Source organism: Elusimicrobiota bacterium (assembly GCA_016722575.1).
Classification (GTDB): domain Bacteria; phylum Elusimicrobiota; class Elusimicrobia; order FEN-1173; family FEN-1173; genus JADKIY01.
On record JADKIY010000001.1, the window covers coordinates 114,245 to 229,587 of the forward strand.

Below are 115,343 nucleotides of genomic sequence, written 5' to 3' on the forward strand. Positions count from 1 at the left end.
AGGGCGTTCAGCATTTCAACCGAGGTCGTGGCCGCCGAGGGAACCAGCGCGCCGTAGTTCGAACGCACGAAGGCGCCGAAATCGGCCTGCTTCTCCGCTTTGACGCCCAGGAGGCGCGCGAAGGCCGAGAGGTATTCGCCCTGGCCGTTCACCATGTCGCGGGAGAGGTCCTTCATGTTGATTTCCGCGTAGACTTCGACTTCCTTCACGAACTTGACCGCGCCGTCTTCGGTGCAGCCCGAGGTCCCGGAGGTCATGCCGAAGGTCTGGTTGGCCGAGGAGCCGTTGGTTGTGGCGGCCAAAATCTGCATGACCGGCGTGTTGTCGCTGTTGCCGAAGAGAACGTAACCCAACCCGCAACCGCCCATGGGATGATTGCCGCCCTTGGCGAGCGCGAGAGAGGGGATCATTGCCGCAACGAATCCGAGTGCCAACAACTTTTTCATGTTTCCTCCTGGAAGAAATAACGAGTGAAAGCGACTTTCATGTATATACCACACAAACCCGGGGAAATCAACGGAAGCCGCCGACCGCGATCGGCCCTTGCGGCGAGGCCTTCCACGGCGTATCTTTACCCCATGGCCAAGGTCCTGGTGGCGGACGATTCGGCGGTTTTGCTCAAGATCGCCCGTCTCGTTTTTGAAAAGGCGGGTCACGCGGTCGAGACCGCGGCCGACGGCCGGATCGCCCTCGAGCGCGCCCGGGCGGTCCGCCCCGACCTGATCGTTTTGGACGCCGAAATGCCGGTGATGACCGGCCTGGAAACCTGCCGGACCCTCAAAGCCGAACCGGCGACGTCCGCCATCCCGATCCACATCTACACCGGGCACGACATCGACGGCCCCACGGCCGCCGCCTTCCGGGCGGCCGGCGCGGCGGGCGTTCACGCCAAACCCTACACCGCCTCCGCCCTCCTCGCCCTCCTCCCCCGCTGACCCTTTCTTTTCGCCCGGAAGCTCTTGAAAGGATCGTCGATCGGGGGTATACAGAAGAGGTTCAGGGCACCGCTCCCCGGGGAGGAATTCGATTTTGGCAACGGAGCATTCATTTCAAGACGAGTGGATCGTTAAAATCGCGGAACCCCTCGGCCTGCCGCCGGACGTGGTGCCGGGGCTGCGCCAGGACCGCGAGCCGTCTTTGGCTTCGGCGCTTCTGCGCCGCGGCATTGTCGATTGGCCCCGCCTCGCCGACGCGGTCGCCCGCGCCTATTCCGTCCCCCCCCTGGATCTAAACGCGACCCACGTTGAAAAAAGCGCCCTGACCCTCCTCACCCAGCCGGTCTGCGAAAAGCTCCGCCTTCTTCCCCTCCGCCTGACCAACACCACCATCACCGTGGCCATGGCCAACCCCCTGGACGCCGACGCCCTTCGGGAGACGCGCCTTTTGGCCGCCCGGGAGGTGGAAGCCGTTTACGCCCTGCCGGAGAAGATCGACGCCCTGGTGGCCGAATGCTATTCGGACGACATGATGGTCGTGGATTTGATCGAAAAACTGGACGTCGACGAGCGGCTGGAAGTGCTCGATTCCTCCGGGGCGCCCAACACGACGCTGAACGCCACGGGACCCGTGGAGCGGTTCGTGAACGATTTGATCGCCAAAGCCGTGCGCATGGAAGCGACGGAAATCCGCATCGATCCCGGGGAGGCGACCAGCGACGTTCGGTTTCTGCTGGACGGCCGCCTCCGCGCCATCTTGACCTTGCCCAAGGCTCTGGCCACGGGACCCCTGGCGGCGCGGGTGAAGGCCCTGGCCGGCCTGGACCCGGCGGAACGCGTGCGCGGCCAACAGGGCCGGGCCACCCTGCGCCTGGCCGGACGCGAACTGGGCCTTCGCGTGTTTTCCCGCGGAACGTCCGCGGGCGAACGGCTGGCCCTTCGGGTGATGGACGAGCGCGTCGCTTCGCTGTCGTTGAACGCGATGGGCCTTCGCCCCGCCCTCGCGGCCAAAATCGACGCTTTGCTGGCCGAACCCCGGGGGCTCCTTTTGGTCGCGGGCCCCACGGGTTCCGGCAAAACCGCCCTGCTCTACACCCTGCTGAAAGAGGCCCGGGGGGAGGGCCGGGTCCTGGCCACCGTCGAGAACCCCATCGAATTCAAGCTGGCCGGCGTCCCACAAATCCAGGTCAACGAATCCCAGGGCCTTCACTGGGCCACGGCTCTGCGCTCGGCGCTCCGGGGGAATCCCGGGGCGGTCCTGGTGGGCCACCTGGCCGACGCGGAAACGGCGGGCGTGGCCCTTCAAGCGTCGACGGCCAAACTCCTGCTGGCCGGGGTGCACACCGACCGCGCGCTGGAGGCGCTGGCGCGGCTGGTCGACATGGGCTTGTCCCCGGAAAAAATCGCCGGCGCCGCGGTGGCCGCCGTGTCCCAGCGGCTTTTGCGGCGTCTGTGCGAACACTGCCGGAAACCCCTGCCCCCCGAGCGCATCGGCCCCGCCTTGACGGCGGCCATTCAAGGGGCGGGCGGGCCCCTGAACGTGTACGAAGCGGTGGGGTGCCACGATTGCAACTTCACCGGCTTCCGGGGACGTTTCGCCCTGATGGAACTGGTCACCGTGGCCGGTCCGGTGCGGGAGGCCCTCGCCCGGGCCGCGTCCGACCCCGACCTCGCGGGGGCCGCGGCGGAATCGAAAAATTGGGAAACCTTGGCCGCCGACGCCCTCTGGCACGTCGGCGCCGGGGACACGACCCCGGGGGAAGCCGCGCCGTTTTTGGCCGACGTTTTGGCCGCCCCCTCCGCGCCCCCGGCGGAGAAAACGCCGGCCCCCGCGCTCGCCGAAAAGAAAAACCGGCGGGTCCTGGTGACCGACGACGACGCGGTGATCCGGACGGTCCTCCGGCGGGTGTTGGAAAAAGAGGGGTTCGTGGTGGACGAAGCGGTTGACGGCATTCAGGCCCTGGCGCGGGTGGCCGAAGGGGCCCCCGACTTGGTGTTGTTGGATTTGGACATGCCGGAGATGGACGGCTTCGGCGTCCTGAAACTGCTCCGGCGGCGCATGGGCATGGTGAACCTGCCCGTGATCATGCTGACCGCCAGCGACGATGAAAAAAACCAGTCTCTGGCCATGACCCTCGGGGCCGACGACTACGTTCTCAAGCCGATCAAGCCGCCGGCCATCGCCGAGCGCGTCAACGCCCTTTTTCGACGCCTGAAAAACTGACGCGGCTCCCGGGCCTTCCTCAGCGCCCCGCGCCCAGGCGCCAGGCCACCATCCCCCACTCCTCCTCCATCGAATCCGTCAACAACTCAGCTTCCGCCCCGTCCTTCCGGTCCGCGGCGTCCTCGGCCCAGCGGCTCAGACGCTGAAGGCGCAGAGCCCCGAAGGTCCCGCAGGTGCCTTTGATTTTGTGGGCGGCGGACTTGACCTCTTTCCAGTCGGCGCCCACCGCCGCCTGGCGCAGGGCGGCGATTTGCTCGTGGGTCTGGCGGAGGAAATCCTCCCGCAGGGCCGGAAAGCCCGTCTCCCCCAGATCCCGGAGGCCCTGGAGCGTTTCCGGGTCCACCGACACGTCCCACCGGGCCAGCGTCGCGGCAAGGGCTTCGGTGGTCAAGGGTTTGGTTAAATAATCGTCCATGCCCGCGGCGCGGCACCGCTCGCGGTCCTCCTCGGTGGCGTTCGCCGTCACGGCGACCACCGGCGTCCGCCGTTTCTTGTCCTCCCACCGCCGGATTTCGCCGGTGGCCAGATAGCCGTCCATCGCGGGCATCTGGCAATCCATCAAGACCAAATCGTAGGGTTTCTTTTTAAACAGCTCGACGGCCGCCCGCCCGTCGGCGGCCGCGTCCGCCCGATAGCCGAGTTTTTCCAGTTGCAGTTGAAGGACTTTCAAATTCACCGGGTTGTCCTCGGCGACGAGGATTCGGAAGTGGGCCCGCGGGGGGCGCGCCGTCTTGGACGGGGCCACGCCCCGGGCGGGGGCTTCCTCGGCGGGCGCCGCGGCGGGCGCCACGCAGGGGATTTCGACTCGGAAGGCCTCCGCCCCGCCGCCGGGGGGGGCCGTCAACGTGCCGCCCATCTGGCGGATCAGGTTTTGGGCCAACGCCAGGCCCAGTTTGTCCGGTCCCGGCGAGGGGGATTCCGGCGGGGCCGCGGGAGCCTCCCCCGCGCCGGCGTCCGGCGCCGGAAAATCGAATCGAAGGAGGGCGAGCTCCCCCGGCCGGTCGACGCGCGCCACCCGAAGCGACCGCCCGTCCGGCGGGGCGGTCCGGAGGAGGCGCAACGCCAGAAGGCGCAGGACTTGGCGGAGGCGCTCGGCGTCCCCCCGGCAGGGAATCGCTTCCGCGGGCGCCTCCACCGTCAACGGCGAGGCTTTCTCCCCCGCCGACGCCTTCACGGTCGCGACCAAATCCGTCAACAGGTCCTTGAGCCAAAAATCCTTGTCCCGCAGGGAAATGTCCCCGGCCTGCCACCGGGCGTGGTCCAGCAAAATCTCCACGGTGTCGTTGAGGGCCTGGGCGGAGTGGCGAAGGATGCCGAGCCACTCGCGTTGTTGGGGGGCCAGCGGGGAATCGGCGAGCAGGGCGGCCGCGGCCAATAGGCCATTGAGGGGCGTTCGAAAATCGTGACTGAGATTTTCCAGAAATCCGTCGGCAAAGGATCCGCTCCGGCCGGGGCGGGGAACCGCGGGGGCGGCGGTCGGCGCCGGGGGCGTTTCGGGCGCGGAAACGATCGCGGAAGCCGGGGACGCCGGGACGGCCGACGGCTTGGGCGTCGGGAGTTCCGCCCAAAGACGAACGCCCTCGGAAGACCCCCGGCTTTCCACGCGAACCCGCAACAACACTTCGGCGCCGGTCAGATTCAGGAACGGCCGGGGCGTTCCGGACTCGAAGGTGGCCCGAAGGGCCTCAAACGTCGGGATTTCCGGGCACCAACGACCCAGGATTAATTTCAGCGGCTGGTCCGGCAATTCACCGGGCCCGTAGCCCAAACGTTCGGCCAGACGGGAGCCGACGCGTTCGATGCGGCCGTCGACGCTTAAAAGCAATACGTCGAGGTCGTCGTTTCCATCCGCTGTTTTCGCCACCGAATTTTTCCTGCCTTTTAAAGGCCGAGAATCGCCAGTTTTTCTTTGAGCGTCCGCGCGGAGATCGGCTTCATCAAATACTCGTCCGCCCCCGCGTCCAAGGCCGCCGACACGTCGTCCATGTTGTTCATCCCCGTCACCATCATGACCCGCAGGGTGGACAGAGCGTCCTCCGTTCGAATGGCTTTGAGGATGCTCAATCCGTCCATGCCCGGCATGCTCCAGTCCAGCAGAACCACGTCCGGCGGAGGATCGCCGCGCAGCAACTCCAGCGCCTTCTCGCCGTTGTCCACTTCCCGCACCTGGTGACCCAGTCGGGTCAACATCAATCCGATCAGTTTCCGCACGTCCGTTTCGTCGTCCACCACCAAAGCTCGCACCGGTTGACCTCCTCGCTATTGGGTTGTTCCATCGCCCCGGCGCCCCCGGGGAATCAGAGCCCCAGGGCCGCCAATTTGTCCCGCAACGTTTCTTTCGTTAGGGGCTTTAAGACATACTCCTGAGCCCCCGCGTCCAACGCCTCCGCCACCCGCCCCACTTCCATTTCGGTGGTGATGACCACCAGACGGACGCCGCCGTACGCCGGCTCCGACCGGACGGCTTTGATGAACGACACCCCGTCCATTTCCGGCATGTTCCAATCCACCAGGGCGACGTCGGGACGATAGCCCCCGCCAAGGGCCTCCAGGGCGTTCTTGCCGTTCTCCGCTTCCCGCGTCTCGAAACCCAGTTCGGTCAACATTCGCTTCAAAATGGTCCGCACCGCCCGGGAATCGTCGATGACGAGCGCTCTCACGACGGCGCCCCCGAACAACGTTTCCACGCGTCCAAGCGGTCCCGAACCGGGGAAGCGGCGCGGGGTTCCGTGCCCGAGGCGGCGATCGCGCGCAAAGACGCTCGAATGTCGTCGACCGCTTCCCGCAGCATCGCGGAAAGCGCCGGATCGAGGACGGCCCGGCGGTCCCGCAAAATCCCCAGACAATTTTCCGCCGCCCGCGCGACCGTCCGCAAATTGGAAAAACCGAAGAACCCGCAGGAACCGGCGAGGGTGTGCATCCACCGAAAAACGTCCGCCAAGGCTTCCTCGGTCGCGAGCGGACGGTCCAGCCACCGGCAGAATTGGCCCATGTTGGATTCGCTCTCCGTCAAAAAAGCCTCCAGCAATTCCGCGTCGCCGTCCGTCACGCCGGCCCCCCCGCCCGGCGCCGAACTTCCGCCGCCAAAGCGTCCAAGGAAAGCACGGCGTCCGCCAATCCCGATTGGGCCACCGCGCCGGGCATGCCCCACACCACCGACGAGGGCTCGTCTTGAACCAAAATCACCGCCCCGCGCTCGCGCAGGGCCCGCACCCCTTCCAGCCCGTCGTGCCCCATGCCCGTCAGCACGACGACAATGGCGCGCTCCCCCGCGGCGTCGGCCACGGACTTGAACAACACATCCACCGAGGGTCGGCAGGAATTCACCGGGGGGGCGTCCGACAGGTCCACCCGCAACCCTTCCGTCGTTCTTTGAACCACCAAATGCCGGTCGCCGGGCGCCAGCCAGGCCTGCCCCGGGCGGAGGGGCGCGCGCGACTCGCCTTCCCGAACCGCCACCGGGGTTTCCCGGGTCAACCGTTCCGCCAACAGCGCGGTGAACAGGGGCGGCATGTGCTGGGCGATCACCGCGGGAAGCAAGAAATCGGATCCGAGGCCCGACAGCAACCGCACCAACGCGTTGGGGCCTCCCGTGGAAGCGCCGATCGCCAGGAGCAGCGGAGAGGCCCGTGCCACGCCCCGGGGCCGCGCCGGTCGGGGCGCGCGGGAAACGATGGCCTCCCTCAAACGCCGATTTTCCTCCTCGTGCAGCGCCTTGAGCCGTGGCAACAACACCGTCCGAATATGCCGCCGGGCGTCGTCCAGGCCGTTTCCTTCCGGCGGTTTCGGCACGTAGTCCGTGGCCCCCAAGCACAACGCCTCCAGGGTCGATCGGCTGCCCCGTTCCGTCAAATGGGAATACATGACGATGGGCAACCGCGGGAACAACCGGCGCAAATTCTTCAGCAACTCCAACCCGTTCATCCGGGGCATCTCGATGTCCAAAATCACGACGTCGGGCTTTTGCGACACCACCAACGACAACCCGGTTTCGCCATCGGGGGCCACAACGACGGAGACCTCCGGGTCGGATTCCAGTGTTTCCACCAGGAGCCGTCTCAACACCGCGGAATCGTCCACCGCCACCACGCGAAAACGGCTCACGGCCGGCGGCTTCCCATCAGGGGCGCCCGCGTTCCCGAAAGTGAACTTCCAAACGCCCATCGCCGAAGGGCAGTCGCGCCGCGGCTTTGGGAGCCCCGACGGGACCTTCCCCCCGCCCCGCGGAGGCCGGTTTCGTCAAATGGAACTCCGCCGTCGCCCCGTACACGAACGGAAGGAAATTCCCGCAAACAATGTTGGAGAGCTCGCCCAGGGCGTCGGCCGCGTCGGGGCCTTCCCCCCGACCGATCATGCCTTCGGCGACCGCGGCCGCCGCCCCTCCAAAAAACGTTAAGCGCATCTCTCCCCGGGCGGCGCCCTCGAATTCGACGCGGTAGGCCGCCTCCCAGGGGGCGGCAGACTGGACGGCCGTTTCCCGGGGGGCCGGTATCACGCCCGAGAGGGCCTCCAGGCTTTCCGCCGCCACCCGCTGGAGGGCGGCGTCCCATTCACCCACGGCGGGGCTCGGTGACGGATTCAATTTGCGCCCGAAGGTCTTCCGCCGACCAGGGCTTGTGAACGAACCCCGCGCCTTTTTCCATCAAGTGCGCGATGCGCCCGGCGCTCGACTCGCTGGAAACGAACACGACCGGAAGATCCGCGTGACGGGCCGACGAACGAACGGCATCGTAGAATTCCTCTCCGCTCATGACCGGCATGTGGAGGTCCAGCAACGCGACGTCCACCCGTTCCCGCTCCAAGAGCTCCAACGCCTCCCACCCGTTGGCCGCTTCGTGAATGCCCGCCACGGCCAAACCGGAACGGTCCAAGGCCTGGCGAATCATTTTCCGCATGACCCCGCTGTCGTCGACAATCAACACGTTGAGACTCATCCCATTCCTCCGGGTTCGGACGTGGGTCCCGGCGTTTGGTAACACCAGGACTTATTTTTTTCAATGAGGCGATAGTGGGGATCGGTCAGAAGCGCCGTTTCCGTCCCCCCCAAAAACAAAAACCCGCCGGGACGCAACACCCGTCGCACCCGCGCCAGCAAGGCCTTCTTGGTTTCCTGATCGAAGTAAATCATGACGTTGCGCAAAAACACGACGTCCATGGGCATCACGGCGGGCCAATCCTTGACGAGGTTTAGGGGGCGAAACTCCACCGCCTCCCGCATGGAATCGTTGATCCGCCAATCCCCTTGGCCCACCGGGGAGAAATACCGGCGACGGCGCTCCGGCGTGAGCCCCCGGTGGATTTCCAATTCGTGATACACCCCGGCCCGGGCCCGGCCCAGGGCCGCTTCGGACAAATCCGTGGCCAGCACCCGCTTTTTGGTTCCGGCGGGGAGGCTTTCGCCCAAAATCATCGCCAAGGTGTAGGGTTCCTGCCCGCTGGAACACCCGGCCGACCACACCGCCACCGACGGCTGGGCCGGCCGCTTCAACAATTCGGGCAGGACCCAATCCCGGAAAAGTTCGAAAGACGCCTCGTCCCGGAAAAACCGCGTTTCGTGCACCAACAACGATTCCACCACCCGGCGTCGAAGAACCCCGTCGCTCTCCCGACGGGCCCGGCCGATCAAATCGGCCACCGTCGTCGGGCCTTCGCGGCGGGCCAAATCGGTCAAGCGGATTTCCGCGAGGTAGGCCCGCCCGGCGTCGAGAACCAGCCCGGCCTCCTCCTTCGCGATCCGCTGAACCCATTGAAATTCCTCCGGCGTCACCCCAATGTCCTTTCGCCGGGGTCAGGCCTCGGGGCCCCGGGCGCGACGCCAGCGACCCACGATGCGCTCCAAGGCGGCGGCCATTTTGGTTCTCAAATCCGTCGTGGATTCCCGGAGGGTTTCCGCTTGGGTCACCGTTCCCCGGGCCATCTCCGCCACCGCGGTGATGCTTTGAACGATTTGCACGCTCCCCCGGGCCGCCTCGGCCGCGGAATGGCCGATCTCGCTGGTGGTGGCCGACTGCTCCTCCACGGCCCCGGCGATGGTTCCCTGGAAACTGCTGATGCGCTTGATGATGTTCGATATCTCGACGATGGCCCGCACGGCGCTTTGGGTTTCCGTTTGGATGGCGGAGATGCGGTCGCGGATGTCGTCGGTGGCCTTGGCGGTTTCCTTGGCCAATTCCTTGACCTCGTTGGCCACGACGGCGAAGCCCTTGCCGGCGTCGCCGGCCCGCGCGGCCTCGATGGTGGCGTTCAACGCCAGCAAATTGGTCTGCTCCGCGATGCTGTTGATCACCTGGACCACCTTGCCGATCTCGCCGCTGGATTCCCCGAGACGGGCCACGGTGGCGTTGGTGGCCTCGGCGATTTTGACCCCCATGGAGGCGACCTGGGCCGCCTCGTGGGCGCTTTTGGCCACTTCCCGGATGCTGGCCGCGAGCTCCTCCACCCCGGTGGCCACCGTCTGATTGCTTTTGGACACCTGTTCCGCCGAGGACGACACGCTGGCCGCCTGGGACATGGTTTCCCGGGCGTTGTCCACCGAGACCGACAGCCGGTGGATCACGTCGGACATGGCCATTTCCTGCAGGGACCCCGCCGCCGAGGCCAGGGTTCGCCGGAAGGATTTAAGCGTCAACAACACGACGATGATGAGCGCCAGGGGCGCCGAGAAACACAACGCGGCCGAAAAAGACCGCCCGAACTGCGCGATGGCCGCCCGCCGCCGCTCCGTGGTGCGGATGGCCTCTTCCAGCTTGTCGCCCATGTTGGAGAGGACGATGGAGGTCTCGTCGTAGACGGCGTCGAATTCGGTGAGCTTCCGCTTGGCCTCCTCGGGCCGGCTTTTCACCAACGCCAGCAGGCTTTGGGCTTTTTGCCCGTAGCGACGCACCTGGGGTTCGCTTTCCTGGGCCACTTCGCGCACCACCGCGTTGTAGCCGTGAGATTTGTTCTGCTCCAACCGCTCGTAAAGGTGGTTGAGACATTCGTTCATGTCCTTGGCCACGGCGGCGCGTTCTTCGTCGGTGTCCGCCTGGAACGCGGCGTAGACGTCGGCGCGGACGGTCTCGTGCATGGTGTTGGCTTCCATGTGGTCCCGGAGGGAGGCGGTGGTGGTCACCATGTCGCGCAAATCCCTCTCCAACCCCGAAAAGCCCGTATAAACCACGGCGCCGACCAAGAGGGTGAACAAGACGCCCCCCAGGCTGATGCCGTAAAGCCTCTGCGCCAACGTGAGTTTCATAAAGGCCTCCTCAGGCCAGGTCCAAGACTTTGTCGATGTCGAGAACGAGCAACAACGCGTCCGGCAGGGCGTGGGCTTCCCGAACCACGGCCCGCGCCGCGGACGCTAAATTGGCCGGCGGGGGTTCCGCCCGGCTTTCGTCCACCGCTTCAACGTCCCCCACCTTCTCGACGGCCAAACCGACCGTCTCGGTGCCGTGGCGGATCACCACGTGGGGCCCGCTGGAATCGCCGGCGCCCGGCGCCGCGCCCACCACCCGTGCCAAATCCACGGAGGTCAGGATGTGCCCCCGCAGATTAAAGATCCCTTTCACAAAACGCGGGGCCAGGGGCACCGCCGTGATCACCGGCGCCCGCAGGATTTCCTGCACCGATTCGACGGGCAGGGCGTAGCGCGTCGAAGAAATGAAAAAGGTGCACAGGCGTTTCACGACGGTTCTCCCGGCGGGTTCGCCAACAGGGCGTCCAAATCGAGAAGCTCGGTCACGCGCCCCCGGACGATCGCGGTGGACCGGACGCCGGGGCGCCCCCCGGGTCGCGTGTCGGCCGGGATCTCATCGACGATGTCCAAAATACGGTGGACCGCCACGCCTACCGGTTGTCCCCCCCACTCGCAGACCACCACGTGGGTCCGATGGGCCGACCCCGGCGGGGACCGTCGCGCCGCCTTTCGGCGTTCCGGCAACAGTTGCGCCAAGCGGACCACCCGGAGGGGGCCGTTCCGGTAGGGAAGGATTTCCTGGACCCCCACCCGCTCCAAAGCGTCCAGCGAAACCTCTTCAAGGCGGATCACCCGGGACAGGGGAAGAGCCAACCGGCCGTCGTCCGGGCCCGCCAACAAGAGATGCGGTTCGCCGGCGGGTTTCGGCGCGGGGGCCGTGTCGCCGAAGGCCGGCGCGTCGACTTCGCTGGCGGCCACCCCGCCGTGATCGGCCAAACCGGGGATGTCGAGGATCAACACCACCGCGCCGTCGCCCAGGACCGTGGCGCCTTCAAACAAATTGAGCGACTTTAAATGGCGTCCCAGGGGTTTCACCACGATCTCTTCGGTATCGACGATTTGCTCCACCGCAAGCCCGAAGCGCCGGGGACCGATTTGGAGCACCAGGAGGGCCAGCGCCGGGTCGGCGTTTTCGGGACCGTGCAGCACCTTGTTTAAGAACACCACGGGCAACAAGCGTCCCCGTCGACGGAAAACCGCCGCGCCCTGCACCCATTCGACGTCGTCCCCCGAAACGCCCGGCCGAAGGCGGACCAACTCCAAAAGCCCCGACTGGGGCACCGCGTATCGATGCCCCCGGGACGCCACCACGAGCGCCGGCAAAATGGCCAGGGTCAACGGAATCTTTAAGTGGAAGGAGCACCCGCGGCCCGGGGTGGACCGCACTTCGACGCTGCCGCCGATCCTCTCCACGTTGGTTTTCACCACGTCCAAACCGACGCCCCGCCCGGACAAATTGGTCACCGCCGGGGCCGTGGACAATCCCGGAAGAAAGACCAGCCGGGCGACTTCCGCGTCCGAAAGGCGCTCCGCCGCGGCCGGGGAAATCAGGTTTTTCTCCAGCGCCTTGCGTCGAATGGCGTCCGTTGAGAGTCCGGCGCCGTCGTCGGATATTTCCATGTGGACCACCCCGCCCTCGTGAAAGGCCCGCAGGCGGATTTCCCCCGCCGCGGGTTTTCCCGCGGCGCGGCGACCCTCGGGTTTTTCCAAACCGTGGTCAACGGCGTTGCGCACCAGGTGCGTCAGAGGGTCCTTGATCGATTCCAACACGGATTTGTCCAGTTCCGTCTCGCCCCCCTCCAAAAACAAATGGGCCTCTTTTCCCAGGGCGGAAGCCAAATCCCGCACCAGGCGCGGCAGTTTCCCCCACAGGCCGCTGATGGGCTGAAGCCGCATTTTCATAAGCTGGTTTTGCAGATCGGCCGTGATGAAATTGAGGCGCTGGACGGCGGGGGCCACGGCGGGGTCCCGGGAAAAGGCGGCCCGTTGAAGAAGATGGTTCCGGGCGAGCACCAATTCCCCGATCTGTCCCATGAGCCGGTCCAAAACATGCACTTCCACCCGCAAGGTGGTGTCCGCGAGAGCGGGCACGGCGTCGACCGGGGTTTCCTCTTTCAACGGAGCCCCGGCCCCCGCAAATTCGGCCCGCTCTCTCAGGGTTTTCAAGAGGGGTTCCACGTCCAGGACACCCTCTTTCCCGGTTTCTTCCAAGCTTTTCAAAACGGTTCGAACGCCGTCGGAGAGGGACAACAACGCTTCGGCGCATCCCCGATGGAAGGCCAGACGACCGTCCCGCAGACGGCTGAGAAGGTCCTCGCCGAAGTGAGTCAGGGTTTCTATTTTGGCGAGGTTGAAAAAGCGGCCGGTGCCTTTGATGGTGTGGAAGGCCCGGAAAATGTCGGCCAGGGGGGCCGGGGCCGCGGGATTTTTCTCGAGGGTCAGAAGTTGATCGACGATCTTGTCGAGGTTTTCATGGCTTTCGAGGAGGAATTCCTTGATGAATTCCGCGTTGTTGTCCGTCGTTTCGCTCACCGTGAGTCACCCCGGATGTGCCGCCAATCCTTCATTCAAGTCTAGGGGGGGGGATGTGCTTTGTCAAGGCGAGATATTCACGGGGTCGTTCAGTCGGACCCCCTGTTTCCGGAGTGGTGGGTGGCTTTGGGCGTTTCAAGCCCTTCCCCATCCCGCGTTCGATTTCAATCGCGATGGCTTCGGGACTCGTCAAAATCGATGCCAAGCCCTCCCGTCCTCCCCCGACCTGGCACGATGCGCAAACTTCAATTAGGCTTATACTGAGCTAAGGGGGGCGCTGTATGAAAAAATCCCCGCGATCATCCTTCGTGGGATTCACGCTCATTGAGTTGATGCTGGTCGTGGCCATCATCGGTTTGCTGGCCGCCATTGCCATTCCCAAATTTGCCGATTTGGTCACCAAATCCAAGGAAGCCTCCATGCGCGGGAAATTGAATTCGCTCCGGAGCGCTCTGTCGATTTATTATTGCGACATGGAGGGAGTTCATGGGGGCCAATACATCTGGTATTTGACGATCGGGGGCAAATACCTTGACGAAATCCCCATCGGTTCCATTCCGACCGTCCCCTCCCACCCGCCCACGCGAGCGAGCCAAATTCCGTTGAATGCCGATTGGGTATTGGGAAACACGTGGGCCTGGAGTTTTTCATCCGGGCATGTGACCGTCAACTGCACCCACACCGACACGCGCGGTTCGGTGTGGAGCTTGTATTAATCCTCGCCGACGCGATCCCCCTTTCGTTTCCTTTTTGTCCCCTCGGTCGGGTTTTTCGAATGTTTTTGCGCTGGGAGAGGCTTGGGAAAACGGCTCAAAAATCCCCGGTCGGGGGTCTCGAGGACCAAGAACCGATCGACGATCTTGTCGAGGTTTTCATGGATTTGGATTAGGCGTCCCGCCCACAACGGAGAAAAACCTTCGCCTAAAAAAAGCCCCCCGGTGGCCGGGCCCAAAGCGTTTTTGGTTTCCCGGAAGGTGGGGGCGCCTCAAACGAAGCGCCTCCCCCGGAGGACCCCCGTCCGCCAAATCGGAAGGCTCTTTGGGAGCTTGCCGATTCCCACCGCGAGGAGCCTGTTTAAAAACCCCGCGGCGTCGTCGACGTTCGCGGGGCTTTTGCCGCCTTGCCGCTTCCGCGGGGGGTTAGTGGAAGAGGCGGCCGACCAGGTTGCCGTAGGCAACAATGATGCCCGAGGTGACGATCGCCACCATCGCCATCAACTTGATCAAGATGTTCAAAGACGGGCCGGAGGTGTCTTTGAACGGATCGCCCACCGTGTCCCCCACGACGGCCGCCTTGTGCGCGAAGGACCCTTTGCCGCCGTGATTGCCCCGTTCGATGAATTTCTTCGCGTTGTCCCAGGCGCCGCCGGCGTTGTTGAGCATGATCGCCACGATGAACCCGCCGGCCATGCTCCCCGCCAATAACCCCATGATTCCCGCCACCCCCAAAATCAGTCCGGTGGTCACGGGGACCACCATGGCCAGAAGGGCCGGGACGATCATTTCCCGTTGCGCCCCCGCCGTCGAGATGGAAACGCACCGGGCGTAATCGGGTTTTTGTTTGCCCTCGATGATGCCCGGCATTTCGGCGAACTGGCGGCGGACTTCCTCGACCATCCGCCCCGCGGCGCGCCCCACCGCCTTGAGCGTCATGGAACAGAACAAGAAGGTCACCATCACGCCCAGGAAAACGCCGCACAACAGAACCGGATTCATCAAGCTCAGGTCGTAGGCCTGAACGAAGTCCGCCATGGTGGCGCGGGCGATGGAGATGGACCGCCACCCGTCCGGGACCGCGATCGTCGAGTCGGTCACGAAAGCGATTTTGGTCGAAGGCAATGAAAAAACCCCGCCCGTTTTTTGCGCGAAGCGATGGATCCAGATTCGAAGCTCCTCGATGAACGCCGCCAAAAGGGCCAGCGCCGTGAGCGCGGCGGAGGCGATGGCGAACCCTTTTCCCGTGGCCGCCGTGGTGTTGCCCAGGGAATCCAGCGCGTCGGTCCGCTCCCGCACCTCCTTGCCCAGTTCGGACATTTCCGCGTTGCCGCCGGCGTTGTCGGCGATGGGACCGTAGGCGTCGGTCGCCAAGGTCACCCCCAGGGTCGCCAACATCCCCACCGCGGCGAAGGAAATGCCGTAGAGCCCGCGGGCGGCGTTCCCGAACCCCCCCGCGAACCCGTAGGCCGCCAAAATCGCGACCACGGTGATCAACACCGGCGCGGCGGTCGAATTCATCCCCACGGCGATGCCGTCGATGATGGTGGTCGCCGGTCCCATGCGCGCCTGATTGGCCACCCCGGCGGTCGGGCTGTAGGAATCCGAGGTGTAATACTCCGTCGTGTGGCCGATCAGAATCCCCGCGGCCAAACCGGACAACATCGAGACGAAAAATCCCCAGGGGATTTTCATCCAATGGATCACCAGCGCCGAGATCAAAACGATCAGAAGGGAGGACGACCACACCCCGACGCCCAGGGAGCGCAGCAATTGTTTTTGGGAGGCCCCCTCGTCGGTCCGCACCAAAAAGATGCCCAGGACCGACAAAATGTTCCCGATCCCCGCGATCACCAGGGGCGCCATCACGAAAGCGAACAGCTGCTGTTCGGACCCGACGGACAACGCCGCGCCGAGGGCGGTGGTGGCCAAAATCGCCCCGCAATAGGACTCGTACAAATCCGCGCCCATCCCCGCCACGTCCCCCACGTTGTCCCCCACGTTGTCGGCGATGACCGCGGGATTGCGCGGATCGTCCTCGGGGATGCCCGCTTCGACTTTCCCCACCAGGTCCGCGCCGACGTCCGCCGCTTTGGTGAAAATGCCTCCCCCCACCCGGGCGAAGAGGGCCTGGGTGCTGGCCCCCATGCCGAAGGTAATCATGGTGGTGGTCATTTCAACCATTTTGGCTTGGAGGATTTCCGGTTGGCGCATCAGCTCCGGCGACCAAGCGATCGCCAGGCCCGCGTGGTCCAACAATTTCTGCCCGAAGCCGAACCAATTGTTTTCATAGATCAAATCCAACAGCACGTACCAAAGCGAGATGTCGAAAAGGCCGAACCCCACCACCACCAACCCCATCACGGCTCCCGAACGGAAGGCGATTTGAAGCCCCCGGTTGAGCGACTGTTTGGCGCCCCAAGCCGTCCGCGCCGAAGCCATCGTGGCTGTTTTCATCCCCAGAAATCCGCACAGTCCGGAGAAAAAGCCGCCCGTGGCGAAAGCGATGGGGACGAACGGGTTCTGAATGCCGAAAAAAGCCAGCGTCGCGAACAGAAGGAACAACGCCAGGAATACGATCCCCACCACCCGGTATTGCTTGAACAAATAAGCCCGGGCGCCTTCCCGGACAAAACCGGCGATTTCCCGCATGCGGGGGGTTCCCTCGTCGGCCTGGATCATTTTCCAGTAAAAATAGAAGGCGAAGATCAGGCAAAGCACCGATGAAAGGGGGGCCATCCAGAAATACGACGGAATGTGGTTGTGCACGGGATTCTCCTCGGGGGGGATCGTTAAAAGAGGCTTAAACGGCGGAACGCCACCACTGGTAATGGGCGTCCTTTAATTGGGTTTCGGAAGGGAACGGAAAATAGAGACACTCCCCTTGGGAAGCCAAATACAATCCGTCCATGATGGCCGAATAAAAAAACTCGTCGTGGACCCGTTCGACGGTTTTGCTGGTTTTCCCTTTGGCCAGGACTTCCTCGGCGCAGTTCTGAAGATGCGCCAAATTGTCGTAGGGAAGATCGGGGGAGGCGGCGATGACGCCGGCGTCCGACCCGATTTTCATGCGGGCAAAAAGAACCTTGGGCAGATGAATGGGGTTGCTCACGTCCGTCATCATCCGTCCAAAATCCAAAGGGTCCAAATCGGAAACGACCTGCGGCCGGACCGGGGCCAGCTCCTGATACAAGAAGAGACGCCCGCGCCGGAGGTGCGCGCCCTCAAAAGAGACCCGTTGAGGTTCGATTCCCAGGGCCCGGCCGTCTTTGGTGATCAGGTGCAATTTCTTGAAACTCTCCAGGGGCAGGCGCTCCAGGACGCGGTAAATCGACAGATAAACCGACGGCTTGGGCCGACCGTCGGGCTGGGGGGCGCAGGCTTGGCGGGCCCGGTCCACGTTGAAGGCATCGCTCTTCAAATTCGCGTCCACTTCCAAAAACGCCACTTTTCCCCGGGACGATTTTTTACTGCCGACCGCCATGTAAACGCCGAACTCCTCGGGGGACAGCGTCGAAGCCACCAACGCTTCGATGGGGTAAGCCATGCAATAGAGGTGAAAGCCCATGGGAACTCCTTTGGTAGAGGTCGTGTCGCTGTCCATCCTATGATTTTTTAAAACGCTCCACAGCCACCCCAGGAGGCCGGGGGTCCTTCAAAGGGAGAGCGAACGGGAGTCGAGGAAGCTTTCATCGCCGCCCTCCCGGGCCAATCGTCGGCGCCGATGGGCCTTCCCCGCTTGGCAGGCCGGTCGACGCCTTCTCCTGACGGAACCCCCTTGGGATGGTCCCATTGACAATTTCCCGCCCCGAATCCATCCTTTTGGGAAGAAAAAGCACCGAGGAGCGCAGCGGGATGGAACCGGGGGAGGAGTGAATGTCGACAGCACGCAAGACCGAGGGCGGGGGCGGATCCGGAGAAAGAGGATTTCTCTTTGTGGGCGCGATCCCGTTCGGGTCGAAGGAAGACACGATCCGAACCCTGTTCGAACCCTACGGGCCGGTTTATTCGGTGACGGTCAAAGCCGATTGGGAACACCCCACCTTTGAGCCCCACGCCGAGGTGGAGCTCCAAAACGTCCGGGAAGCCATCGCGGGAATGGATGGGAAGAAGATCGGGAACACCTATCTTCGCGTTCACGAAGGGGTCCGCCATGGCCGCTGACATCGACCAACAAATAGTGAACGACATCCGGTTCTTTGATTTCGTGGCTCAGAACGTTTGGCCCCGGGTCCGCTGGTTGTTCGGGTTTTTAATCACGCCCCGGTGCCGGCGATGCACGATCTCCTCCAAAGTTCCCGACGTGGTCCTCCGGGACGGCGTGTGCAATCTTTGTCAAGCGCACGAAGCGCGCCAAAATCGGGAGGAACAGGCCTGGCATGACAAATACATCGCCCACCAGGCCCGGGAGCTCGACCAATTGCTCAAAAATCACCAGGACAAGGGGAAGGGCCGCTGGGACGCCTTGGTCCTGTTCAGCGGGGGCAAAGACAGCGTTTACATGTTGAGCCGCCTCCGAAAAGATTACCCCCGGTTGCGCCTTCTGCTCATGACGTGGAACAACGGCTTTTACAGCAAGGTGGCGTTGGACCGGTCCCGGGAAATCGCCGCCAAACTCGACCTGGACCATATCGTTTTCAAGCCGTCCTCCACCGTCTACAAAACGCTTTACCGCTACACTCTTCAGAACGTCGAAATGAAAGGGAGCTACCAAACGGTGGACCGCCTCGACGGGACCCTCAACCAGTTCCTGGGCTTCTATTTCGCCTACCAGATGAACATCCCGCTCGTGCTGGCGGGCGTTGATTTCGCCCAGGAGCTCATCATGCAGTTTCACTCCTATTACAAGATGCCCTTCGAAGACATGTGTTCCCGCACGCTCCTGGACCGCATGGAACGCCGGTCGGGGTTTAAAATCAGCTCAATTTTCTCCGAGGAGGACCGCAAGCTTTTCTGGGACGGCACCGGCAAAGACAAAGAGCGCGTCCCCGAATACATTCTTCCCCTTCTGGCCTGGCGGCCGGACAAGGGCGCCGTTCAAATCGAGCTGGAACGGCAGGGGCTTCTCCCCAAACGAGACTCCTCCCCCATCTTGACCAACAACCAGGTGCTGGGCGTCATGACCGCCATCGACATCAAAACCATTGGCTACTGCAGTTTTGAACCCGAATTCGCCGAGATGATTCGGTTTAAAGAAAACGATCCGGTGTATTGGCGCAACGTTTTTGAATTGGTGGAGTTGGCCGCGAAACGAAAGATTCTCCTGAATAAAATCATTTCAAAGGTGCTCGGAAAACTGGGTCTGACCGCGGAGCAAGTGGGGCTGTCGAACCGGGCCGGCCAATAATGACCGGGAACGAGATCCCCGCTTTCCTGGAAGCTTGCCGCCAGGCCCTCGGCGCGGACCGCGTACGCCCGGCAGAAGAAGAAAAGGGCGCGGTCGCCTTGCCGCGGGCGGTCGCGGGGGTGGTGGAACCCGGAACGCGGGAAGAGGTCCAGGCGGTGGTCCTTTTGGCCAACCGGCATCGGATCCATTTGTATCCGATCAGCACGGGGAACAATTGGGGATTTGGCTCCGCCCGGCCGGTCAAAGGGGGGGCGTGCCTACTGGACTTGAGCCGAATGAGGCGAATCCGCGAAATCAACTTGACCTTCGGGTTCGCCGTGGTGGAACCCGGCGTGACCCAGGGGGACTTGGCCGAAGCGCTCCGGGCCCGGAACGCCCCGTGGACGCTGGACGTGACGGGGGCGGGGCCCGACACCAGCTTGGTCGGCAACGCCCTTGAGCGCGGCATCGCCTACCATTCCCAGCGAACGCAAACCACCCGCGCCCTGGAATTGGTGACGGGGGACGGAACGCTCCTCGCCACCGGATTTCAAGACCCGCGGGTGGCCTTGTTGAACAACCTGTACGCCCACGGCGTGGGGCCCGATCCGACGGGGCTTTTCTTTCAGAGCCGGTTCGGGGTCGTGACGGCGATGACGATCGACCTCCTGCCTTCCGCCGGAGTCCACGCCTCCGTCGGCCTCAACGTGGCCGCCGCCGACCTTCCCCGCCTGATCGACGCGCTTCGGGAGCTTCGACGAAACGGGGTCCTGGAAGGCGTGCCCCACATCGCGAACCGGGCCCGATTTTATTCCACCCTGGTTCCGCTCCTGATAAAACGGTCCCGAAAACCGTTGACCCGCGCCCAAGCCGACGACATGTTGCGGAAAGTTTTCCCGGAGGAATGGACCCTGCTGGCGTCGCTCCGCGGACCGGGCGCCCTGGTCCGCGCGAAAGGGCGGCTCGTCCGACGCGCGCTCTCTCCGTTGGGCCGGGTGTGGATCCTGACGCCGTTCATGCGTTTCCTTCAGCGCGCGGTGGGATGGGCCCTGCCGGCGATGGGAGCGGTGATGGCCGCCACGAGGTCGATTCAGGGCCTCCCCCTCGGAGTCCCGAGCGCCGATCCTTTGCAATTTCTGGATTTCGACTTATCTCCCGGTTCCCCCCCCACCGATCCGGACAGTCACCCGCGGGGGTTCGTCTACCTCGTTCCGCTCATGCCCGCCGACGGAGCGTCCGTCGGCCGGTTTTTCGAAACCCTGCCCGCCCTGGCCGAGGCCGCCGGGCAGGACCCGGCGGTCACCCTCAACGCGCTGGACGGGCGGGTCCTGGAGGCGGTGGTCAGTTTGACTTTCGACAAAATGGATCCCGGGGGGGTTCAACGAACGGTGAAGGTCGGGGAGGAATGGCTCGAACGATTGCGGGGAATCGGCGCCCATCCCTACCGGGTCCACATCGACCACATGGCCCAGACGGGCCCGGCGGAGGGTCCCTGGGCCTCGCTCCACCAACGGTTGGCCTCGGTCCTCGACCCGAACCGCGTGCTTTCCCGGGGGCGCTACGAGCCCGGGGCCCCGGCCTGAACCGGGTCCCCCGACTTCCGTTAAGCTCATGCTGAGAGACGCCGTGGTTCGCCGCGCCGCCGGGTGGATCACCGGGCATCCCCGCGCCTCCATCGGCCTCACCCTGTTGGTCGGAGCTTTCTTCCTATTCCATCTCCCCCGGGTTCAAACCCGGGCCGACATGGACGATTTTTTTGCCCCAACGGAACCCAACGTCGCCCGGCACAAAGCCGTCAAGAAATTTTACCCGCGCAACGATTTCTTTTCCATCGCCTTCCAGAACCCGGCGCTTTTTACGCCGAAGGGCCTGAAGGCCCTGGCCGATCTCACGGAGGCCGTCGAATCCCTGCCGGAAGTCAAGGAAGTGGTGAGCCTCGCCAACGTCGGCGACATGCGGGGGACGAAAGAATCCTTCGGGGTCGAACCTTTCCTTTCCTCGATCCCCGAGGACCCGGCCGACCTCGAACGGCTCCGGCGCCGCGCGGTGGACAAGCCTCTTTACCGGAACCTCTTGATTTCCCCGGACGGCACCGCCACCGCCCTCGCCGTCTTTCTCCCGGACGAAACGGACGGGGCGCTCCGGCGCCGGGCGATCGCCGGGGTTGAGAAAATCCTCGCGCCCTACGCCGCCCGCGGGTACCGATTCCACCTCGCCGGGTGGCCCGTGACGAGCCTGCGGCTGGTCGAGTACATGAACCAGGATGTCGCGCGTTTTCTTCCCATCACCCTGCTCCTGGTTCTCGGAACCATCTGGTTCGTTTTCCGAAATCCCCGGATCCTGGGGCTCGCCGGCCTGGGGGTTTCCATGACGGTGGCCGCCACGCTGGGGTTGGCGGCGCATCTCGGCATTGCCTTAAACATCGCCTCCGTGGCGGTGATCCCGCTCGTCATGGCGTTGGCGCTGTCGGATTTGGTGCACCTTTTTTCCCATCTGGACCGAAGCGTTCTCGACCGATTTCCGGATCGAACGCAGGCCTTGAATCATGTTTTGGAGCAGATCCTATTCCCCTGCCTTTTGACCAGCCTCAACACCGCCATCGGATTCCTGACTTTCACCACGAACCGGGTCCCGGCCATCCGGAGCTTCGGCGGCCTGGCGGCCGCGGGGATGGGGTTTGAGTTCCTGTTTACCTTCGGCTTGGTCGCCCCCCTTCTTGTGTATTTCAATCCCGCGCGCCTCTATCGCGACTCCAACCAGCACCGGGCCCAGGAAATTCCCCGCCTGGTGGGGGGAATCCACCGCTTGGTGGCCCGGCGGCCCGCGGGGGTTGTCGCGGCCTGCCTCGGGGCCCTCCTCTGGGGCGGCTGGCAGATGAGGAAAGTCCAGGTGGAAACGGATCTGACCCTCTGGTTCAGCCCCCGGACCTCCGTCCGGCAGGACGGCGAATTCATTCGCCGCCACATCGGCGGTTTTCAAACCATGATGGTGGAATTGGAGTCCGACCGGAACGCCTTCAGGACCCGGCCCGAATCGCGGTGGTCGAACGGTTGGAGAGCCAAATTGGGGCGCTTCCCGGCGTGGACCACGTCGCTTCCCTGGCGGATTACTTCAAAGAGATGAACGGGGCGTTCCACGCCGAGAACCCCGCCCAGTACCGCCTGCCGGAATCCCGTCGCTTGTTGGAGCAGTACCTATTGCTTTACAGCGCCCGGGATTTGGACGAGATCGTCACCCCCGGTTTTGATCGCACCCGAATCCTGATCCGCCTCCAGGATTCCAGCTCGCGAAAAAATCGGGAAACGCTGGCCGCGATCCGGCGTCTGACGGCGGCCAACCCGATCCCGGGCGTCCGCGTCGACCTCTGCGGAGGGGCCGTCGATCACGTGAGCATGTCGGAGATTTTGGTGAACGATCAAATCCGGAACATCGCCCAGGCGGTGGGAGGCATCTGGCTTGTGATGTGGGCGGTCCTGCGGTCGGCGGGGATGGCCACCCTCTTTTTGGTCCCCAACCTCTTCCCCATCGTCCTCAACTTCGGGATCATGGGCACTTTCGGAATCGCCATCGATACGGGGACCGCCCTCATCGCGGCCACGGCCTTCGGCATCATCGTGGACGACACGGTGCACTTCTTCACCCGGTTCGCCCAACGGCGCCGCGAGGGCTGGGCCTATTCCGTGGCGCTGGAAGACGTCACCCACGAGAAGGGGGAAGCGGCGATTTCCTCCTTTGCGATCCTCGCCTTGGGGTTCGGCGTCCTGACGCTGAGCCACTTTTCCCCCATCGTCTATTTCGGCCTTTTGAATGTGATGGTTTTGACCACGGGCATGGTGGGGGACTTGTTTTTTTTGAAAGCGCTCATGGTCCTGGGAGGAAAGCGGGCTTCCATAAAAACGGCAACCTGACGCTTGGGGAGACCCGAACCTCCGGCGCGTTTTATCTAACGATTGTTGCGAACTCGACGGTCTGGACCCGAACGCCTTCCAGGATCAACCGGCCGCGGCCGCTTCCATCCAACTATTTAACCTTTAGAAAACACTCCACAGGACCCCTTGGGAATCCGTGTGGATGCAATTAATGTAAACCCTCCCTGTCGGCACTAAAAAAATATAGGGGGTCCCGGGTGGAATCAACGGTTCAAACCAATCCCAAAGCGGCCCCCCCGTTTCATGGGGGCCGGGAAGGGATAGGATATTCCGAATACGATTTCCTTCAACATGGTCGGCCACGGTTGGAATCGAACAGGAAGGAATTTCGTCCAGGTATTTAGGCACTAACCAATGTGCGTTCGTTGGAAATTCACCTTCATTTTCGGCGTAGTAAATGCTTATCGCGCTACGAAGAGACCCCAACTTTCCTTTCACCGCCGCCTCTTTGGATCGGATAACGAGCCCCCCGAACTTCGGAATGGCAATAGACGCCAAAAGCCCTATGATCGCCACCACGAGCATGAGCTCGATCAAAGTGAACCCCCAAGGTCGACCGCGCCCAGGCCGCATTTCTCCTCCTATTCAAAATAAGCCTATCCCTTTAAAGTCTACATCCTCCTCCCGATTTTTTTCAATGGATTCTCTTTTGAAACGACGACATGGGGGCACAACACACCAGGGGACATGATTGGCTCGTTGACTTAATGTTGTCTGCCTCGGAAAAAAACGAACTTGACCAACATTGTCTATTTCGGCCTTTTGAAGGTGATGGTTTTGACCAGGGGCAAGGTGGGGGGCTTGGTTTTTTGAACGCGGTCAGGGTCCTGCGAAGCCGATCAAGCCCTTCCCCGACATAGCCGTCGGACCTCGGCCGGGGCCGGAGGCCAGGTGGCTTCCGGAGAACGAAACGCTGGCCGGGGGTCCACCTCCCACCGCGCCCTCTGCCCAAATAACAGAAGGGCCCGACTCCGTTTCGGAGTCAGGCCCTTCCTTATTGGTTGGAATGGTTCAAAATGTGGAGCAAGAACAGTCGGCCGCAAACCATCGACCTGAACATCCCCAATATATCACATGGCTACTGGGAAAACTACGAGCTGACCGGCGAATACAACCTGCGGCCTACCTTGTAGGGATCGGTGTATCGACCTGTTGCGAATGGAGGGGGGGGCCGATGGGCCCCCCAACCTGCCGCGTGTGTAGGGGGGGGTGCGGAGATCGACCAACCATTGCGGCCGGTGGTGCCGCCGCCGAGGGCGTTACTTTTTCGACCGCTATACCGGGCCCTTTTCCGTTACTGAATTATTCAATCCATTTCCCCTTTGAAAAGATAGTGGCAAGGGGTTGATCTTTGCCGCGGAACCTTCCGCCATCGGCGGCGGTGTTGGGTGGAAAACCCCCGCGCGAGAGCGCGGCGGCCGGGAAAGAAAAAACCCCGCCAACGGCGGAGAAAACCCCGGCGGTTGGTTGGGGAAAAGAAAGAGCACACTACGGTTGATTCGTTTGTTGGAAAAAACCCGGACGCGCCCCGCTGCGGTTGGACGGAAAAACAGGGTCGCGGCCCGCGCGTCGGCCCGAGAAACCCGCGCCGCCGCCCGGCCCGCTCGGTTTGTGGGTGGACTGGGACGCTGCCCGCTACGCTTGAAAACCAGAGAACCCCTGGTCGCCCCGCGCCCGCACGAGGAACGTGCGCGGTCGCCGGGCTTGGCAAGTTGGGCCGTTGGACGCTACCCGCTGCGCTGGAACCCCCATCCGCCCTGTGAGCCGCCGTCGTGGCTACGCCCCGTCGTCGGCCTTGCCTGGCCTGGGGTCAAGGCCGTTGGCCTCGCCCCTCCCCTCGGTCGCGCGCAATAGGTAGGGAGCGGCCAGGCAAGCCCCGCTTCGCGGGGCACAGGGCTAAGAAGTCGCCCCTAGGGACGATTATTTAACGTATGTGGGCCAGCGTTTCCACCAACGCCCAACCCGTTACACCGTCGGATTGTCGGGCTGCGCCCGTGGCCCATATACTCCCCATGGGAGTATATATGGTCCACCAACAACACCCGCCCCCACGGCACCTCCATTGTCCATTGATCGAGTTCCGCTTTTAGAGGTCACACAAGTCCCGTGATTGACGATGGCCTCTGCAAGCGCCGCCCCATTGCGCCGCCGTGCAGGCACACACCGCCCGCACGTCACCGCTGGCGGCGCTGCCCGGCAACACCCGCCCCCCTCCCCCCAAGCCCGGCCCATACACCAAAACCGGGCCGGCCTTGGGCGGGATTATGGGGGCTGCCGGGCTTGGTGCCCCCCACACCCCCCGAGGGGCCAATCACCTGCCCCCCAAAAAACAAAGGCGGGCGCTGAATAACGCACCCGCCCACAACTCACAAAAATAAAATCTATCCGATCTGCGTTTCAGCAACCCATTCCTTCCGGCATTTCATCCACATGATTCAACATGATATCCGTCAGGTGATAAGTCATCGGGCCTGCTTTTCCTTCAACTCGTGGAGGGCTTCCCTCAAGATGCCGATGGAGGAGATCAGGATCATGGCGGCGATGACGCCCCCGATAACGATGTCCGGCCAGGGGGAACCGAGCCAGAGAACCAGGGCGGCGGCGAGCATGACGCCCAGGTTGGCAAGCACGTCGTTGCGGGAGCAGAGCCAAGTAGAGCGCATGTTTATATCGTCGTCTTTGTGTTTGTAAAGCAGGAGGAGACAGAGAGCGTTGGCAGCCAAGGCGGCGACGCCCACGGCACCCATGCCCCCGGCGAACGGGACGACACCTGAGAAGGCATGGTGAACCGTTTGTCCCAGGACGCCCAGTCCCAGGAGCAGCATGACGAGTCCCTTTCCCAGGGCCGCCCCAGCCTTCCATCGGGAACTTCGGTCCATGACGTACAGGCTGACGGCATAAACCAGCGCGTCTTCAAGCATGTCCATGGAGTCACCCAGGAGCGCCACGGAACGGAAAAACAGGCCGCCCACGGCCTCCACGATGAACATGGCGAGGTTGACGGCCAGGACGATCTTAAGGACGCGGATGTGATCTTCCCGCAGGGGCGATGAAAGGCAGTCGTGGTCGTGGCATGAACTCATGAGGAGTCTCCGCAGCACTTTTTATATTTCTTCCCGCTGCCGCAGGGGTAGAGGTCGTTGCGGCCGATCTTGGGCTCCGGCCGGACGAGCGGGGGCGTGGGCTCCTTGCCCTGGAGGCGGCGGAGGTCCTTCCTGTGAGCACGAATCCAGGCTTGGCGGGCGGCGGCGTCGGAGGTATCCACACCCTCCCGCTTCATCCGCTCGAACTGCTCTCGTGTTTCCCTGCGAAGCGTGGAGTCGGCCAGGATTTTAAGGGCGTGCGTGACGCCGCCCCAGACCCGTTTCAAGCGGTCCATCTTTAGATGGCCTCGTCTCCACGTTTGCCCGTGCGGATGGCGAGGGCGTCCACGGCCTCGATCACGAAGACCTTGCCGTCTCCCTTGTTCCCGGTATGGGCGCGGGATTGGATGGTCTTGAGCACGGTCTCCACCATTCGGTCCGGGACGACGAGCTCCAGCTTGGTCCATTCGTCCGACTCCAATACATCGCCGTTGGGACTTTTGGGGCTGCGCCCGTAGCCTTTGACTTGGGAGACGATACAGCCGGGGAGGTTGGCGATGGCGTGAAGAGCTCGGAGCACTTCTTCCGCCTTGTGGGGTTTGATAACAGCCTTAATCTCTTTCATAGTTCCACCTCTTTTTCGCTCCAGATTTTTTTCTCAAGCAGGGACACCAGCACCGGGAGGACCACCAGCGTCAGGAGCGTCGAAGACACGACGCCGCCAATAACGACGGAGGCCAGCGGGCGCTGGACCTCGGAGCCGACGCCGGAAGAGAGCATCATGGGCAGGAACCCGAAGATTTCAACCAGGGCCGTCATGAGGACGGGACGAATTCTCAAGTCCGTGCCCTGGTGAATGAGGTCTTGACCCTTGACGCCCTCACGGTGGAGGTCGTTGAAGCAGTTGATGAGGACCACCCCGTTCAATACGGCAATGCCGGAAAGCGCCACGAACCCCACCCCGGCGGAGATACTGAAGGGCAGGCCGTTCAGCATGAGGCCCAGGACGCCCCCCACCAGCGCCAAAGGTACGCAGGAGAAGATAAGGAAGGTCTCGTAGACGTTGCGGAAGGCGATGTAGATCATGCCGAGCACCAGAACCAGGACGAGGGGCGTCAAGACCGCCAAGCGGGCCTTGGCCTGCTGGAGGTTCTTGAAGTTGCCCCCCCACTCGATGAAATAGCCCGAGGGCATCCTGACGGCATCATCCACTTTCCTCCGGGCCTCGGCCACGAAACTCTCCGTGTCCCGGCCGCGCGGGTTGACGAGGATGGCGACCCGGCGCTTGCCCATCTCCCGGGAATAGGCGCCGAAGGTGTCCGTGAAGCGGAGGCTCGCCGCCTCGGCCAGGGGGACGGTGGAGTTGGCGGAGATGCCGACGGGGAGGGTCTTTAGGGCGTCCAAGTCGGAGCGGTCCTTTTCGTTCAGCCGTACGACAATGGGGAAGCGTTTCATCCCCTCGTAGATGACGCCGACTTCCTGGCCGCCGACGGCGGTGCCGACCGTCTCCAGCACCTCGCGGTTGGAGACGCCAAGGGAATGGAGCAGCTCGAGGTTGGGTTCGACATGCAAGAGCGGCGACTTGCCCTGGATCTCCAGCTCCACGTCGCCGGCACCGGGTACCTTATCTATGACGGACTTGATCTTACCGGAGAGGTCCGACAGGAGGTCCATGTCGTCGCCGAAGATTTTGACGGAGATGTCGGCGCGGGTTCCCTCCAAAAGCTCGTTGAAGCGCATCTGGATGGGCTGGGTGAGGAGCATACGCTGGCCCGGCACTTTTCGCCGGAGCCGTTCGACGAGCGCGTCCGAGAGGTCTGCCTTCGAGGGCTTCCGACCGTTGATGGGTTCCCAGCCGTCCTTGTCCTTGAGGAGGATGAAGGTGTCCGAGAGGTTAACGCCCATGGGGTCGGTGGCGACCTCAGCGGTGCCGATGCGGCTGAAAACGTGGCTGACCTGGGGGAACTCCCGGATGACGGCTTCGGTCTTCTCCTGGAGGGCCACGGTTTGGTCGATGCTGATGGTGCCGGGGCGAACGAATTGGATAGCGAGGGACCCTTCGTCCAACTGCGGGAGGAACTCGCCGCCCAGACGCGTGAAAAGAAATCCGCCCAGGAGGATGGAAAAGGCCCCCAAGGCCAGAACCCAGGCACGGTGCTTAAGGAATAATTTGAGCGTCGGCTCATAGGCGCGCCTGATCTTGAGCATGAGCCAGGGTTCCTTCTCCCCCACGTCGCCCTTGAGGAAGAGGCTCGCGAGGGCCGGGGCGATGGTGAAGGAGAGGACGAAGGCGGCCAAGAGAGCGATGCAGAAGGTCCCCACCATCGGGACGAACATCTTGCCCTCCACGCCGGTGAAGGCGAAGATGGGCAGGAAGACCACCACGATGATGATCTGGCCGAACCCCGCGGACTGCCGGATTTCGAGAGTGGCCTCCTCGATGGTGCGGGCCAGCTCGTCCTTCTTGAGCGCCCGCCCCAATTCCAGGCTCCGGTGGTGGACCCGGCGCACGCAGTTGTCGATGACGATGACGACACCGTCCACGATAATGCCAAAGTCCAGGGCACCCAGGCTCATGAGATTGCCGGACATTCCCATGCGCTTCATCACGATGAAGGTGATGAGAAGCGTAAGCGGGATGGTGACGGCGGTGATGAGCGCGGCCCGAAGATTGCCCAGGAGGAGGACCAGGATGACGATGACCAGCAGGGCGCCGGTGACGAGATTGTGCTCGACGGTGCCGAGCGTGGCGTCCACCAGGACAGAGCGGTCGTAGAGGACGTTAAGGACGACCCCTTCGGGGAGGCCCTTCTTGATCTCCGCCGCTTTCTCCGCCACGCGGTGGGCGACGACGCGACTGTTCTCGCCCAGGCGCATGAGCGCGGTGCCGACGATATCCTCCCGGCCGTTCACGAGAGCGGCGCCGGTACGGAGCTCCGTGGCCAGTTGGACCTGGGCCACATCGCCGATGCGGATCGTCTTGAGGGACTCCAGAGACTTGATGGGTGCATGGCGAATGTCTTCCGCGTCCTTAAGGAGGCCGGTGGCTTGGACAAGGAACTGCTCACCCGTCTGCTGGATGTAACCGCCGCCCACGTTGCGGTTGGTGTTCTCCAGGGCCCCGATGAGGTCGTTGAAGTGGAGGCCGTATCGAGCCATTTGGCGGATGTTGGGTTGGATGTGAAACTGTTTCTCGAAGCCGCCGATGCTGTTGACTTCGGCAACACCGGGCACCGTGAGGAGGCGGGGTTTCACATACCAATCTTGGATGCTCTTGAGCTCCATGAGCTGAGCGACACGGGCGGCGCCAACGGCGGGCGTGGAGGCCTGAAGGGTGTAGAAGTAGACCTCGCCCAAACCCGTGGTGACCGGGCCGAGGCCCGGCTGGATTCCTGCCGGGAGATCGGAAACGACGCCTTGGAGTCGCTCCGACACCATTTGCCGAGCGCGATAGATGTCCACCCCGTCCTCGAAAACCAGGGTGACTTGAGAAAGGCCGAACCGGGAAATGGAGCGGGTCTGGACGAGGTCCGCCAGGCCGCCCATGCCGTTCTCAATGGGGACGGTGATGTAGCGCTCGATTTCCTCGGGAGTGAGGCCCTCGACGGCGGTATTGACTTGCACTTGGTTGTTGGTGATATCGGGCACGGCGTCGATGGGCAGAGCTTGGAAGCTGGTCCACCCCAGGCCCGCGAGGATGAGGGCCAAAGCGAAGACAAGGCCCCGGTTATTGACGGAAAATCTGACGAGTTTTTCGATCATGAGGGTCTCCTAAAAATCTAGTGGCCGTGCCCGGCTTCGCCGGTGGAAAAAGCGTCCAGCTCGGCAACGCGGAGGAGCGGGACGCCCTCAACGACGATTTGGTCGCTGGGGCGAAGGTCTTTCTTCCGATGCGGGATGAACCGGACAAGAATGCCCTGGCGCCGCGCCGCGCCCTCAATCAACTTGTACCAACCATCCCGCAGACGATAGACACCGGTCTCATCCTTAAAAGTGACAATGGCCGATTTGGGGAGAATAAACTCTCCGGGCACGGCTTGGGTCTTGATCCCCAAGGTCTTGACGGCTTCATCGGAGAGTTGAAGGCCTTTCTCGGCGTCGGTGGCCGTCACGGCGTTGCCGGGACCGACACCGGAAGAGGCTTCTTCTTCCCCCTCTTCGTGACCTTCTTTCCCTTGGTCGTCGTGTTCTTCGCCCTCCTCATGTCGGCCCTCACCCCCGTTCTCATGGTCCTTGTGGCTTTCTTCCGCAGGGGATTCCTGAAGAACGGGGGAGAGTTTCTCGGCCCGAATTCCGAGAGGCAAAGCGAGGCAAAGGATCAAAAGAAAGAGTTTCATAGTCCCTCCTGAAGGGCACTGCCTTCCAAAACGTAGATGGACCAGAGAGCTTCCAGGGCGCGGAGCTCCTGAGCGTTGAGGCTTTCGGCGAAGTCGGTCATTTGGCGGTGGGCCTCGATGACGAGGGCGCTTTGGACAAGGCCCCGCTCGAAAAGGCTTTCCATGCCTTGGTGCTTCTTTTCCATCTGCTCAAGAGAGGGCATGCCGCGCAGGGAAGCGACAGCGTCTTGATAGACCTCAAACCAGGTTTGCCATTGCGTGGAGAGTTCGCGATCGCGTTGGGCCAGGTTGACTTCGGCGCGACGGGCCTCGGTGCGCGCCAAGGCGCGGGCACCCTGGTTCTGTTGATAAAGAGGAAGGTCCAGGGAGAGCGCGCCGCCCAAGGACCGATTCTTCCGGCCGCGTCCGGATTCCATCCCCACCTTGGGACCGAGCTTGAGATCGGGCCGGGCGTCGCTGTCGGCCAGGGCCAGTTCAGCTTGGGCGAGGGCGAGGTCGGCCTGGGCCTCCTTGCGGAGCGCCCCGGCAATAGGCGGTGCGGCAGTAAGACCGGGCCATGCGGTCTTGGGCTCGGGGAGAGCCTTGAGGATCGTTGGGAAGTCAGCGCCGGTGGCGAGATCGAAATACCGCTTCAAGGCCCGCTGCTCCTGCAGGAGCCGGGATTTGCGCAAGGTATAGTCGCTCTGCGCAAGGAGGAAGACGTTGAGCGAAACTTGCTGTTCGGGCGAAAGCTGGCGGCGGTTTTTGTATTGGCCGATGATGGTGCCGAAGGTGTTCTGGGCCTCCTCCACGGCGTGGAGCTCGTCCTGGAGATGCCTGAGACGATAGAGGTTGAGGACGGCGGAAAGGGTCACCTCCTCCCGCGTCTTCTGCACCCGCGCGAGCACCGCTTCTTTTTGCGCCCTGGCGCGATCCAGACGATGTCGGCGTTTTCCGCCCATTTCGAAGGTATGGAGGTAAGAGGCCTCGGCGGAAAGGGCGGCCTCATCCTCTTCGCTGTTGGACACGGCCTCCGCGTCGAGCGCGGGGTTGGGACGCTGACGGGCGAAGGCATCGAGCGCATCGAGGTTGGCGGCCTCGGCCTCGGCGCGGAGAACGTCCGGGTGGTTTTTCTGGACGCACGCCAGGACGTCCTGGGGTGAGGCGAAGGACGGACACGAGGGCTCGTCCGCGCGGACAACCTGGAATATGAACAAGGGCAGAAGCCCGACGAATAAATTTTTCATAGGTTCCTTTATGGATTCGGAATGCCGTCTGGCGCTCGAGGATGGCCGGACAGGGGATATTAATGGTGGAGATGAAGCGGGTTAAGAGGAGACTTTAGGGGGGTGAAAAATGGACTTGTCGGACAGGAAGTCCAGCAAGTCCGCGTCCACGCGGACGATCTGCGGAGTGGACGGGATGACTTGGTGAGGCCTGGAATCCGGGTTGTTGACGAGATGGACGCACGTGCAAGTATGGCAGACGGGAACAGCGCCGTGGCAGTCCGCCGCCGCGCTGTTCAAGGCCATATCATTGCCAAAACCTAAAAGCATGAACAGAAAAATCCACTTTCTCATCTTTCGTGAGCATAACACACGCGAGACGCCCCTGCAAGTGGGGTAGGACCACGCTCAATCTCAAAGGGTGGCCGCGACTCAAACGGCAGAGATTAGGCTTCTATCAGATTTCGATATTCTTCTTGCGATCTATTCGACCATTGATCGAAGTATTCAGACACAGGATGGGGGGGCCTAGACAAGCAGGGCAAAGCAATCGCAATCCCTTTAGAAACAAAAAACGGGTGACACGCAACGCACCCGCCCGCAACTCAAACGATTGAGATCTATTTTTCAGCGTTTCAGAAATCCACTCCGAAATTCCGGCATTTCTTCAAGTTCCGATGAATCGATCGTTAGCGGCGCTAAATTTAGTCGTTCCCCCATCCACGGGGACCCCAAGGGCCCGACGACCACTGAATCAATATCGATCAGATTCATTTCAAACGTGTCTTTCCTAGATACCTTCGAGATTTTAAGTTCTGTGCCCACGGCCACCCGCCCTAGGGCAATCACATCAGGTGTTTTGAAAGGGAACGTCATCCCCTCGTTCAACGCCGGAACTTCGTTAACCCCCGCTTCCCCAAGGAATTTCACGCCCGAGCCCCGATATTGAAAAACCACTAATTCCTTCTCCGCACGCACCACTGCTCCTATAAAGGGGGCCACACTGGCCCTCCCCGAAAGATCAACGCGTCTCGGTATGATCGAGCATGCCGCAAGAAAAACCAGTGCCACCAATGAAATTTTGCGCTTCATTTTGACCCCATTTGATCTTTCATGCGTTTTGCCCAATCCGCCACGGCTTCACGATAATACACAAAGGAATGATGATTCCCTTTTCTCGTCATATTTAAGGAGCTATCGATTTTTGTCCATTCTGTATGCAGTTGACGGTCAGCAAGCGTTGGGATAAGCCAACCAGTCAGGCGTCGGTTTGCCAGAGGGATTTTATCGGCTTTGTTCCAAATATTTTCTGCGCTCGCCAATCCCTTGGACTTAGCATCGATGTGCCACTCCGCCCCCACCCCGATGTAGTGGATTTTGGATCTATTCTCTACCGACAACAAGTTAAGTGCGGCATTAAAAATTGCGGTCCCCTGGCTGTGGGCAACAACGTACACCTCGCCTTTCATTGCTATCCCGGCTCGGATCGCCTTGGCCGTTTCGATCGCGGGGCGGTCTATTGTTCCCAAATACTCATGGCCCAAAATTTGAAGAAAATCCCCCACTCCCGTCGTCCCATTTTCAACCCGGGTGGCCTTATCAACTCCAAACACTCCTTTAACAAAATTATTGATATCGAATGACGCCCGGCGTGAATTCCAAATCCCATTGATTGTAACAACCGCTGGGCCGGTTTCAGAGAATTCGATGGTTGTCCGTTTTCGAAACATATCTCCAGACAAAACACTAAACAACGCCCCGGTCCCTAATTTTTGGCCCAACCACGTATTGTCCAGCCCTCGAGCAATTTTCGGGAGCAAACCATCCATTATTCGACCGATAATTTGCAACGGCCACGTTACCGCACTGATTAACCCTCGAACCAATCCACCGACAATACTTTTGACGTCCCCCCCATCCACCTCTCCCCCGAGCAACACTTGCTCGAAGTTCTTCTCCATCGCTTGATGCCATGCTTGGATGGTTTGATCGGGCAGGGCCTTTGTCCGCGCCAGGTCTTCCAATGCCTTCCCTGATTGAACCATGGCGTTTGCTTTCCCCGCATTGTCTGTTTGAGGGGATACGGCGACACGATAATTTTCCGCTAGATTCGCCAAAGTGTTCGCCACCGCTTCATTTTGGGCAACGTTTTGTTCGATGCTCGGAAGTCTCGTATTCAGATCGGCTGTCTTCCCAACGACAGCATCGTATTCTTCTTTCCGAACGGCATTGTTGAGTTGCGTTAAATCTTTGCTCAGCCCCTCCGTTTGTTTCACCGGCGATTTCATCACCCCTGTTCCCAGACTGTTGGCCAAGAAATTGGTCGCCTGCGTTCCCTTCTCTGTCGCTTTTTGGGACCGATCGGTTAGGCCGGCGAGGTCCGCGCTTAATTTATCTATTTCGGCTTTGAGACCTGTTGTTTCCTTAGGGCTATTGTTTTCTGTCACCACAAGGGATTTATTGCCTTTCTCGATCGTGAAGGACTGCATTTTCATCAATCCGGCCTGTAAAGAAAATGTCGCCTGACGCATTGTTACCGGATTGTCCATCCCCAAGTTTTTCGACATCGACGGGTTTAAATCCACATTGGTGTTGGAAAAGTTAAATCGGCCCCCCACCACTTCGTTTGTTGTGGGGGATTTTATAGGGCCTTGAAACGTCATTCCCCCCGGTTGAACCGTGCCAAAACCATCGATGGGCGTCGGAGCCGTCACTGCGATCACGGTGTTGGCCTTCATTCGGCCGAAATCCAGGCCCGTGGGGGTTATTGAACCATTGATGTTCGTCATCTTCACGGGTAAAAGCGCCCCCGATTTGTCCTTCATGCCCCCGAAGGTGGGTTCCATGCTGGTGCCCTGTATCACATTGATTTGGCCTTTATTGTCCGCCTGGAACGTCGATCCCGATTCCCACAACTTCCCTTGGGCGAAGGTTTGGCCTCCCTTGGACATGTAGGTGTTCGTCCCCGTGGGGGTCAAGTTCGGGTTTTGGCTCACCACCACTTTTTGTTGGTTCGCCACCGCTTGTTGTTGTCGGGGAGCCACAAACACCCGTTGAACCAGGTTCCCGATGGCTCCACCGATCTTTTGTATTCCACTGCCGATGGCTTTAAAAAGCGACTGAATAAGGTTCGTTTTTACGGGCGCCGCCACCCCCATCGGGGTTCTGATATCCAATTTCATGTTTTGAGGCTTTTGTGAAGAAAAGTTGAACGCGATTTTGGGTTGAATCGTAGGAACAACGGGATTGTTGATTTTGGGAGTTGCCATCACCGACGCGTAGTTCACCGTCTGGCGGAACTGCAGTGCCGCGTTCATGTTGCTAACTTGGCGATCCAGCTGAAAGCTTGAGGAGAAATTATTTTTCGACTTGAATTCGTTTCGATAACTCTGGGGCTTGTAAGACTTGAATTCGTCGTCATAAGCGAGCAGCGACAAAGGCGAAACCGCCAACGCCAAGGTTAGCGCGGTAGCAATGCATTTTTGACTTTGGAAGCCGAGCAGGGTGTCAAAACGAGGTTCTCGGCGCATCGGGGCCCCCTTAGAGGCAAAACAACCAGAACATTCTACTGGGGTTCCTCTTTTTGGTCAATGCGGATAATTTCAGTTTATTTTTATCGACCCCACACTTGCCGGGAGATGACCCTCCCCTGTTTATCAGGTCATTTGCAGGTTTGGTTTTTGACCTAAATTATTCTGGTTTAAGTTGGACCATTTCTCCGGTGAACGGCAGATGGAACCAGAGATCTCTAGATTTCATAATGCGCCCATAGGCACACAGTTGACCTGAGTAAGCCTGAACGGCAGATTTAGCTTCCGTCCCTATCGCTTTATGGTCAATTATTATCAACCCTGCCTTTGTTTCCAGAACCAAATCAGCGATCCCCGCTAGAACCGAAGGTCCTTCCAAAGCTTGCATCGGGAACTCAGTGAGCCAGATAGCCCCCGGGTAATGGGATTCGATCCAGGCTTGAAGACGCTCTCCGGCGGCCACAAGCTGCTTGGATGTGATGGATTCTGGCAATCCAAAACCATCCAGAAGTCGACTGGCCACACGCTCCTTCATCTGGGTGTTCAGCCCTTGGGTTGAGGGTAGTGAGGAAAAATAAGCATGACAGGCCTCGCCTAAATTCGCGGTATCTGCGCTTTTTGGAGGGACGGTGAATGGCGATATCCCAGGGAGTTTTTCAACGAAGAACTTCAAATCCATGGGTGGAGCGTCGCTAGGACTCAAAGCACGAGGCGCTACCGAAGCCATTTCCTTATTTGGAAGGGGGAGCCATTGCTCTTCGATATGGGTGGTGGTGAGATTTATCGTCTTGGGCGAATCATAGCGTTGGACTGAAACGAAACCGATTTGGCCCGGCAGTCGATAATTTCCTGGATTATTAATATCCCCAACCAACGCACCAAAACTGGTAAGACAATCCAGCCACTTTTGTTTGTATTCACCCTTCTTGGGATCAAGGCGTGGGGCCAAAATTACCCGATTTTTGGCTCTCGTAAAACCAACGTAGAGGAGCCGCAAAGCCTCAGCTTCCTCCGCAGTTTTGATAGGTTTTCCGATGGGATTAAGATTGAGTTCATTTTCGATATCAAGGGGATCGTTGACATCGTTGGAAAACTCACTGCGCCCAAAGGGCCACGGCCAGAAACGCAGGTGGCGGTCCTTGAGCGGTTGTCCCGTCTCCGGTTCGCCTCCTGTCACAGAGGCGTCCCAATAACGGGGAGAGAAAATTTTGTCGAGGTCCGCGAGAATGACGATCGGCCACTCGAGACCTTTGGATGAGTGGTAGGTGAAAAGGTTAACAGCATTTAGCCCCTTTTGAGGTCGTCGGACATCATCTTCGTCCTCTTCCATTTTTTCGAGCCAGCTCAGGAAACCGCCAAGGGTTACGGCGCGACCATCTTTGGAGAATTGTTCTTCGAAGCGGCCAGCCAAAGCCAGGAGGCTATCGAGGTGAGTGGATCGAATCCCCGCGTCGCCCCAGGTGGCGATGAGTGTGGGCAATTCCAGTGCGTTGAAAACGGCTGCGACGGCCAGTGAGGGGGAAAGCCCCTTGGCGTCGACACGACCAAGAGTGGACAATACCGGTTGATCTGAAAAAGGAACGCTCCTTTTCTGATCATCGCTCATTCGTTTTTCAAGCCAGTCAGTATGCCCAAGCAGGTAAAGCACCTGAGCTGCGGCTGCGGCGTCGTTGCGATCACGCACGACGCGTAAGGCGGCCATAGCTAGTGCGCATTCGCGTGTTGACAATAACCCGGACATTTCCACCAAGGCAGGGATTCCAAGATTTCTAAGTTCGGCGGCAACTTTTTTCGCATAGTCATTACGGCGAGCAAGAACGGCGATGTCCCCAGGGGGGGTCCCCGATCGGATAAGTTCCGCAATTCCCAAGGCAAGAGCCTGATATTCCCCTGCCAAATTCGTGGCTGCGAGCTGCCAAATCCCAAGTGAATTTTCATTGGCAGGATGCTTGGCCGTGACGCGGGCTTCTTCACCGAAAGTGGGAACAAAAAGTTGGTTGAAAAAGTCCACGAGGGTCGCGTTGCTGCGGTTGTTCTGAGAAAGGGTCTTTTTATTCAGTCCCTTTGTCTTTTCCATGACGGTATTCATGAGTGCAGGATCGGTCCCATTAAACCCATAGATGGCCTGTTTAGGGTCTCCCACCCAGAGGGAAGAGTCCGTTAGGTGGGAAAGTTCCTGAAAAACAGCCAATTGGACCGGGTTCGTGTCTTGAAATTCATCGACAATGACCAATTGAATCTCCTGACTCAACACCTTTGCGATCTCGGGGTCTTGTGTCAAGCGGAGAAATCGTTCTTCAAGGTCCGTGTAGTCCACGAGACCGCGCTCGTCCTTGTATCGGCTGTACCGCCCTTGAAGGGCGATACATACCGATATTAAAGATTCGGTGAAACCAATAATGTCGGTGGCGAGGCCGGGGTGTTTCCGAACATCCCTCCCCGCCTCGCGCAGAGGTTCGAGCGCGGCATGTGTTCCAGGTTTTTTATTGCCTTTGAGTTTGGCAAGACGGGCGATATCATTCCAGGTTCTTGGGCTGGACCGCGTGAAATCACTGATATCCGAGTAGCAAGCCTCGTCTTTGGCGGCAGGAATCGAGTCGAGCGTTTTTAAAATCCTTTCAGCAACGATTCGTGCAGCAGCGTGACAATCATCAATATTCTTTCCCGGCTTCAAACCGGGATGGAATATTTCCAGTAACTCTTCGGCGCCATGGCGCATTTGATTGGAGAAGCTTTCATCGGGAATCGCATTCCGGCGCTTTTGTTGGATCAATTGCAGGGGAAGATCATTCGATTGCTTGTCCTTGAACCCGAGCCTGGAGGCATAGGAGGAATAATCGTTCCATACCTTTTCTTCCCCGAGGCCTACGAGAGCCTTGAGGACCCTATCCTCACCGCCTTCGACCATAACCCGAAGGTCAGGTGATAGGCCTGCATGAAAAGCGAAGCGCGTCAGAAGTTGGAGCCCAACGGAATGGAATGTTCCAAGCAGGGCGCCCTCAAGGGCTTCGGCTTCCTTCCCCATTCCGCTTTGAATCAGCTTACTCTGAACCCGACGTTTCAGCTCTGCTGCCGCCACTTTTGTAAACGTGCAAGCCAATACACGCCTTGGGTCTAAACCATTTTTAATGCGGAAGGCCAATTCCTCGCAAATATTGTGGGTTTTCCCTGTTCCGGCGCCCGCGGAGAAAACATCAAGCTTCATTCGATTGCCTTCTTTCCGCAAAGAACGGAATGGTCGCAATGGATACAGAGTTCATAGGCGTTTTCACGCTTGTTGGGGCGTAGAGCGAGTTCGGTGCCCCGAGGCCAGTCTGAGGGAGCTTGGCGTGGGCGGGCAGGAACCTCACCTGTCTTTAGCCATGTGGTCGTCACCGAAAGTGCTGTTGCAATACGGGACCATGTATCGGCTATCGATGGACCAGGAATCTGGTCATTGGACCCAATGATGGGAGAACTGGCGGGAGTAAATATTCGGGCTGAATCGATGATGAAATATGCGGCAGCCGTGTTTGTGAGACCGCCACCATTACCATCCCCCGCGACGGCAGCTGCGTACACGGCGAGTTGGACAGCGGTCCCATTTTCAATCCATTCCCGGTATTTTTTCCCAGCGTATTTCAAATCAACGATTCCCTTAACTCCCTGCCCGGTTTCCAGGATGCAGTCGGGCCGGCCATTAAAATCACGACCATCGAGTTTTCCACCGGGTTCGACCTCGAAACCGACCACACGGTAGCCCCCCCTGCTCAACAGATCGTGAAACTCGCGCGCTGCGTGGCCAAACTGGGCTTCTAGACGTTGTCGGGCACGTGCTGCGCTTGGAAGGGCTAAAGGCGCGGCTTCTGTCGGTAAAAGACCTCTGAATGCGGTGATAGCCATCTCTTCCGCCTCTCCTGCGTTGGCGGGGATCGTTGGCCCCCCGAATGTTATTTCAAGAACCTTGTGGGCGATAGTTCCAAAGAGACGGAATTCGGAAAGGATACCCGCCACTCGGCTTGGATTCAGGCGTGCTGCGTAATCGAAGGTCCATTTCAGGGGACAGCCGAGCCGGGTTTCAATTTCGGAATAAGAACTGGTTTCGATGTCATGGAGAGACATTGGGTTGACGTGCCAGATCGGGTCGGGCTGAACCAAGAGATTAAGTTTATGGACCGCTAAAGGGGTAGGCCAATCTCTGGGAGGCCCGGCAAGCCCCAATTCTAGGGGCTGCCATGCATCGTGCGGCAATCCGGCGGAGGCCTCGACCCAAAGCGGATGGGTGTCCATGTCAGAGTGCGATTCCAGTTCGATAGCAAGGAGTCCCCCTTTAAGATGACAAAGGGCGGCACGCTCGGCGAGCCTCTCCGCAGTGAGGGCTAACTCTGCGGATTCAATGGCGATGCCACAGGAACGCAGGGCTTCGCGCTCGGAGACGCTCCAAGAAGAGGGGGCATGTTGGCCGCCGGTGGTTCCAAGCCATATTAGCCACTCGCAATGGTCTGGCAAATTTGCGAGATTGCGGAGAAGCGTAGGCCCACCCGCCTCCGGCACCTTTTCAACCAAGGTGGCCCCTCCCTCTTGGGCGGCAGTCAGGAGGCGTTCAAGATGCGCTTCAGTCAATAGTGCGGGAGTTGCCCCGGCAAGGGCAGAGAGGACCCTCGATTGGTTGGCGAGTTGTTCAAAGGCCGAGACAAGGGGGTCATGAAAATCGGATTTGGAAAGAAACGCAGCCATTCCCATCGCCCAGCGAGAAACCAGTCCGCACCGCTCGATAATGGCCTTTTGAGGTAATGGCTTTTCACGGGTGGCGCCTGCCACGGGCAGCCATTGAGCAATCTTGTCAAGTGCTTTTGTCTTTCCATCCGTTTTCAGGCCGTTGACAACTTTGTTCCAAAGCTCGCCCCCGATGCCCGGTTGCTCAGCAACGGCTTTGGCCAATCCATCGGCTGCCGAACCAAAGGGGGATTTAGGAAGGGTGAGCATGTCGAGGAGGATTGCGGGATCAACGGGATCCCAAATGAGACCGATGGAAAGGGGAAGGACCTGTAGAATTGGATGGGAGGATGATTTGATCGAACTTCCCACAGCAGGGACACCACGCTGGCGCAATCGGTCGTCTAGTAAGGAGGCAAGAACCGGGTCCTCGCATAAAATCGCTGTCGTCGCCGTGCGGGAGCCGTTAGCAGCCAATAGAGTAGCGACCGCATCTGCGGCTGCGGTATCGCTGGCGGCACGCCACCACATAAGGGATTCATCTGGTTTTGTGTTGATATCTTTCCCTCCAAGCCTTTCTTGGATTGAATGGAGGGCTGTATTTTTTCCGGCCGTCGGCGTCAGAGAGAATTGGCTTTGTGCAATTGTCAGGCGACCGAGGAGAGGGTGCCAGGCTTTTGGCCAGGCCGAGGGATGGTCCCGAATGATAATTTGATGGGAGGGGAGAACCTGCCCATCGTTCAATGCACATAAAATTAAATTGATTCGCTCCGATGTCCCAGGGGCAAGAGGTCCGTCGATTGCTTCCGTTTCAGCCAAATCGCTGGCGAGGGCCGGAAGCCGTTTATCGGATTTCCCGTTCCATCCCCACATTAAGAGGTCATCTCGTCGTTGAAGCAGGTTTGCCGCCGTTCCCCATGTGTCGAGGGCAAAACTTGCGGCGGATACTTTGAGTTGGGCCTTCCCTAGGCGGGCAGCATACTGCAAAACCCGAGTGGCGTTCGATGCCGGTTTTCTTTTATGGCCAAGCTGTTGTTCGAGCCAGTCAAGAATATTCTCTGGGGATCCAGTGCTTTGGCCGAATGCTGACAGAGGATTTATCGGGAGAGGACCTCTCCATGCGATGGAAGTTTGAAGATTGTGCCGGAGAGTTGGGGAATATGACATTTATTTTTGCGTTAATTTTCCAATGACTCTAACGCCGTGACCGACGGCGACCATACCAACGAAAACGGTGCCCGGATTTAACTCCGGTGTTTTTATGTTGCCCTTTACATGCCATACAGATTTGCCCATGTCCACCTTCCCCCCCCTTCAGAGAGGGGTCGAAGAAACCTTCCAGGACTTTTACCGTTCCGCATTTTCGGCAGTGCCGCGCACTTCCGTTCCCTAGGCCTTCCGCATGATCAATAATTTGAGCGACTACAGGATGGGCCTCGTCTATTGCCGCGCTCTCGATGAGTGCATAGAAGCGCTCCGAAAGGGTTTGCACCGGGTCTTCTCCAACATTGAACCGATTGATCCGTAGAAATTTATATCCATAGGACTCAATAACCATTTGCCGTTCAAGATCTTCCGGCCTGTAAAGCTGGTCATAATTACCCTCATGGATTCGTTTATGCTCAATGAAATGCTCAGCAAAGCCATCATATTCGATGACGACGTTTACAGATCGCTTCCCACCGCGATACCTGAGCAGAAAGTCGCATCGGTAGGCTGGATGGTGGTAAGAGGGGTCAAGCTGACGAAGGTATTCTCCGATGGGGAATTGCGCGATGATTTCCAATTGTTCGGTGTTCTTTTGAAAGAAGGCGGTTTTCCGAATCCAGTCTAAAACCTTCTTCTCCATAGGAGAAGCGGGATCAGTATCCTCCGGCTCCGGGATGTTCTGACGATCAAGAGCATTCTTGTAATGCATGAGTGCTCGCCCGATAGATCCCCGAAAATCTTCAATCGGTTTGGAAAGGACAAACAACATCCCCTCTTTCGCGCGAGAGAATCCGACGTTAAGCCTTTGCATTTTGAGCTTTTCCTCTACCGTGTCCGCCGCTGACACAATGGTGACAGGAAAAATATAGTTCAGAAGGTCCTGCCCCTTAGTGGCCACCATGCTGTAAATAATCAGGTCCCTCTCCTCGCCTTGGCAGGTATCGAAAGTCATAACCTTCAAATTAAGGGCTTTTTCAAATCTCTCGGCGTAAGAATCGGAAAATAAAAGCTTAGTCAAATGCCTCTGCTGTTCCCGGAATGGCGTGATAATCCCAACGGAGAGGCCATCATCCTCATCCACCATTCGGCGCAATTCCGTGAGGATGAAATCCCCCTCAACACTGTTCACATTCCGCGTGCGTTCCTCTAGCCCGTCATGCGCCAATATTGAGAATCGGAGAACTTCCTCAATGGGCTTTCCTCGCACTTTTATCGCCTGGAGTTGGCCATCATAGAAATACTCTGAAGAAAAGCTGATCAACTCCTGGTATCCGCGGAAATGCTTCCGAAGCATGTCGTGATAGGAAGCGATCAAATCAAAAAACTCTAATACGGATTTCTTTACATCGAACTGCTTCAGCCGTTGAATTTTGTCAGACGCCTCAGATATGTTCTCCCTGAAGATGGATTCCAAGTGTGTCAGGTGGCCGGCATTTAGGATGTTGCTGGCCTGCGCCGATTTCACGTTGCTGAATTGCTTTTGATCCCCAAAGACAATCACCTTTTTAGCGCGGAGAAGGGCGGGAAAAGCTTGGGCTACGGAGACCTGGCTGGCCTCGTCAATAATGACCAAATCGAATAAATCCTGATGAAGTGGGACATACTCGGCAAATTCCCGGATTCCTGCGATGATACATGGGAAGGCTTTTTTGAAGCTTTCGAAGCTTTCTTGGGGGAATTTCTGTTTTGCCTTGATTACGGAACCCAGAGTTTTTGCCGTTGTCCGATTATTATCCACGAAATCGATAAACCTCTTGTCGATCTCATGACTCATTCTTGTAGTGTAAAGCTGTTCAAGTTTTGTTTTTAAGCCAACATAATCGAAACCTGGTGCCTGCGTAAGCACCAACTGAACTCGGGTCCATCGATGACCATACCGAATGAGCAGCCATAAATGGGAAATCGCTTCGGCTCCGTTTAGGAAGGCGGCCTCTGGACAAGAGAAATTCATGCGCGACACGGGGCCAGTGTTTCCCAAGAGCTTCCAAAGTCCAATGAGAAAATCTTTCATGGCCTCCATCGCAGACGGAACTGAGATAACGCCATTCAGCCGTTGATAGAGATCGGCTCCTTTTTCTTCGGGAAGTTCCATATTTTTTAGAACCTGCCTGATCCGGCCCAATGAAGCCACCACGGCTTTTAGATCAGTTAACCGAAGATGGAGATCCACCGGATTGGCGCAAGGCAACTCGGCAGCTAATTTTGCAGTTAAAGCGCGAGCCTTAGAGCGATTAAAGAGAAACCCGACAAGAGGCCAGCGGAGATTTTCACAGTTGGTTATATAGGTCGTGAGGGTAGGCTGAAGGGAAAGAGGAAGGGCGGTAAATAGTGACAACGGGATTTGATCGGACCTAAGCTGTTCCAGCGTTCTAACTGCTTCCAGCATTCTGGATTCTAAGACAAGGTCTTTGACATCACCACTTTGAACCTGGGATACAAGAATGCGGGCAGCTTCCTCTCCCTCCGGGGACTTGAGCCTTTCCGCCAGCTTAATCAGCGCATCTAATTGCACGGGGTCTACTTTTTGAATAACAGCCGTACAGCCCGGAGATTTAGCTTCAAGTTTTTCTTCCCATCGGAAAAGCTCTTCCATCTCCGACAACTTAATCTTCCCATAGGCGTCCAAGGTCGTATCAATGAACCGCTTTAGGTCCCCTTGGGTTTTGACGGTCTCCTGCTCCAAAGTTTCGGCATGTGACCTATGCGCACGATATTGTTGGCGAATACGTTCTTGGGAGGATTGAGAGATCAGGCGAGTATAGGTTCCTCCTGTCCGACCCAACCGCAGAATGGGGTTTGGAAAATCTTCTCCTTGTCGGACCTTATTCAATGTTTCTTCTAGTTTTGATTGGACCACATCCAAGGCTTCCTGTTTATCCGACAGGATCAAAACGTTGGAGTCGGCCATAATACTGTTAAAAGCAATGGCCGTAATGGTATGGCTCTTTCCGGTTCCCGGAGGGCCTTGGATGGCGAGGTAATTACAATCAGGCTCCTTCAGTGCCTGAAGAATTTTCCTTTGTTCCTCGTTTACGGGGATAGGAGAGTTGGCCACCAAACGATCGGATGCGGATAGAGTATCCCAATCGTCAGCCACTTTTTCCCTAAAACTCTTTGGATTCCCTAAAAGGAAACCCCGGATAATTCCCAGGAAAAGCGTGTCCACCCCGGCCTGATCATCCGTAACCGCATGCAGCAGGGTTTCATAATCATTAATTAGCGCTTCGTCGGATTTATCAAAAACCGAAAAGTATGCCGCGTTGGAAACTTTAAGTTGAGCAGAGGAGTTCACTTGAATCCTGCCGCTCCGCAGGTCCAGACCACCAGTGAGGTCTAATGCAGGGACCAGAGTCCTTAGGATTTTCTCCATTTTTTCAAGGAAGGTTTCGTTTTCTTCAAGATAGAGAATCCGATCTGCAACGGGAGAGATATTCAGTCTTTGATTTTCAGCACGAAGCTCTTGAATGATGAAATCAATGGCGGATTTGTTAACGAATAGGTGGGGATCGAATTCGATTTTATACTCAGTGTTTGATTCTTCATACTTGACCTGAGCAGGGATGTAAAAAAGTGGGAAGGTGGCTGTCCCGAAATGAATGTCACACAGGTAGAGATAGAACTGAAGGTTGTCCGTTGTTCGGGCATAATTCATAACATCCCGAAGTTCCTGAAAAGCGTCCGACGTCGCAAAATCATCGAAGAAACCCAGAATTCTTTCCGTAACATCCTCAACCGAGAAAAATTGGTCAAGAACGGCCTTTAGGGGCTCTTGGTCGTTGTTTATTATGAAGGAATTGACTGCAATCGGGATTTGCGGGAGAGCCGCTTCGGTCAGTGTGTCCGTTAGGTCCACTTCCACGTCGTATACAGATTCGATAGCAGAATAAGCTTGCGCTCGAAAGGGGCCATCCAGAAAAGAGAGTAAAGGGGCAACCATCCGTTCACCCACAGACTGAACGAAGGCGGTTTGAACCTCCTCAACAAACTTCTCAGGATCCTGTGCTGCCCGAGATGCATTGCGGGCGGTCCAATCCAAGGTGTCCTGACGTACTTTGGAAAACTCATCGGGATGGATTTGTCGAACATGCTGCCGGATAAGATCCTGGAGAGTCGAACTCACGGGCGCGGAATAGCGGCGTGGACCGATGTGCAAGGTAAATGCCTGCCCCGCAGGCTTGGCAGCCAGTTCCCACACATCGGCATAGAGCTTGGCGTACTTGCGGAGAGGAATCCCCGTTCGAAACCCCGTATCAGACTTTAGTTGGACCCGCCGACGAGGCGCTTGCTGACGCTTGAAATCTGTTTTGAGGAATTCAAGAAAGTATCGGCAGACCTCAGCTGAAAAATCTTTGATGTGACTGTGTTCCACCATTACGCTATTCCCCTCTCTTCAGTCGAAAATCATCAGCCTACCCGGCCCCACGCATCCACTAATTCTTCAATTATTGCAGTAGACTTCATCAATCATATAATTTGGGTACGGGACATAACCCACTCATGACCCCGTTGGTTACTACCCCCCTCTCGCTCCGCGTTCCGCCAGGAAGTCCACGATGATTTGGAGACGATGGATCTCAATCTCCATTCGCATGGTTTTGTCCGTCAGCTTCATGCTTTCTAACATGGCGTCCCGGCATTTGATGAGGAGCATGAGCTTTTCCTTCCGCAATTCACTGTTTTCACGGAGGAGCTGTTCCCTTTCCCGACTCTCGACCGTGGTAAGCATCTAAGCCACCAGGGCTTGGGGTTCATCCCGCCTGTTGGGTTGACAGGCGGTTCGGCGGGGAGCAACCGGCACGGGATGCTCCACCACGGCCAGGGGGGCGCGGCAGTTCATGCACCCCAGGACATGACAGAGGCGGTAATACTCCAGGATCTCACCGGGCGCGGAGACACCGCAATGGCAGTGGAGCGGGAGATCCTTGGCGACATCCTCGTAGTCGAATCGGGCCAACGGTTTGATGGGGTTGTTCATATGTCCCTCCTTTGTTCTTACCCCCTTATTTTAACGTCACTCATTGTATTTGTCTAATGGATACTTTTTATATTTCATATTTATTTTGTTAATATATTGTTATGGAAATTCAACAGATTCGGTCCTTCCTGGCTGTGGCGCGACTGGGGGGTTATGTAAAGGCGGCTGAGGCGGTTCACCGCTCCCAACCGGCAATCAGCTCCGCGGTGAAGGCCTTGGAACGGGAACTGGGAACCAAGTTATTTGATCGGCGCGGACGCGGAGCCGTCCTGTCCCCTGCCGGAGAGGCGCTAACCGCTGAGGCGGGACCAGCGATGGAGCGGTGGGAGGGCCTCAAGGACCGTATGAAGGAGCGGCTTGAGGGCGAGGCCCAGGGGACGTTGCGGATCGGCGGAGGGGAATCGTCCATCCTTTATGTGCTGCCGGGCGTGTTGGAGCGGTTTCGGAAGAAGCACCCCAAGGTCAGGATCATCCTCCACAACCAGCGAGCGGCGGAGACCCTTCGGATGCTAAAGAACGGGGAGTTGGACCTGGGCGTCCGTTCCTTAACAATGGTCCCCACCTGGGCAGTCTATCGCCCCAGCCGAACCTACGCCCGGTTTGCGGTGTGCGCCAAGGGGCACCCCTTCGCAAAGGGCGGCGCCGTGACGTTGCATGAGTTAGCAGCCCATCCCCTCCTCTTTCCGGGCTCTCAATCCATCACGCGGGTGTTGGTCGAGGCGGCTTTGGCGAAGGCTGGGCTAACTTATCAGGTTGGATTGGAAGCGGGCGGGTGGGAAGCCATCAAGACCTACGCGGCGGCAGGCTTTGGCGTGGCGGTCCTTCCTGAGCTCTGTTTGACCAAAGACAACCGTCGGGACCTTGCCACCCGAGACGCCAGTAAACTCTTTGGCCGGGATAACTACGGTATCGTCGCCCGGCGCGACGGTCACCAGACTATGGCAGCGCGGGAATTGATCCAAATGATCGACCCCCATTTCCCAACCTCTTCTCATTAAGAACATTCGGTCACGCTAAAACCGGCCGCGACTGCGCCCCCCCCCTCAAACACTTAGACCCTTGTCTATTATTTCCTGATTTAAATATCGTCCATCCCTATATACTCCATCTATCTCTAATTTTGATTCGTGACTATAAAACACATCCCCTAAAAATCGGCCGTTAATATCAACCTTTGTTGTCCGAACCACAACAAAGGGAACCTGCGCCAATTGATTACGAACAAATGTCGCCGCCTCTTGGCCTTCCGTCGTATTTATTTCTGGTGTATTTATCCCTGACAACCGGATGCGTTGCTTTTTCTTAATGTCGAATCCGCAATCAATATCGAGAACCAGTGTGTCGCCGTCAACCACATCTAGCACAGTCCCTTTAAAAACATAACCAGCCGTCGTCGGGCGCTTTAATTTCTTTGATGCCCCATCGGCGGGGACATCCTTTCCCGCGGACTCAACCGCTTCTAATAATTGATCCCGAGTCCAACGGTTTTTTTCGGCAAGGTCATTAAATTTTCGCCGCTCAGTCGAATCTTTGATTGCCAGGAGGACGCGGTAGTGACTCCAACTTAAAAAATCACTCCGGGGAACAGCTTTGTACACGCCATGAAATTGGATGCATCGGTAAAGGGTCGTCACATCGGTTTGCATGTCCTTCGCTAACCGGGTCAGGACGGCTTTTTCATACCCCATATTGGCCGTCAGGTTTTCCATCGCAATCCGCCCCCCTATTTCCCAGTAGGTGGCTAACAGCTGGTAATTGACCGCTGAGCGCGCCCGGGTCTTCCCCGCTTCCCAAAGCTTACGCAAATCCGAGAAGAGCTTCGTGTAACCTGCTTCGTTTAAAACTGCAACATTTCGGTTTCCCTTAGTTGGTTTCATTCAATCTCCTGCCAGCCAAAAACTCATTTTCAAGTAAATGAATGGGCAAATTCAATCTTCTCGATAACCGACTTTAATGATGGGCGTCCTCCCCACTGGTTTGCAAGTCTCCTGCACGATCTTTGTCAGACTTGCTTGCTGTTTGAGAATTTACAACTGAATCGTACGTCACCAAATCATTACCGATTTCCGCGCGGTTTGTTTTTGACAAGGCCAAATAGGCCTCGATGATAAGGATTGTTCTGTTTTCAAAAAAGTCCTTTTTTGGGCATGACTTATAGATTTCTTTCATTAGCATGTTTGCCGTATGATCATTTAACGCAAACTGCTTGTATGGTCAGGGAAAATTTCCCTAAAAACGATCAAAAGTCGGCTGGATTCGTCTTTCGTCATTGCCCCTTGTAAAGCACTGCTCTTGCACACGCGGAGGGACTTTAAAATATTGAAATAATTCTTCAAAACAACGAACTAATAAAACTTCTTCTTCCTTCAGCTCTGGGTGCATGCGATTTGCGAAGAAATCGTTCACGCCAAAACGACCCATGAGTGATTTTGTTAAACTCTTCGCATCCCAAGGCAAGTTCACTTCCAAGTCAATAAAGCGTCTCAAATATTCCCGCGCATTTAATCCTTCCCCGTAAATCGCCTTTAAACTTGATCCGAGCTGGTCCTTGTCTATCGCGTGCAATCCTTCGACATTAAAATAATGTTTCACCTTTCTGCCGTCCATGAATTTTAGGTTGGCTTTCGCGATTACCGTCTCTGATATGATTCGGAGATTTTCCCGAAATTTTTCTCCCGCTTCTTTTTCCATAGAAATCGATTTAAAAAATTCCTCTGCAGCTTTCTCCGCACTAGTCGAAACTGTATCTTCTTTTAAATCTAAATACACCATGTTTCGGCACCGCATGTTTAAGGGCCCTTTTTTAACTAGATTTACGGCTTTTTGAAGTTTGTCCCCTTTCAATTTAAGTTTTTTGGACAGCTCCTCCAGCTCAGAAATGAACGCAATTAGGGGTTCTTTTGAATAATCCGTTTTCCACGCGTTGAGGTATACCGAGGGGTGACCTTCTTTTGAGAGGTGTTTCTGCCACATTTCTATAAAAGTCGTTTTCCCCGTCCCCCACGGGGCATTTACAGCCATAACGAATGGGGTGTTAATTTTAGATGTAAGTGTTGTAAGCCCCTCAATAACTGGCTTACGGTTCATTACATCGTTTTTAAAGGGGTCTTCCTCTGAAATTTCCAGGGGCTTTGCTCGGAATTCCATTTTTTCTCCCGTTATGGGTTAACTGGGCAGCTTTCTTTAAATTTTTACATGCGCCTAAGAACAACTTTCAAAATTTGGTCCATTTCCTCTTTTTTGCCTTCAGACACACCATCCCCCCATGCATCTAAATGCAGTGCCACCAGGTCCCGTATCAACCGATCTGCGGCGCCTTCGATCCCAACCGCCAAGATCAGGATTTTCCGCCAGTCGGCATAACCGAGCCGCTCCTTTAATCCCTCAATCTGGCCTTGAAGCCGCAGGACATCTAGCTCCACTCGGCGTTTGGGAGGGACAGGCGGTTTTTCTTTTTAGGGCCTTTTCATAACTTGTAATCCACCCCCGCAAAGAATCGCCATTGTCGTTGGTTTGCATATTCATCAACCGGGCGGTGATACTGACTTCCTACAATCAGGCCGAATCGGGAGAAATCCGGTCTTGTCCATTCGTTGGCGGGGCTCCATCGCAAACCAACCATGGCTTCTTGAACTTTGTTCTCAATGGGAATCCCCGCCACGATTGCCAGGGATCGGTTCCATTCATTTTGGAACTTAGAAACGTACAGATGGGCGAAGATGTAGGGCTTTACTGTCGCTTTTTTGAATGTCTCGCTTTTGTTCGTCGCCCCGGCCCCTACCCCCGCGCCGAACCAGGACAGGCGCATGTTTGAAAAGTGAAAATCGCTGCTTTGTTCATTCCCCGTTTGATGGACGTTCAACCGGTACACGGCCTCTTTTTCTAAGGGGAACTTAATGAACGTCTTCCGAATTGTCGTACCCGGGATCGGTTCGGCCTTGCTCATATCCACCGCCGCGCAGACACCTTCCAAAGGCCGCTGGCCGTACCGTTGGGGTTCCTTTCCTGTGTAAAGCTTAATAACCTCCATGGCGTTCAACCCGGAGTCTTTTTCCTTTTCGTAGGCCAGCCCCTCCAATCGAACTTGAAACTGGCTCGGTTCTTTAAAACACACATCCCGGGAATCCCCCGCCATGATGACGGGCGGGTTCATAACAACTGCTTTTTGGTTCAAGACCGGTGCACCCTCTTCGATAAAAACAGCCACATACAAAAACGCTTCGTTGGAAAGGCGCTCCACCGATCGCCCCCGGTGCCAAAGCGACATTACCGGATTGGGTGTTTTTACCAAAGGCAAGTATAAGATCAGGGAAATACAGGTTTCGCCGGTCGGCGAAGTAACTTTTTAGAAGCTCCTCCCCGGTAGATCCTTTGCCGTTGGAAGAAATGAACTGAGAGAGACGTTGAGAAAAGTCGGATTTCGTGGAGGGATTGCCGCCGCCGGATTGGAGAGGATGCTCATAGCCCCCCGCGTGGAGAAGGGGAGCCAACAGAATCAGGCTTAAAAACCATGGTTGGATGATCTTCAAAAGAAGTACCCCCCTTCAGAAGATTTACACCTCGACCATCCGACACACCGCCCACCAACCCGCCACGTTCCACGTGTCGGGCTTGTTGGGGCAAAACCAAGAAAAAGATTGAAGAATTTGAACCTGCGCGCGACCGAGGGGAGGGGCGAGGCCAACGGCCTTGACCCCAGGCCAGGCAAGGCCGACGACGGGGCGTAGCCACGACGGCGGCTCACAGGGCGGATGGGGGTTCCAGCGCAGCGGGGAGCGTCCAACGGCACAACTCGCCAAGCCCGGCGACCGCGCGTGCTGCTCGTGCGGGCGCGGGGCGACCGGGGTTTCTCCAGGTTTTCAAGCGCAGCGGGCAGCGTCCCAGTCCACCCACAAACCGAGCGGGCCGGGCGGCGGCGCACGTTTCTTCGTGCCGACGCGCGGGCCGCGACCCTGTTTTCCAGCGTCCAACCGAAGCTGACCACGTCCGGGGGTTTTCCAACAAACGAATCAACCGCAGTGTGTTCTTTCTTTTCCTCAACCAACCGCCGGGGTTTTCTCCGCCGCTGGCGGGGTTTTTCTTTCCCGGCCGCCGCGCTCTCGCGCGGGGGTTTTCCACCCAACACCGCCGCCGATGGCGGAAGGTTCCGCGGCAAGGATCAACCCATTGCCACTATCTTTTCAAAGGGGAAATGGATTGAAGGATTCAATAGTGGAAGAGGTCCCGGTATAGCGGTCGAAAAAGTCACGGCCACGGCGGCGGCACCACCGGCCGCAGAGGTTGGTCGAGCACCGCACCCCCCCCTACACACGCGGCAGGTTGGGGGGCACACCGTGCCCCCCCCTCCATTCGCAACAGGTCGATACACCGATCCCCTACAGGGTGGGCCGCAGCTTGTAGTCGCCGGTCAGGCGGTAATTCGCCCAGTAACTGTGGCCCGTGTTTGCGAAATACACATCTAAGGTTGGCGGCCAGTCCATATGCTCCACATTTTTCATTCGTTCCAACCCAAAAGAAGGGCCTGTCTCCAAACCGGAGGCGGGCTCTTTTGTTTTTGGGGCGGTGGGGGCGGCGGCAGGGAGGGACGCTCCAGCGGCGGAAGAAATCGTCTCATTTGGCCCGGTTTTACCGTCGACAATGGCCCCGCATCGGAAGCGGACTGTGATCATCTCTTTCGAATAAAACACCTTCTCGATCCCCTGCCGAACGGCCAAGGCTTTTTCAATCCCAACACCGCGCGCAACCCCAGGTTGGTGCCCTTCCCCCTGCTTCCCCCATCCCGGCGGGCCGGGGGACGGTCCTGCTCACTTCAAAAACATCCGCTAACTTAATCAAAGACGACATGGCGGGATCCCTTGTCGTTCCTTGTTCAACTTTTGTCACGACGATCATCGACACACCCGCTTTTTCAGCGAGCTTCTGCTGTGTCAATCCACTGGCCTTTCGAAGTCGTCGCAAACTTTCCGCAATGCTCATGGCTTGAACTACCTATTGTGATGTAGTATAATTTATGTATCTACTAAAGCAAGCATTCGCATCTTACCCATTGGAGGCCCCCCATGCAAGCCAAGAGACCAACATCGACGCGTTGCGCGATCTACTGCCGCGTCTCCACCGACCAACAGGCCGAGGTCGAATTTAACTCTTGCGAAGCCCAGGAAGACCGTATCCGCTCTTTTATTGCCAGCCAAGAAAACCATATTGTGGCTCAGGTTTTTTCGGACCCGGGCTACACCGGAGCCAACACAGATCGACCGGGCCTTCAAAAACTTTTGATTGATGTCCAGGCCGGTCGAATCGACATGGTGATCACTTATAAGATCGACCGACTCACCAGATCGCCCCGCGATTTTTACCAGTTAATTGAGGTTTTTGAAAAATATGGCGTGGGGTTTATCTCCGTCACGGAGCGTTTCGACACATCGACCCCCGCGGGGCGATTGCTCCGCAACATCATGCTCACCTTTGCCCAATTCGAGCGGGAGCTTGCCTCCGAACGTATCCGGGATAAATGCGCACAACGGGCGCAGCGGGGTCTCTCCAATGGAGGCCTGCCGCCCGTGGGTTACTTTAAAGAGGGCGGCAAACTTAAAATTGACCCTAAACGGGCCGCCACTGTCCGCTTTATTTTCGAAAAGTACGCGGAGGCCCGTTGCGCCCACCAAGTCACACTTGCCCTTCGAGATCGGTGGCATGATCGAAAGTTGCCTGATTCTTTCGTTCTCCGCGTTCTTAAAAATCCCGCGGTGACCGGAAAAGTCGCTTACAAGGGCAAGCTATATCCCGGTCAACACGAGCCGATCATTTCAGCGGAGCTGTTTGACCACGTTCAAAAACTCATGGCAGAATCGGCGCAAAAATCGCGCCGGCCTTCGTCTCCTTACCACGACCTTCCCTACGCCGGGCTCATACAATGTGGAGTGCGGCTCCCGCATGAGCCCCACCCACACCGACAAATCCGGAGCCACCGGGCGACGGCGCTATTTCTATTACCGGTGCACCAGCACCAACCACCGGAGTTGGAATTCCTGCGCCACCCGCCAAATCAGCGCCGATCGATTGGACGACATGATTTTCCGAAATTTATTGCGGATTTCGATGGACCCGCTCTACATCAAAAGCCACCTCTTTGCTCTGAAAAACGTATTGCACAATCCCGAGCAAAAGGGGATCGAACCGCACCCCCTTTCGGAAGGCTTAACCCCCGAAATCGCCCAAAAACAAAAGAGCCCGCCTCCGGTTTGGAGACAGGCCCTTCTTTTGGGTTGGAACGAATGAAAAATGTGGAGCTGAAGGGGATCGAACCCTCGACCTCGTCGTTGCGAACGACGCGCTCTCCCAGCTGAGCTACAGCCCCGTCACTTCGTGATGAGTAGCCGGCGCAGTCCCCAAGCTTTCCGTGGGGGGCAGTCCCGTCCTACAAAGAGGTTCACCCTAAATGGTCGGGGCAGCCCCTGCGTCTTCGGCAGGGGCAGCCCTGGTGTGGATGACCCTCATTTTCAAATTGCTGATCCAGCCCCGGCGTCTCTGGCCGGGGCGGTTTGCGCGCTAGCGCGCTCCAACCATTTCCTCGACTCCCACGCCTCGGTCACAGCCCTGGTGTGGATGACCCTCAATTTCAAATTATTGGTCCATCCCCGCCACTTTGGCCGGGAAAGCCCGGACACAAATGAAACTCAAAGGAAAATCCGGAAATCGCATTATACCAAATCCCCCCTCCCCCACATCCGGAATCCGCGCCCCGCTGTTTCCGCCCGTCGAGCAGAGAGCTACAATGCCCCCATGTCCGCCACGCCCGCCAAAAGCCTTCCCGCTTCCCAGGAATTTGAATCCCTAACCCAAACCGCCGCCGAAACCCGCCGTCGGGCGGAAGGCCCCAACGAGCTGCCGTCTTCCCACCGTCGGGGGTGGGTCGCCCTGGCCTTGGACGTTTTTCGGGAACCCATGTTCCTCCTGTTGGTGGCCTGCGGCGCCCTCTATTTCGCCCTGGGCGACGGCCAAGAGGCGGCCATGCTCCTGGGGTTCGTGTTTTTCATCATGGGCATCACGCTTTTCCAGGAAGGGAAAACGGAACGGGCTCTTGAGGCCCTGCGGGATTTGTCGAGTCCCCGGGCGCTGGTGATTCGGGACGGGGCCCAGCGGCGCGTGGCCGGGCGGGACGTCGTTCGCGGCGATCTGCTGGTGTTGGCCGAGGGGGATCGGGTGCCGGCCGACGGGATTCTGCTTTCCTCCTCCCACCTGGCCGTGGACGAATCCCTGCTCACGGGGGAATCGGTTTCGGTTCGAAAAGACGTCCGCGCGGCGGTCCCCGGCGAAACGCCGACCACCGCCGGGGACGGCTCCCCCTACGTTTTCGCGGGGACCTTGGTGGTTCAGGGGCAGGGCCTGGTGCGCGTCACCGGCGTCGGCGCCGCCACGGAGATCGGCAAAATCGGCCGGGCCCTTGAATCCGCCGAATCGGGCCCCAGCCCCCTGCAAACCGAAATGGCCTCCCTGGTGAAAGTCGTCGCCGTCGTCGGCGCGGTATTGTGTGCGGCGGTGGTGCTGGTGACCGGCTTTTGGCGCGGCGCCTGGCTGACCGGGGTGTTGGCCGGGCTCAGCCTGGCCATGGCCCTCATGCCCAACGAGTTCCCCGTGGTCCTCACGATTTTCCTTTCCCTGGGCGCCTGGCGACTTTCCAAGCGGGGCGTCCTGGCCCGCCGCATGCCCGCGGTCGAAGCCCTGGGCGCCGTGACGGTCCTTTGCGTCGACAAAACCGGCACCTTGACCGAAAACCGGATGGACATCCAGCGCCTCCTGCCCGGGGATCTCCGTTTCGACATTCCCCCCGCCGGGAGCGCGCTGGCGGAATCGTTCCATGAAATCCTCGAGTTCGGGATATTGGCCAGCGCGCGAAACCCCTTCGACCCCATGGAAAAAGCCTTTCACGCCCTGGGCGGCCGATTCCTCGCGCGCACGGAGCACCTTCACGGGGACTGGACGCTGGTCAAGGAATACCCGCTTTCCCGGGAACTGTTGGCCATGTCCCAGGTGTGGACCTCGCCGGACCGGAAGAGCTTCGTCATCGCCGCCAAAGGCGCTCCCGAAGCCGTCGCGGACCTGTGTCATTTCCCGCCGGAACGTCTCGAGGCTCTTCGTCGACGGGTGGACGAACACGCCCGGGAAGGATACCGCCTCCTGGGGGTGGCCAAATCCTCCTTCACGGCCGATGTCCTGCCGGACCTCCAGCACGATTTCGATTTTGAATTCCTGGGGCTGATCGCCTTGGCCGACCCGGTTCGGAAAGACGTGCCCGCCGCCATCGAGGAATGCCGTCGGGCGGGCGTCCGGGTGGCCATGATCACGGGCGATTACCCGGGCACCGCCCAAAGCGTCGCCCGGGCCATCGGCTTGTCCAACGCCGACCAGGTCTTGACGGGGCCCGAGATCGACGCCCTGTCCGAGGAGGCGCTGGCCGAGCGCCTGCGTCGGGTGAACGTCTTTGCCCGGGCGGTGCCGGAGCACAAACTGCGGCTCATCCGGGCCCTGCGCGCCAACGGCGAGATCGTGGCCATGACCGGCGACGGGGTGAACGACGCGCCGGCGCTCAAGGCCGCCCACATCGGCGTGGCCATGGGCGAGCGGGGAACCGACGTGGCCCGGGAGGCCGCGGGCCTGGTTCTGCTCCACGACGATTTCGCCTCTCTGGTGAGCGCCATCGCCGGCGGCCGGCGGGTGTTCGACAATTTAAAAAAAGGCATGGCCTATATTCTGGCCATTCACGTGCCGATCGCGGGGCTCTCCCTGGCGTCGGTGTTTTTGGGTTGGCCCCTGGTCCTGTTGCCGATCCACATCGCCTTCCTGCATTTGGTCATCGACCCGGCCTGCTCGGTCGCCTTTGAGGCCGAACCGCCGGAGCCCGACGCCATGAGACGCCCCCCCCGAAAAACGACCGACCGCTTGTTCGGGTGGGACACCCTGGGGCCGAGCCTCGCCCAGGGCGTGAGCGTTTTCGCGGCGGTGTTCGCGGTGTTCGCCGTGGCGCTTCGTCGGGGACACGGGGAGTTGGACGCCCGGGCCCTGGCCTTCACCACGCTCATGGCGGCCAACGCGGGGCTCATCCTGGCCAACCGCTCCTGGACCCAATCGACCTGGGCGCGCTGGCGGGCCCCCAACCGCGCCCTGTGGGCCGTGGTCGGTGGGTCAGGGCTCTTTTTAGCCGTCGTGCTTTCCACCCCGCTCCTGAGGCGTCTCTTCCATTTTTCCACTCTCCACGCCATCGACATCGCCGTCAGCGTGGCTGTCGGGACCCTGAGCGTTTTCCTGGTGGATTGGACCGCCAAACGGTGGGCGCGGAGTCGGCCTTGACCCCCCGGCGCCCTCCATCGACCGAGGGACTTCCCCCGTCCTCGGTTCTGAGCGCCCTGCCGAGCGGGACACGATCGGAACTTGCGCGCACTCTCGTCCGCCGACGGGTGAAGGCCGGAGCTTCGCTTTTTCAGGAGGGGGATTCCGGGGAGGCCGCTTTCTTGGTTTTGACAGGCCTTTTTAAGACGTTGAAATATTCCCAGGGCGAACGGGTGTCCGCCATGGATTTGATCGTCCCCGGGCGGCTCTGCGGCGTCATCGCCCTGCTGGACCACCGACCCTACCCTGTGAGCGTGTATGCCCTGCAGGACGCCGAGGTGCTCGTTCTCCCCGCGGCGGTTGTCGACCGATTGATGTCCCAGCACCTGGAATTTTCGAGAGCGGTCCACGGAGAGGTGGGCGACCATTTGCGGCACGCCCAGGACATGCGCGCCCGGGCCTTGGAACCCGTGGACAAACGCCTCGCCCACCTTCTGCTGATGCTTCTCCCAGCCCCCGGCGCCGAGGTGCGGGTGCGGCGGGAAGACTTGGCCGAGCTCGTTGGCTGCATTCCCGAAACCGCCATTCGCACCTTGTCCGAATTCAAGAAACGCGGGTGGGTCCGAACGGGCTGGAAACGGATCGCCCTCCTAAACCCCGACGCCCTGCGCCGCCTGTCCCGATCCCCCGTCCCCCTCCCCTGACCTAAAACAAACGTTGCGTCGACCCCGACGGGTTACCCCCGGAGCGGCGCAAGAATTTGTCGCCGAGGGCCGCGCCTCCTTTTTGTGTTCGAAGAGGAACCCTCCAAGGGCCCGGCCCGATGCCTGTTTAAGCGCATGTTTTGACCCCCGATCATCTTCTATCCTGATCGCTCAATTCAACCTCGGAGGCTATCCATGGACGCACCCCGAAGCACCCTCGGCATTTCCCCCTGGTGGAGGCACGGCGCCGTGCTCACCGTCATCTTTGGTTTGACCGGCCTGATCTTCATGGGCCGCACGACGTACCGGGGGGCCCCGCCCCAATTCAACGCGGTCGTCGACGGTTCGGGGCAATCCCTTTTCACGTCGGAGGACGTGAAGGCGGGACAGGACGTCTTCCAAAAATACGGCCTTATGGATTACGGCACGCTTTTCGGCCACGGCGGCTACCGGGGGCCCGACTTTACCGCGGAAACCCTCCACGGCCTGGCGGAGGACCTGAGGGAGATCTACGCCGCCGAGGGCGGCGGATCGACCTACACCGGCCTGCCCGAACCCGATCGGGCGTCCATCGCGTCGCGCGTGGTGGCCGAATTGAAAAACAACCGGTACGACCCCGCGACCAACAACGTGACGGTGACTCCCGCCTTTGCGACCGCTTTTGCGCGACGGGTGGACCACCTACGGGCCACTCTGAAGGACGCCGACAAAACCCGCCCGCTTCCGACCAATTACATTTCCAGCGACGAGGACCTTCGGACCCTGGCCGCTTTTTTCACCTGGTCGGCCTGGGCCGCGGTGACCCCCCGTCCGGGCAAAAATCACACCTACACCAACAACTGGCCTCCCGATGAGACGGCGGGCAATCGACCCTCCTTGGCGGTCGTGATTTGGAGCGCCTTGAGCCTCATTTCCTTCCTGGGCGCTTTGGGCCTCGTTCTTATGTTCTTCGGTCGTTTCAACTTCCTGGGTTGGGGCGGGGGCAAAATGGACGTTTCCCAGGTGCCGCCCGTGGATGCCATCCCGATCACGGCGGGCCAGAAAGCCACCTACAAGTATTTCTTGGTGGTGGCGCTCTTGTTCCTCTTTCAAACATTAATGGGCGTCGTGACCGCCCACTACTTCGTGGAAGGGGCCGGCTTTTATGGCATCGACACCCGGTCCTTCTTGCCGCTGACCATCACCCGCAGCTGGCATCTTCAACTCTCGATCTTTTGGATCGCAACGGCCTGGCTCGCCACCGGAATGTTTGTCGCGCCGCTTTTGGCCAAGGGGGAACCCCGGGGCCAGTCGATTCTCATCAACATTCTCTTCGGCGCCGTGGTCCTGGTGGCGGTGGGCAGCATCGCCGGCGAATGGCTGGGCGTGAAGGGCCTCCTCGGCAAAGCCTGGTTCTGGCTGGGCCACCAAGGATGGGAATATGTGGAACTCGGCCGCTTGTGGCAGATTTTGCTCACGGCGGGCATGGTCATCTGGGCCTTTATCGTCTTCCGGGGCATTCGCCCCACGTTGGCGGGGGAGGACAAGGGCGGACTGCCGTATCTGCTCCTTTATTCCATCGTGGCCATTCCGCTCATGTATTCCTTCGGCATGATGTATCGCCCCGGCACCAACTTCGCCGTGGCGGATTTCTGGCGCTGGTGGATCGTCCATCTTTGGGTGGAGGGCTTTTTCGAGCTGTTCACGACCATCGTCGTGGCCCACATCTTCGTTCTTCTCGGTTTGGTTTCCCGGGAAGCGGCCCTGCGGGTGGTTTACCTCGACATCGTTCTTTATCTCGGGAGCGGCATGATCGGCACCGCCCACCACTACTACTGGACGGCGCAACCGGCGATCAATCTCGCCTTGGGCGCCATCTTCTCCGCCATGGAAGTGGTCCCGCTGTGCCTGCTGACCCTCGAGGCATGGGATTTCATCAAACTGCGCCAGGACAAAAGCGTCCTGGGCGTAGACCCCAAGGCCTTCCCCCACAAATGGACGGTGATGTTTCTAATGGCCGTGGGTTTTTGGAACTTCCTGGGCGCGGGGGTCTTCGGATTCCTGATCAACCTGCCCATCGTGAGCTATTACGAACACGCAACCTACCTGACGTCCAACCACGGGCATGCCGCGCTCATGGGCGTTTACGGCAACTTGGCCATCGCCGCCCTGGCCTTCTGTACACGGGTACTTGTCCGGCCGGAGCGTTGGAACGACCGGCTCTGGGGGGTGTCTTTCTGGTCCCTGAACGCGGGCCTGATGTTGATGCTCCTGCTCAACATCTTCCCGGCGGGGATTTACCAGTTGGTGCAGAGCATTAATCACGGGTTTTGGTATGCGCGAAGCGCCGCGGTTTTGAACTCGTCCTTCTTTCAAACGACCACCTGGGCCCGGGTCGTGGGGGACCTGGTGTTTGTGTTGGGGGGCGTTCTGCCCATCGCCTATTTCACGGTGACGCGGCTGTTTTCCCTGCGACCCACCAAATAACGAAAGGTTTCCAAAAACCCCCGGTGCCCTTCGGCGCCGGGGGTTTTTTTTAGGGATTGACAGATCCCGGCGCCCGGGTTAAATAGGAATGACGACGTCGTTCCGTCGACCTGCAACATCCGCGCGCGCTCGGCAAGAGAGGCCTTCATTTCCCTCCGCCTTTTAATGGTGTCCGACGACTTCCGACCCGCCGTGACGGGCGTCGGGGTGTATTTGGAACGGACGATCCCGGAGCTCCTTCGACGGGGCCATCGCGTGGCGGTGGTCACCTCGCGGCGGGGAGGCCAACCGGCGGAAGAGTCCTGGGGCGGTGCGGCGATTTTTCGAACGTTCAGCCTGCCGGTGCTGGGGTTTTACCAGGCGCTGCCTTCCCGCCGAACCCTTCGACGCGTTTTTGACCGCGTGGCCCCCGACCTCGTCCACCACCATTACGTCGGCTTTCTCATGCGACGCGCGGTCGCCTTGGCCCGGGCCCGGGGGATTCCGCAACTCGCCACCCACCATTTCGGGCCCGAGGTTCTCAGCCGAAACATCCTTTTGCGACCCTTCCGATCCTGGATGTGGCGGGAACTGGTGGCCCATCAAAACCGCTGCGACGCCGTGATCGCCCCCTCCCCCGAAATTGCGAAAACGCTGACCGCCCGGGGAGTGCGCGCCCCCCTGCGGGTGGTTCCGAACGCGCTCCGCTACGACGATGGGCCCGTGACGCCCGCGGCGCGCCCGCCGGGATTGACTCTGCTCTACGCCGGGCGATTGGCCTGGGAAAAAAACCTTCCGCTCTTGTTGCGGGCTCTCGCCCGGCTGATTCCCAACCACCCGAATGCCGTTCTGTGGATCGCGGGCCGGGGGCCCGAGGAAAAAGGCCTGCGGGCCCTTTGCCGTTCCCTCGGATTGGAGCGGAACGTGATGTTCCTTGGGTTTCTGAACGAAGCGGACCTGGCGCGACGATACGCGGCGTGCGATATTTTTGTTCTTCCCTCGGTCCAGGAAGTCCAGGGATTGGTCCTGCTGGAAGCCATGTGGTTCGGACGCCCGGTCATCGTCACCAACGCCATCCCCTCGGCCCGGGATTTGGTGGAAGACGGCGTGAACGGTTTTACGGTCGCCCCGGACGACCCGGTCGCGTTGGCCGAACGCCTATCGAGCCTGGCCGCCGACGCCGTCCGGCGCGCCGCCATGGGCGCCGCCGCTCGCCGAAGCGCGGAAAATTTCCGGCTCGCTCCCGTGACCAACGCCTTGGAAACGGTGTATCGGGAATGGGCGGCCCCCTGTGGTTGACGCCTATCGCGCGGTATTCCTGTCGCCGCATTTGGACGACGCGGTGTTTTCCTGCGGCGGCCTCCTCGCACGGCTGGCGAAAACCGGCCCGGTCCTCGTACTTAATCTCTTTACGGAATTCCCGCGTCCCATCAAGAACCGGGGGATCGTTCTCGGTTCCGAGCGTTACAAGGAGGAAGTGGCCGCGGCGCGCCTGTTGGGATTCGAATCCCGGCGGCTGGGGGAACCCGACGCGGTCTACCGGGACCCGGCCTACGAGTCCCTGGGGAACCTCTTTCGACCGCCGCAAACAAGCGACGAGGCGGGCTTCCCCGCCTTGCGGGAAAAAGTCGACGGGGCCTTGAAAGGGATCGTCTTCAACGCGCTTTACGTCCCCTTGGGGATCGGCTGGCACGTGGACCACGTGCTGACCCATCGGCTGATCGAAAAAACATCGTTGGGGACCCGCCTGATCTATTACGAAGACGCGCCCTATTGCCTTCTGCCGCACACGACTCGGTACCGCTTCAACGACCTGGGAAGCGCTTCGCCTCTCCCGGGAGATGAATCCCTCGCGCCGGCGTCGATCCTCCGGTCCTGGATCGAAACGAGCCGGGCTTATATGGACACCGCGCTGATGCGGAACCTGCGGCCCGCTCTTCTGCGCCTGGCGGCTCGCCCCGTGGTAACGGCTTACCTCTTGAGACTTCTGGCTTCCCACGCGCGTCCTCCGGCCGGCCCTGGCCCGGGATGGGAGAGCACCGTGGTGGGCGTCAGGCCGGAATTTGAAAAAAAACTCGACGCCATGGAGCTTTACCAAAGCCAATTTCGGGAGTTTTTTCTTTCGCGGGAGGATTGCGCCCGCCAATTCCGACTTTACGCCGAGCGCGTGACGGGACGTCCGGATCCCGTGGAACGTTATTGGTCCCGGGCGATGGCGCCCGGGGTCGGTCGTCAACCTGAATTTCCCAGCTGAGCGCGAGGACCGGCAAAGGGCAGAGCCCGTGGCACTTGGGGCGGCAGAGTCGCTGATGCAGCCGGTCGCAGGGCTCCCGGCACCGGGGGCGGCAGAGCCGCTGATGCGGCCGGTCGCAGGGCTCCCGGCACCGGGGGCGGCAGAGCCGCTGATGCGAGACGAACAAGGCGGGCGTTTTTACGAATAAAAGAGGGCGGGCCGCAGCGGGGACTACAGACAATCTTATTTGTGAGGGAAAAAGGCCCGAATTTTTTGGCGAATCCCGCGGGCAACTGAGAATTCCAGGTTAAGCCCGGCCGCCCTCTTTCGCTGTTTCGGTCGACCGCCGGACAACCATGTAGTACAAAACCGGGACGGCGACCCGGGAGAGAACCGTGGACGCGACTTCCCCGGCCATGAGGGCCACGGCGAGACCCTGGAAAATGGGATCAAAGAGGATGACCCCGGCGCCCACCACCACCGCCGCGGCCGTGAGCAACATGGGCCGGAAGCGCACGGCCCCGGCGTCGATCACGGCCTCTTTGAGGGGCATGCCTTCGGCCAGGCGCAGGTGGATGAAGTCGACCAGGATGATGGAATTGCGGACCACGATCCCGGCCCCGGCGATGAAGCCGATCATGCTGGTGGCCGTGAAAAAGGCCCCCAGGGCCCAATGGGCGGGCAAAATGCCCACCAAGGTCAGCGGGATCGGAACCATCACCACCAGCGGAATCAGGAACGAACGGAACCACCCCACCACCAACACGTAGATCAAAAGCAGGGCAAAGGCGAAGGCCAGCCCCAAATCCCGAAAAACTTCGTAGGTGATCTGCCATTCTCCGTCCCATTTCAGGGCCCATTCCTGGGAATTCCCGGGCTGTTTTGAAAAATATTCCCGCAGATCGAACCCCTCCTTCTCCGCCATTTCGCGAATGCCGCGGCGGAGCGCCAGGATGGCGTAGACGGGGCTTTCCTGCCGTCCCGCCACATCGGCGATGACGTAACTCGCCCGCTGAAGGTTTTTGTGGTACACCGGCGCGTCCCGTTCGGTCCGTTCCGTGCGGGTCAAGGATCCCAGGGGGAGCAGGGTTCCGTTTCGCGACATCATTTGAATGCCCCGAAGCGCGTCCAACCCCCGCCGGTTTTCCGGGGAAAGACGAAGACGGATTTCCACCGACTCCCGGTCCTCCGTGTGGGCCAAACCGAGGGTTTGCCCTCCCAGCGACAAAGACACCGTTTGGGCCACCGCCGCAGGCGGCAGGCCGTTGAGCGAAGCCTTTTCCCGATCCACCACCAGCCGGTCCAGTGGTTCCACCGCGGGGACGTAACTGTCCACGTCGACGACCCCCGGGGCGGTTTTGAGCCATTGTTCCAACTTTCGCGCCAGGGCGTCCCGACGGACGTTGTCGGGCCCGTAAAGTTCAAAAACCAAGGTGGAAAGGACCGGCGGTCCCGGGGGAATCTCGGCGACTTGAACCCGGGCCCCGTATCGGTCGGCGATGGCCTGGATTCCCGGGCGGAGGACGGTCGCGATCCCGTGGCTTTGGATCCGGCGGGATTTTTTGTCCGTGAGGTTCACCGCCAAGTCCGCTTGGTGGGGACGTTGACGGAGGAAATAATGGCGCACCAGCCCGTTGAAGTTGTAGGGCGCCGCGGTCCCGACGTAGCCAGTGACCCGCTCCACCTCGGGGGATTCCAAAAGCGCCCGGGCGACCTCGTCCGCCGCGCGTTTCGTCTGTGAAAGCGCGGCGCCCTCGGGCAGGCTCAGGACCACTTCGAATTCGTTTTTGTTGTCGAAGGGCAGCATTTTGACCGTCACGGCTTTAAAATAAACCAGGGACGCCGCGGCCGCCAGCAACACGACGGTGCCCAACAGGTACGCCCACCGGGCCCGGGTCGAGGACAGGAGAGTGCCCATCATCCGACGGTAGAAATGATCCAGCCGGGATTCCGCGCCGTGCCCCGCGGCGGGGCGGGGTTTCCACCATTCCAAAATGTGCGCGAAGGCCCAGGGACTGACCACGAAAGCGATCCCGAGCGAAAACAGCATGGCCACGCTGGCCCCCACCGGGATGGGCCGCATGTAGGGCCCCATGAGACCCGACACGAAGGCCATGGGGAGAATGGCCGCGATGACGGCCCAGGTGGCCAGGAGGGTGGGGTTGCCCACCTCGGCCACCGCGTCCACCGACAAACGCCAAACGGAGCGGCCGTCGTTCATCGTGAAATGGCGATGGATGTTCTCCACCACCACGATGGCGTCGTCCACCAGGATGCCGATGGAAAAGATGAGGGCGAAAAGGGTGATGCGGTTGAGCGTGTATCCGAGCAGATGGTAAACCAGGAGCGTGAGGGCCAGGGTCACCGGAATCGCCACCAGCACCACCAGGGCCTCCCGAAGACCCAACACCAGCGCCATCAACAACGTCACGGAGAGCGTCGCCAGGACCATGTGGAACAGCAATTCGTTTGATTTTTCCTTGGCCGTTTCGCCGTAGTTCCGGGTGACGTCCAGGGCGGTGCCGGGCAGGAGCAGCGTCGGCCGGACGTCCGCGATCCGCTTCATCACTTCCTCCGCCACCCGGGTGGCGTTTTCGCCTCGCCGCTTGGAAACGGCCACCGTGACCGCGGGCCGGCCTTCCTTCGCGCCCACGTCTTTTTTGTCCCACTGGGCGACGACGGTTTCCTCTTCGTCGGGACCGTCCTCCACCCGGGCCACATCCGCCAGGGTCACCGGCCGCCCGCCGGACACGCCCACGACAATGTTCTTTAAATCCTCAACGGTGCGCACCAGCGCATCGGTTTCCACGGCCACCGATCGATCCCCCGCGCGGTGGGTTCCGGCGGGAAGCCGCGCGTTGGAGGCTTCGAGCGTTCCGGCCAACTCCAAAGGCGTCAACCGATGCCGGGCCAGGGCGCCGGGATCGAAGTGAATCAAAAATTGGCGACGTCGACCGCCGGTGATTTCCGTTTCGGAAACCCCCGGCACCGCGCTGATTTCCCGTTGCAGCGCGGCGGCCTGGCGCCGGAGGGCGAAGCCGTCCTGGCCCGGGCCGGAAAGATTGAACGCCAGGATGGGCACGTCGTCGATGGAACGGGGTTTGATCAGCGGCTGGGTCGACCCCGGCGGCAGGGTGTCCATGTGGGCGAAGGTTTTCGTGTAAACCCGGGTCATGGCCTCCTCGGGATTGGTGCCCACCTTGAAACGAAGAATGAACATGGCCAGCCCGGGTTCCGCCGTCGAATAAACGTATTCCACGCCGGGGATTTCCCAAAATCGCCGCTCGCCCACATTGATCAGCCGTTCCTCCACTTCCCGGGCGCTGGCGCCGGGGAATCCCACAAACACGTCGAACATGGGGACGTTGATCTGGGGCTCCTCTTCCCGGGGCAGGGCGAGGGTGGCGAAAAGGCCGAAGGTCAAAGCGGCGCCCACCAGGAGGGGCGTGAGCTTGGACCTTAAAAAGGTTTCGGCCAGTCGGCCGGCGATTCCGGCGTGGGGGTTTTTCATGGGCGGGACTCCAGGCCGCGGCCCAAAGCGGCGACCTTTTTTTCCTCTAAAAGTCCGGCGGCGGCCAAGACTCGGACGTGGCTGAGCCACAGGGCGTGGCGGGCTTGCGCCCGGGCCTTTTCGGCGTCGGCCAGGGCCTGCTCGGCTTTCAGCAAATCCAAAATACTCTGCCGCCCTTCCCGGTAAAGCGGGCGGAAAAGCTCCAGGGATTTCCGAGCCTGTTCCACGGTGCGATCCAGTTCCGAAGACACCGCGGCCGCCGTCGCTCGGGCGCGGAGGGCCCGGCGCCATTCGATTTCGCCTTGTTCGGCGAGGGCGTCCCGGCCCCGTTGGGCCGCCGCGGCCAAGGCCGACGACCGGCGTTCGCGCGCTCCCCGGGCGGGGTCCCCGAGGGACCACTGGGCCCGAAGCATCAACAGACGTTGGCCCGCGTTGCTTGAAAAGTCGTCGGTGTTCGACTGAACTTCGGCCACCGCGTCCACCGTGGGCCAGGGGAACCGCCCCGCCTGCCGCGCCGCCGTCGCGGCCTGGAGAGCGCCGCGGTCCAGGATGGCCAAATCCGGGCGGGCGGCCAGGGCTCTGCGCAATTCCTCTTCGGGCGGAAGGGACGGCGGCACCGAACTCAACGTCCCGGCCATTTCCACCGGCGACGACGAGTCTCCCCGGAGAAGGGCCAGCGTCTCCCCGGCGCCCCCCTCCATTTCCCGGGCCTCACGTTCTTGGGCCCGGAGGGAGGAGAGAACGGCTTCCGCCGCAAAATAGTCGGACCCCAGAACCAATCCCTTGGCCCGCAATTTTTGCGCGCCCGCGATTTCCGCTTCGGCGGCGGCGATGCGCTCCGCCAGCGCGTTTTGGACCTCGCGGGCAAGCAACTGTTGGAGGGCTCCTTCCACCACCATCCTACGCAGGGACTGCCGGGCCTGTTCCTCCTCCCAGGCCGCTTTCTCAACGCCCAAGACGCCCAGACGTTCCTGACTTTGAATGGCAAAACCCGCAAAGAGGGGGACTCCCAAAGCCAGGGAGCTGCGGAGGTGGGTCGTGTAGCCGGGGCGATTCAAAGCGTCCACGGCAAAATCGGAGGCGGCGAAGGACCGCCGATCCAACAGAGAGGCGAAGGCGTAGACCGGGCCGTCCCCCCGCGTTAAAACGCTGGAGGCCGCCAGCCGGGGGAGACGCTGGGCCCGGGCTTCCGATAACCCCGCCTGAGCCGCCCGACGCCCCGCGTCGGCGGCGGACAATCCGGGGTTTCGGGCCAGGACGTCGCGGACGAGACTCTCCAGGGAAAGGGGGTCGGCCCGAAGGACGCCTCCCAACAGGAAGAGAACTCCGGAGAAAAGGATTTTTTTCACGGGTTCCCGCAGGAACGACCGCCGCATTTACGAAGAAGGGTCATCATGGGGCACCAATTGGTGAAAGACGATTGGAAGAGGTTTATACCGACAAAGGCCGTGAACCACAACCAATGGACGCTGTGCCATTGGGCCAGGGCCAAGCTCGACAAAACGAAAAATCCGGCAATGCCTCTTAAGACGCGTTCGACGTTCATGAGGTCCTCCTATATACCTTTAGACGCGCCAAGGCCCAAAAGGATTCACTTGCGACAGAAATAAAAAGGCCCCTCCCCCCGCCTTCGCGGGGAGAGGGGCCTCGCTCAAGTCGATCAATCCTCGAAGCGAATCGTCGTTCCCATCCAGAACGTCCGGCCCGGTTGCGGGTTCCGGGTGGTGGAATAGGGGAAGGCGGATTCCGCGTCGAAGGTCAGGGCGTAGCGTCGGTTCAGAATGTTGTCGCAGGCCACGTAGAATTCGGCCGCGAGAATTTTCTTGGACAACCGGGCGCCCCACACCGCGAAGGTCGGCAGATCGAGCCCCTGTTGGTCGTCTTTTTGAAACTGCCGCGACACGTACCGCACCGCGCTGGAAAGCTCCCAGTCGTTGCCGGGTCGCCAGGCGGCCTGGTAGAAGGCCGCGTGCCGGGGCGTGAGGCGCAGGGTCCGGTGGGTGTTTTCCGTCAGGGAATTCCCGATGGCCCGGGTGTAGGTGTAGGACGCCCGCCCGGTGACCCGGGGGAGGAGGGGGTGGCGGCTTTCCACCTCCGCCCCCGCCAGCTCCGCTTGGGGGGCGTTTTCGTAAGACGTGAAGCCCCCGTTGACGGTCACCCGGTCTTCGATTTTGGTGTAGAAACCCGTGGCGGACAATCGACGGGCGGAATTCCCACCCACCTCAAACCCGAAATCGTAGGACCAGGCTTTTTCCGGCTTCAAATCCGGATTTCCGGAAAAGAAAGCGTCGACGTAATAAAGCTCCAGGAAGGACGGCGCGCGAAAGGAACGCGCGGCGTTCCCGGAGAGTTTTAAATTCTCCGCGGCGCGCCAAGCCACCGTGAATCGCGGGTTCCAGGTGGGACCGAAGGCGCTGTGGCTGTCGTACCGCAGGCCCGGCATGAACACCCAGGCTCCCAGGGCGAGGCTCAGCTGCCCGTAGGCCCCGACGTTGGTGATGTGGTTGTCCCGGGCCGGGGCGAAGGCGGACTCGGCCGTCTTTTGCCCGTCCCATTCGTAGGCCGCCCCCAGGGTCAAAACGTCGGACCATTGAAAACGCGTGTCGTTGCCCCAGAACCGGTTGTCCTGCTCGAAATCCGGCGCGGCGGATTTGGACGGGCGCGTTTCGTATCGTTGGCCCGTACCGTAAAAAGTGGACTGAACACTGGCCGAGCCGCCCAGGGGGAGGAACACCAGCCCGTGGCCCCGCTGGGCTTTCTGGTCGACCCGGGCGGCGGGATCGACGGCTTCCCGTTCTTTTTTCCCGTCCCACTCCTCCACCGGAAGAACGGTCCCGTGGGGATTCCCGACTTCGCCGTCCACGATGGACCCGTCGAGGGCAAAGCGCGCGCCGTTCCCGAAGGTGTAGCCGGCCTTGAGCGTGCCGTGCAAATTGTCCGAATCCGCGTTCTTTTGAAAACCGTCCGTGAGCGATCGCCCAGCGCTGGCGTAGGCGTCGAACCCGCCGATCCGGTGGCGGATGTCGCCTTCGTACAGCTGGGTGTAGTAGGAGCGAAACTCGCTTTTGAAACGGGTCTGAGGCTTGTCCCCCACCGGACGCTTCGTCAACAGATGGATCACGCCGCCCGTGGTGTTGGCGCCGTAGAGGACCGACGCGCCCCCACGCACCACTTCAATGCGGTCGATGTCCGTGAGCGGCATCTGGGACAAATCAAAAAACTGGTTCGAAATGCCCAGGAGCGGAAGGTCGTCGATCAAAATCTGCTGCTGGGCCGACGAGGGCGAGCCCCGGAGGCGCAGGGTCGAAAAGGACCCGGGGCCGCCGGATTTCTGCACCACCACCGACGGCAGGGGCATCACGCCCTCGTCCAGGGCCGAGGCGCCCAGGGATTCCCAATCCTCCGACGTCATTCGGGAAACATTGGTCGGCAGTCGCTTGTCCGGCGTGGAGGAACGCGTGAGAGAGAGAAAAACCCCCTCGTCCTCCGCCCGAAGATGGCCGGCCGTGGCCAGAATTAAAATGAGTGAGAGGCGCTTCATAACGACTCCTTTGATTCTTTCTTGGAATAGAGAAATTGAACAAAACCGGCCGCGGTCGAATCCCCGGAGCGAACCGTGGCGTCCAGTCCGTAGATGGCCGAAAGGCGCTCCGGGGACAGCACCTTCGAGGTGGGGCCCAAGGCCCGGCATTGCCCCCCCGACAACAAGAGGGTGCGAGGGCACCAACCGTAGGCCAAATTGACGTCGTGCAGAATGGCGACGACCGCCAGCCGGCGCTCTCGGCGAAGGCGTTCAATGACGTTCACCAATTCGGCTTGATGGCGGGGGTCCAGGTGGGCCGTGGGTTCGTCGAGCAAAAGAAGGTCCGGCTCCTGGGCCAAGGCCCGGGCCAACAGCACCCGCCGCCTTTCCCCGCCGGACAGCCGGTCCACCGATCGATGGCGGAGCGCGGTCAAATCCGTTTCCTCCAGGGCGCGGTGAACCTCCCGACGATCGGCGATCGAACGGCGCCCCCACAGGGGCCCGTGGCAAAACCGCCCGAGGGAAACCACGTCCTCCACCGTCATGGAAAAAAGCGTCGAGAGGTCCTGGGGCACCCAGGCCACCCGGCGGGCGACGGCCCGGGCCGACAACGTCTCCAAGGGATCGCCCCCCAGGCGGATCTCGCCCGACCAGGGCCCCTGGGTTCCGCCCAACAGGCGGAGCAGGGTGGATTTGCCGGCGCCGTTGGGCCCCAGAATCGCCAAGAGATCCCCGGCCTCCATTTCGAAAGAAATGTCCTTCAAGCCGAAGGGACGGTCGTCCTCCCAGCGGGGATAGGCGAAGGACAAGTTCTTGACCGAGAGAACGGTCATCCGAGATTCCTTCGTTCCCGCCGAAGCAGAACCAGAAAAAACGGCGCGCCCAAAAGAGCCGTAACGACCCCCACCGGGATTTCTTGGGGGGCCAAAACCCAACGGCCCAGGGCGTCGGCCAAGAGGACCAGCGCCGCCCCGAGAACGGACGACGCCGGCACGCTCCATCGATGATCGGATCCCACGAGCAACCGGGCCATGTGGGGAACCATCAAACCCACAAATGGAATGACCCCGTTGAACGTCACGGCCAACCCCGTGGCCAGGGCGGACAAAAGGACGATGCCCCACAACGCTTTGTCGACGGATAGGCCCAGGGCCCGGGCCGTGTCCCGACCCAGGGCCAGGAGGTTGAGCGCGGGGGACGCCCAAAAGAGGCCGGCCAGGGCCGCGGCGGACAAAAGGAGCAAGGGGATCAGCCGCCCGTAGGGCGGCGAGTCCAAACTTCCGAGCAGCCAAAAGAGGATGTTCGCCCCTTGATCCCGCCGGGCTTGGGAGAGAATGAAGGTCAGCACCGAGGAGGTGAAGGCGTGCAGGGCCGCTCCGGCCAATACCATCAAGGTCGCGCTCGGCGCGCCCGCGCCCCGGGACAAGAGAAGAACCAGGCCCAGGGAAACCAGAGCCCCGACCACGGCCAAGGGGGCGGGTTGCGTGACGCCCAAAAGGAATCCCAGCGCCGAACCGAGAGCCGCCCCGCCGGAAAGCCCCAGCAGGTAGGGGTCCGCCAGGGGGTTTCTGAGAACGCCTTGAAGCACGCACCCCGCCGTGGAAAGCAAGGCGCCCACCGCGGCGCCCAGAAGTACCCGGGGCAGTCGGAGGCGGAACAAGATGTCCCAGGAAGTCCCGCCGGGACGAAGCTCGTTCCAATTCCCCAGCGGCACCGCGCCCACCGTCAGGGAGAAAAGAAACGCGCCCAGGAGCAACAAAAGAAGCGCGGGCACCGCCCAGGAGCGTCGCCGGGCGTTCACGGTCGCGCCGCCTCGTCCATCAAATAGGCCAAGGCTTCCACCACCCGGGGCCCCGCCCGGGAAATCAAATCCGCGTCCACCCGAATCACCCGCCCGGAACGGACGGCGGGAAGGTCCTTCCAGCCCGGACGGGAACCCAGGTCTTCGGCCCCTTCCACCCCGGTGTGAAAAACGACGTCCGGCCGGCTTTTGACGATCCATTCGGAGGAGAGGAGGGGCATTTCGTTGGTGGTGTCGGGAACGATGTTGTCGAAGCCGGCGCGCTTCAGCAATTGGCCCTGGAAGCTGGCGGCCCCGACGGACTGGAGGGGGCGGGGCCAGATTTCGAAATACACCCGGGGTCGATGGGCGGGAAGGGGACGCGCGTCCAACCGGGCCAGCCGGTCCCGCAGGGCGGACAAAAGCGCCGCGGCTTGCGGTCCGCGTTCGATGGCGTCGCCCAGGACCCGAATCAACTCGAAAACGTCTTCGATGGATTTGGCGTGGGTGGCGGGCAAAAAGAGGACGGGCAGGTGAAACCGTTTAAAATCCGCCGCGAACCGCTCGTGGGCGCTGTCGGCCAGCACCAGGTCGGGGCGAAGGGCCATCAGCACTTCCCAACGGGGTTCCAAGGCCCCGGCCCGGGGCAGGCCCGGGAAATCCCCGGGATGTTCCGAATCGGACACCGCCACGAGCGCGGTCCGCGCGCCCAGGGCCGTCACGATTTCCGAATGGGAAGGAAGAAGGGAGGCGAGGCGTCGCTCGCGCCCCCCCGCCCAAGCGGGAGCCGCGACGAGGAGCAACAGGACCATTCGGCAAAAACGCATTTCGGACCCAACGCCGAGGCGGGAAAAGAAGGGCAAAAAAAACCCAACAGGGCGGGAGTCTGTTGGGGGTCGATCGTCCTTCCCGCGAAGGCGCCTTTCGGCGAAGTATGGCTCGCGCGCCGTAGACCGGACTTGTCCCCGACGTTTCATCGGGGCTTCACCGTTGCGGGGCAGTGCCTGATTCGACCAACGCGGTCCTACAGGGCTTCCCCGGCGCGCGAGAATAACGTCAGTCTATCAAAAAACCGTTCGATGTCAAGTTTCCGACCCCCGTTCCACGGCTTTTCCTTTCTCGACCGAGATTTGGTGACGCCCCGCTGGCCGGTCGGGCGGAACAATGGGGGGATTTAGCGCCTGAGGGAGGGTTCGGTCCTCCGTGGTCCAGGAGACGGGGGCCGACCCCGCCGTGAATTGTTGGATCGAAAAGCACCGCGGTAGTGTCTGGCAATGTTTTGTGGGCGCGGAAGCCGCCACGGAACGGGCGGCCCCGGTTAATTCATCCGCCGGGCGGGAATCCATCCCCGGACGGCGTTGATCAACCACACCCGATCGGCCCGCCGCCAATCGGATTTCCGCAACACGCGCTCCTGAATCTTTCGTCGGCGGAGCAGGGCCGCCCGATACACCCCCGCCAAGAGGCCCGAGGACACCGGCGGCGTGAAGAACCGCCCGCCCTTTTCCAAAACCACGTTCGTCCGGGTTCCCTCGGTCAGTTCCCCCCGGTGGTTCCAACCCACCACTTCGTCCACGTCGGGGCGCCCCGCGGCCATGGCGTCGTAGGCCCCCCTCCGGGTGGTTTTGTGAAACAGGAACGGGTCGGCGTCGTCGACCGGCTTGACCGACAGGGCCACGCGCCAGGCGGCCGTCGCGGGCGGCAGCGGTTCGGACGAAACGTCCAGAAGTCCCTCCCGATTTAAAAGCAGGCGCGTTTTCCACACCCCCCGGGTCCGTCGACCCGCCGGGCCGGCCAACGCCCGATCAAAAGACTTTCGATCCACCGCAAACCCGAAACGCTTCGCGGAGTCCCGCAGCCGCCGCCAATGAAATTCCCTCAACGGGCAACGCCCCTCTTCCAGACGAAGGGATTCGATCAGTTGGAACTCCGGAACGCGAAGGAACTCCCCTTTGAGAAGGGATTCCCGCCATTCCCCGACGGCGGAGGAGCCCCAGGTCACCCCGGCGCCGACCCCGCAACGGGCCCGGCCCGTTTTCCCATTCAGGGCGATCGTCCGAATGGCCACGTTGAATTCCCCCGCTCCCGTCGGGTCGAATCAATCCGATGGCGCCGGTGTAGAGGCCCCGGGGCGCGGTTTCCAACCGCCGGATGATTTCCATGGTCCGCCGCTTCGGCGCGCCCGTGACGGAGCCGCTGGGAAAGAGCGCGGCCAGGCACTGCCGCCAGGCGACGCCGGGGCCCAGGCGCCCCGCGACGGTCGACGTCAATTGATGCACGGTGGGATACTTTTCGACCCGGAAAAGGGAGCGGGCGTGAATCGTTCCCGGCCGGGCGACTTTGCCCAAATCGTTTCGAAGGAGATCAACGATCATGAGGTTTTCGGCCCGGTCCTTGGGGCTCCGCCCGAGACGGGCGCCGAGTTCGGCGTCCTCGGCGGGCCAACGCCCCCGGGGGGCGGACCCCTTCATGGGCCGGAGGACCACGCGGTTTCCCCGGAGCTCAAAAAACAACTCGGGGGAAAGACTGAGCCACTTCCACCGACCCCCGTCGATGAACGCGGCGTATCGGGCTCCCTGGGCCGGTCCCAGGGACCAAAACCAGCTTCGGGCGTCGCCGGAAAACCGGCATTCCAAGGGAAAGGTGTGATTGACCTGGTAGGTGTCTCCCCGGGCGATGAGGGTTTTGATGCGGGATATGGATCGACGGTGGGCGTCCGCGTCCACCCCGGGCCGCCAGGGGGTGTGGGAAAATGGTTTTGGCCGGGGCCGGACCGCCGGGACGGGTTTGGAAAAGGAAGCGGCCCAGGCCAGGGGCTCCGGGCCCAACCGCCCCGCCGGAAGCTCGGGGTTCAACGTCGCGGCGGCTTCGTAAGCCAGGGCCAAGGCCACCCAGCGCCCGCGTTTTGATTCCGATTCGGCCCAGCCGAGAACGCCCTCCACTTCCGAGGGACGGCGCGCCCATCGTGTTCCCCGGGGATTTTGAAAGGAATAATTCCAACCGGGCCGCGCGCGATCGAAGGAAACAAAATCCACCCGGGACATGGGACCGCGCCGCGGCTACTTCGCGGAGGGAAAGGGGCTGGCGCCCGCGGCGCCGGAGGGGTAATAGGGGCGTTCACCGGCCGTGTGGTCGGTGACGTCCCGAACATCGGAGAGCGCGGGGAGGCGATCCAAGAGCGTGCGGCGCACCCCGTGGGCCAGGGTCAACTGGGCCGCGCCGCACCCTTGGCAACCGCCCACAAACCGAATTCGCGCCACCCGGCCCTCCAACCCGTCCAGTTCCGCGCGACCGCCGTGGCCCGCCAGGGACGGGTTGATTTCCTCCGCCAGCACTTTTTCAATGTCGGCCGCCAGATCGCCGCCGGCCGCGTTGGCGGGGACGCCGGCGGCCACCGGCGGACGATCGCTTTTGAGAGCGAGCCTCAACGCCGCGCCGACCGTTCCGGCGAAAGTTTTCCAATCGGTGTCCTCGCCCCGGGCCACGGTCACGCGAGATCCGTCCGCCCAGACCTGCACGACGCCGGGCAGTTTGAACAATTCCTCAAAAAGGGGGGACCCGGCCGCCTGGGCGGCGGCGCGGCAAACGACGGAACGGTCGGACACGGGACGATCGAGGGCGAAGGCGCACACCCGCGGGTCGGAAGGCGACACCGCGGCGGTGATGCGGACGGCGCTCAAACGGAAAAGGTCTCGGCGGGTTTTCCCCGTCGGGCCAGGCAGGCCGGGCATTCGCAGATCGCCTGGAAATCGGCGAATTTGTAAATGCCGGTGTTGTGCCCGTCGGTGAAAGCCAGCCCCAGGCCGTAACGGCCGACGGGCTGAACGCCGGTGATCCGGACGTCCAAAGGCACGCGTTTCGGGTCCAACACCCGGCGGCCGGTGTCTTCGTCCACGCACTGGGCGCAGGGGCATCGGCCGCGCAGGGTCCAGGCGGCGTAGGCGCCCTCGTGGCCGTCGGGCCAGGAAAGCCGCAATTCGCCCGCGGGACCGATTTTGGCCTGGGTCGGCTCCTCGGCGGAAGTGCCGGCGTTTTGCCGGGCCACTTCGGCTTCCAGACGCCGGGCGATTTCCAGGAACGCCTTGGCCGCGGGGGATTGGTCGGTGCGCAGCAAAATCGGTTCGCCGGCGTCGCCGCCTTCCATGACGGCGATTTCCAAGGGCACCGCGCCCAGAAACGGCGCGCCGGTTTCCCGGGCCAGGGTTTCGCCCCCGGCTTTCTTAAATAATTTGTGATCGTGTCCGCACTTCTCGCAGACAAACCCGCTCATGTTCTCCACGATGCCCAAAACCGGCACTTTCACCTGCTCGAACATGCGGAGGCCCTTCCGGGCGACGCCCAAAGCGACGTCCTGGGGCGTCGTCACCACGACGCAGCCGGTCAGGGGCGCCTGCTGGGCCAGGGACAACTGCACGTCGCCGGTGCCCGGCGGCATGTCGATCAACAGATAATCCAATTCGCCCCACTCCACGTTCCCCAAAAATTGGGCCAGGGCCTTGAGCGCCATGGGGGCCCGCCAGATGACCGGCGATCCCTCGGGCACGATAAACCCGATGGACATGAGGGGAATGCCGTGGCGGACGATGGGGGTGATTTGGCCGTCCTCGGCGGGGGGGCGGTCCAGGGGGGCGCCCAGCAACCGGGGTTGGCTGGGGCCGTAAATGTCCGCGTCCAAAATTCCCACCCGGGCGCCGAGCTTGGTGAGGGCCACGGCCAAATTGGCGGTCACCGTGGATTTCCCCACGCCGCCCTTGCCGCTGCCGACCGCAATGACGTTGCCGACCTTGGCCAAGGTGTCGGGGCCGGGCCGTCGTTCTTTGGGGCCACGTCGCGCGGCGAGGATTTCGGAGGTGGGTTGGGTCATAATCGATATTTTACCATTCCTGTCCGGTTTTTCCCAGACGGGACCGCGCCTTGGGGTCGCCCCACAAACTCCCGGGCCCCCGGGGCCCTATTCCACAACCTGGAAATCGACCGCGATGGGCGTCTCGTTGATCACCAGGTTCAACGAGCGGTCCCCGCTTTCCCCGAATGCTTCCGTGCGTTCTCCCAGGGCATTCCGCCAATCCCGGAAGGCCTCCTTGGGCCAGGCCCAAATGGCCGGGGCCCGCCGTAGAGATTCGGCCTCAAGGTCCCGGCGCAGGCGGCGACCGTCCTCGGGCGACTCTTTAACGACGATCAGTTGGGCGTAGGGAAACCGGCGGGAGACCTTGGAAAGCTTGTTCATGGACACGGTGCCGCACTCGATCCAGAGGCGCGCTTCCCCCCGGTCGTCCAGGGCCAGGAGGTCGGGGCGGAATTCCTGCCCCAGAAGCGCGGGGTGTTTGGCCGAGGGGGCCACCAGGGGCTCCTCGGCCCAGAGGAGCAGGAAGGCGGAAAGCTTTAGGGCCAGGTGGTCCAGGGTCTCGTCGGCGTGGGGGGACAGGATCAGTTTGCGATGGCCGCCGTTGAGATGGAGGTCGCAGCGTAAAATCACGGACGGTTCGGGGCCGCCGAAGCGGTCAGTCGAATTCCGCCACCAGGAAGGTGTGGTCGGAGGGTTTTTCCCACCCCCGGGGCGTCCGGTCGATCCAAATTTTATTTAGCCGCCGAACCGCCGGCGGGGTCCCCATCATGTGATCGATGCGCCACCCCCGATTGCGGGTGAAATTGGTCGGAATCATGTAATCCCAGTAGGTGTATTGGTCCGGCCCCTTTTCTTTTTCCCGGAAGAGGTCGGTCCACAGCCCGTCGCAGGCGGCCGCCAGGGCCGCCCGGGCCTTGGGATGGAAGCAAACGTGCTCGGCGTTTCGCTTGGGGTCCCACAGGTCGATTTCCGTCGGCGCCACGTTCAAATCGCCCATCCACAGGGCGGGCGCGTCCGGCCGGACGTGCTTGGCGAAAAGTTTTTTTAAGCCCGCGTAAAATTTCAGCTTGTTTTCGAATTTGGGGGAGTCGGGCTCGAACCCCTGGGGCACGTAGGTGTTGATCAACAGCCACTCGCCCAGCCGGCCGACCAGGGCGCGGGCCTCCCCGGACCCCGAGGGGTCCCAGGTGGCGTCCACGGAATCCAGAGGTTTTTGAGAAAAAAAGGCGACGCCGTTGTAGGATTTCTGGCCGCGGATCGCGGCGTGCCAACCCGCGTTTTCAAAATCCGCCCGGGGAAACTGGTCGTCCATGACCTTGGTTTCCTGCACGGCCAACACGTCCGGGCGCTCCGCGTTTAACCATTTCAGGACGATGGGCAGGCGGGAACGGACGGAGTTGGCGTTAAACGTGGCGATTTTCACGGGGCGGGAACGGGCTAGCGCACGAATTCGAAATCGTCGAAGTACACCACGCCTTGCAGGTCGCCGCCCTGGTTCAGGACGACCGCCCTTTGAAAATCCAGTTGAATTTGCTTCAGCGTGCCCTTGTCCAAGCTGGTCGGAGGAAAACCGTCCATGTCCACGGTGTACTGTTCCCAGGCGGTGGTCAGGCCGTCGATGTCCACGGTGGCCACCCCCGCGGGGGCGTTCGATTGCAGCCCCACCGCGAACCGCCTCGGGTTTCCAACGCCGACCTTGGCCCAAAATTTCAGATAGCGGTAGGCGGACAGATTCACGGGCTGCGGGGCGAACCCATCCAGGCCGCCTCCCAGTATGAAATAATGCCCGCCGAAGTCGGTGCCCACGTTCCCGGTCACGTCGTAAACGGTTTTTAAGGAACGGGACGCGCCGTGGAATTGAAGGGGGTCGTAGACGTGGGAAATGCTCGTGGTACTCCCGATGTCCCCAACGCGGCCCCCCAGGGCGTTGCGGTCTTCGCCGTCGGCGAAGGCGTCCAGGGGGACGGCGGGAAAAGCCGAACCCTGGAACCCGACGTCGTCGATGTAAACGGTGCCGTCGACGGCGAGCCCCGACCGGTCGGCGTAGGCCTGTTCAAACACGAAGGAGATTTCCACCACGTTGGCGAAACTGTCCAGATTCCCGAAGGCGGCCAGGGGGATCCGCACTTCCCGCCAAACGGACTCCACGCGTCCGGTCGGAAGAAAATCGTTCACGTAAACGAAAGCGGTTCGCCGGGCGGGGTCGGCGCTGCCGTTGATCATTTGAATCTTCAAATGCTCCACGCCGCCCACCGCGCCGCGGATCCAAAAGCGCAAACCGGTGCAGGAGGCAATGTCGATCGGCGCGGCGGCGGGGGCCAGCTTCATCCAAAACCCGGCGTAACTTCCCAGGGGGCTCAAACCATAGGTGAATTTAAGCGTGCGGGCCCCGGCGTGGGGAGATTCCGTGTCGTAAGTCCGATCGATCGTCGTCCCCACGGACGCCATGTCCCCCATGGCCCCGCCCAGGGCGTTGGTGTTGTCCCCGTCGTCAAAGTTATCGACGATTCTCGAAGCCTCAACGCCCACCCCGACGGAACGAACGGCCACCGATTGGGGTTCGGCCCGGGCGGCAACCCCGGCCAACGCCGCCAGGGCCCCGGCCGCGAATCCGGCCTTCCGGCCTGAGAAGTTCAAGTTCAAAACCGCACCCCCAGGGTCGCCCGGTGGGAACCCGAGGTGCCTTGGATATTGAGGGGCCAGAGGAAAGCGTAGTCAAAAGAGAGGACGAGGCCCGTGGGGCGTTCGTAACGATAACCCAAGCCGGTCCCGATCGAATGGGTGTCGCTCCCCATTCGAAGGGCCAGGTGGTCGGCGGCGAACCGGGCCTCCACGCCCGCTTCGGGCGTCACGTTGGAACCCCGTTGAACGATGTCCAGGGGCAGGGTGCAATTCCGCCATCGGTAGGCGAGCCCCAGCACGGCCTCCATCGGGAGTTTGTCTTTCGAGGCGAACCCGATGTCCGGGCGGTTGATTCCCCGCACGGAAAGGCCCAACGCCATGTTCCGGGACAAGGCGTCCACTTCCGCCAGGTGGATGTGCACATCCAAGGCGAAGTCGTTTCGGGTGCGCCCGTCGCGGAACACGGGATCGCTCGACGTCCGGTTGTCCAAAGTGAAGGATTGGGACAACAAACGGCCCGACACGCCCACGGCCAGGTTGCCGATGTCGCCCAAATCGCGAAACAGATGGGCCGCGCCGAAGGTCACCGTGTCTTCCCGCCGCAAATTGGAGGCGCTGACGCTCCCCCAGCCCACCGAGAGGACGTTGAAGGATTTTAAGGGGCGGACGTAGGCGAATTGGCTTAAAGACACGTTGACTTCGTCCAACCCGGTGAACAATTTGGCGTAGGTGAAGTTGGCCGCCGGCGACTTCATTTCCGTGGTGGCCGCGGGATTGTAAAAAGCCGCCGTGGGATCGTCCCCCAGGGCCGTGAAGGCCCCGCCCAAAGCCGCCGCCCGGGCGGACCAGAGGGGGTCGCGAAACGCCGCTCGGACACCGGAGACGCCGGCGAGCAGAACCCCGGCGGCGGCCAGAGATCGTCGAAGAGTTTGAGCGTTCATGTCAGCGCGCCACCGCCAGGGCGCCCGTCACCGTCAATCCCTGTCCGGTCAAACGATAAATATACGTGCCGGTTTCCGCCAATTTCCCGTCGTCGTCCCGGCCGTCCCAAATGTTGATGCCCGAGAGGCGGCGCACCCGCTCGCCCCTCAAATCGAAGAACTCCACGGTGAATTCGCCCGAAATGTTGAATTGCGCGTAATCGTTTTGGCCGTCCCCGTTGGGGGTAATGATCTTTTCCGCCGGCCGGACCATGTCGGGCGTCAAGGTCGTGGCCAGGGGCGCCAGGCTGTAGACGCTGAAATGGGAGATGGCCACGCTCACCCGATTGGCCACCGGGTCCACCTGCCCGCCCACGAAGCGCCAGAGGTGGCCGTCGAACCAAAACACGCGCAGCAACGTCTCGTCCACGCCCGTGCCGTCCACCCGCCCGTCTTGATCCTGGTCGGGGTAGGGAATGCTGAGGGTGACCGGCCGGCTGAAGCGAAGCCCGTCCGGCGACAGGTCGAATACCCGGAGCGGCGTTCGACCCTCCACCGACGGGTAATTGGACGAGGGCTTGAGCGTCACCTGAAGGGTTTGGTCGCCGTTCAGGCTGTGGGGCGGGAAATCGAGGGTGAGACCCGGCAGGAGGGGGTCCCCGACCGGCACCGTGGTCAAGCCGCCCTCGACCGACATCGTTCGCGTGACGGCCCCGTCTTCGGGAACCAAATTGGCCCGATAGATCGGGGTGACGGTTTCGTTCTCGAAATTGTCCCGGGCCGCAAAATAGTAGTCCATGGTCCCGGGATGCACGTCCCCGGGATCGAGCGTCGCTTGGACCATCCACTTAAAAGGGTTGACGGGGTCCGGCGTTAAAATCGTCGTCCGGGGTTGGAACAGGCCCGTTCCGTCCAAGCGGAAATAAAACGTTGAAGAAACAACGGATCCATCGTCCTCCGCGGTGGTTTGAACTCCGATCGGAATGTTGACCAGGATGACGTCGTTAAAGGGCGTGTGGTCGACCACCGGTCCGTTGATGTCGGCCACGTCGCTGATTTCTTCCAGCACCAACCGCGACACGTAGGTTCCCCGCTCGGTCTCCACGGGCGTTTTAAAAGCGACCGCAACGCGGGAAAGCCCGTCGTCGCCCGGCGTGACCAGAGCCCGGGCGTCCTTGGTGGCTTCAACGGCGAATTCCGGCAGGGATTTCTCCAGCAAAAGAGTCCAGGCCCATTCGTTCCCCGGATCGAAAGCCTCGGGACGACCGGGGAAATTTCGCCAATAAAAAGGCACGGGCGGTTGACCCGGGTCGTCTTGATTGACCAGGCCCTCTTTGGATTGCCCGAAGGCGGCGCCGTTGTCGGTGTAAACAAAGACCTTCCGGAAACGGGATTCGGGGTGGGCGATTTCGATGTATTGGAGGCCGGTGCGGTATTGGTTGGCGGCGCCCGAAGCGGTGCTGAACACCACTCCCGGGGCGATTTCGTCGTCGGCCACGTTTTTAATTTTCACCTCGAGGGCGCCGACGTCGGCGGACCATAAGAGCCCCGCAACGGCTCCCACCCAGAATCGGAGAATTCGATCACGGCGCCGCACGCGAAGGCTCCCCGATTGGCTTGAGAATTTGAAACGTTTTTCCTTCGGAATCCCGGTAATAGGCCGAGAGGGCCCCGTGCCCGGTCCAAAACCAACCCACCTTGGGCGCGGCCAAACGAACCCGGGCGCTTTCTCCCGGGGCCAGGGGTTGATTGGTCAAGTCCGACACGGCCCGGACGAGGGGGCCGTCCAATCGCTCCAAGTCCGCCACCAACTTCGCGCGCATCGTCACGTTGCCGGTGTTTTCCAAAACGGCGTTCACCACGACGTCGTTGCCTTCCACCGCGGCTTTTACGTCTTTCAACTGCGCGTCAAAAACTTCGGTCCCGGCGACCCGAAGGGCCACGCGACGAATCACGCGGGTTTCGGTCAATTCGCCCGCGGCGCGTTGACGCAACCACACTTCGCCCCACAGCTCCCCCACGGCGTTGGGGACCCGGGCGCTCAAACGAACGGTTCGTCGGCCGCCCGCCGGAAGACGCAATGTCCGGGGCCTCAACGACAGCCACGGAGCGGGAGTTTCGCCCGGGCCGTGGACTTCCAAAGTGACGCGAACCGACGCCGAGGAATTATTGACGACGGCCAAATCGGTTGAAATCGAATCTCCGGGCTCCCCTCGCAAAGCGATCAATTCGGGCCGCAGGTCGAGGGCCCGGGCCGCGGTAGGCTTTCCGGCGAGGACGCCGATGGCCAAGGCCAAGCCTAAGAATAGGGGACTGGCCTTAAGGCGCACCGGGGGTCTCCGCGAAAGGGCTGGTGACCGTGACTTGGCCTTTTTTGTCGATTCGGAAACCGAGGCTCCCCGATAACAAAAGACCGCCTTTTTCGCCCGTCACGTTCAGTTGCCCACGGTAGAGACCCTCGGGGTAAGCGTTTTGTTGGTCTCGGGCGTAAAATTTTTGATTTTTGGTGGGAAACACCGGCAGACCGCCGGCAAGGGACACGGCGCCGATTTCAATCCCCCGCGGGTTTGAAATCTTCAACGCGCCCTGGGGACGGACGTGGACGGGCCCGTTGTTTTTTAGTTCGACGGCAAATTCGAGCTGCTTGAGCGAATTGAGGTAAACCTGGAGTGAGGCAAGGGCAATTTGGCCCTGAACGGTCGCTGTCGAAAGCATGTAAACCGGAATTCCCTGGCGAAATCGATAGCCGGTTCCGCCGCCGGGATTTGAGGTGGGGCCTCCAAAAACGACCATGGCCATGGCCTCGCCGCTGAAGGAAGCGGGGGGCGTTACCGTGTAGGCGACTTCTTTGGCGGCGCCGGGTTTTAAGACGAAAGGGTGGGGAAACTTAAGGTCAAGCCATTCGGCGGGCGGCAGGGACGGAAGGCCCGTGCGATCGGCCCATTCGTCCCGCACTTCAATTTCCACGAGGACTTCGGTGTCCCCGTTGTTGCGAACGATCATTTTCCCTTTGGCGGATTGACCCGCGGGGACGGACTCTTCCACCACCCCTGGCCGCACCTCCAAAAAGGTGTTGGCCCGGAGAACGGGGGCGAACAGAAGCACCAGCGCCGGAGCGCCCAGAAACAAAGAATTCCGCATAAGCCAACCCGCGGGCGCGCCCGGGGGCCGAAGCCCCCGGGTCGCCACCGGGCTTGTGGCTTTAGAGATTCATCAATTCAAAGGTAATGGTGGCCGTGTAATCGCCCGGCGCAACACCTTTGAAGTCGCCGCCCAGGAAGTAGAAGAAGGGCGCCGTTTTCCCCGATAGAACGTCGTTGCCGCCGGGGCGGTTGGGACGCACAATGCGGGTTTCGGTCAGGCCGCCGAAGGCGATGTTCTTGTAGCCGGCCGAGCCGTCGAAAGACTGGTCGGTAAACCCGGGAGGATTGCGGTCGCTCCGATCCTTGAGGAAGGTGTAGCCGTTGGTCGCGCCATCCACGGGGTTGGCCGCATCGGGACCTCCGAAGTTCTTGGCCACGTCGGAATCGGGGAGAACCAACCACCCCACGCCAGCCCGGTTGCCGTTTACGGTGCCGCGAAGACCGCCGTACTGGTATCCCCAAGTCGTCGTGTCGGGCAGAACGCCGCCGGCAAAGTTGAAGTTGTCGGTGTAGTTGCGCAGTTCCCAGCCGGTGTTGATGTTGTCGTTGACGCTCAGCTGAAGGAATTGCGAGCCCTTGGCCGTCCAGGTGGACCCGCCCGGGTCGACGTTCGCAAACCCGATGGTCGCGGCGGTGGTGCCGTCCATGTTTTTGATCGCGAGGCTGATGGTGTTGACGCCGGCGATGGTCACGGACACGTTGGCGGTTTTGGTGTCCGCGGTGCTGGCCGCTTGCGCGCTGGTGAGGGCGAACGCAGCGACCGCGAGCGCTCCTACCAGAGTGGTGAGTCTCTTCATGTGATTCCTCCTATACATCAAGGATGAGTGCGGGGCTTTGGAACCGTCGCTGGAAGGCACCGTCAATTCGAGGCCGGTGAAGAGGCCCTGGACGGATCGGCCGGGCGTGCCCGGCGCGCGGTGCCTTGCGCGTCGCCGCTGACCGTCCCGCGCCGGCGAAGAATCGAACCCCTCGCCATTGACGGGTTTCCGGCGCCGGCTCCAACAATGCGTTGTCGATTTCGATGGGAGCCGGGAACTCTTGGATACATTGTAATACGGTCCCGGAAAGAGATGGTTAACGAGATGTAACAAGTATGTAACATTTAGTTGCCCACGTGGGCATATTCTTTGACAGAAGCGCAATCGGTATTTTCTCCGTCGACACTTTAATAAAAAAAACCCGCCGGCGGAGGAACCGCCGGCGGGTGGGTTTTCAATCGTCTGAAGCTTTTTTACCCGGGCCGGAGCGGGCTGTTGGACAAGTCCCGGGAAATGGACTTGAGGCGGAGAGTGCCCCGCAGTTCCTGGAGATCCAAGGGCAGCACCACCTGATTTCCAGCGAGGGAAGCCCCGGCCACGCCCTCAAAAGCCTGCCGGAGCATCCACCCCGCGGCGCCGGTGTAGCCGTGCCAGATCATGCGCCCCTGGTCGAAGGTGGTCAAGAAGTCGGCGGATTGCTTGTTGGGCTGACCTCCGTAGACCTCGATTTCGCCCGGCGCCAAATGGGAGAGCGGGGCGATTTTCATCCACAAACGATAGCTCGCGTCCCGGTATTCCTTGGCCTTGGGGGCGTCCCCGTCCTCCTCCGCTTTCTCCGCGAGAATACGCGCCGCTTTGACAAGCCACTGAACGCCGTGACAATACATGCCGTTCTCCCGGACCCCTTCGGGGTAGTGGCTGCTTCGGCCGAGATAAGGCTTCGTGTCTTCCCGCAAAGCGGGCCAACCCAGAAGAATGACGTTTTCCCGTTCCAGGACTTTGAGCGCGGTTTGAAACACGGTACGCGCCCGTTCGGGGTTTAGGCCGGCCATGACCGCCCAGGCGGCGGTCAAGGCGTCGATTTCCCAGACCCCCGAATCTTTCACGCCGATTTCGGTTCCGTCGTCGTGGATGGCGCGCAGGTAGCGGTCCCCGCGCCAGGTTTTTTCCAGAGCGGCTTCGAGTTCCTGGGCCCGCTTCATGTAGTAATCCCGGCGGGAACGACCGTCTTTTTTCTCGATGATGTTCAGTGAGTTCTTCAATATATAGAGAAGGAAGAAGCCCAGCCAAACGCTTTCCCCCCGCCCCTCGCTTCCGATTTCGTCCAGACCGTCGTTCCAGTCGCCGGTTCCTATCAGTGGAATCCCGTTGACTCCCATGCGTTTTTCAAGGACCAAGTCGATGGCCTTCAGGCAGTGCCGGTACACCGTATCCCCCCGGGTGGACCGGGGATAGATCGTCCCCCAGCCGTGTTTGTTGTGGGGCAGGGGCAGGAAGGGATTTTCGGCCCTCAAGTACGTGGTCATTTCGTCCAGCAACGTTTCGTCGCCCGTGAGTCGCACGTATTCCGCCGCCGCCCAGGCCAACCAAAGCAGGTTGTCCGAAGCGTGGGACCGGTTGGAGAACGCCGTGCGTCCATCGTGCAGGGTGTGGAACCAGTGGACCACGTCGCCTTCGATGAATTGTTGGGACGCGTGAAGCAGGATTTGCTTGCGCGCCAAAGCCGGGTCCACCCAGGACAGGTTGACGGAATCTTGAAGTTGATCCCGGAAACCGAAGGCGCCGCTGGTTTGATAGAAACCCCGGCGGGCCCAAATTCGTTCCGCCACCGCCTGGTATTTGAGCCAGTTTTGAAATCGATCGAAGTCGGCGCTCGTGGTCTCGAGCCGCACCGTGCCCACCAGGCTCGACCACCACCGGCGGGTTTCGTCCAGACTCGCCTGGGCGGCTTCCACGCTTTTGTATTTCCGAATGAGCTCGGCGGCCTGTTCCCGGGTATCGATCTGGCCGAGCACCACCACGACGGTGCGCTCTTCGCCCGCGGGGATATCCAAAGTGCCCAGGAAACCCGCCACCGGCCGGTCGTCCGACGTCTGGGTCCAATCGGGCTCGCCCCGTTCCACCAGGAGCGGACGATCCACCCCCCGGCCGGTTCCGAAGAATCGGCCCCGCTGGGATTCGATCCGCTCCGCCGGGATGGACAGGGAGGCGAACGCCGGGCCCCATCGGAAAGCGTTCACCGGATTCTCAAAGTAAAGCGCGTCCAGGGATTTATCCAACGTCACCTTGAGCGGCCGCCGCCGAGGCTCCGCCTGGCCCGCGAGAACAATCTGGAAATAGGGCGCCACGCGCAATCGGCGCGCCTGGGTCCCCTTGTTTTTAACCGTCAGGCGGTAAACGCCCAGGGGTTCCCGGGGCGGAACGAACACGGTCAATTCCGTGGCCAAGGATTTCTTGGTCATGTGGAAAACGGCCGTCCCGTCCACGCCGAAGGCCGCGGTGTTCTTGGCCGCGGAGTCGTTCAGCGGGTGGTGCGTCGGCGAAAACCATTCCTTTTCGTCGGGGTCGTAAAGATAGATGGCTTCGGCGGGGAGTTCCCGGGTCACCGTGTCGGGCCAATCCGGCGTCACGGGGTTTTGCTGGGAGTTCCCGTTGGAGGTCGTGTGGAGTCCCCGGTTGGTCACCATGACGTAATGCCCCACCGCGTTGGACAAGGCGTGGTCGTAGGGCCGCGGGGTGAAAGGCGTGTGAACGCGCAGGGTGTTCCCGTCCGGGGAATAATCGGAGTAGGGCTGGGGCGTCCCCGGCGGAATCTCCCCGTGGCCGATCAGGGGCACGCGGTGGCCCTTCCGGGCGGGACTCGCCGGCGCCACGGATTCGGGCCGGAGATGCTTGTGAAGAACCGCCAGGGCGGCCTCGCGGCTTTTGGCGCTTCCCAGAATCAGCCGCAGGGTTTTGGATTCCCGGGCGCCCAATTCCACGTCGATTTTAAGGCCGGCGATGGGGTCGAACGTCGGGTAGCCCGCCGTGTCCTGGGGCTCCAGGAATTTCAACGTTTCCAAGAGACGGGGCGACCACAGGCTTCGGGCGCGGCCGATGAAGTCCATGCGGGAGGTGCAAAAACCCCGGGGCGCGGACTGGACGGCCAGGTAACCCATGGTCTTCGTCTTTTTTTGCCAGGCCAACACGGCGTTGGATTCCCGGACGTATTCCATTTCGGGGAACAGACGCCCGTACTGGGTGTGGCCTTTGTCGGAATCGGGGCGATCCAGAACCCACTCCACGTAGGGCACGGCCACCAATTGGCGGGGCTGGTCGGACTGGTTCTCCAGGGTGAGGGTCCAAAGCTCGGCCGCGGTGTCCCGGTCCGGAAGACGGACGTCGATGGTGGCGCGGACGCCGTGGGAAGAAGTCATCAACCGCAGAGCGTCGCCAAAACGTTCGACCACCGGGGCGTCAAAGCGGTCCCGGGGAAAATTGCCGGCCAAAGGCCAGTGGCGGCCCGGGCGGCCCAGGGGGATTTCGGTATCCACCAAGAACAACGTGCGGCCGGCGGGATCCAGCGTGTCGTAGGCCCGGCGGGTTAGGTCGTAGCCCTTTTGCAGAATTTCACTGTGGAATTCCCCGTTTTCTTGCACCACCACTTTGTATTCCCGGTTGGCCAATTCGGAGGAACGGGCTCGGACGCCCGATCGGCGCTCCGCCCGCTTTCGACCCAGGAAGATCATTCCGGTGAACAGGGCCAGAGCCCCGGCTCCCCAAAGCGCCCAGGTCAGGGGCGAAACACTCTGAAGAAAAGCGTTCAACCCGCCCGACTCGGCGGCGGCGCGTTGCATCTTTTGAGAGGTTTCCCAGGCGGTGTCCCAGTCCGCCCCACGGGGAATGTAGAAGGGAATCAGGAGCGGGGCCCAGGTGGTGAACCGCTTGACGCCTTCGGGGATGTAGCGCTGGGCGGCGGCGGGGCCGATGAAACGAGCGATCCGTTCGTCCAGCTTGTCCATCCCGAGGAAACTCAAGTTGACCAGGGTTGCCACCCGAAGGCCCATGTGGTCGATCCAAATCAAGACGCGGACAATGTCGTAAGCCAACAGGGCCACAAAGAGGTTGAGGCTCCAGGCCTGAAAGTCCGTGGGGTGAAGCGTGATGTTTTTGACGATGGCCACGAGGGTTCGAATCGCCCCGTCCTGGTTGTACCAGGTGGCCTGGCCCATCATGCGGAGGCCCGTGTTGATGATGGGCGCCATCCAGAGGCCCCACCGCAACACGTGGATGGTGTTGACGCCCATTTCCACCAGGCCGGACCGGGAAAAAAAGTGCCGGATGGGCTGCTTGTCTTTTTGGAAGTAGGCGGTCATGAAAACCCGGTTGACCGCGAAAAGCCAGGCCGCGATGGCCCAGGTGATGACGCCGGCCACGGATTCATTGAAAAACATTTTCGCGCCGCCGGTGAAGGCGCCCACGTCCACCCGGCCCCATTTGCTGAGGAGCGCGTAGATCGTGTAATTCTGCGACGGCAACCCGCTCGCCGTGTAGAGCTTGAACTTCTCCACCAACACGGGAACCTGGGCGGCGTCCAAATAGAAGGCCAGGGCCGCGCCGATGAAAGCGCCCAAGCCGCCGTCCACCAGGTAAATTTTCCAGGTTCCCACCCGGCCGCGGCGCGTGGCGCCGTACACCAGGTCGCGAACCCAACTGACGCCCGCCGAGGCGAGCGCGCCCGCCGCGAGGCCGAAGGCCAGGCGTTCGGCCGTCGAACGGCCGGACCAGCCGCCGCTGAAGCCCAACGCGAGGGCCGCGCCCGTCACGGCGCCGCGGACGTACAGGGAGCCGTTGCGGTAACTGTAGGCCGCCCGGCGGAAAAACGACATGCTTCCATCAAAACTCTCCACGATCGCCTTGGCGAAGGGATAGACCAAGGCCCCGAGGACCGCGCCGGCCACCACGGGCGACGCCGCGAGAAATTGCTGGACCGGGACCGCCGACAACCCGAGCTTGACCGCGTAGAGAATGCCGAGGAAAAGGCCGCTGAAAGCCAAGCCCTTTTGCAGGCCCACGGCGGCGTGGCGGTAGAGGGGAACCCGGGCCGGGGCGTAACCGTAAATGCCGTCCAACACCATGCCGGACACGAGATACACTTCCGCCCAGAGTCCCGCCTGGGCGATCATGGCGGCCAAAACGGCCACTCCGGCGGCCGCGGGCGGGGGCAGCGAAGCGGCCCAGGCCGAGGACCCGGCGTCCGCGAATTGGGGCGCCACCACCACCCCGAGCGAAACCACAAAGAGCAACAAATGACCCCGGGCGGAGGAAAGCCCCTTGCCCTTAACGGCGAGTCCGATGGCGTTGGCCACCGCTTCGTTGACCGCAAAAACCAAAAGGAGCCGTCCCAGGGTCTGAAGGAGCGGCCCGCGTCCGGCAAAACCGCCGCCGGTCAACGCGTCCGCCAATCCCTCGACGTACCCCGCGCTTTGCAGCGTCAGCAGTACGCCAAACAAGGTCGGGATCCCCGTGACCAGCGCGCCGACCACGGCCCGCAGCGATTTACCGGTGGCGGAGAGAGAGGCGGCGTTCAACCCATGATAAAGCGCGAAAAGAACCGCGGCCGTGAGGTGGTTGTTCAAAAAGATTTGGGCGGTGGCGGTGGGCGCCAGCCAGAGGGGCTGCAGGCTGGAACTGGCGGCCACCAATCCGGTGTAGACAAAATTCAAAAAGACCTCGGCCGGGGTGCCGGGACGGTGCGCGAGGGCCCGTGTCATCCCCTCCCCCAACAGGGCGCCCAAGGCGCCCAGAAGAAGGAAGCCGAAGGGCCCCTCGGATCCGGGGAGCGCGCCCAACACGAAGGTGGCCAATCCCCCCGCCAATCCGGCCGCCAACAGGGCGCCAAGGAACAGGTCCCGCTTCAACCCCGGGACGGGAATGGCGTCGGCCGCCGCGGCCGACGAAGCCCCCCGTCGAATCCAACGGCCGACGAGCGTCGTTGCCAGGAAAAGCAGGAACCCGGTCAATAAAATAAGGCCGATCTTGCCGCCGACGCGCGGGCCTTTCCTCAAAACGAAATCGCCTTGAATGAATTCCAGATCCAGGCCCAACGCCCCCGCCACGGACCCGCCCCCGGGGGCGGGTTTTACGACAAAAACCGCTTCTTTGAGGGCGCCGATGGTTTTCCAATCCACCCCCTCCCGCACGGTGGTCCACCCGTCGTGGAGCGGGATCTCGATGGTTTGGGTTTCCTTGAGACCTTTGATTTCAACGGCCACCGACAGGGACGCGGCCTGGGCCGCGTCCGCCGCGTGGACCGCCGCGCGAACGCCGTTGGCCGTTTCGGGCGTCAACGCCGCCGGGTATTCGTTGCTCCAAACCCCCACGGCGGACCCGCTGGCGGCCGTGAATTCAAACCGAATCAAATCCTTTTTGACGGTGTCGTCGAAGGCCACCGTGATCCGACCGTCCGAAGCGCCCATATTGAAAACGCCGCGCTTGCCCGCGTTCAAAAGGCCGAAGGCGCCCGGGGCGCCGGCCCCGGCGAGGTCCGGCGTCCCGCCTTGAAGGAAGGACAAGTCGAAATACAGGTCCCCGCGACTTGCGCGGCCGGGCGCCGGCGTCACCACAAAAACGGCCTCTTTAAGGTTGCCGATCGACGTCCAATCGATGGCGTGCTCCGTGGTCGTCCATCCCTCGCCCGTTTCCAAGGGGATTCGCTGGAGGGCTTTGTCGCCTTTAAGCTCCAACGCCACGGCCACGGCGTCCCGCTGCTCCGCGGCCGTCGTTTTGACCGCGGCGTTGACGGCGTTGGCCGAAGCGGCCGTCAATTCGGCCGGATACCCTTTGCTCCAAACTCCCGCGACGCTGCCGCTGGCCACGACGTAGCTGAATTTAAAAACGTTTTTCTTGGCGGCGGCCTCGGGTTCAACGGCCACCCGGCCTTCGGCCGCGCCGATGGTGAAAATCCCCTTGTCCGCGGCGCTGAGCAGACCCAGTCCCGGCCCCCCCGCGGGCGCCACCGGCGTTTTCACAAACGCCAAATCAAAATAAAATCGACCGACGCCTTTTTTGGCCGGGTCCACGGGCGTGACGACGAAGACCACCTCTTTCAATTTGCCGATCGTGTCCCAGTCCACCGCCCGATCCGTCCGGGACCAATCGGGCCCCGCGGACAGGGGAAGGCGTTGGGTTTCTTTGGCGCCCTTGATTTCCAGGACGACCGTCGCGACGGCCGGACCGCGGCCGCTTTTCACCCCGACGGACACGGCGTTGGCCACGGCGGCGGACAGATCGGCGGCGTAGCCCTTGCTCCACAAGCCGACCACGGCTTTGGGCGCGGCGGTGAAATCAAAGCGAAGGACCTCGCGGCGGAGATTCCCGTCCCGAACGCGGGAAATCGCGCCCTGGGCTTTGCCGATATTGAAAGCGCCCCGTTCCGGAGCCTCCGCCAGGCGGAGGGCGCCGCCCGCTTTGGGCAAGGCGGCGCGTTTCACGAATTCCAAATTAAACAGGAGGGTGCCCGTTTCGGTTTTTCCGGACGTCGGGGCCACCACGAGCACGGCCTCGTTGAGCCGTCCGATGGTTTTCCAATCGACCGCGTGGAGGGTTTTGGAGACCCCGTCGTTCAATTCCAGGGGGATCCGCTGGACGGCCTTGGTGCCTTTGAGTTCCACCGTCGCCGACAAACGGCGGGCGGCGCCCGCGATCGGGAAACGCACCGTGGCTTCCACGGCGTTGGCCGCGGCCGCGGAAAGCGACGCCGGGTAGCCTTTGGTCCACACGCCGGCCATGGATTTGGCCGGAACCGCGTAGTCGAATTGAAGGGCGCCGCGACCGTCGGGGCCGGGAACGGCGGTGGCTTTCCCGTCGGCCGGTCCGATGTTGAAGAACCCCCGGGCGGGGGCGTGGGCGGCGTCGAGGCTCTTGGGGTTTGGCCTGACCGCGGCCGGGGGGGCGGTCGGCGCTCCCGCGGCAAATTCCAAATCAAAGAACAGGGCGCCGGCGGCTTTTTGGCCGGGCGTCGGGGCCACGACGAAAACCACTTCCTTGAGGGCGCCGATGCGGTTCCAGTCGATGACCGCCTCGGTTCGGGTCCAGCCCGGACGGAGCGTCAGGGGGACGCGTTGAACTTCCCGGACGCCTTTGACCTCCAGCGCCACGGAGACGGGCGGAAGAACCGCCGGTCCTTTGACCGCGGCGACCAGACGCTGAACCACCGACGAATTGACCGTGGCGGGGTAATCCTTGGTCCAGACGCCCACCAGGGCGCCGGCGGGCGCGTTGAAATCAAATTTTAAAACCGGTTTTTTAAGGTCCGGGTCCGGCACGGTGTTGACCGTGCCTTGGGAAGGTCCGATGTTGAAAACGCCCCGGGAGCGCGCGCCGGAGAGGCCGTCCGCGGCCATCGCCGTGGCCACGGCCAAAAGGAAGGGGGCCAGCGCGGCGGCCCAACGTGCGCCGCCCCGAAGGGGCGGGGGCACGTTTTCGCCCCGCGCCGCCGTTTTGTTTCGCCACGTGCCCCTTCTGTTTGCGAACCGCTCCATAAAGCGCTCTCCGTGAATGGGATAAAAGAAAGCGGAAGCCCGGCCCCCGCGTCGTTCCCGAGGACCGGGCTCCGCCGTCAAAACCGCGTCTTATTTCTGAACGCGAATGTCGTTAATCAGAACTTTGCCTTCGCCGCCCGGACCGCTGATGGCGATGTCCAAATGGCGGATGAGGGTGGCGTCCAACCGGTTGTCACCGCCCCAAAGGTATTCCATGTTCGACAAGGGGATGCGGACTTCCTGCCAGGCGTTCGAAGCGCCCATGCCGGGGAAGACCTTCCCGAAGGTTGATTCGTCGCGGTCCACGACCTTGACTTCGACGTTGTTGGGATCCCCTTCGCCCTTGATGCGAAGGACCAACGCGGCGTTCCCCGCCGACAAGTCGGCGTTGAGCGTCTTGCGGATGGCCACCCATTGATTGGCCGGGATCGAATATTGCACCCCAATGGCCTTTCCCTTCAACCCCGCGCCCGAAAAGAGGGTCGCGTTGGCGCCTTCGCCCTTGGCCAGCGTCCAGGATTCGAGGCTGGAGCCGTCGGCCACCAACCCGTCTTTGGCCAGCGCGCCGGCCGGGTTCGCCGCCACGAGGCGCAAATCCGAAATCAGGACTTCGCCCGACCCGCCGTCGCCCGCCGCGGCGACCGCGATGTAGAGATCCTTCACGGCGCCCAGGGTTTGGTCCCCGCCCCACCAGTAGCTGAAATCGGCCTCGGTGAAGGTCACCTGCGCCCAATCCCCGTCCGTCGTTAAGGACGGACGTTTGACGCCGTAATTGGTGTCGTCTTCGTCCACGAGCTTGATTTCCAGGTTGTTGGCGGCTCCTTTGCCCTTCATCCAAAACGAAATCGCCTTGCCCCGGAAGCTGGGGATGGAGAAGGATTTGTTAATCGCCACCCATTTCCCCGTGCCCATCAAGTAGCTGATCTTCATGGCCGAACCGTTTTTGCCCTGAGCCTGGGACAGTTTAAGTTCCGACCCGGTGTCCTTGGCCGACGCCCAGTCGATGCGATCGAAGTTGTCCAAGATCACGCCGCCGCCCGCCGCCGCTTTTTTCTCCGGGGCCGCTTTTTTCGCCGCGGGGGCTCCGCCTTTGCTTTTCGCCAGAACCGGCAGGGGGCTCCAGGCCATCATCAGACCCAGCGCCAGCGCCGTCCCTTTTCGCAAGTTGTTCATCGTTCCGCTCCTTTGAGAAGATTCCTGAGAATGCATGAAAAATCTATTCCTTGAGCCCCGTCGTCGCGATGCCGCGGATCACGTACTTCTGAGCGGCCAGGAAAACCACCAGCACCGGCAAAACCACGACGGTGGCGGCGGCCATGAGCAGCCCGAAGTCCGTCGGATGCTGGCCGTTCAAATTGGCCAAGGCGACGGGCAGGGTGTAGCCGTCCTCCCGCACCATGACGATCAGCGGCCAGAGAAAATCGTTCCAGGACCCGATGAACGTGAAGATGCTGAGCGTGGCCAGGACCGGCTTGCAGAGGGGCAGCACCACGCTCCAATAGATCCGGAATTCCGAGCACCCGTCGATTCGGGCCGATTCGATCAGATCGTTGGGGATCGACATCATGAACTGGCGAATGAGGAAAATGCCGAACACGTTGGCGCACACGGGCACGATGAGTCCCAGGAAACTGTTCAAGAATCCCATTTTTTTGAGCAGAAGAAAAACGGGGATCATCGTCAACTGGCCGGGCACCATCATCGTGGCCAGGAGGAAGCTGAATATTTTGTCCCGGTGGCGGAACCGGTGCTTGGCGAAAGCGTAGCCGGCCATGGAATTGACGAAAAGGCTCAAGACGGTGATGGCGACCGAAACGAGAACGCTGTTGCGAAAATGGACCAGGAAATTCACTTCCCGCACCAATTGCGCGTACCATTGAAGCGTCGGCTCCCGGGGGATCCACGTCGGAGGGTAGGTGAACAGCCCGCCCCCGGTTTTAAACGACGTCGAGATCATCCAAAAAAACGGCATCAGCGTCGCGGCCGCGGCGACGGCCAGGAGAAGATGCACGCTCCCGGCGGCGACGGCGTCGGACATCCAGCGCTTGCTTCGGGCGCTCACACGAACACCTCGAAACCGCTCTTCTTAAGGCGCATCTGCGCGAAGGTGAACATGAAGATGAGCCCGAAGAGAGCGTAGCTGATGGCCGAAGCGTAGCCCAGGTTGAAAAACCGAAAACCGTGGTTGTACATGTAAAGCACGATGGACATGGTCGAATCCAGGGGGCCGCCCCGGGTCATGACGTAGGGTTCCGCGAAAAACTGCAAATAACCGATGGTCGTCATGATGAGAACGAACAGAAGGGTCGGCGCCAGGCCGGGGATGGTGATGTAACGAAAACTCTGCCAGGCGCTCGCCCCGTCGATGCGGGCCGCTTCGTATTGGCTTTCGGGAATCGTCTGGAGTCCGGCCAGAAAGATGACCATGTTGTAGCCGAAATTTTTCCACACGGCCATAATGATCAAGGAGGGCAGCGACGTTCGGGGGTCGGACAACCAGAATAGTTTTTTGAGGCCGAGGTTCTGCAAAAACCAGTTGAAGGCGCCGTATTCCGGATTGTAGAGCCAGCGCCAGACGACCGCCACGGCCACCACGGTGGTCACCACCGGCGCGAAGAGGGCGACGCGGAACAAGGCCTTGCCCCGGACGAATTTCTGGTTCAAGGCCACCGCCGCCAACAGGGACACCCCGATCGTCAACGGCACGCCGATCCCGGCGAAATACAGCGTGTTCCACAAGGACCGCCAAAACACGGGATCCTGGACGATGCGCAGGTAATTGTTGACCCCGATGAATTGCACATCGCGCCACTTGTTGATGGAAAAAATGTCGATGTCGGTCAAACTCATCAGGAACGACACGGCGATGGGCAAAAACAGGAAGGTCACCAGGAGCACCAGCGCCGGAACGGTGAAGAGGAGGCCGATCAGGTCCCGCTGGAAAAAATCACGGAAATGGAACGGGGGCTCGGCGGGCGCGCCGTCGGCCCGGGAGCGGAGGCGCCCCACCGTGGTCAGCCACAACCCCACGAGAGCCAACAGGGTCGCCACCCCGGCCCAACGGCCAAACCGGCGCCAACTTCGCGGCTCCCGGGTCCGCACCGAGCGCAGTTTTAAAATGCGGGTTTCCAATTCGGCGAGGGCGACGCGGATGGTGTCCTCGGTCTGAGTGGAATCCAGGACCACCCGCTCCATCGTGTCGTCAATCGCGCTGGCGATCTGCTCCCATTCCGCCACCGTGGGCGGGCTGGCGGTGTCGAAGAGCTGGCGGCCGAACACCTGGACCAGCGGCTTGTCGTTAAAATAGGGGTCTCGCCAGGCGACTTGAACCGAAGGGAGATCGGTGGTGATTTTCATCCATTCGACTTGGTTGGCCGGATCGCTCATAAATTCCAGGAATTGCCAGGCCCGCTCTTTCTGTTTGGAGGCCTTGAACACGACGAGGTTGGACCCGCCAACGAAGGACGTGCGGGACTTTTTCCCCGGGAGCATCGACACCCCCCAACGACCATCCAACTCGGGAAGTTCCTTGCGGATCAATTCCAGCATCCAGGGGCCGGACACGAACATGGGCAAGTAGCCGGTTTTGAAGGCGTGGAAAAGATCCACGTCCGCGGCTTCTTTGGTGGGGGTCAGATTCTCTCGAAAAAATCCGATGTAGTGCTGGACGGCGCCGTAGAAGGCCGGGGACGTCGGGCGAAGGGGATCGCCGCCGTTTTGCCACACCGTCATCAAGAGATCCGCCCAGCTGCGGGCGCCGAGCGAGATGCCGTAACCGCGGCGCCCATCGGACGTGCGGCGGGTCGACAATTTGCGCGCGGCGGCGGTGAGTTCCTCCCAGGTGGACGGAGCGGCGGGATAACCGACCGACGCCAGCAGGTCCTTGCGGTAGAAGAGAACCCGCGTGTCGACGTACCAGGGAACGCCGAAGAGGGCGCCGTCCACCCGGCAGGTTTGAAGCGACCCGGGGAAAAACGCCTCGGGGCGGGCGGTGGCCGAGAGCGCGGCGCGGGCGTCCAGGGGTTCGAGGGCGTCCATGGTGGCGAATTCCGCCATCCACGTGGTGCCCACTTGGCTGACGTCGGGGGGAATGCCGCCGACGACCGCCGTCAACAGCTTGGCGTGGGCCGCCTCCCAGGGGATGGCCTGGGTTTCGACGGTGACGCCGGGGTGGGCGGCTTCGAACCGCCGCGCCATGAGGGCGATCTTTTTCCCTTCCTCGCCCATGGCCCAGACCACCAACGGCCTTTCCGCCCGAACGGATCGGACGGAAAAGAGAAGGGGCAGGAGCCACAGGACGCGGCGCATGAAGGGTTTAGAACACGACTTCGAAACTGATCCGGGTGAAATTGTCGTCGAAAGGCGTCCCCTGGGGTTCGAGGGCCCCTTCCGAGAAACGGGTGATTTTGTGCTCGGCGAAGAGCTTGGCGTTGTTGGCGACGTAATATTCCAACCGGGCCTGGAGGCTGTCCGAGGTGAAAGTGCCGTTCGTCGCGGGGTGCCAGATGCGCTCCTGCCGGGGTTTGACCCAGCCCGCCACCCGCGGGGACAGTTGAGCCCGGACGTAAAGCTCGGTGCCGATCACCTTTTCGTTTTTGTCGGTGGTGAAGGCGGATCGATCGCTCGTGAACTTGTAGGTCTCCCGGCGGTAATCCTGGGTCAGGGAAACGTCCATCCCCCGGTAGCCGTAGTGGCCCAGGCCCCACAGGAACTTGTGGCGGAAATAGGCCGCGTCGGAATGGCGACGCATGGCGTCGTATTCGGCGGAGAGCGTCCATCCCCCGTGCCGCTGAATGGCCCGGACGTTGTGCCCCCACTGATCCGAGTCCGTGTCATCGTAAAAAACAGGCACCTGGCGGAAATGGGGCTTGTACCCCGTGCCGATGTCCCGGTAGCCGTAGGCCAAATCGAGCCCCCGCCAGCCGATGAAATCCCCGGCGCCATAAAGCTCGACGCGGTTCCGCCAAAGATGTCCCCCCGCCTGATAGGACGGGTCGACAAACTGAGAGAAGACGGGATTAAAAGGATCGGAGTAATCGGCGGTGGCGTTTTGCCGATACGTGTTGTAGCCGTAAAGCGAAACCAGTCGGAGTCGATCGTTCCAGGCCCGGGCGTCCGCCTGCAGGTGGTAGGTCATGTCCTGGGCCAGGCGTTCCAATTTCAACACCGCGCTATTGGCGGCGGGCTGGAGGGCGCTGTTGGACACCGCGCTCGCGTTGGATTGGCGGCCGTTTTGTTCCCAGTAAACCGCGTAGGCGGACAACTTCAGACTGGGCAGGTAGTAGACGCCGCGGGCGCCACCGGTGAAGGAATTCAGGGAATGCTTGATCACGAACCCCTCGTAGTTCAATCGGTCGACGTCGCCCTGCACCTCGATCCCCTTGAACCCGAACACCGGGGCGAAGAGGTCGGGCGAATAATCGATGAACAAGTTCCCGAGCGTCACGAGGGACACCGCGGGGTGGAGGTTCGTGATGAACACCTGAAAACTCGGCATTTCCAAACCGGGGAATCGGTTCGTCGTGGCGGTCACCGAGGACCCCACAAACGTCGAGGCCTGACCGAATTCCTGGGACGTGGAACCAAATTCGACCCGGGCGCTGTAGTTCCCCAGCTTGCCGGTGGTCGTCAGTTTGGCCAAATGGTTTACCGCGCTTTTTTCCTCCGGGGTGTAAAAGTATTCCGTGTAGGCCTGCAGGCTGAAATCCACGTTGCCCGCGGCGAGTCCGGGGATCCTCCCCGAAGGGATCGCGGCCGTGGCGGGCGCGCCCGGCTGGGGCGCCGCGGCCGGGACGATGCCGCCGGAGGACAAGCGCTCCCCGGTCACGTAAAGGAGATCCACTTGGATTCGCCCGGCGGTCACCTGGGCGCCCGAGGTTTGGGAGGACGTCGGGCTCATCAAGGCGATTTCGTAGGCTTTCACGCCGACCAAGTCCGGCGGGGTGCCCTTGGGCGGTTGACCCACAATTTTAAACGCTTTGATCGGCATGCCGACCAGGGACCAACGCGTGGAGGCCAGGGCCGTTTTGTCCAGGTATTCCCACATTTCCCCGTCGGATTCGGTGAAGCGGAATCGAAGATAGTTTTCCGATCCGTCGCCCTTGACCCACATTTTAATTTCATCGACCCCCGTCCAATTGAGCGGCTCGGCGGGCGACCGCTGGGCGGAGACCCAGGTGCCCCAGGGGCGGTTGGTGGAGAACTGATACTGCATTTCCATGGAGTAGTCGCCGTCAAAAAGAACCCGCGACGAGGCCAAAGAAAGGGACGATTGGTCCCCGGTGAACACCCGGTAGGCCTGGGTCGGGTTGGTGCGGTCAAAGCCGTCGACCACCGCTTTGTTCACCAAGGCGCCGTCGGAACCGGCGGCGGCGCCTTCAAAACCGATGTTGTCGATGTAAATCCGCCCTTTTTGTTTTTCGGCGAACCCGAAACTGATGTTGTCCAAAGCGGCCAGCGTCACCCCGCCGAAATCGCCCAGGGGAATGAGCACCCGCCGCCAGGTTTTGGACAGGTCCGTGTAGGCGGCGATGGGTCGCTTCCGCTCCTGGCCCTTGGCGTCCCGAAGTCCCACGTCGAAAATCTCCCCGCCGGCATCGCCGCGAACGTCCAGACCCAAATAGCGGTAACCCGAGGCGTTAAACCCCTTGAGGGCCAATCCCGCGCCGCCGAAACCGCCGGGGACGATGCCGTAACGAACGCCCAGGTGCTTTCCTTTTTCGCCGTCCGCGTATGCGGTGCTGGCGTTCAACACGCTGCCTTTTTCGTCCTTAAAAGCGAAGAGCTCCGGGGCGGTGTTGTCAAAATCCGCGAGGGTTTGACCGGCGTCCGCGTGGACGGAGGCGCCCATCCACAGAAAGGCGGCCAGGGCGGAACCAAATCGTCGAGTGGGTTTCATTTCAACACCAACTTTCCAAGTCGCGCTTTTTTACCGCCCAGAGACTGGAAGCTCCATTGCAGCTTGGCTTCCGGCGTTCCGTCCGCGGAATCTTTGTCGTGAAAAGCGAGGGAGAAACCCATGTCCCGGTTGACCCCGGGGGTCAGTCCCAGGAAGGACCAGGCCACCGCGATTTCGACGGTGTGCTTTTTTTTGTCCCAGGCGTACCGGGCTTCGTTTTCCTTGGGGGCGCGGCGCTGGAACCAGGCCCAGCGGCCGGGCAACGCGGAGGCCGAGACCGGGGAAAAACCGAGCTGGAACGCGGTCGGGTCGCCCCACGTGAAGGCCGGCCCCGTGGGATTCACGTAGATTTCCACCACGTCGCCCTTCCACAGGGATTCGCCTTCCTCCCCGTTTTGAACGTCGTTGTCTTCCAGATCCACGGCCGCGTAAAGCCATTGCTCGTCCCACTGGACGGCGAAGCGGGCGCCCGCGTCCCGGGCCCCCCGGGCGCCGGACTCGACGAATTCCGAGGGGGACAGGTCGACGAAGTCCCGGCGGGGCCATTCCGAAAGCTTGCCGTCCAAGGTCACCGGTTTATCGGCGTGACGGGCGGAAAGCTCCCGCTCGGGCTGGGTCAAATTGTTATCGGGATTTTGGGCGAAATACACGCCGTCCACGTAAACGGTTCCGCTCTTCCGGGTCACGGCGTCGGGGGCGAAAACGATGACGAATTCCTTCACCGCGCCCCAGTCTTTGATGTCGGCGAATTCCCGGAGCGGGACCACGAACCGGCGCCAGTCCGTCCCGAGGCCGTCCACCACGAAACCTTTGTAACCGGAGCTCAACCCGTCTTTGATTTCAATTTTAAAAGAGCGCGTGTAACCGGCCGTGGCGTCGCCTTTCGCCCAGAAAATTAGGTAGTTGTAGGGGCGAAGGTCCTGGGCCGGAAACACGGAGTAATATCCATTGAAGGCCTGGTTGGAGGTGACGGCCGGGCTGGCCACTGAAAAATTGGTGGGCACGCGGATGTTTTCCCGTTGGCTTTCGATGTCGAAATCCAGCCGCAGGCTTCGTCCGAGAGAGCCCAACCGGTCCAACTGCACGCGCGTGGCCGTGCATCCCTGGCTTTTGTCCTCGGGGTCCATCCAGGCGCCGGTGGCGCCGCCCAGGGCGTTTTCGGTTTTGTCCTCGTCAAAATTGTCCAGCAAAAGGATCGGCCCCGCGGCGCGGACGGTCGTTGCGACCACCGAGAGAGACCCGGCCAGGACCGCGCCGGCGAAAAGGGGGCGAAGGATTTTCACTGGCCGAACCTCAATCCGAGACTCATGGTCTGAGTGTTGCCCAGGGCCTCCTGGCTGTCCCAGGCGTAGTCCACATCGAAGGTCCGGAAATGGAAGCCGCCGCCGATGGAAAAGCCCCATTGCTCTTCGTCGCCTCCCCGGTGCAAACCGCCCCGGAGCGTCACCAAATTTTTCATCAGGCGCTGGGCGCCGCCGAACCGCCACTGGGCTTTTTCAAAACGACGCTTGTCCCATTCCGCCGCCAGGTCCGTGGTGGTGGTCAGGCGAAACAGGGCGCCCGTCCGAACCGTGTACGGCTGGAGGTCTTTGGCCCCGGTGTCCCAGCGGATCGAAGGCTGGTTCGCGTCCTGCCAGGCGGCCGACAGGCGAAGGCGGTCGTCGAAGGGGCGCCATAAAAGCCCCAGGTCCAACCCCACGCCCGATCCCCGGGCCCCGCCGCCCAAAGCGGCGTAATAACGGAGCCCCGCCCCGACGCTCAAACAATCCTGACAGAGGGATTTGCCGTAGGCCACCAAATAGGTGCTTTCGGCGTATTTGTAAAAATCGGCTTCGCCCGTGGTGTCCAGGTGAAGCAGGTGGGTCGACAGCGTTCCCCCGCCGACCCGGGGGTGGGTGTAGCCCACCGCCGCGTAGCGAAGGAGGCCCAACCCGTACAAATCTTCCATGGAGGCGGTGAGTTGCGGCTGGCGGACCAAGGCCAGGCCGGCCGGGTTCCAATAGGCGGCGGTGCCGTCTTCGGCGACGGCCACGTAGGCGCCCCCCATGCCTTTGGCCGCGGCCCCGTATCCCAGGGGTTCAAACGCGGCCCGCAAAGCGGGAGCCATCAACAGGAGAGCGGTCAAAGACCAGCGGCGGTTCATCGGAGCACCCCGGCGATTTCTTTAAAGGTATCTTTCCCGTCGATCACCCCGTCGGCTTCCAAGGAGAACAAGCAAAGGCCGTTGCCCACCCGCCGACCGTCGTCCGCGGCGCCGTCCCAATCGATGGCGTGCTCCCCGGCGACCTGATCGCCGGCGTCGATGGTTTTGATCAACGCCCCGTGAAGGGCGTAAAAGCGGAGCACCACGTGCGCGGTTTGGCTCAGGCTGTAGGCGAGGCGGAAAGAATCCTTGACCCCGTCGCCGTTGGGCGAGAAGGGGTTGTTGGGGGTGGCGACTTCCGTCAACACTCGGCCGATGGAGGATTTCTGGAAATCCATGGCCGGGAGCGATTCCAAATTGTCCAAGGCCAGGGTTCCGGCCGCCGCTTTGCCAACGGACACGGCAAAATCCACCTTGGTGATGTTTTTCAAATCCAGGCGGGCGTCGCTTCCGATCGTGCTGAAGGAGAACTGGTCGCTTTTCAGCGTGGCCGTTTTCCAAGCGCCCCCCGTGTCCGTCACCTCCGACAATTTCTTGACGTAAACGGTCCCGTCCCCGTCGGTGATCTTGACTTCTAAATTCTCGTTGCCGCCGGTGCCTTTGAAGCGGAAGCGAAGGCCGGGTTCGGCCAAGAGGTTGACCCCCAGGGTCCGTTCCGCGACGGCGAAGGGCGTCGAGGGGTCCACGGCGAAGCTGTAATCCAACTTGGCCACCCGGTTGTCGGCCCCGGCGCCCAGGGACGTGGGATCGTCCACGTAGGAAAGGCCGACGGTGGCCTGGGTGGGCGCGGCCGTCACGAAATTCCCCTCCACCAAGTCCGACCCGAAATCTTCCACCACCGCCCGGTCGGACAGCGTCGCCGCCGGAGGCACGATGGCCAGATCGTCGAAATAAACGTTGTGGGAACCGGCCGTGTCGAACACAAAAACGATTTCTTTGAGGGCGTTCAAATTAAGGGTGGGCTGAGCCGCGGCGATGGCCGCGAAGGAGTAGGTAAAGGTCGAAAAGTTGATCTGGGGGATCCCCGTCACGGCGGTGCTGAAAGTGACGCCGGCCACGTCTTTCACTTCCATTTTAAGGGCTTCGGCCACGTTCAGAGACAACGCGTAGAACCGAATGCTCTCGTCGCCCCGCACCGTCATACCGCCCAACTCTTCGGCAACCCCGCAGAATTGACCGCCGCCCAGGGTGCATTTGAGCTCCCGCGTTTTGGCGCCTTTCATGGGTTGGGTCGACACCACCGCCGAGTAACCCGACCCCGCGTTTTGGAAATAGATAATGGATTGGGGACCGATCCGATCGTTGACGCAGGTGTTGAGAACCGAATTGGCCACGCAGCCGGGGACGGTGTTTTCGTTTCCATCGATCAGGGACACGGGCTGGGTGGCCCGGATCAAATGGAACGCGTCGAAGTAGACCGTGCCCGTGCCGGCGGCTCCGTTGTCTTTGGTGACGCCGAAGCTGAATTTGGCGGTTTGGGACAAATCAAAGGAGGCGTTGCCGTTGGCGAAGGTGATGAAATCCGTCAGAGGGACGGTGCGCTCGCGCCAGGTGTTGTCGGGGGTGACGGGGAATTTATAAACCAGGCCGTCGGCCAAAACCGTGGTCGTGCTGTCGGCGTCGACGAATTCGATTTGGGCCGTGTTGGTGGGGCCCGAGGCCCGGTAGGCGAAACGGAGGGCGTTGGCCCCCACGGCCGCGTAATTCCGCGAGCTGTAGGCGCGGGTGATGCCCACGAAGGACCCCGCCGTCAGGTCGTAATTCATCTGAAGGGCGTTGCCCGTGACCCCCGTGACGGCGCTTAAGGTCACGGTGGATCCGGTGTCGGCGAAAGTGGACCAACCCGAAAGGGATTCAAAAGAATCAATGACCGCGGCCCCCAGGGGGGCGGCGGCGCCGGCCAGTGCGGCGAGCAACATACAACGTCGTGCGATGACGTTCACATCGTCTCCTAACGTACGAACTTTGAATCTATTTGACAGGGCGTTTTCTGGTCGACGCCCGAACCACCGTTTCCGCCGACCGGGTTCGCGCCCGCCAACCGGGCCGCTTTCCCGTTTGAATCCAGCGACGAAGAGCCCGGCCCGCTTCGACCGCCAACCGACGAAGGGGAGGACGAACGGTCGTGAGTCCGGCCTTCCGGGCCTCCGGGACATCGTCAAACCCGACCACCGCCACGTCCCGGCGCTCCCGGGCTCGCAATTCCTCCAAGGCCCCCAGGGCCATGGCGTCGTTGGTCGCGAACACCGCGGTGGGAGGCCGCCGCAAATTCAAAAACCGCTTCATCGCCCGGCGGCCGCGCGCCCGGTCGAACCGCCCTTCCATTTCCAGCGCCGGATCCGGGGAGATTCCCGCCGCTCGAAGCGCTTGCCGAAACCCCCGTCGGCGGTCCCGGCCGTTGGCCGTGTCCAGCTTCCCGTTAATGAGCCCGATGCGCCGGTGTCCCCGACGAATCAAAAAGCCAACCGTTTGCCGCGCCGCGGCCACGTTGTCGACGTCCAGCCAGGGACTCGTCCGGGACCGGCCGTTGATCACCACCGTCGGCAATCGCCGCCAGGACGCGGGAAGGGGCGTCTCCCCTTCCGGCGCCACCCGGATCAACCCCGCCAGCGGCGCGCGCGAATCGGGATTAATCCGCAAATCGTCCAGGGCCCGCCGAAGGCCGGACAGAATTTCAACGAAATAAGGCGCGGAAAGATCAGGATCGGGGTGGGTCAAAACCCCGACGGCCCGGGTCGTCACCGGCTCGGGTCCTTATATCTTAAAAAAAAACCTCGTCGCGGAGTAGCCGGGATTGGGCCTGAATCAGCGAATGGCTCCAAAACCGTTTTTGAATCGCGCCGTTGTTCAAATAGTTGTTCAGCGCCACCAGGGTCATCGCCTGATCCAGCGCCAAGTAACGAGGGGAAATATGGCCGGTCTTAACGTTGATGCTGTCGTAAAACCCGTATTCGCCGTAAAAATTACGGAACCGCGCCAGTCGTCGGATGTTCTCCACGGCGCGGGGCGCGTCCACGGACAGGGCCAAAAAGCTGACGTGGGGGGTGACCACGCCGTCGTCCCGATAACCCTTGGCGCCCAAATAGGGAACTCCGTATTCCTTATACCCCAGGGGATCGTCGGGCGTGGCGCAGGGGGACAGCCCCCACACCGGGTAACGGCGCTCTTCCAGCGCGTAGCGGATTTGAGCGTCCAAGGCGATCTTGTTATTCGCCCCCAGCCCTTTGGGAGAGAGGCGTCCTTCGTCCAACACCAAGGTCGGCATCAGGAATTCGAACAAGCTTCCGCCCCAGGAGGGCACCCAGCGGACTTTGTTGCGTTCGTAGTATCCGTAAAAAACCGGAACGCCTTCTTTTTCAACAATTTTTCCCTTGGGTTTCTGGTTTTGCCAATCCCAATCCAAGGGCAGGGTTCGGAACAATTTATACCAGTGATCGTGGGGAAGATCGCCCTTGGCAATGCCGATGTAGGAGGCCAGGCGGGGTTCCGTGCAGAGCAAACCGTAGTGGGATTCCGTGGGCTTTTTCTTGTCCGCGTCGTAACCCAAATAGAGCTGACCGGCTTCGGCGTCGAACAGTTTCGAGAAATCCATTTGGCGGAGCATCGGATCGATTTCGGTTTCCAGCTCCGGGTAGGCCTGGCGGGCCACGATCAGCCCCGCGGCCAACCAACCGTTGTCCACCGAGGACACAAAGCGAGAGGAGGCGTCGGTCGTGATGGTTTCGTAATAATTAAAGTACTGGCCTTCCCAATGATCCACGCCCCGCAAAGTGGCCAGGAGCCGCCGGGCCCGGGCGAGGCTTTCCCCCCGGGCGATGTAGCCGAAATCTTCGGCGGAAACCAGGCACATGAGATAGAGGCCCATGTTGGTGGTGGAGGTGTAACTGTTGACTTTGGTGTAGGTGGAGGCGATCAGCACGTTGTCCAGCGGCATGCCGGTCTGCTTGTCCACCAAATCGCGGAAGTAGCCCCAGGTGTCCCGGGCGACTTGATTCAGGAAGGGTTTTTCGTCGGAATAGGAGTCGATGGTTTTGTATTGGACGGGCTTGAAGCGGTAGACCCGGGATTGCTGATCGTGTTCGGGGAGCGGGTTTTTGCCCGCGCGGGCAAAAACCCATAAACAAAGGAGAGCCAGGATGGGGAGGAGTCGCTTCATGTACCCTTCTCAGCAATGAGTGTGGACGGGGACCGCGGCGTCCGGCTCCCTGGAGTGTAGCAAAAAAGACCACGAACAAAACAAGGAAAATGCGCCGGGTTTTCCCTCGGATTTCGGGGCTCCCGGGGGCTCAGGCTTGTTGGTTGAAGGTCTCGATTTTCCGGGTGTCGGCGTCCAGAATGTCCAGGGGGCGACCCAGGGCGTTCAAGCGCAATTGGCCGTTTTCCACGTTCCGGCCGGTCAAGCGGGCCACGGCCTCGGCTTCGGCGCCGGTGAAGACAACTTCGACCTCCACCCGGGTCAATTTCTCGAGCAGGCGGACCGCGAAGAGGCGCAGGGGAACCCCGAGGCCGAACCAGAAGGGGGCTTCCTCCCCGCCGGAAAGAACGTTGATATTGGAAGCCAGGGCCAATTCGCCCAGGCGAAGCTTCAAGGCTTCGGGATCGCGGTGGGCCACGTTGACCGTCAGCCGATCCTGAAGGTCCTTGGAAACACCGCCGGATTGGGCCAATTGGCGGAAGGCGGCGGTCAGTTGCTCCCGTTGGGCGGCCGAAGGAGCCTCGGTGCCGACCACGAGTTCCACGTGAACGGGGGCTCGTCCGCCGTCCGATTCCAGGCGCCCGCCGATGCCGGAAAGAAATTGAAGGAGGGCCCGGCCCACGGCCGGGGAAAGCTTGCCTTCGGGGAGGCTGACCACCAGGGCGTCGCCCTTGCGGCTGTCGGCCACTCCCGGCGCGCCCAGGAACCCGCCGCCCCGCAGGAGAGAGTGCAAAGAGTCTGGAAGAGTCCAAAGCGTCGGACCGGCCACCAATCCCAGGGCGCCGGTCAGGAAGGAGGCGCCGCCCAATCCCGCCACGGGACCGGCCACGAGCAGGGCGGGTGCCGCTGGAAGGGTTTTCAACGCCGTGTTCGCGGCGTAGCTGAACAGTCCCGATCCCATTTGGGCCCATTCGCTCGCGCCCGTCCAAGTTGCTCGGAAGTTCCCGTCCAAGCTCTCTCGAAGTGCTTTGAAAACCGCGGAGAAGGGCTTGATCAGATACAAAAAGGACGTTTGAAAAAACCCGAGCTTCCGGAAACGGAGGCGCTGCGCTTCGTGAACGAGGACGAGCCTCACCAGGGCGCGTCGAACCCCGTCGGCCCGTTCCCAGGGAGCCACCAACCAGGAAGCGATGAACCCGCGGCCCGAGGAGGGTTCGATTTCAGCGAAAATCCCGACGGGCAAATTGCCGACCGATTCCAAACTTGCCAACCCGTGCCGGGCGGCCAAAACACCCAAATCCAGCTTCTCGTTAGAGCGTGTCGCGGGTCGCGCGGCGAGGGCAAAGAGGCCCAAGGTCAGGTGGCGGCCGTAAAAGAGGGAGCCCCAGGAACCGAGCAATCCCACAAACCCACCCAATACCATTTGGCTCGCGGACCCCGCCGCCGCGGCGTCGTAGCCGAAATAGGCCGCTCCCGCGAAGACCAGGAAGGCCATTCCCGTCTGCCAAAGGCTGAAAGGTTTTTTGACCGTGGCGTTCGCGGCGCCGCTGGCGGGAGCCGACGGCGCGGCCGCGCCGTCGTTCTTCACGACCACCGGCGTGATGTCCACCGTGTAGCGAACGCTGATTTGCCCGCCGGCCTGCAGGGAGAGCGGCGTCCCGCCGCCGATGACCGGGGCGATGGCCACGTTGTGGCGATCGAATTGGTTCGGCAAGAGGGTGTAGGCGGCCACGGGATCCATTTTTCGGCCGTTGAAGGTGATCGACTCGGGGACAATTCGGACGCTGGGGGTGTTGTTGTAAGCGGTGCCGCCCAAGGACACCGATTGAACGGTCCAGGGGGTTAAGCCGCTGGACGGAAGTTTTTGGTCGTTGCCGAAATAGAGGTAGACCCGGTTGGCCGGGACGGCGCCCTGCGCTTCCAACGACAACGAGCGGTCCGACGGCGACGGGGCCCCCTGGGGAACGCCGATGTAGCTTTGGGTGTTGAGACTGCCGATGTTGAATTCGCTGACGTTGAGCGCCCGCCGGGCCGTAAAGTCGCCGGACACGTTGACGCGGGTCTGTCCCGCGGACACGCTCACGACCATTTGATAGTTTTTGGCTTCAAAGGCGCCGCCGGCGTCGCGCAACGTGCCGGACAGAACAAGACGCCCGCTCGAATCAACGGCGTAGGTGACTTGATTCAGGGACCCGCGGTAGCTGTAGGCCTTTTTACCGTCGGGTTTGTTTTCCCCAAACCCCAGCATCACCAAGGACGGCCCGGGGTTCAGGGGGTAGGACAACCCGTTGGCCCCCGGAACGGCGCCGGGCATGAATTCGGCGTAGCCCGTGTTGAGTTCGACCCGACCCACCAAGTAACCCCCGCTCATGATTTTGTGTTCCACGATGGGTCGGCCGTCCCGCGTTTCCCGGTTTTCGCGAACGACGAATCCGCCGTCGGCGAACAGGGTTCCCTGGGAATCCCGGGGGGCCTCAAATTGATAAGGCGCCTGACTAAAGACCGATCCGGTGTCCTGGGCCAGACGGGGAAGTACCGCTCCGAAATACAGCCCGTAGGCGGCGGGCAGACCCAGATAAATCGCCAGGGCGGCGTTGCCCAGGTACGGAACCTGTTTACGACGGGCGTTCAAATCGGCCAAATCGGCCCGCAGGCGGTCGATGCCCGTCAATCCCTCCCGGGAAGATCGGTCCGAGCGTCGGCGGGAGAAAGACACCAGCCCGGCGCCGAACCCGATGGCCGACAAGAGAATCAGCATTTCCAAGACGGCCTGGTTTTTGTCTTGAACCCCCGCGGCGTAGGTGCGGTCCATGGTTTCGGCCAATTGCAACAGATAACCCATTCGTTCTTCAAGGCTGGCCCGAATTTGTTTAAGAATTCGGATTTGGATTTGATAATCCTCGGCCAGGGACTCCCGGAGATCGCCTTTGGCGGCTTCGTATTTAGCCGTTCGTTCCCGAATCGCCTCGTCCACCTTCGTGATTTCATCGAAGTAGGCGTTTTTCTGGCCCATCACCGTCGGCTCGGACGCCAGTTGCTGGACCATGCTTTTCAAATCCTTGCCGAAGGCCTTGATTTCCCATTCTTTCATCAATTTCTTGTGTTCGGGATTCTCGTCTTCCAAATAGATGCCGAAAAGATTGCCGTAGACGGCCTTGACCAGGGTGTCCACCATCCAGGGCTCGTTGGTTCGCTTTTGTTTGACTTCCATGCGATCGCCGGTATCGCCGAAGGGCCGGGCCAGGGCCAATTCCCGCGCCAGCGCCTCGTACAGGATCACGGCCGAGTCCACCCGGAATTTCAGGGATTTGCCCGTGGCGCCCACGCCGGGCTTCAACAAATATTCGTTGTAATCCCGGAGGACGTCGGGAATGTGGGTGGCAACGCGGGTGAGCGTTTCGGGCGTGATCTTGTGGTTCAACGTCAGCATCATGGCGTAACTGAACTCGACGCCCTCCGCGGAGTATTCGTTCGCGTTCCGCAGTTCGTCCAACGCCTGCTTCAACCCGTCGGTTTTTTGGACGATGCCGAGGTTGGCGTAAAACCGATCCATGAACTCTTCGGCGGACTTTATACCCTTGGATTCAAAAAACGCGCGAAGGCCGGCGTCCCCCTGGGCCGAATACACCAGGTAGTCGATGAAGGCGAACCGCATGGCGTAGTTGTTGATCTTGCCGTTCAAACGGCCCAGGGCTTCGGAATCCCGGTAGCTTTGAATTTGCATGATCTGGTTTTTGTAGTGCGTGGTTTTCAGATGGGCCAACGTCTTGAAATAGTGGCTCATCAGCCGGTCCACGGTCACGTTTTTGAGGGCGGCGTTGCCGGAGGCGCCGATTTCGTGCTCCATGTCCCGCAGGATTTCAGTGACGATGTACCCGGCGTCGAGAATAAACTGGCTCTCGTCGATTTCCGGGCGGACGAAAACAACGCGGGCCCGGCTTTCTTCTTCGGCGGCACCGGCCTTCTCCTCTTCCAATCCCGCGGCCTGGCCCAATTGGCGCGTGCGCTGGTCCCGCGTGACGAATCGCGCCTCGATGGCGGCGGCGTCCTTGCGGAGGTTTTCTTTCAACACCCGGAGGTACGTTCCCAATTCGCCCAGATAGCGGGCCCCGCCGGCGCCTTGCTCGGGCGGAAGGTACGTGCCCTTCAGCTCGTCGAAGTGGCGTTCCAGCACGTCGATGTAGTGGGTGAAAACTTCCGGAAATCGATCCTCCACCAGCAAGCCGGTGGCGTGCATGCGGCCCACCCATTTCTCGGACTCGCCGAGAATATTGAAAATGGGCCGAAGTTTCGGGTAGAGGTCCTTATGGTCGGCCGTTTGCTGACGAATCCCGCCGTGCACAAACACGAGGGCCCGCATGGCCGTTTTGAGGACCGGCGTGTCCTTTCGAACGTCCACCGAGGAGGGTTGCCCCACCCCGACCGACGGACCCGTCAACATGTTGTACGTTTGCCCGATGCCAACGATTTTCTGAAGAATGAAGAAATCGATCACCGGGGCGCTCACCCCGGGCGGGACCGTGGATTCGGACCGGATGATGCCTTCCAAATACCCGCGCACAAAGGTGTCGCGGAATTTCTCGTCGGGGTCCAACAGCTTGGCCCCCATCAACGCGTCCACGTCCCGCAGCTTCATGATTCGCAATTCGTCTTCGAAGGTTCCGCCGTTGGCTTCGAAGTTGTAGCCGCCGGTCACCAAGCTTTCGATGAAGCCTTCTTCCGCGAAAGGCAGGTTCGGGAAACGGGGCTTGCCGGTGGCCGGGTCGGCGGTGTGAAAGAGATCGTAATACCGGAGATACCGGGTCGCGAGCAACTGATAATCGACTTCGGTCCCGGGGAATTTTTTGGCCGCGTCGATGAACATTTCGGTCAATCCGATGACGCCGTTGAAGGTGAAAATCGGGTGGTTGGAGTCGAAGCGGATGCCGGATTTCTGAAAGATGTCGTCGTTGATCACCCACAGTAGTTTTTCGCCCTGACCGCCCGCCGTTCGGATGAATTTGAGGAAGGCCGGGTCGGACATGAACTGTTCCACTTGGTTTAAGCGTTCGTAGTAATAGGATTCCCAGAATTTGGTGAACCCCCATTTCTGTTTCAAGAGGGTCACCATGTCCACGAACCCTTCTTCGCGGTAAGGAACGTGCTGGTATTTTTTGCCGCCGTATTTGGGGGCATTTTCAAAATGATCCCAGGCGTCCAGGTAGGCCGCCATCCAACCTTCGGCGCTCAAGGCCCGGGCCGCCAGGGGGGCCTTGGGCCGCATGTCGTTGTGCTCGGCGTTGACGACCAAGTTGGACAGGGAACGCAGGGCCAGGAAGTCCCGACCCCGGTCGCTCATCTGTTTGTTGGCTTGCTCCGAGAGGAGGGTGGATTTGATGGCGCGGTATTTCGCGAAGGTTTCCGATTTCAGGACCCCGGGCTGGTCCCGCAGGATGGAATCGATTTTTGCGAAGATCGTTCGGGTGTAAGAAATATAATTCTTAACGTTGAAATTAGCGCCCGCCCTTTTTTTGAGCAAATAAATTTGAATGGCTTCGTTTTCCAGAATGCCGGGCTCTTTGACCACGTAATCGTTGACCCGGGGCATTCCGGCCGATTGTTCGCCGACTTGAACGGCGTAGCCGACCAATTCCCGGCCCAAGGTCACCACGTCCTTCAAAAAGGCCGGCGAATAGGCGGGAAGAGGCGTGGGATACTTTTCGCTGAACAGGGCGGAGGCCGTCATTTTGTAAAAAGCCTGAATGGCCTGGATTTTCAAATCGTCCGCCTTGATCGGACGATCGCCGATGCCCAGACGGTCCTGGGTGTCTTTCATGCGCACCCGCACGGCGTCCACGAAGGTCTTGGGCAGGGATTCGTAAAGGCCGGTGTTCCACAGATCGTTGACAGGACGGAGCACAAACCCGTCTATTTCTTTTTCAAAAGCTTTTTTAGGATCGAATTTCTGGGCCATGCCGTTCAATTCGTAGCCGGCCACCACGAAGTATTCCTGGAAACCAATGGCGTTGACCGGCATGTTTTTCAAGGTGCCGAAGAATTGGGTGTAAGCCTCGGAACGGTGAGCCAGGGAGAGGAGAAGGTCGGCCGTCCGGGCGGGATCGCCCCGATGCTCTTTCTTGAGGTTGGGAAAGGCGTTGTAAACGGCGTCGGCCAATTGGGCCATGCTTTGAACGGCGTTGAACTGACGCACCTCGGGGTCCGTGATCTTGGCGCCCATTTCGGCTTCGATTTCCCCGTTGATCTTGTTCCGATACCAGGCCCAGTGGGGATCCGCGTCGAGTTTTTTCATCAATTCCGGCGAAGCGCTCCAGGCCGCCCAATAGCGCAACACCGGCAGCCGGTTGCCTTCCCAATATTCCTTGTCGGTCACTTCCGGGTGCTGGGTTTTCATTTTGAGGGAATGGAGCAGCATGGTCGCCATGATGCCCGGTTTTTCCGGCACCCGGAGACCCGCCACCCGGGCCTTGACCGCCAACAGGGCTTCCATGGTTTCCTTGTAGGTGTAGGGCCGGCCGTCGGCTTTCTTGATCCCATTCAGTTGAATGTTCAGTTGCAACATGGAAAGGTCCCGCAAGACGTTGTATTCCTTGGCTTTGGGCGACATGTCGGCCACCAGCGCCGGAGGCAACAGGGAAAGCACGTGCTGGGTGTAGGCGTCGCTCACGGCCCACTTGTTTTGGGCCATGTCCGCCAGGATCGCCTCGGACGATTTGAGGACGTCCCGGAACACGCGCAAATATTCGGTCTTGCGCTCGGGTTCCCCTTGGAGGAGGTAAAGCATGATCCCCTCCACTTCCAGGACGCCCGGCTCCATTTTCATGTGGCTCTCGTAGAGGCGCGGCGCCAGGGACTTGGCGATGCTTTGGATCGTGGACAATTCCCGGGCGACGGACAACGCGGCCGTTCGGATCTCGGCCATGTTTTTCGTTTCGACTTTGGCCCGATTGAAATAGGCGATCCGGCCGAGGTTGTACTCGGTTTGAAGATAGGCCAGCCGAAGATCCTTGTCCGAGGGCTTTTTGTTGAACTTCTTTAAATCTTCGGTCATTCGGTCCTTGACCAGAGCGTAGAGGGCGGGGTCCGCCGGGAATTTGGCCGGATCGCTGTATTGCTGAATGTATTCGGCGCCGATCCGCTCCAGGAAGGTCTTCATGTATTCTTCCGAGCTTGGTTCCCGCAAATTCTTTTCGTTGTGTTCCAGCATTTGGGTCAAAAATTCCTGAAGACCGCCCGGTTCCTGATAGAAGGCGGTAACCATGGGAATCATTTCCAAGTGGGCGTCCGAAATAAAGGGGATTTTGACCGGGAGCACGAAGGTGATGTTCCCCATGATCCGCAACCCTTTGGCGACGGGTTTGGGGAACAACTGGACCGGCTTGATATCGACGCTGGGAACCACGGCCTCCCAGGACTTTTCGATTTCGTAGGAAAGCCGGGTAAAGCGCCAAATAAGCTCCGGCGTAATCTTTTCGAGCGGGTATCCCAAACCGTAGTGCAAGTTGATGACGGCCGTGGAAAGGACCTCGTATTTGTCCATGGACCCGGTGGCTTTATCCGCCAGCTCGCGGTAATCGTCCTCGGTGATCATCGGAGCGCCTGTTTTGGGATTCCGGAGGGACTGGCCCTGTTGGACGAACTTCGTGTAGTCAACGTCCCACACCTCTTTGATCTTGTCCCAAAGGAGCAATTGGGAAATGTCCTTGACCGACCGGACCTGGGCGGCCTTGGCGGTTTTCGCGTCGCCCATGGAGGCGTTGATGTCCAGCAAGAGGGCCGTCTGGGCCCAGTATTTCGCCACCATGGGTTCCCGCAACCAGGGATAGCCGGTGGACAACATTTTGAGGTAGGCGCCGACGTCGGCCACCTTGAGCCCAATGGCGGAGGGGGGCACCAGGGTGATCAAGGCCGTGGAACCGCCGTAAATCGCGACGTTTTCCCATTTTACTTCGTCGGCGTTCATTCGATCCAACTGGGAAAGAAGATAGGCTAATTTCTTGGTCTGATCGTCCGTTAATTGAGGTTTCTTCAACATCCCAAGGGGTTCCGGGGGCTGAAACTGCGCCGTCGTGTAAGGACTGGTTCGCACGTCCCCGGGCAACGGGAGGGCCGTGTTGGGAATCCCGGTGAGCCGGATCGATTCGACCCCGGGAAAAACTTCGGCCTTGACGCCGGCGCCCACGTTCAGGGCCGCTTGCAGGATTTTGGGGGCGGCTTCCTGGGCAATGGGCTCCGTGCGTTGGACCTGCAGGGCCAGGCCGCCGGAAATGTCGACCCCCGTGTAGGGGCGGGGCTTGGTGACCGGGTCGGCCAATTGCTTCAGAACGATTTCCGCGGCGGTGGGCGTTCGGAGCGACTGAATTTTTAGGTCCGTCAGGAAGTTGGTGACGGGGGCGAAGAAAATGAAGCCGGCGATCAGGGCCGAGAGCCCGTAAACCTGGAACCAGCGTTTCATCATGGCGCTGCGATCGTCCCGACGGTAGGCCTGGCCGGCGAAGTGGGCGATGACCCAGCCCGTCAGGATGGAAGCCACGATGATGGAAATGCCCAGAGGGAAAAGGGCGCCGAAATAAATGTTCCCCGTGTAGATCAGGCCCGCGAAGGCCGCGAAACTGAGCCCGCCGAAGACGACCAAGTTCATCAACGAAATTTCGCTTTTCCAGGTGTCGGCGATCCGCACGCCCATGAGTTCGCGCACAACCGTGGCGCTGGAGGTGACCCACACCGACGGAACGTTTTTGACGAATTCGATGACTTTGGCGACGGTTTCCAAATAGAAAGTCCGCTTGATGGCGATGGGCAAGGACATCAGCGTGGTGGCCGAAATCGTGAGCAGCGAGAGAAGGAAATTCTTCACGCCGAACACGACCAACAGGCCCCACAAAAGCGGTTTGCCGAGCCACGGGTTGACGGTCAGGACCTGCACCCGGCTCATGGCGTCGTAGTAGGCGGGATAAAGGAAATGGCCCCGGAAAGCCACGCCCAGCATGGTGATTCCGAAAAGGACGTAGGCCAGGGTTTTGTTGACCATGAGCGCTTGGTCGGGGAACAACCAGAGGGGAATCAGGCCGGCCAGCACAATCAAGAAGGAGGGATCGCCGTTCAGGCGGAAATCGATGCCCCCCAGGTGGTAACGGTGGGCGTGGGGCAAGGCGTCTTTTTCGTAGGGCTTGGCCGTGGACTGCATCTGGAGATCGCCCCGGAGCCAGCGGAAATCCCGGTCCACCACGCCGGCCAGGGTCAGCAGATCCCGCTCCCGAACCCCGATGGCGTTGGTGAGATAGGCCGCCACCCGGGTGACGAGGACTTTCGCGCTTTCCGTTTCCGAGGCGGCGAAAGTGCGCCAGGCCGTCCATTGGCCCTCGGGGTTCAGTCGTTCCACCGTGAGGCTCACGCGGCCCGGACGGTCGGCCACCGGGGACATCACCAGCCGAAGCAACTCAAATCGATTCCCCAATTGCATTCGGAACACCTGGACGGCTTCCCGGTTTTTTTCGTCTCGAGAGGTTTCCATCAACTGGAACGTGTGGGCGACGTCGCCGTACACGGCTTCCGTGGGGGAGAATTGGCTTTCCTGCCAGTCGTGGGAAAGGGCCCGGGCGACGGTGACCCGCTCATCGGTGAAGGAATCCCCGTAGGCGGCGCGTTTGAAAATTTTGCCGTACATGGCCGACATCTTTCCGAACAAACCGGCTTTGAACCGGGCGTCGTACATGTTGTGGATCACCCGGGACTTGTCCAAGTAATCCAGGAGAATGCTGGAGAAATAAGACCCGGCCTGGCCGCCGCGGGTGTTGCGCGGGGGGTCGACTTCGATGGCGGGGTTGAACCCGACCACGCCCTGGTTGGCGGGGTGTTCGGCGACGCCGATGGCGGCCTCCACCGCCCCCGGCAAAATGGAGTTCTTGTCGTCCATGACGACGCTCAAATCGTCGGGTTCCAGGGGACGACCTTCCCCGTCGGTCATTCGATCGGTGTGAAAATCGGCGATGCGCTGGGCCAACTCTTTGTTGGCCTCGGCGCGGGTCAGCGTTCGAGTCCCGCCCCGGCTCTCGGTCACTGAAATTTGATTGGCGTCGGTTTTCGACCCCGCAAACCGGACGGTGGTCCCGTCCGCCCGGTGGATCACCACGTCGTTGCGGAAGTACCCCAGGATGTCGCCCGCCATGAGGTTGGCGTTGGGGAAGAGCGGAGCGTCGGGGTTGGTGAAATTTTCGTGGCCATCCGGATTGTTGTAGGCCGGGGGACGCGTGTGGCCGGACTTCAACCATTCCAACCCCGCCACGTTGCCGAGTTTTTTGCCCCAGCCGCCCCGTTTCCATTGCACCACGCGATCCACCGCGGAAGCGTCGACCCCTTTGATCAATTCCGTCGCCTCGCCCCGCGAGAGCGTTCGGACGGTGCGTCGGCCCTGGACGCTCACCCGAACCGTGGTGACGGCGTTCCCTTGAACGTTAACGTAGAGCCGCGCTCCTTCTTTGTCGAAGAGCGTAAATTGGTTGCCGAGTTTTTTCAGGGGATCCGCGTCCCCGATGGCGGCGGACACCGCCGAAACCGCGGCGGGGCCCGCCAAAAACGCTTCGGCCCACTCCATGGATTGGTTGAAGTAAACGAAGCTGACCCGGCCCGGGAATTCCGCGTCCATTTCCGCCTGAAGCCGTTGGAGGTTTTCCAGTTCGTAGGGGATGAGCTGGGCGTTGCTGGTGTTGGTGGGCATGGCGAAGGAAATCGTAAAGATTTCGGGCGATCCGGGCTCCACCGCGGTGTCGCGCAAGGTTTGCCGGAGGTTCTCGATGTCCACCCGGCGGTAGGCGGCCCAGACATCCGCCTCCAGATGGATCGTGTCCAGAAAACGAGTGGTTGTGTCGAGGTTTTGGGCGATTTCGTTGCGGTATTGGCGGGGGACGCCA

The 115,343-nt window shown here is 61.0% G+C and carries 79 protein-coding genes, 1 tRNA gene and 1 pseudogene (2 of these 81 running past the window's edge); 16 read left to right on the forward strand and 65 right to left on the reverse strand.

The features are described 5' to 3' along the window. Positions 1 to 446, reverse strand: the 5' portion of a protein-coding gene (locus IPP68_00600) for a DUF3015 domain-containing protein (GenBank protein ID MBL0348863.1). 40 nt of this gene lie to the left of the window's left edge; 446 of the gene's 486 nt are visible here — the first part of the coding sequence; the start codon lies at positions 444 to 446; its stop codon lies beyond the left edge, outside the window. Between the two features lie 24 nt (positions 447 to 470). On the opposite strand from IPP68_00600, the gene IPP68_00605 reads away from it, so the two are divergent. Together IPP68_00605 and tadA are read left to right on the forward strand one after the other, a co-directional pair. Further along, on the forward strand, positions 471 to 935 hold the full coding sequence (locus IPP68_00605) for a response regulator (protein MBL0348864.1): 465 nt from the start codon (positions 471 to 473) through the stop codon (positions 933 to 935). Positions 936 to 1,029: 94 nt separating this feature from the next. Next, positions 1,030 to 3,159 (forward strand): Flp pilus assembly complex ATPase component TadA, encoded by a 2,130-nt coding sequence (gene tadA / locus IPP68_00610; protein ID MBL0348865.1) that lies wholly within the window; start codon positions 1,030 to 1,032, stop codon positions 3,157 to 3,159. 19 nt (positions 3,160 to 3,178) lie between these two features. Here tadA and IPP68_00615 read toward each other — a convergent pair whose 3' ends face one another. The 11 genes from IPP68_00615 to IPP68_00665 are packed head-to-tail and all read right to left on the reverse strand — an operon-like array spanning position 3,179 to position 12,925. Next, entirely contained in the window at positions 3,179 to 5,023 is a 1,845-nt protein-coding gene (locus tag IPP68_00615) for a response regulator (protein ID MBL0348866.1), read from the reverse strand. 17 nt (positions 5,024 to 5,040) lie between these two features. Further along, positions 5,041 to 5,403: a response regulator gene (locus IPP68_00620; protein MBL0348867.1), complete on the reverse strand. Its 363-nt coding sequence runs from the start codon at positions 5,401 to 5,403 to the stop codon at positions 5,041 to 5,043. 53 nt (positions 5,404 to 5,456) lie between these two features. Then, on the reverse strand, positions 5,457 to 5,819 hold the full coding sequence (locus IPP68_00625; GenBank protein ID MBL0348868.1) for a response regulator: 363 nt from the start codon (positions 5,817 to 5,819) through the stop codon (positions 5,457 to 5,459). Continuing rightward, the gene (locus IPP68_00630) at positions 5,816 to 6,208 is read right to left on the reverse strand and encodes an Hpt domain-containing protein (protein ID MBL0348869.1); all 393 of its coding nucleotides are present in this window, start codon (positions 6,206 to 6,208) and stop codon (positions 5,816 to 5,818) included. Before IPP68_00630 ends, IPP68_00625 begins: the two co-directional genes overlap by 4 nt. Continuing rightward, the gene (locus IPP68_00635) at positions 6,205 to 7,263 is read right to left on the reverse strand and encodes a chemotaxis response regulator protein-glutamate methylesterase (GenBank protein ID MBL0348870.1); all 1,059 of its coding nucleotides are present in this window, start codon (positions 7,261 to 7,263) and stop codon (positions 6,205 to 6,207) included. Before IPP68_00635 ends, IPP68_00630 begins: the two co-directional genes overlap by 4 nt. A gap of 16 nt (positions 7,264 to 7,279) precedes the next feature. Continuing rightward, positions 7,280 to 7,717, reverse strand: a complete 438-nt coding sequence (locus IPP68_00640) for a chemotaxis protein CheX (GenBank protein MBL0348871.1) — start codon at positions 7,715 to 7,717, stop codon at positions 7,280 to 7,282. Continuing rightward, complete coding sequence (locus IPP68_00645) at positions 7,710 to 8,093, reverse strand: response regulator (protein ID MBL0348872.1); 384 nt, start codon at positions 8,091 to 8,093, stop codon at positions 7,710 to 7,712. Before IPP68_00645 ends, IPP68_00640 begins: the two co-directional genes overlap by 8 nt. After that, positions 8,090 to 8,926: a protein-glutamate O-methyltransferase CheR gene (locus IPP68_00650; GenBank protein ID MBL0348873.1), complete on the reverse strand. Its 837-nt coding sequence runs from the start codon at positions 8,924 to 8,926 to the stop codon at positions 8,090 to 8,092. The genes IPP68_00645 and IPP68_00650 overlap by 4 nt, the downstream gene beginning before the upstream one ends. Before the next feature lie 21 nt (positions 8,927 to 8,947). Beyond that, positions 8,948 to 10,393, reverse strand: a complete 1,446-nt coding sequence (locus tag IPP68_00655; GenBank protein MBL0348874.1) for a hypothetical protein — start codon at positions 10,391 to 10,393, stop codon at positions 8,948 to 8,950. A gap of 10 nt (positions 10,394 to 10,403) precedes the next feature. Further along, entirely contained in the window at positions 10,404 to 10,823 is a 420-nt protein-coding gene (locus IPP68_00660) for a chemotaxis protein CheW (protein MBL0348875.1), read from the reverse strand. Next, positions 10,820 to 12,925, reverse strand: coding sequence for a chemotaxis protein CheA (locus IPP68_00665; protein MBL0348876.1), 2,106 nt, complete (start codon positions 12,923 to 12,925; stop codon positions 10,820 to 10,822). The genes IPP68_00660 and IPP68_00665 overlap by 4 nt, the downstream gene beginning before the upstream one ends. A gap of 281 nt (positions 12,926 to 13,206) precedes the next feature. Between IPP68_00665 and IPP68_00670 the strand changes: the two genes are divergently transcribed. Beyond that, a complete protein-coding gene (locus IPP68_00670) occupies positions 13,207 to 13,641 on the forward strand; it encodes a prepilin-type N-terminal cleavage/methylation domain-containing protein (protein MBL0348877.1) in 435 nt (144 codons plus the stop codon). 423 nt (positions 13,642 to 14,064) lie between these two features. On the opposite strand, the gene IPP68_00675 is transcribed toward IPP68_00670, so the two are convergent. Both IPP68_00675 and IPP68_00680 read right to left on the reverse strand, forming a co-directional pair. Next, on the reverse strand, positions 14,065 to 16,377 hold the full coding sequence (locus IPP68_00675) for a sodium-translocating pyrophosphatase (GenBank protein MBL0348878.1): 2,313 nt from the start codon (positions 16,375 to 16,377) through the stop codon (positions 14,065 to 14,067). A 64-nt stretch (positions 16,378 to 16,441) separates the two neighbouring features. Further along, positions 16,442 to 17,206 (reverse strand): hypothetical protein, encoded by a 765-nt coding sequence (locus IPP68_00680; protein ID MBL0348879.1) that lies wholly within the window; start codon positions 17,204 to 17,206, stop codon positions 16,442 to 16,444. A 368-nt stretch (positions 17,207 to 17,574) separates the two neighbouring features. On the opposite strand from IPP68_00680, the gene IPP68_00685 reads away from it, so the two are divergent. From IPP68_00685 to IPP68_00705, 5 genes are read left to right on the forward strand one after another with little or no spacing between them, the layout of a single operon-like run. Continuing rightward, on the forward strand, positions 17,575 to 17,802 hold the full coding sequence (locus IPP68_00685; GenBank protein MBL0348880.1) for an RNA-binding protein: 228 nt from the start codon (positions 17,575 to 17,577) through the stop codon (positions 17,800 to 17,802). Then, complete coding sequence (locus IPP68_00690) at positions 17,792 to 18,985, forward strand: hypothetical protein (protein ID MBL0348881.1); 1,194 nt, start codon at positions 17,792 to 17,794, stop codon at positions 18,983 to 18,985. Before IPP68_00685 ends, IPP68_00690 begins: the two co-directional genes overlap by 11 nt. Then, positions 18,985 to 20,547: an FAD-binding oxidoreductase gene (locus tag IPP68_00695; GenBank protein ID MBL0348882.1), complete on the forward strand. Its 1,563-nt coding sequence runs from the start codon at positions 18,985 to 18,987 to the stop codon at positions 20,545 to 20,547. The genes IPP68_00690 and IPP68_00695 overlap by 1 nt, the downstream gene beginning before the upstream one ends. Before the next feature lie 43 nt (positions 20,548 to 20,590). Further along, positions 20,591 to 22,087 (forward strand): MMPL family transporter, encoded by a 1,497-nt coding sequence (locus IPP68_00700; GenBank protein ID MBL0348883.1) that lies wholly within the window; start codon positions 20,591 to 20,593, stop codon positions 22,085 to 22,087. Continuing rightward, positions 22,045 to 22,872, forward strand: coding sequence for an MMPL family transporter (locus IPP68_00705; protein MBL0348884.1), 828 nt, complete (start codon positions 22,045 to 22,047; stop codon positions 22,870 to 22,872). The genes IPP68_00700 and IPP68_00705 overlap by 43 nt, the downstream gene beginning before the upstream one ends. 123 nt (positions 22,873 to 22,995) lie before the next feature. Here IPP68_00705 and IPP68_00710 read toward each other — a convergent pair whose 3' ends face one another. The 14 genes from IPP68_00710 to IPP68_00775 all read right to left on the reverse strand — a co-directional run bounded on the left by IPP68_00710 (position 22,996) and on the right by IPP68_00775 (position 45,927). Then, entirely contained in the window at positions 22,996 to 23,466 is a 471-nt protein-coding gene (locus IPP68_00710) for a prepilin-type N-terminal cleavage/methylation domain-containing protein (protein MBL0348885.1), read from the reverse strand. A gap of 1,889 nt (positions 23,467 to 25,355) precedes the next feature. After that, positions 25,356 to 25,976 carry a cation transporter gene (locus IPP68_00715; protein ID MBL0348886.1) on the reverse strand — a complete coding sequence of 207 codons (621 nt, stop codon included), beginning with the start codon at positions 25,974 to 25,976 and terminating at the stop codon, positions 25,356 to 25,358. After that, positions 25,973 to 26,272 carry an SEC-C domain-containing protein gene (locus IPP68_00720; GenBank protein MBL0348887.1) on the reverse strand — a complete coding sequence of 100 codons (300 nt, stop codon included), beginning with the start codon at positions 26,270 to 26,272 and terminating at the stop codon, positions 25,973 to 25,975. Before IPP68_00720 ends, IPP68_00715 begins: the two co-directional genes overlap by 4 nt. A 2-nt stretch (positions 26,273 to 26,274) precedes the next feature. Next, positions 26,275 to 26,601: a P-II family nitrogen regulator gene (locus IPP68_00725; GenBank protein MBL0348888.1), complete on the reverse strand. Its 327-nt coding sequence runs from the start codon at positions 26,599 to 26,601 to the stop codon at positions 26,275 to 26,277. Continuing rightward, positions 26,598 to 29,738, reverse strand: a complete 3,141-nt coding sequence (locus IPP68_00730) for an efflux RND transporter permease subunit (protein ID MBL0348889.1) — start codon at positions 29,736 to 29,738, stop codon at positions 26,598 to 26,600. The genes IPP68_00725 and IPP68_00730 overlap by 4 nt, the downstream gene beginning before the upstream one ends. A gap of 17 nt (positions 29,739 to 29,755) precedes the next feature. After that, the gene (locus IPP68_00735; protein MBL0348890.1) at positions 29,756 to 30,313 is read right to left on the reverse strand and encodes a hypothetical protein; all 558 of its coding nucleotides are present in this window, start codon (positions 30,311 to 30,313) and stop codon (positions 29,756 to 29,758) included. Beyond that, complete coding sequence (locus tag IPP68_00740) at positions 30,310 to 31,539, reverse strand: TolC family protein (protein ID MBL0348891.1); 1,230 nt, start codon at positions 31,537 to 31,539, stop codon at positions 30,310 to 30,312. Before IPP68_00740 ends, IPP68_00735 begins: the two co-directional genes overlap by 4 nt. A 606-nt stretch (positions 31,540 to 32,145) precedes the next feature. Next, positions 32,146 to 32,610: a hypothetical protein gene (locus IPP68_00745; GenBank protein ID MBL0348892.1), complete on the reverse strand. Its 465-nt coding sequence runs from the start codon at positions 32,608 to 32,610 to the stop codon at positions 32,146 to 32,148. After that, positions 32,607 to 35,048 (reverse strand): hypothetical protein, encoded by a 2,442-nt coding sequence (locus tag IPP68_00750; GenBank protein ID MBL0348893.1) that lies wholly within the window; start codon positions 35,046 to 35,048, stop codon positions 32,607 to 32,609. The genes IPP68_00745 and IPP68_00750 overlap by 4 nt, the downstream gene beginning before the upstream one ends. 160 nt (positions 35,049 to 35,208) lie before the next feature. Beyond that, the gene (locus IPP68_00755) at positions 35,209 to 38,253 is read right to left on the reverse strand and encodes a UvrD-helicase domain-containing protein (protein ID MBL0348894.1); all 3,045 of its coding nucleotides are present in this window, start codon (positions 38,251 to 38,253) and stop codon (positions 35,209 to 35,211) included. Beyond that, positions 38,250 to 40,616 carry a PD-(D/E)XK nuclease family protein gene (locus tag IPP68_00760; protein MBL0348895.1) on the reverse strand — a complete coding sequence of 789 codons (2,367 nt, stop codon included), beginning with the start codon at positions 40,614 to 40,616 and terminating at the stop codon, positions 38,250 to 38,252. The genes IPP68_00755 and IPP68_00760 overlap by 4 nt, the downstream gene beginning before the upstream one ends. Before the next feature lie 322 nt (positions 40,617 to 40,938). After that, entirely contained in the window at positions 40,939 to 45,324 is a 4,386-nt protein-coding gene (locus IPP68_00765) for an AAA family ATPase (protein MBL0348896.1), read from the reverse strand. Positions 45,325 to 45,465: 141 nt separating this feature from the next. Beyond that, positions 45,466 to 45,678: a hypothetical protein gene (locus IPP68_00770; GenBank protein MBL0348897.1), complete on the reverse strand. Its 213-nt coding sequence runs from the start codon at positions 45,676 to 45,678 to the stop codon at positions 45,466 to 45,468. Continuing rightward, a complete protein-coding gene (locus tag IPP68_00775; GenBank protein ID MBL0348898.1) occupies positions 45,679 to 45,927 on the reverse strand; it encodes a hypothetical protein in 249 nt (82 codons plus the stop codon). A gap of 101 nt (positions 45,928 to 46,028) precedes the next feature. Between IPP68_00775 and IPP68_00780 the strand changes: the two genes are divergently transcribed. Continuing rightward, entirely contained in the window at positions 46,029 to 46,925 is an 897-nt protein-coding gene (locus tag IPP68_00780) for a LysR family transcriptional regulator (protein ID MBL0348899.1), read from the forward strand. A 45-nt stretch (positions 46,926 to 46,970) separates the two neighbouring features. Here the strand turns inward: IPP68_00780 and IPP68_00785 are convergent, their stop codons facing one another. From IPP68_00785 to IPP68_00810, 6 genes are all read right to left on the reverse strand, one after another. Next, positions 46,971 to 47,804, reverse strand: coding sequence for a thermonuclease family protein (locus IPP68_00785; GenBank protein ID MBL0348900.1), 834 nt, complete (start codon positions 47,802 to 47,804; stop codon positions 46,971 to 46,973). Positions 47,805 to 48,156: 352 nt separating this feature from the next. Further along, positions 48,157 to 49,074, reverse strand: a complete 918-nt coding sequence (locus tag IPP68_00790) for a hypothetical protein (GenBank protein ID MBL0348901.1) — start codon at positions 49,072 to 49,074, stop codon at positions 48,157 to 48,159. A gap of 44 nt (positions 49,075 to 49,118) precedes the next feature. Next, positions 49,119 to 49,349: a hypothetical protein gene (locus tag IPP68_00795; protein MBL0348902.1), complete on the reverse strand. Its 231-nt coding sequence runs from the start codon at positions 49,347 to 49,349 to the stop codon at positions 49,119 to 49,121. 44 nt (positions 49,350 to 49,393) lie between these two features. Then, on the reverse strand, positions 49,394 to 50,167 hold the full coding sequence (locus IPP68_00800) for a hypothetical protein (GenBank protein ID MBL0348903.1): 774 nt from the start codon (positions 50,165 to 50,167) through the stop codon (positions 49,394 to 49,396). A 1,135-nt stretch (positions 50,168 to 51,302) separates the two neighbouring features. Then, positions 51,303 to 51,641, reverse strand: coding sequence for a hypothetical protein (locus IPP68_00805; GenBank protein MBL0348904.1), 339 nt, complete (start codon positions 51,639 to 51,641; stop codon positions 51,303 to 51,305). Between the two features lie 7 nt (positions 51,642 to 51,648). Further along, positions 51,649 to 51,903 (reverse strand): helix-turn-helix transcriptional regulator, encoded by a 255-nt coding sequence (locus IPP68_00810; protein ID MBL0348905.1) that lies wholly within the window; start codon positions 51,901 to 51,903, stop codon positions 51,649 to 51,651. A gap of 83 nt (positions 51,904 to 51,986) precedes the next feature. On the opposite strand from IPP68_00810, the pseudogene IPP68_00815 reads away from it, so the two are divergent. Together IPP68_00815 and IPP68_00820 are read left to right on the forward strand one after the other, a co-directional pair. Continuing rightward, a pseudogene (locus tag IPP68_00815) lies at positions 51,987 to 52,463 on the forward strand (recombinase family protein). A 397-nt stretch (positions 52,464 to 52,860) separates the two neighbouring features. Then, complete coding sequence (locus IPP68_00820; protein ID MBL0348906.1) at positions 52,861 to 53,205, forward strand: hypothetical protein; 345 nt, start codon at positions 52,861 to 52,863, stop codon at positions 53,203 to 53,205. A 6-nt stretch (positions 53,206 to 53,211) separates the two neighbouring features. Here the strand turns inward: IPP68_00820 and IPP68_00825 are convergent. Continuing rightward, positions 53,212 to 53,284, reverse strand: a tRNA-Ala gene (locus IPP68_00825). Between the two features lie 425 nt (positions 53,285 to 53,709). On the opposite strand from IPP68_00825, the gene IPP68_00830 reads away from it, so the two are divergent. The 5 genes from IPP68_00830 to IPP68_00850 all read left to right on the forward strand — a co-directional run bounded on the left by IPP68_00830 (position 53,710) and on the right by IPP68_00850 (position 61,656). After that, complete coding sequence (locus IPP68_00830; protein MBL0348907.1) at positions 53,710 to 56,274, forward strand: cation-translocating P-type ATPase; 2,565 nt, start codon at positions 53,710 to 53,712, stop codon at positions 56,272 to 56,274. Then, positions 56,271 to 56,957 carry a Crp/Fnr family transcriptional regulator gene (locus IPP68_00835; GenBank protein ID MBL0348908.1) on the forward strand — a complete coding sequence of 229 codons (687 nt, stop codon included), beginning with the start codon at positions 56,271 to 56,273 and terminating at the stop codon, positions 56,955 to 56,957. The genes IPP68_00830 and IPP68_00835 overlap by 4 nt, the downstream gene beginning before the upstream one ends. A gap of 195 nt (positions 56,958 to 57,152) precedes the next feature. Next, positions 57,153 to 59,423: a nitric-oxide reductase large subunit gene (locus IPP68_00840; GenBank protein ID MBL0348909.1), complete on the forward strand. Its 2,271-nt coding sequence runs from the start codon at positions 57,153 to 57,155 to the stop codon at positions 59,421 to 59,423. Between the two features lie 165 nt (positions 59,424 to 59,588). Further along, the gene (locus IPP68_00845) at positions 59,589 to 60,701 is read left to right on the forward strand and encodes a glycosyltransferase (GenBank protein MBL0348910.1); all 1,113 of its coding nucleotides are present in this window, start codon (positions 59,589 to 59,591) and stop codon (positions 60,699 to 60,701) included. Continuing rightward, the gene (locus IPP68_00850) at positions 60,694 to 61,656 is read left to right on the forward strand and encodes a PIG-L family deacetylase (protein MBL0348911.1); all 963 of its coding nucleotides are present in this window, start codon (positions 60,694 to 60,696) and stop codon (positions 61,654 to 61,656) included. The genes IPP68_00845 and IPP68_00850 overlap by 8 nt, the downstream gene beginning before the upstream one ends. A gap of 286 nt (positions 61,657 to 61,942) precedes the next feature. On the opposite strand, the gene IPP68_00855 is transcribed toward IPP68_00850, so the two are convergent. From IPP68_00855 to IPP68_01000, 30 genes are all read right to left on the reverse strand, one after another. Next, the gene (locus IPP68_00855) at positions 61,943 to 65,146 is read right to left on the reverse strand and encodes an efflux RND transporter permease subunit (protein ID MBL0348912.1); all 3,204 of its coding nucleotides are present in this window, start codon (positions 65,144 to 65,146) and stop codon (positions 61,943 to 61,945) included. Continuing rightward, complete coding sequence (locus tag IPP68_00860) at positions 65,143 to 66,522, reverse strand: TolC family protein (protein ID MBL0348913.1); 1,380 nt, start codon at positions 66,520 to 66,522, stop codon at positions 65,143 to 65,145. The genes IPP68_00855 and IPP68_00860 overlap by 4 nt, the downstream gene beginning before the upstream one ends. Then, positions 66,492 to 66,692 (reverse strand): DUF2892 domain-containing protein, encoded by a 201-nt coding sequence (locus IPP68_00865; protein ID MBL0348914.1) that lies wholly within the window; start codon positions 66,690 to 66,692, stop codon positions 66,492 to 66,494. Before IPP68_00865 ends, IPP68_00860 begins: the two co-directional genes overlap by 31 nt. 114 nt (positions 66,693 to 66,806) lie before the next feature. Further along, entirely contained in the window at positions 66,807 to 68,687 is a 1,881-nt protein-coding gene (locus IPP68_00870; GenBank protein MBL0348915.1) for a TonB-dependent receptor, read from the reverse strand. Beyond that, entirely contained in the window at positions 68,684 to 69,502 is an 819-nt protein-coding gene (locus IPP68_00875; GenBank protein ID MBL0348916.1) for an ABC transporter ATP-binding protein, read from the reverse strand. Before IPP68_00875 ends, IPP68_00870 begins: the two co-directional genes overlap by 4 nt. Next, complete coding sequence (locus IPP68_00880) at positions 69,499 to 70,470, reverse strand: iron ABC transporter permease (GenBank protein ID MBL0348917.1); 972 nt, start codon at positions 70,468 to 70,470, stop codon at positions 69,499 to 69,501. The genes IPP68_00875 and IPP68_00880 overlap by 4 nt, the downstream gene beginning before the upstream one ends. Beyond that, positions 70,467 to 71,276: an ABC transporter substrate-binding protein gene (locus IPP68_00885; GenBank protein MBL0348918.1), complete on the reverse strand. Its 810-nt coding sequence runs from the start codon at positions 71,274 to 71,276 to the stop codon at positions 70,467 to 70,469. Before IPP68_00885 ends, IPP68_00880 begins: the two co-directional genes overlap by 4 nt. A gap of 491 nt (positions 71,277 to 71,767) precedes the next feature. Continuing rightward, positions 71,768 to 72,274 (reverse strand): aminotransferase class IV, encoded by a 507-nt coding sequence (locus tag IPP68_00890; GenBank protein ID MBL0348919.1) that lies wholly within the window; start codon positions 72,272 to 72,274, stop codon positions 71,768 to 71,770. Further along, positions 72,255 to 73,493, reverse strand: a complete 1,239-nt coding sequence (locus IPP68_00895) for a chorismate-binding protein (GenBank protein MBL0348920.1) — start codon at positions 73,491 to 73,493, stop codon at positions 72,255 to 72,257. The genes IPP68_00890 and IPP68_00895 overlap by 20 nt, the downstream gene beginning before the upstream one ends. A gap of 15 nt (positions 73,494 to 73,508) precedes the next feature. Next, complete coding sequence (locus tag IPP68_00900) at positions 73,509 to 74,180, reverse strand: NifU family protein (GenBank protein MBL0348921.1); 672 nt, start codon at positions 74,178 to 74,180, stop codon at positions 73,509 to 73,511. Next, positions 74,126 to 75,313, reverse strand: coding sequence for a P-loop NTPase (locus IPP68_00905; protein ID MBL0348922.1), 1,188 nt, complete (start codon positions 75,311 to 75,313; stop codon positions 74,126 to 74,128). The genes IPP68_00900 and IPP68_00905 overlap by 55 nt, the downstream gene beginning before the upstream one ends. An 87-nt stretch (positions 75,314 to 75,400) precedes the next feature. Beyond that, complete coding sequence (locus IPP68_00910; protein ID MBL0348923.1) at positions 75,401 to 75,925, reverse strand: YaeQ family protein; 525 nt, start codon at positions 75,923 to 75,925, stop codon at positions 75,401 to 75,403. Between the two features lie 25 nt (positions 75,926 to 75,950). Continuing rightward, a complete protein-coding gene (gene xth / locus IPP68_00915) occupies positions 75,951 to 76,718 on the reverse strand; it encodes an exodeoxyribonuclease III (GenBank protein ID MBL0348924.1) in 768 nt (255 codons plus the stop codon). A gap of 14 nt (positions 76,719 to 76,732) precedes the next feature. After that, positions 76,733 to 77,938, reverse strand: coding sequence for a hypothetical protein (locus IPP68_00920; protein ID MBL0348925.1), 1,206 nt, complete (start codon positions 77,936 to 77,938; stop codon positions 76,733 to 76,735). Next, positions 77,935 to 78,858, reverse strand: a complete 924-nt coding sequence (locus IPP68_00925) for a hypothetical protein (GenBank protein ID MBL0348926.1) — start codon at positions 78,856 to 78,858, stop codon at positions 77,935 to 77,937. The genes IPP68_00920 and IPP68_00925 overlap by 4 nt, the downstream gene beginning before the upstream one ends. Position 78,859: 1 nt before the next feature. Continuing rightward, positions 78,860 to 80,434: a gliding motility-associated C-terminal domain-containing protein gene (locus IPP68_00930; protein MBL0348927.1), complete on the reverse strand. Its 1,575-nt coding sequence runs from the start codon at positions 80,432 to 80,434 to the stop codon at positions 78,860 to 78,862. Then, on the reverse strand, positions 80,421 to 81,167 hold the full coding sequence (locus IPP68_00935; GenBank protein MBL0348928.1) for a hypothetical protein: 747 nt from the start codon (positions 81,165 to 81,167) through the stop codon (positions 80,421 to 80,423). Before IPP68_00935 ends, IPP68_00930 begins: the two co-directional genes overlap by 14 nt. Beyond that, positions 81,157 to 81,978, reverse strand: a complete 822-nt coding sequence (locus IPP68_00940; protein MBL0348929.1) for a hypothetical protein — start codon at positions 81,976 to 81,978, stop codon at positions 81,157 to 81,159. Before IPP68_00940 ends, IPP68_00935 begins: the two co-directional genes overlap by 11 nt. 61 nt (positions 81,979 to 82,039) lie before the next feature. Further along, positions 82,040 to 82,777, reverse strand: coding sequence for a hypothetical protein (locus tag IPP68_00945; protein ID MBL0348930.1), 738 nt, complete (start codon positions 82,775 to 82,777; stop codon positions 82,040 to 82,042). Between the two features lie 434 nt (positions 82,778 to 83,211). Continuing rightward, positions 83,212 to 91,197, reverse strand: coding sequence for a hypothetical protein (locus tag IPP68_00950; protein ID MBL0348931.1), 7,986 nt, complete (start codon positions 91,195 to 91,197; stop codon positions 83,212 to 83,214). A 153-nt stretch (positions 91,198 to 91,350) separates the two neighbouring features. Further along, positions 91,351 to 92,433, reverse strand: coding sequence for a hypothetical protein (locus tag IPP68_00955; protein MBL0348932.1), 1,083 nt, complete (start codon positions 92,431 to 92,433; stop codon positions 91,351 to 91,353). A gap of 43 nt (positions 92,434 to 92,476) precedes the next feature. Then, positions 92,477 to 93,298: a carbohydrate ABC transporter permease gene (locus tag IPP68_00960; protein MBL0348933.1), complete on the reverse strand. Its 822-nt coding sequence runs from the start codon at positions 93,296 to 93,298 to the stop codon at positions 92,477 to 92,479. A gap of 20 nt (positions 93,299 to 93,318) precedes the next feature. Next, complete coding sequence (locus tag IPP68_00965; GenBank protein MBL0348934.1) at positions 93,319 to 95,568, reverse strand: extracellular solute-binding protein; 2,250 nt, start codon at positions 95,566 to 95,568, stop codon at positions 93,319 to 93,321. 7 nt (positions 95,569 to 95,575) lie between these two features. Next, positions 95,576 to 98,158 (reverse strand): hypothetical protein, encoded by a 2,583-nt coding sequence (locus tag IPP68_00970; GenBank protein ID MBL0348935.1) that lies wholly within the window; start codon positions 98,156 to 98,158, stop codon positions 95,576 to 95,578. Then, entirely contained in the window at positions 98,155 to 99,441 is a 1,287-nt protein-coding gene (locus tag IPP68_00975) for a hypothetical protein (GenBank protein ID MBL0348936.1), read from the reverse strand. Before IPP68_00975 ends, IPP68_00970 begins: the two co-directional genes overlap by 4 nt. After that, the gene (locus IPP68_00980) at positions 99,438 to 100,301 is read right to left on the reverse strand and encodes a hypothetical protein (protein MBL0348937.1); all 864 of its coding nucleotides are present in this window, start codon (positions 100,299 to 100,301) and stop codon (positions 99,438 to 99,440) included. Before IPP68_00980 ends, IPP68_00975 begins: the two co-directional genes overlap by 4 nt. Then, on the reverse strand, positions 100,298 to 102,220 hold the full coding sequence (locus IPP68_00985) for a hypothetical protein (GenBank protein ID MBL0348938.1): 1,923 nt from the start codon (positions 102,218 to 102,220) through the stop codon (positions 100,298 to 100,300). Before IPP68_00985 ends, IPP68_00980 begins: the two co-directional genes overlap by 4 nt. Positions 102,221 to 102,272: 52 nt before the next feature. Beyond that, the gene (locus IPP68_00990; protein ID MBL0348939.1) at positions 102,273 to 103,043 is read right to left on the reverse strand and encodes a substrate-binding domain-containing protein; all 771 of its coding nucleotides are present in this window, start codon (positions 103,041 to 103,043) and stop codon (positions 102,273 to 102,275) included. 19 nt (positions 103,044 to 103,062) lie between these two features. Continuing rightward, positions 103,063 to 104,457, reverse strand: coding sequence for a DUF3131 domain-containing protein (locus IPP68_00995; GenBank protein ID MBL0348940.1), 1,395 nt, complete (start codon positions 104,455 to 104,457; stop codon positions 103,063 to 103,065). A gap of 130 nt (positions 104,458 to 104,587) precedes the next feature. Beyond that, a protein-coding gene (locus IPP68_01000; GenBank protein ID MBL0348941.1) for a hypothetical protein crosses the window boundary here: on the reverse strand, positions 104,588 to 115,343 show its 3' portion. The gene runs 4,970 nt beyond the window's last position; the window shows 10,756 of its 15,726 coding nt (coding positions 4,971-15,726); the start codon falls outside the window, past its right edge; it ends in the stop codon at positions 104,588 to 104,590.

Bases quoted from the DNA above. Each gene is read 5' to 3' on its own strand.
- IPP68_00645 (MBL0348872.1), bottom strand. From the start codon at position 8,093: ATGAGTCTCAACGTGTTGATTGTCGACGACAGCGGGGTCATGCGGAAA.
- IPP68_00655 (MBL0348874.1), bottom strand. From the start codon at position 10,393: ATGAAACTCACGTTGGCGCAGAGGCTTTACGGCATCAGCCTGGGGGGC.
- IPP68_00670 (MBL0348877.1), top strand. From the start codon at position 13,207: ATGAAAAAATCCCCGCGATCATCCTTCGTGGGATTCACGCTCATTGAG.
- IPP68_00675 (MBL0348878.1), bottom strand. From the start codon at position 16,377: ATGGCCCCCCTTTCATCGGTGCTTTGCCTGATCTTCGCCTTCTATTTT.
- IPP68_00680 (MBL0348879.1), bottom strand. From the start codon at position 17,206: ATGGGCTTTCACCTCTATTGCATGGCTTACCCCATCGAAGCGTTGGTG.
- IPP68_00690 (MBL0348881.1), top strand. From the start codon at position 17,792: ATGGCCGCTGACATCGACCAACAAATAGTGAACGACATCCGGTTCTTT.
- IPP68_00695 (MBL0348882.1), top strand. From the start codon at position 18,985: ATGACCGGGAACGAGATCCCCGCTTTCCTGGAAGCTTGCCGCCAGGCC.
- IPP68_00710 (MBL0348885.1), bottom strand. From the start codon at position 23,466: ATGCGGCCTGGGCGCGGTCGACCTTGGGGGTTCACTTTGATCGAGCTC.
- IPP68_00715 (MBL0348886.1), bottom strand. From the start codon at position 25,976: ATGAGTTCATGCCACGACCACGACTGCCTTTCATCGCCCCTGCGGGAA.
- IPP68_00720 (MBL0348887.1), bottom strand. From the start codon at position 26,272: ATGGACCGCTTGAAACGGGTCTGGGGCGGCGTCACGCACGCCCTTAAA.
- IPP68_00725 (MBL0348888.1), bottom strand. From the start codon at position 26,601: ATGAAAGAGATTAAGGCTGTTATCAAACCCCACAAGGCGGAAGAAGTG.
- IPP68_00730 (MBL0348889.1), bottom strand. From the start codon at position 29,738: ATGATCGAAAAACTCGTCAGATTTTCCGTCAATAACCGGGGCCTTGTC.
- IPP68_00735 (MBL0348890.1), bottom strand. From the start codon at position 30,313: ATGAAACTCTTTCTTTTGATCCTTTGCCTCGCTTTGCCTCTCGGAATT.
- IPP68_00740 (MBL0348891.1), bottom strand. From the start codon at position 31,539: ATGAAAAATTTATTCGTCGGGCTTCTGCCCTTGTTCATATTCCAGGTT.
- IPP68_00745 (MBL0348892.1), bottom strand. From the start codon at position 32,610: ATGAAGCGCAAAATTTCATTGGTGGCACTGGTTTTTCTTGCGGCATGC.
- IPP68_00750 (MBL0348893.1), bottom strand. From the start codon at position 35,048: ATGCGCCGAGAACCTCGTTTTGACACCCTGCTCGGCTTCCAAAGTCAA.
- IPP68_00755 (MBL0348894.1), bottom strand. From the start codon at position 38,253: ATGAAGCTTGATGTTTTCTCCGCGGGCGCCGGAACAGGGAAAACCCAC.
- IPP68_00760 (MBL0348895.1), bottom strand. From the start codon at position 40,616: ATGTGGGGATGGAACGGGAAATCCGATAAACGGCTTCCGGCCCTCGCC.
- IPP68_00765 (MBL0348896.1), bottom strand. From the start codon at position 45,324: ATGGTGGAACACAGTCACATCAAAGATTTTTCAGCTGAGGTCTGCCGA.
- IPP68_00770 (MBL0348897.1), bottom strand. From the start codon at position 45,678: ATGCTTACCACGGTCGAGAGTCGGGAAAGGGAACAGCTCCTCCGTGAA.
- IPP68_00775 (MBL0348898.1), bottom strand. From the start codon at position 45,927: ATGAACAACCCCATCAAACCGTTGGCCCGATTCGACTACGAGGATGTC.
- IPP68_00780 (MBL0348899.1), top strand. From the start codon at position 46,029: ATGGAAATTCAACAGATTCGGTCCTTCCTGGCTGTGGCGCGACTGGGG.
- IPP68_00785 (MBL0348900.1), bottom strand. From the start codon at position 47,804: ATGAAACCAACTAAGGGAAACCGAAATGTTGCAGTTTTAAACGAAGCA.
- IPP68_00790 (MBL0348901.1), bottom strand. From the start codon at position 49,074: ATGGAATTCCGAGCAAAGCCCCTGGAAATTTCAGAGGAAGACCCCTTT.
- IPP68_00810 (MBL0348905.1), bottom strand. From the start codon at position 51,903: ATGAGCATTGCGGAAAGTTTGCGACGACTTCGAAAGGCCAGTGGATTG.
- IPP68_00820 (MBL0348906.1), top strand. From the start codon at position 52,861: ATGAGCCCCACCCACACCGACAAATCCGGAGCCACCGGGCGACGGCGC.
- IPP68_00830 (MBL0348907.1), top strand. From the start codon at position 53,710: ATGTCCGCCACGCCCGCCAAAAGCCTTCCCGCTTCCCAGGAATTTGAA.
- IPP68_00840 (MBL0348909.1), top strand. From the start codon at position 57,153: ATGGACGCACCCCGAAGCACCCTCGGCATTTCCCCCTGGTGGAGGCAC.
- IPP68_00845 (MBL0348910.1), top strand. From the start codon at position 59,589: ATGGTGTCCGACGACTTCCGACCCGCCGTGACGGGCGTCGGGGTGTAT.
- IPP68_00855 (MBL0348912.1), bottom strand. From the start codon at position 65,146: ATGAAAAACCCCCACGCCGGAATCGCCGGCCGACTGGCCGAAACCTTT.
- IPP68_00860 (MBL0348913.1), bottom strand. From the start codon at position 66,522: ATGCGGCGGTCGTTCCTGCGGGAACCCGTGAAAAAAATCCTTTTCTCC.
- IPP68_00865 (MBL0348914.1), bottom strand. From the start codon at position 66,692: ATGAACGTCGAACGCGTCTTAAGAGGCATTGCCGGATTTTTCGTTTTG.
- IPP68_00870 (MBL0348915.1), bottom strand. From the start codon at position 68,687: ATGAAGCGCCTCTCACTCATTTTAATTCTGGCCACGGCCGGCCATCTT.
- IPP68_00875 (MBL0348916.1), bottom strand. From the start codon at position 69,502: ATGACCGTTCTCTCGGTCAAGAACTTGTCCTTCGCCTATCCCCGCTGG.
- IPP68_00885 (MBL0348918.1), bottom strand. From the start codon at position 71,276: ATGCGTTTTTGCCGAATGGTCCTGTTGCTCCTCGTCGCGGCTCCCGCT.
- IPP68_00895 (MBL0348920.1), bottom strand. From the start codon at position 73,493: ATGTCCCGGGTGGATTTTGTTTCCTTCGATCGCGCGCGGCCCGGTTGG.
- IPP68_00900 (MBL0348921.1), bottom strand. From the start codon at position 74,180: ATGCCCGGCCTGCCTGGCCCGACGGGGAAAACCCGCCGAGACCTTTTC.
- IPP68_00905 (MBL0348922.1), bottom strand. From the start codon at position 75,313: ATGACCCAACCCACCTCCGAAATCCTCGCCGCGCGACGTGGCCCCAAA.
- IPP68_00925 (MBL0348926.1), bottom strand. From the start codon at position 78,858: ATGAACGCTCAAACTCTTCGACGATCTCTGGCCGCCGCCGGGGTTCTG.
- IPP68_00940 (MBL0348929.1), bottom strand. From the start codon at position 81,978: ATGCGGAATTCTTTGTTTCTGGGCGCTCCGGCGCTGGTGCTTCTGTTC.
- IPP68_00945 (MBL0348930.1), bottom strand. From the start codon at position 82,777: ATGAAGAGACTCACCACTCTGGTAGGAGCGCTCGCGGTCGCTGCGTTC.
- IPP68_00955 (MBL0348932.1), bottom strand. From the start codon at position 92,433: ATGAACAACTTGCGAAAAGGGACGGCGCTGGCGCTGGGTCTGATGATG.
- IPP68_00960 (MBL0348933.1), bottom strand. From the start codon at position 93,298: ATGTCCGACGCCGTCGCCGCCGGGAGCGTGCATCTTCTCCTGGCCGTC.
- IPP68_00965 (MBL0348934.1), bottom strand. From the start codon at position 95,568: ATGCGCCGCGTCCTGTGGCTCCTGCCCCTTCTCTTTTCCGTCCGATCC.
- IPP68_00970 (MBL0348935.1), bottom strand. From the start codon at position 98,158: ATGAAACCCACTCGACGATTTGGTTCCGCCCTGGCCGCCTTTCTGTGG.
- IPP68_00980 (MBL0348937.1), bottom strand. From the start codon at position 100,301: ATGAACCGCCGCTGGTCTTTGACCGCTCTCCTGTTGATGGCTCCCGCT.
- IPP68_00985 (MBL0348938.1), bottom strand. From the start codon at position 102,220: ATGTTGCTCGCCGCACTGGCCGGCGCCGCCGCCCCCCTGGGGGCCGCG.
- IPP68_00995 (MBL0348940.1), bottom strand. From the start codon at position 104,457: ATGAAGCGACTCCTCCCCATCCTGGCTCTCCTTTGTTTATGGGTTTTT.